This is a genomic window from Allobosea sp. NPDC055353, assembly GCF_053644975.1.
This window is the reverse complement of the sequence record NZ_JBSHMC010000001.1, coordinates 2055435-2168797: the sequence shown is the minus strand read 5'-3', so window position 1 is coordinate 2168797 and position 113363 is coordinate 2055435. Positions and strand designations below refer to the sequence as shown.

107 protein-coding genes (2 of these 107 cut by a window edge) are annotated in these 113363 nt (G+C 66.8%); 49 read left to right on the top strand and 58 right to left on the bottom strand.

The annotated features are described in order from the left end of the window. The 12 genes from ACWIEX_RS09985 to rimO all read left to right on the top strand — a co-directional run. Positions 1–52 carry the end of a DUF2849 domain-containing protein gene (locus ACWIEX_RS09985; protein ID WP_454032891.1) on the top strand. The gene continues 305 nt to the left of window position 1, outside the view, so the window shows 52 of its 357 coding nt (coding positions 306–357); its start codon lies beyond the left edge, outside the window; its stop codon occupies positions 50–52. Positions 53–56: 4 nt separating this feature from the next. Beyond that, positions 57–1727, top strand: a complete 1671-nt coding sequence (locus ACWIEX_RS09980; protein WP_454032890.1) for a nitrite/sulfite reductase — start codon at positions 57–59, stop codon at positions 1725–1727. Next, complete coding sequence (locus ACWIEX_RS09975) at positions 1714–2238, top strand: DUF934 domain-containing protein (RefSeq protein WP_454032889.1); 525 nt, start codon at positions 1714–1716, stop codon at positions 2236–2238. The genes ACWIEX_RS09980 and ACWIEX_RS09975 overlap by 14 nt, the downstream gene beginning before the upstream one ends. A gap of 3 nt (positions 2239–2241) precedes the next feature. Beyond that, complete coding sequence (locus ACWIEX_RS09970) at positions 2242–2493, top strand: hypothetical protein (protein ID WP_454032888.1); 252 nt, start codon at positions 2242–2244, stop codon at positions 2491–2493. Continuing rightward, the gene (cysG, locus tag ACWIEX_RS09965) at positions 2490–3947 is read left to right on the top strand and encodes a siroheme synthase CysG (protein WP_454032887.1); all 1458 of its coding nucleotides are present in this window, start codon (positions 2490–2492) and stop codon (positions 3945–3947) included. The genes ACWIEX_RS09970 and cysG overlap by 4 nt, the downstream gene beginning before the upstream one ends. 191 nt (positions 3948–4138) lie before the next feature. Then, entirely contained in the window at positions 4139–5179 is a 1041-nt protein-coding gene (locus tag ACWIEX_RS09960) for a sulfate ABC transporter substrate-binding protein (RefSeq protein ID WP_454032886.1), read from the top strand. A gap of 10 nt (positions 5180–5189) precedes the next feature. Then, positions 5190–6086: a sulfate ABC transporter permease subunit CysT gene (gene cysT, locus ACWIEX_RS09955; RefSeq protein ID WP_061968009.1), complete on the top strand. Its 897-nt coding sequence runs from the start codon at positions 5190–5192 to the stop codon at positions 6084–6086. Then, on the top strand, positions 6079–6966 hold the full coding sequence (gene cysW, locus ACWIEX_RS09950; protein WP_454032885.1) for a sulfate ABC transporter permease subunit CysW: 888 nt from the start codon (positions 6079–6081) through the stop codon (positions 6964–6966). Before cysT ends, cysW begins: the two co-directional genes overlap by 8 nt. A gap of 24 nt (positions 6967–6990) precedes the next feature. Continuing rightward, positions 6991–8037 carry a sulfate/molybdate ABC transporter ATP-binding protein gene (locus ACWIEX_RS09945; protein WP_454032884.1) on the top strand — a complete coding sequence of 349 codons (1047 nt, stop codon included), beginning with the start codon at positions 6991–6993 and terminating at the stop codon, positions 8035–8037. Between the two features lie 200 nt (positions 8038–8237). Then, positions 8238–8675 carry an OsmC family protein gene (locus tag ACWIEX_RS09940; RefSeq protein ID WP_454032883.1) on the top strand — a complete coding sequence of 146 codons (438 nt, stop codon included), beginning with the start codon at positions 8238–8240 and terminating at the stop codon, positions 8673–8675. Beyond that, positions 8672–9532, top strand: coding sequence for a sulfurtransferase (locus tag ACWIEX_RS09935; RefSeq protein WP_454032882.1), 861 nt, complete (start codon positions 8672–8674; stop codon positions 9530–9532). Before ACWIEX_RS09940 ends, ACWIEX_RS09935 begins: the two co-directional genes overlap by 4 nt. Positions 9533–9725: 193 nt before the next feature. Next, the gene (gene rimO / locus ACWIEX_RS09930) at positions 9726–11045 is read left to right on the top strand and encodes a 30S ribosomal protein S12 methylthiotransferase RimO (RefSeq protein WP_454032881.1); all 1320 of its coding nucleotides are present in this window, start codon (positions 9726–9728) and stop codon (positions 11043–11045) included. A gap of 11 nt (positions 11046–11056) precedes the next feature. Here rimO and ACWIEX_RS09925 read toward each other — a convergent pair whose 3' ends face one another. Continuing rightward, entirely contained in the window at positions 11057–11431 is a 375-nt protein-coding gene (locus tag ACWIEX_RS09925; RefSeq protein ID WP_454032880.1) for a hypothetical protein, read from the bottom strand. 142 nt (positions 11432–11573) lie between these two features. Further along, positions 11574–12548: a quinone oxidoreductase family protein gene (locus ACWIEX_RS09920; protein ID WP_454032879.1), complete on the bottom strand. Its 975-nt coding sequence runs from the start codon at positions 12546–12548 to the stop codon at positions 11574–11576. 134 nt (positions 12549–12682) lie between these two features. On the opposite strand from ACWIEX_RS09920, the gene ACWIEX_RS09915 reads away from it, so the two are divergent. Further along, complete coding sequence (locus tag ACWIEX_RS09915; RefSeq protein WP_454032878.1) at positions 12683–13858, top strand: UbiH/UbiF family hydroxylase; 1176 nt, start codon at positions 12683–12685, stop codon at positions 13856–13858. A gap of 177 nt (positions 13859–14035) precedes the next feature. Here ACWIEX_RS09915 and ACWIEX_RS09910 read toward each other — a convergent pair whose 3' ends face one another. The 3 genes from ACWIEX_RS09910 to ACWIEX_RS09900 all read right to left on the bottom strand — a co-directional run bounded on the left by ACWIEX_RS09910 (position 14036) and on the right by ACWIEX_RS09900 (position 17500). Next, positions 14036–15157 carry a CaiB/BaiF CoA transferase family protein gene (locus ACWIEX_RS09910; RefSeq protein ID WP_454032877.1) on the bottom strand — a complete coding sequence of 374 codons (1122 nt, stop codon included), beginning with the start codon at positions 15155–15157 and terminating at the stop codon, positions 14036–14038. Between the two features lie 134 nt (positions 15158–15291). After that, the gene (locus ACWIEX_RS09905) at positions 15292–16263 is read right to left on the bottom strand and encodes an AEC family transporter (protein WP_454032876.1); all 972 of its coding nucleotides are present in this window, start codon (positions 16261–16263) and stop codon (positions 15292–15294) included. 118 nt (positions 16264–16381) lie between these two features. Beyond that, complete coding sequence (locus tag ACWIEX_RS09900; RefSeq protein ID WP_454032875.1) at positions 16382–17500, bottom strand: acyltransferase family protein; 1119 nt, start codon at positions 17498–17500, stop codon at positions 16382–16384. Positions 17501–17803: 303 nt separating this feature from the next. Here ACWIEX_RS09900 and ACWIEX_RS09895 point away from each other — a divergent pair, with 303 nt between their 5' ends. Beyond that, positions 17804–18853, top strand: a complete 1050-nt coding sequence (locus ACWIEX_RS09895) for an HpcH/HpaI aldolase/citrate lyase family protein (protein ID WP_454032874.1) — start codon at positions 17804–17806, stop codon at positions 18851–18853. Between the two features lie 111 nt (positions 18854–18964). Beyond that, positions 18965–19294, top strand: coding sequence for a heat shock protein HspQ (gene hspQ, locus ACWIEX_RS09890; protein ID WP_454032873.1), 330 nt, complete (start codon positions 18965–18967; stop codon positions 19292–19294). A gap of 273 nt (positions 19295–19567) precedes the next feature. On the opposite strand, the gene ACWIEX_RS09885 is transcribed toward hspQ, so the two are convergent. Next, entirely contained in the window at positions 19568–20362 is a 795-nt protein-coding gene (locus tag ACWIEX_RS09885) for an invasion associated locus B family protein (protein WP_454032872.1), read from the bottom strand. 293 nt (positions 20363–20655) lie between these two features. On the opposite strand from ACWIEX_RS09885, the gene ACWIEX_RS09880 reads away from it, so the two are divergent. From ACWIEX_RS09880 to lexA, 11 genes are all read left to right on the top strand, one after another. Beyond that, complete coding sequence (locus ACWIEX_RS09880) at positions 20656–22458, top strand: extracellular solute-binding protein (RefSeq protein WP_454032871.1); 1803 nt, start codon at positions 20656–20658, stop codon at positions 22456–22458. Positions 22459–22467: 9 nt separating this feature from the next. Beyond that, entirely contained in the window at positions 22468–23505 is a 1038-nt protein-coding gene (locus tag ACWIEX_RS09875; RefSeq protein WP_454032870.1) for an AMP-binding protein, read from the top strand. Between the two features lie 69 nt (positions 23506–23574). Continuing rightward, positions 23575–23880, top strand: a complete 306-nt coding sequence (locus ACWIEX_RS09870) for a hypothetical protein (protein WP_454032869.1) — start codon at positions 23575–23577, stop codon at positions 23878–23880. A 111-nt stretch (positions 23881–23991) separates the two neighbouring features. Further along, on the top strand, positions 23992–24270 hold the full coding sequence (locus ACWIEX_RS09865) for a YARHG domain-containing protein (protein WP_454032868.1): 279 nt from the start codon (positions 23992–23994) through the stop codon (positions 24268–24270). 112 nt (positions 24271–24382) lie between these two features. Beyond that, complete coding sequence (locus ACWIEX_RS09860) at positions 24383–25894, top strand: helicase HerA domain-containing protein (protein ID WP_454032867.1); 1512 nt, start codon at positions 24383–24385, stop codon at positions 25892–25894. Positions 25895–26119: 225 nt separating this feature from the next. Then, positions 26120–26737, top strand: coding sequence for an anthranilate synthase component II (locus ACWIEX_RS09855; protein WP_454032866.1), 618 nt, complete (start codon positions 26120–26122; stop codon positions 26735–26737). Between the two features lie 15 nt (positions 26738–26752). Next, a complete protein-coding gene (gene trpD, locus ACWIEX_RS09850) occupies positions 26753–27766 on the top strand; it encodes an anthranilate phosphoribosyltransferase (RefSeq protein WP_454032865.1) in 1014 nt (337 codons plus the stop codon). 7 nt (positions 27767–27773) lie between these two features. Beyond that, positions 27774–28580 carry an indole-3-glycerol phosphate synthase TrpC gene (trpC, locus tag ACWIEX_RS09845; RefSeq protein ID WP_454032864.1) on the top strand — a complete coding sequence of 269 codons (807 nt, stop codon included), beginning with the start codon at positions 27774–27776 and terminating at the stop codon, positions 28578–28580. Further along, on the top strand, positions 28577–29059 hold the full coding sequence (moaC, locus tag ACWIEX_RS09840; RefSeq protein ID WP_454032863.1) for a cyclic pyranopterin monophosphate synthase MoaC: 483 nt from the start codon (positions 28577–28579) through the stop codon (positions 29057–29059). Before trpC ends, moaC begins: the two co-directional genes overlap by 4 nt. Then, on the top strand, positions 29059–30270 hold the full coding sequence (locus ACWIEX_RS09835; RefSeq protein WP_454032862.1) for a molybdopterin molybdotransferase MoeA: 1212 nt from the start codon (positions 29059–29061) through the stop codon (positions 30268–30270). The genes moaC and ACWIEX_RS09835 overlap by 1 nt, the downstream gene beginning before the upstream one ends. A gap of 80 nt (positions 30271–30350) precedes the next feature. Then, on the top strand, positions 30351–31058 hold the full coding sequence (lexA, locus tag ACWIEX_RS09830) for a transcriptional repressor LexA (protein WP_061968045.1): 708 nt from the start codon (positions 30351–30353) through the stop codon (positions 31056–31058). On the opposite strand, the gene ACWIEX_RS09825 is transcribed toward lexA, so the two are convergent. Next, entirely contained in the window at positions 31052–33343 is a 2292-nt protein-coding gene (locus ACWIEX_RS09825) for a ComEC/Rec2 family competence protein (RefSeq protein ID WP_454032861.1), read from the bottom strand. The genes lexA and ACWIEX_RS09825 overlap by 7 nt on opposite strands. Before the next feature lie 150 nt (positions 33344–33493). Between ACWIEX_RS09825 and gltX the strand changes: the two genes are divergently transcribed. Next, positions 33494–34915, top strand: a complete 1422-nt coding sequence (gene gltX / locus ACWIEX_RS09820; RefSeq protein ID WP_454032860.1) for a glutamate--tRNA ligase — start codon at positions 33494–33496, stop codon at positions 34913–34915. 563 nt (positions 34916–35478) lie between these two features. Continuing rightward, positions 35479–36768, top strand: a complete 1290-nt coding sequence (gene gltA, locus ACWIEX_RS09815) for a citrate synthase (protein WP_061968050.1) — start codon at positions 35479–35481, stop codon at positions 36766–36768. A gap of 285 nt (positions 36769–37053) precedes the next feature. On the opposite strand, the gene lpxB is transcribed toward gltA, so the two are convergent. From lpxB to frr, 11 genes are all read right to left on the bottom strand, one after another. Then, positions 37054–38226: a lipid-A-disaccharide synthase gene (gene lpxB / locus ACWIEX_RS09810; protein WP_454032859.1), complete on the bottom strand. Its 1173-nt coding sequence runs from the start codon at positions 38224–38226 to the stop codon at positions 37054–37056. Continuing rightward, positions 38226–39095 (bottom strand): LpxI family protein, encoded by an 870-nt coding sequence (locus ACWIEX_RS09805; RefSeq protein WP_454032858.1) that lies wholly within the window; start codon positions 39093–39095, stop codon positions 38226–38228. Before ACWIEX_RS09805 ends, lpxB begins: the two co-directional genes overlap by 1 nt. Further along, a complete protein-coding gene (lpxA, locus tag ACWIEX_RS09800; protein ID WP_454032857.1) occupies positions 39092–39901 on the bottom strand; it encodes an acyl-ACP--UDP-N-acetylglucosamine O-acyltransferase in 810 nt (269 codons plus the stop codon). The genes ACWIEX_RS09805 and lpxA overlap by 4 nt, the downstream gene beginning before the upstream one ends. A 35-nt stretch (positions 39902–39936) precedes the next feature. Beyond that, positions 39937–40395 carry a 3-hydroxyacyl-ACP dehydratase FabZ gene (fabZ, locus tag ACWIEX_RS09795; protein WP_454032856.1) on the bottom strand — a complete coding sequence of 153 codons (459 nt, stop codon included), beginning with the start codon at positions 40393–40395 and terminating at the stop codon, positions 39937–39939. Between the two features lie 194 nt (positions 40396–40589). Then, a complete protein-coding gene (gene lpxD, locus ACWIEX_RS09790; RefSeq protein ID WP_454032855.1) occupies positions 40590–41651 on the bottom strand; it encodes a UDP-3-O-(3-hydroxymyristoyl)glucosamine N-acyltransferase in 1062 nt (353 codons plus the stop codon). Positions 41652–41781: 130 nt separating this feature from the next. After that, positions 41782–44283, bottom strand: coding sequence for an outer membrane protein assembly factor BamA (bamA, locus tag ACWIEX_RS09785; protein ID WP_454032854.1), 2502 nt, complete (start codon positions 44281–44283; stop codon positions 41782–41784). A gap of 216 nt (positions 44284–44499) precedes the next feature. After that, a complete protein-coding gene (rseP, locus tag ACWIEX_RS09780; protein WP_454032853.1) occupies positions 44500–45648 on the bottom strand; it encodes an RIP metalloprotease RseP in 1149 nt (382 codons plus the stop codon). Positions 45649–45678: 30 nt separating this feature from the next. After that, positions 45679–46860, bottom strand: a complete 1182-nt coding sequence (gene dxr, locus ACWIEX_RS09775) for a 1-deoxy-D-xylulose-5-phosphate reductoisomerase (protein ID WP_454032852.1) — start codon at positions 46858–46860, stop codon at positions 45679–45681. Between the two features lie 5 nt (positions 46861–46865). Further along, positions 46866–47693: a phosphatidate cytidylyltransferase gene (locus tag ACWIEX_RS09770; RefSeq protein WP_454032851.1), complete on the bottom strand. Its 828-nt coding sequence runs from the start codon at positions 47691–47693 to the stop codon at positions 46866–46868. Continuing rightward, complete coding sequence (locus ACWIEX_RS09765; RefSeq protein WP_454032850.1) at positions 47690–48448, bottom strand: isoprenyl transferase; 759 nt, start codon at positions 48446–48448, stop codon at positions 47690–47692. The genes ACWIEX_RS09770 and ACWIEX_RS09765 overlap by 4 nt, the downstream gene beginning before the upstream one ends. 75 nt (positions 48449–48523) lie before the next feature. After that, positions 48524–49087: a ribosome recycling factor gene (frr, locus tag ACWIEX_RS09760; RefSeq protein ID WP_291655479.1), complete on the bottom strand. Its 564-nt coding sequence runs from the start codon at positions 49085–49087 to the stop codon at positions 48524–48526. A 247-nt stretch (positions 49088–49334) separates the two neighbouring features. Here frr and ACWIEX_RS09755 point away from each other — a divergent pair, with 247 nt between their 5' ends. Continuing rightward, on the top strand, positions 49335–49748 hold the full coding sequence (locus ACWIEX_RS09755) for a VOC family protein (protein WP_454032849.1): 414 nt from the start codon (positions 49335–49337) through the stop codon (positions 49746–49748). Between the two features lie 163 nt (positions 49749–49911). Here ACWIEX_RS09755 and pyrH read toward each other — a convergent pair whose 3' ends face one another. From pyrH to ACWIEX_RS09735, 4 genes are all read right to left on the bottom strand, one after another. Then, a complete protein-coding gene (gene pyrH / locus ACWIEX_RS09750; RefSeq protein ID WP_061968066.1) occupies positions 49912–50619 on the bottom strand; it encodes a UMP kinase in 708 nt (235 codons plus the stop codon). A 163-nt stretch (positions 50620–50782) separates the two neighbouring features. Next, positions 50783–51706 carry a translation elongation factor Ts gene (gene tsf / locus ACWIEX_RS09745; protein WP_454032848.1) on the bottom strand — a complete coding sequence of 308 codons (924 nt, stop codon included), beginning with the start codon at positions 51704–51706 and terminating at the stop codon, positions 50783–50785. 192 nt (positions 51707–51898) lie between these two features. Beyond that, on the bottom strand, positions 51899–52903 hold the full coding sequence (locus tag ACWIEX_RS09740; protein ID WP_454032847.1) for a 30S ribosomal protein S2: 1005 nt from the start codon (positions 52901–52903) through the stop codon (positions 51899–51901). A gap of 298 nt (positions 52904–53201) precedes the next feature. Next, a complete protein-coding gene (locus tag ACWIEX_RS09735; RefSeq protein ID WP_454032846.1) occupies positions 53202–53594 on the bottom strand; it encodes a pore-forming ESAT-6 family protein in 393 nt (130 codons plus the stop codon). A 206-nt stretch (positions 53595–53800) separates the two neighbouring features. Here ACWIEX_RS09735 and ACWIEX_RS09730 point away from each other — a divergent pair, with 206 nt between their 5' ends. Then, a complete protein-coding gene (locus ACWIEX_RS09730; protein ID WP_454032845.1) occupies positions 53801–54955 on the top strand; it encodes a GGDEF domain-containing protein in 1155 nt (384 codons plus the stop codon). A 10-nt stretch (positions 54956–54965) separates the two neighbouring features. On the opposite strand, the gene pncA is transcribed toward ACWIEX_RS09730, so the two are convergent. The 7 genes from pncA to ACWIEX_RS09695 form a co-directional block, all read right to left on the bottom strand. Then, a complete protein-coding gene (pncA, locus tag ACWIEX_RS09725; RefSeq protein ID WP_454032844.1) occupies positions 54966–55592 on the bottom strand; it encodes a bifunctional nicotinamidase/pyrazinamidase in 627 nt (208 codons plus the stop codon). A 14-nt stretch (positions 55593–55606) separates the two neighbouring features. Next, positions 55607–59080 (bottom strand): DNA polymerase III subunit alpha, encoded by a 3474-nt coding sequence (dnaE, locus tag ACWIEX_RS09720; protein ID WP_454032843.1) that lies wholly within the window; start codon positions 59078–59080, stop codon positions 55607–55609. A 900-nt stretch (positions 59081–59980) separates the two neighbouring features. Then, positions 59981–60667 (bottom strand): ABC transporter ATP-binding protein, encoded by a 687-nt coding sequence (locus tag ACWIEX_RS09715; RefSeq protein ID WP_454032842.1) that lies wholly within the window; start codon positions 60665–60667, stop codon positions 59981–59983. Positions 60668–60669: 2 nt separating this feature from the next. After that, a complete protein-coding gene (locus tag ACWIEX_RS09710; RefSeq protein ID WP_454032841.1) occupies positions 60670–61962 on the bottom strand; it encodes a lipoprotein-releasing ABC transporter permease subunit in 1293 nt (430 codons plus the stop codon). A gap of 43 nt (positions 61963–62005) precedes the next feature. Further along, positions 62006–63337 (bottom strand): proline--tRNA ligase, encoded by a 1332-nt coding sequence (proS, locus tag ACWIEX_RS09705; protein WP_454032840.1) that lies wholly within the window; start codon positions 63335–63337, stop codon positions 62006–62008. A gap of 152 nt (positions 63338–63489) precedes the next feature. Then, positions 63490–63990: a pantetheine-phosphate adenylyltransferase gene (coaD, locus tag ACWIEX_RS09700; protein ID WP_454032839.1), complete on the bottom strand. Its 501-nt coding sequence runs from the start codon at positions 63988–63990 to the stop codon at positions 63490–63492. Positions 63991–64050: 60 nt separating this feature from the next. Then, a complete protein-coding gene (locus ACWIEX_RS09695) occupies positions 64051–64350 on the bottom strand; it encodes a hypothetical protein (RefSeq protein ID WP_454032838.1) in 300 nt (99 codons plus the stop codon). Between ACWIEX_RS09695 and ACWIEX_RS09690 the strand changes: the two genes are divergently transcribed. Further along, the gene (locus tag ACWIEX_RS09690; protein ID WP_454032837.1) at positions 64331–66202 is read left to right on the top strand and encodes an ABC-F family ATP-binding cassette domain-containing protein; all 1872 of its coding nucleotides are present in this window, start codon (positions 64331–64333) and stop codon (positions 66200–66202) included. The genes ACWIEX_RS09695 and ACWIEX_RS09690 overlap by 20 nt on opposite strands. Before the next feature lie 42 nt (positions 66203–66244). On the opposite strand, the gene ACWIEX_RS09685 is transcribed toward ACWIEX_RS09690, so the two are convergent. Then, positions 66245–66499 (bottom strand): hypothetical protein, encoded by a 255-nt coding sequence (locus tag ACWIEX_RS09685; RefSeq protein ID WP_454032836.1) that lies wholly within the window; start codon positions 66497–66499, stop codon positions 66245–66247. Positions 66500–66568: 69 nt separating this feature from the next. Beyond that, positions 66569–66907 (bottom strand): YciI family protein, encoded by a 339-nt coding sequence (locus ACWIEX_RS09680; RefSeq protein WP_454032835.1) that lies wholly within the window; start codon positions 66905–66907, stop codon positions 66569–66571. Positions 66908–67060: 153 nt separating this feature from the next. Between ACWIEX_RS09680 and ACWIEX_RS09675 the strand changes: the two genes are divergently transcribed. Continuing rightward, entirely contained in the window at positions 67061–68194 is a 1134-nt protein-coding gene (locus ACWIEX_RS09675) for an MlaD family protein (protein WP_454032834.1), read from the top strand. A gap of 214 nt (positions 68195–68408) precedes the next feature. Here ACWIEX_RS09675 and ACWIEX_RS09670 read toward each other — a convergent pair whose 3' ends face one another. The 3 genes from ACWIEX_RS09670 to ACWIEX_RS09660 are packed head-to-tail and all read right to left on the bottom strand — an operon-like array spanning position 68409 to position 70837. Then, positions 68409–68846, bottom strand: a complete 438-nt coding sequence (locus ACWIEX_RS09670) for a hypothetical protein (RefSeq protein ID WP_091859094.1) — start codon at positions 68844–68846, stop codon at positions 68409–68411. Beyond that, entirely contained in the window at positions 68843–69295 is a 453-nt protein-coding gene (locus ACWIEX_RS09665) for a DNA polymerase III subunit chi (protein ID WP_454032833.1), read from the bottom strand. Before ACWIEX_RS09665 ends, ACWIEX_RS09670 begins: the two co-directional genes overlap by 4 nt. 48 nt (positions 69296–69343) lie before the next feature. Continuing rightward, complete coding sequence (locus ACWIEX_RS09660; protein ID WP_454032832.1) at positions 69344–70837, bottom strand: leucyl aminopeptidase; 1494 nt, start codon at positions 70835–70837, stop codon at positions 69344–69346. Between the two features lie 155 nt (positions 70838–70992). Here ACWIEX_RS09660 and lptF point away from each other — a divergent pair, with 155 nt between their 5' ends. Genes lptF through rsmA form a run of 5 tightly spaced genes read left to right on the top strand, consistent with a single transcriptional unit; the run spans position 70993 to position 77807 of the window. Then, positions 70993–72186 (top strand): LPS export ABC transporter permease LptF, encoded by a 1194-nt coding sequence (gene lptF / locus ACWIEX_RS09655; protein WP_454032831.1) that lies wholly within the window; start codon positions 70993–70995, stop codon positions 72184–72186. Next, complete coding sequence (gene lptG, locus ACWIEX_RS09650; RefSeq protein WP_454032830.1) at positions 72186–73277, top strand: LPS export ABC transporter permease LptG; 1092 nt, start codon at positions 72186–72188, stop codon at positions 73275–73277. The genes lptF and lptG overlap by 1 nt, the downstream gene beginning before the upstream one ends. 49 nt (positions 73278–73326) lie before the next feature. Next, entirely contained in the window at positions 73327–75885 is a 2559-nt protein-coding gene (locus ACWIEX_RS09645; RefSeq protein WP_454032829.1) for an LPS-assembly protein LptD, read from the top strand. Between the two features lie 54 nt (positions 75886–75939). Then, positions 75940–76962: a 4-hydroxythreonine-4-phosphate dehydrogenase PdxA gene (gene pdxA, locus ACWIEX_RS09640; RefSeq protein WP_454032828.1), complete on the top strand. Its 1023-nt coding sequence runs from the start codon at positions 75940–75942 to the stop codon at positions 76960–76962. Then, complete coding sequence (rsmA, locus tag ACWIEX_RS09635) at positions 76959–77807, top strand: 16S rRNA (adenine(1518)-N(6)/adenine(1519)-N(6))-dimethyltransferase RsmA (RefSeq protein WP_454032827.1); 849 nt, start codon at positions 76959–76961, stop codon at positions 77805–77807. The genes pdxA and rsmA overlap by 4 nt, the downstream gene beginning before the upstream one ends. A 185-nt stretch (positions 77808–77992) precedes the next feature. On the opposite strand, the gene gmk is transcribed toward rsmA, so the two are convergent. The 7 genes from gmk to fabD form a co-directional block, all read right to left on the bottom strand. Continuing rightward, positions 77993–78640: a guanylate kinase gene (gene gmk / locus ACWIEX_RS09630; protein WP_454032826.1), complete on the bottom strand. Its 648-nt coding sequence runs from the start codon at positions 78638–78640 to the stop codon at positions 77993–77995. A 5-nt stretch (positions 78641–78645) separates the two neighbouring features. After that, positions 78646–79527 (bottom strand): YicC/YloC family endoribonuclease, encoded by an 882-nt coding sequence (locus ACWIEX_RS09625; protein WP_454032825.1) that lies wholly within the window; start codon positions 79525–79527, stop codon positions 78646–78648. Between the two features lie 244 nt (positions 79528–79771). After that, positions 79772–81124 carry an endolytic transglycosylase MltG gene (gene mltG / locus ACWIEX_RS09620; RefSeq protein ID WP_454032824.1) on the bottom strand — a complete coding sequence of 451 codons (1353 nt, stop codon included), beginning with the start codon at positions 81122–81124 and terminating at the stop codon, positions 79772–79774. 209 nt (positions 81125–81333) lie between these two features. Then, positions 81334–82605, bottom strand: a complete 1272-nt coding sequence (gene fabF / locus ACWIEX_RS09615) for a beta-ketoacyl-ACP synthase II (protein ID WP_454033490.1) — start codon at positions 82603–82605, stop codon at positions 81334–81336. A gap of 55 nt (positions 82606–82660) precedes the next feature. Then, on the bottom strand, positions 82661–82897 hold the full coding sequence (locus tag ACWIEX_RS09610; protein WP_061968116.1) for an acyl carrier protein: 237 nt from the start codon (positions 82895–82897) through the stop codon (positions 82661–82663). A 265-nt stretch (positions 82898–83162) separates the two neighbouring features. Next, positions 83163–83900 carry a 3-oxoacyl-[acyl-carrier-protein] reductase gene (gene fabG, locus ACWIEX_RS09605; RefSeq protein ID WP_454032823.1) on the bottom strand — a complete coding sequence of 246 codons (738 nt, stop codon included), beginning with the start codon at positions 83898–83900 and terminating at the stop codon, positions 83163–83165. Positions 83901–83955: 55 nt separating this feature from the next. Next, the gene (gene fabD / locus ACWIEX_RS09600) at positions 83956–84900 is read right to left on the bottom strand and encodes an ACP S-malonyltransferase (protein ID WP_454032822.1); all 945 of its coding nucleotides are present in this window, start codon (positions 84898–84900) and stop codon (positions 83956–83958) included. A gap of 333 nt (positions 84901–85233) precedes the next feature. Between fabD and rpsF the strand changes: the two genes are divergently transcribed. The 11 genes from rpsF to ACWIEX_RS09545 all read left to right on the top strand — a co-directional run bounded on the left by rpsF (position 85234) and on the right by ACWIEX_RS09545 (position 95925). Continuing rightward, the gene (gene rpsF / locus ACWIEX_RS09595) at positions 85234–85665 is read left to right on the top strand and encodes a 30S ribosomal protein S6 (RefSeq protein ID WP_061968121.1); all 432 of its coding nucleotides are present in this window, start codon (positions 85234–85236) and stop codon (positions 85663–85665) included. 2 nt (positions 85666–85667) lie between these two features. Then, positions 85668–85913, top strand: a complete 246-nt coding sequence (gene rpsR / locus ACWIEX_RS09590) for a 30S ribosomal protein S18 (RefSeq protein ID WP_038367644.1) — start codon at positions 85668–85670, stop codon at positions 85911–85913. A gap of 183 nt (positions 85914–86096) precedes the next feature. Next, a complete protein-coding gene (locus tag ACWIEX_RS09585; RefSeq protein WP_454032821.1) occupies positions 86097–87044 on the top strand; it encodes a DUF2232 domain-containing protein in 948 nt (315 codons plus the stop codon). Positions 87045–87078: 34 nt separating this feature from the next. Beyond that, entirely contained in the window at positions 87079–87645 is a 567-nt protein-coding gene (gene rplI / locus ACWIEX_RS09580; RefSeq protein WP_061968124.1) for a 50S ribosomal protein L9, read from the top strand. A gap of 217 nt (positions 87646–87862) precedes the next feature. Then, complete coding sequence (locus tag ACWIEX_RS09575) at positions 87863–89350, top strand: replicative DNA helicase (RefSeq protein WP_061968126.1); 1488 nt, start codon at positions 87863–87865, stop codon at positions 89348–89350. Beyond that, the gene (gene alr / locus ACWIEX_RS09570) at positions 89347–90477 is read left to right on the top strand and encodes an alanine racemase (protein WP_454032820.1); all 1131 of its coding nucleotides are present in this window, start codon (positions 89347–89349) and stop codon (positions 90475–90477) included. Before ACWIEX_RS09575 ends, alr begins: the two co-directional genes overlap by 4 nt. Further along, positions 90477–91877: a DNA repair protein RadA gene (gene radA, locus ACWIEX_RS09565; protein WP_061968128.1), complete on the top strand. Its 1401-nt coding sequence runs from the start codon at positions 90477–90479 to the stop codon at positions 91875–91877. The genes alr and radA overlap by 1 nt, the downstream gene beginning before the upstream one ends. A gap of 107 nt (positions 91878–91984) precedes the next feature. Beyond that, positions 91985–92602, top strand: coding sequence for a CvpA family protein (locus ACWIEX_RS09560; protein WP_454032819.1), 618 nt, complete (start codon positions 91985–91987; stop codon positions 92600–92602). A 46-nt stretch (positions 92603–92648) separates the two neighbouring features. Beyond that, entirely contained in the window at positions 92649–94121 is a 1473-nt protein-coding gene (gene purF, locus ACWIEX_RS09555; protein WP_454032818.1) for an amidophosphoribosyltransferase, read from the top strand. 257 nt (positions 94122–94378) lie between these two features. Further along, complete coding sequence (locus tag ACWIEX_RS09550) at positions 94379–95119, top strand: SDR family NAD(P)-dependent oxidoreductase (RefSeq protein ID WP_454032817.1); 741 nt, start codon at positions 94379–94381, stop codon at positions 95117–95119. A gap of 32 nt (positions 95120–95151) precedes the next feature. Continuing rightward, complete coding sequence (locus tag ACWIEX_RS09545; RefSeq protein ID WP_454032816.1) at positions 95152–95925, top strand: tetratricopeptide repeat protein; 774 nt, start codon at positions 95152–95154, stop codon at positions 95923–95925. Here the strand turns inward: ACWIEX_RS09545 and ACWIEX_RS09540 are convergent. From ACWIEX_RS09540 to ACWIEX_RS09530, 3 genes are all read right to left on the bottom strand, one after another. Continuing rightward, on the bottom strand, positions 95912–97009 hold the full coding sequence (locus tag ACWIEX_RS09540; protein WP_454032815.1) for an NAD(P)/FAD-dependent oxidoreductase: 1098 nt from the start codon (positions 97007–97009) through the stop codon (positions 95912–95914). The two genes, ACWIEX_RS09545 and ACWIEX_RS09540, sit on opposite strands and share 14 nt — an antisense overlap. Continuing rightward, complete coding sequence (gene der, locus ACWIEX_RS09535; RefSeq protein ID WP_454032814.1) at positions 97009–98406, bottom strand: ribosome biogenesis GTPase Der; 1398 nt, start codon at positions 98404–98406, stop codon at positions 97009–97011. Before der ends, ACWIEX_RS09540 begins: the two co-directional genes overlap by 1 nt. Positions 98407–98489: 83 nt before the next feature. Then, the gene (locus ACWIEX_RS09530) at positions 98490–99152 is read right to left on the bottom strand and encodes a tetratricopeptide repeat protein (RefSeq protein WP_454032813.1); all 663 of its coding nucleotides are present in this window, start codon (positions 99150–99152) and stop codon (positions 98490–98492) included. Between the two features lie 179 nt (positions 99153–99331). Here ACWIEX_RS09530 and ACWIEX_RS09525 point away from each other — a divergent pair, with 179 nt between their 5' ends. Then, positions 99332–100360, top strand: a complete 1029-nt coding sequence (locus ACWIEX_RS09525) for a purine-nucleoside phosphorylase (RefSeq protein WP_454032812.1) — start codon at positions 99332–99334, stop codon at positions 100358–100360. A gap of 163 nt (positions 100361–100523) precedes the next feature. Here ACWIEX_RS09525 and queA read toward each other — a convergent pair whose 3' ends face one another. The 14 genes from queA to ACWIEX_RS09455 all read right to left on the bottom strand — a co-directional run. After that, positions 100524–101615 carry a tRNA preQ1(34) S-adenosylmethionine ribosyltransferase-isomerase QueA gene (gene queA / locus ACWIEX_RS09520; RefSeq protein ID WP_454032811.1) on the bottom strand — a complete coding sequence of 364 codons (1092 nt, stop codon included), beginning with the start codon at positions 101613–101615 and terminating at the stop codon, positions 100524–100526. Between the two features lie 101 nt (positions 101616–101716). Next, the gene (locus ACWIEX_RS09515) at positions 101717–102187 is read right to left on the bottom strand and encodes a peptidylprolyl isomerase (protein ID WP_454032810.1); all 471 of its coding nucleotides are present in this window, start codon (positions 102185–102187) and stop codon (positions 101717–101719) included. Next, positions 102187–102831, bottom strand: a complete 645-nt coding sequence (locus ACWIEX_RS09510; RefSeq protein WP_454032809.1) for a hypothetical protein — start codon at positions 102829–102831, stop codon at positions 102187–102189. Before ACWIEX_RS09510 ends, ACWIEX_RS09515 begins: the two co-directional genes overlap by 1 nt. 42 nt (positions 102832–102873) lie before the next feature. After that, positions 102874–103425 carry a peptidylprolyl isomerase gene (locus tag ACWIEX_RS09505; protein ID WP_454032808.1) on the bottom strand — a complete coding sequence of 184 codons (552 nt, stop codon included), beginning with the start codon at positions 103423–103425 and terminating at the stop codon, positions 102874–102876. Between the two features lie 609 nt (positions 103426–104034). Then, the gene (locus ACWIEX_RS09500) at positions 104035–104265 is read right to left on the bottom strand and encodes a DUF1467 family protein (RefSeq protein ID WP_454032807.1); all 231 of its coding nucleotides are present in this window, start codon (positions 104263–104265) and stop codon (positions 104035–104037) included. Further along, the gene (locus ACWIEX_RS09495) at positions 104262–104654 is read right to left on the bottom strand and encodes a RidA family protein (protein WP_454032806.1); all 393 of its coding nucleotides are present in this window, start codon (positions 104652–104654) and stop codon (positions 104262–104264) included. The genes ACWIEX_RS09500 and ACWIEX_RS09495 overlap by 4 nt, the downstream gene beginning before the upstream one ends. 5 nt (positions 104655–104659) lie before the next feature. Continuing rightward, positions 104660–105064, bottom strand: a complete 405-nt coding sequence (mce, locus tag ACWIEX_RS09490; protein WP_454032805.1) for a methylmalonyl-CoA epimerase — start codon at positions 105062–105064, stop codon at positions 104660–104662. A 170-nt stretch (positions 105065–105234) separates the two neighbouring features. Next, positions 105235–106905: a ribonuclease J gene (locus ACWIEX_RS09485; protein ID WP_454032804.1), complete on the bottom strand. Its 1671-nt coding sequence runs from the start codon at positions 106903–106905 to the stop codon at positions 105235–105237. A gap of 197 nt (positions 106906–107102) precedes the next feature. Beyond that, positions 107103–107867 carry a biotin--[acetyl-CoA-carboxylase] ligase gene (locus ACWIEX_RS09480; RefSeq protein ID WP_454032803.1) on the bottom strand — a complete coding sequence of 255 codons (765 nt, stop codon included), beginning with the start codon at positions 107865–107867 and terminating at the stop codon, positions 107103–107105. A 117-nt stretch (positions 107868–107984) separates the two neighbouring features. After that, positions 107985–109412: an NADH-quinone oxidoreductase subunit NuoN gene (nuoN, locus tag ACWIEX_RS09475; RefSeq protein ID WP_454032802.1), complete on the bottom strand. Its 1428-nt coding sequence runs from the start codon at positions 109410–109412 to the stop codon at positions 107985–107987. A gap of 9 nt (positions 109413–109421) precedes the next feature. Further along, a complete protein-coding gene (locus ACWIEX_RS09470) occupies positions 109422–110939 on the bottom strand; it encodes an NADH-quinone oxidoreductase subunit M (protein WP_454032801.1) in 1518 nt (505 codons plus the stop codon). 1 nt (position 110940) lies between these two features. Further along, positions 110941–112962, bottom strand: coding sequence for an NADH-quinone oxidoreductase subunit L (gene nuoL, locus ACWIEX_RS09465; protein WP_454032800.1), 2022 nt, complete (start codon positions 112960–112962; stop codon positions 110941–110943). Positions 112963–112991: 29 nt separating this feature from the next. Then, positions 112992–113300, bottom strand: a complete 309-nt coding sequence (gene nuoK / locus ACWIEX_RS09460) for an NADH-quinone oxidoreductase subunit NuoK (protein WP_047575211.1) — start codon at positions 113298–113300, stop codon at positions 112992–112994. Next, on the bottom strand, positions 113300–113363 hold the end of the coding sequence (locus ACWIEX_RS09455) for an NADH-quinone oxidoreductase subunit J (protein WP_454032799.1). 560 nt of this gene lie beyond the right edge of the window; 64 of the gene's 624 nt are visible here — the last part of the coding sequence; its start codon lies off the right edge, out of view; it ends in the stop codon at positions 113300–113302. Before ACWIEX_RS09455 ends, nuoK begins: the two co-directional genes overlap by 1 nt.

Below are 113363 nucleotides of genomic sequence, written 5' to 3'. Positions count from 1 at the left end.
CGATCTCGGCAAGCAGGCCGGTGAAGGCATCGCCTCTGCGCCGAAGGGCTGATTTCATGTATCGTTACGACGAATTCGACGAGCGTTTCGTCCGGGAGCGGGTGGCGCAGTTCACCGACCAGGTGGCGCGCCGGCTAGACGGCTCTCTGACCGAGGACGAGTTCAAGCCGCTCCGGCTCAAGAACGGCGTCTATCTCCAGCTCCACGCCTATATGCTGCGCATCGCTGTGCCCTATGGCACGCTGAACTCGCGGCAGCTGCGCCAGCTTGCGCTGATCGGCGAGCGCTATGACCGCGGCTACGGCCATTTCACCACGCGCCAGAACCTGCAGTTCAACTGGCCGAAGCTGCGCGACGTGCCTGCGATCCTCGGCCTGCTCGCCGATGTCGAGATGCATTGCATCCAGACCTCCGGCAACTGCATCCGCAATGTCACGGCCGATCATTTCGCCGGCGTCGCGCAGGACGAAATCGAGGATCCGCGCCCGACCGCCGAGCTGATCCGGCAATGGTCCTCGGCCCATCCCGAATTCAGCTACCTGCCGCGCAAGTTCAAGATCGCGGTCACCGGCGCCGAAGCCGACCGCGCCGTGATCAAGGCCCACGATATCGGCCTGCGCCTGCGCCGCCATCCCGACACGCACGAGACCTGCTACGAGATCAGCGTCGGCGGCGGGCTCGGCCGCACACCGATGATCGGCAAGGTCGTGCGCGACTACCTGCCCAAGAAGGACCTGCTCGCCTATCTCGAGGCGATCATGCGGGTCTATAATCTCGAGGGTCGGCGCGACAACAAGTACAAGGCGCGCGTCAAGATTCTCGTCCACGAGATCGGCGCCGAGGAATTCACCCGCCGGGTCGAGGCCGAATTCGCTCAGCTCGATGGCCCCTCGATCAATGCCGATCCGGAAGAGGTCGCGCGCATCGCCGCCTATTTCGCGCCACCGCGCTACGACGTGCTGCCGGTCGTCAGCAACACATTGGAAGCGGCGAAGGCTGCGAACCCCGCCTTCGCCCGCTGGGTCGAGGTCAACACCACACCGCACAAGGCGCCGGGCTATACGGCACTGACGATCTCGCTGAAGCCGGTGGGCCAGGCGCCGGGCGACGCGACCAGCGAGCAGATGCGCCGCGTCGCCGATCTCGCCGAACGCTATTCGTTCGACGAATTGCGCGTCACCCATGCGCAAAACCTCGTGTTGCCGCATGTCCGCCAGCGTGATCTCTACGCGATCTGGCAACAGCTCGGCGAGGCGGGCTTGGCCACCGCCAATGTCGGGCTCGTCACCGACATCATCTCCTGCCCCGGCCTCGATTATTGCGCGCTGGCGACGGCCCGCTCGATCCCGATCGCGCAGGCGATCCAGAATCGCTTCGCCGACGAGGCGCGCCAGCGCGAGATCGGGCCGCTCGGCATCAAGATCTCTGGCTGCATCAATGCCTGCGGCCACCACCATGTCGGCCATATCGGCATTCTCGGCCTCGAGAAGCGCGGCATCGAATCCTACCAGATCACGCTCGGCGGCGATGCCACCGAGAATGCCGCCATCGGCGAGATTCTCGGGCCGGGCCTCGCAGCCGAGGAGGTGCCGGACGCGATCGAGCGGATCGTTTCCGTCTATCTCGCCGCGCGCAGCGAGGGCGAGAGCTTCATCGACAATGTCCGCCGCATCGGGCTCAGCCCCTTCAAGGCCGCTTTCCAGGAGACCGCCCGTGCCGCTGCTTGACCGGAACGGAAGTGCCGAGGACCGCTGGACCCGCAGCGAAGGCGCGGCGATCGGCAATATCCCGGCGGCGATCGTGCCTTGGGAGGTTCTCGCCGCGGCGCTCGACGCGCAGGAGCCCGAGCAGGTGATCGGCGTGCTGATCCCCAATAACGTTCCCTTCTCCGCGCTCGAACCCTTCCTCCCGCGGCTGGCGCTCGTTGCCATCGCCTTCCCCGCCTATGGCGACGGGCGCGGCTTCAGCCTCGCTCGCCAGATCCGGCGCGCCGGCTTCGCGGGCGAGATCCGCGCCAGCGGCCCGCTGATCGCCGACCAGTTCGCCTATGCGCTGTCCTGCGGCTTCGACACCATCGAATTGCCCGAGGCGAGTGCCGCCCGCCAGCCGGTGCCGCAATGGCTGCAGGCCCGGGACACGTTCAGCGCCACCTACCAGCGTGGCTATGGCGAAAGCGGCCGCAACGTCCTCGACCGGCGCCGGGCGGCGAGAGCCGCGGCGCCCATCGCAGCGGAGTGAGGCATGACGATCTCGACCGCGACAGATGGCTCGACCGAATCGCCCCGCATGGCCGGGGGCATCGATGAGGACGGCTCCGATGTCGCGTTCGAAATGCTGCTGCCGCTCCAGCCTGCCGGCCAGGCACGCCGGCGCTGGTTCGATCTTTGCTTTCGCCTTATCATCCTGACACTGGCCGCGCTGTGGCTGCTGACGCCACCGGCGGGCAACGAGCGCAGTGCGGCAGACGCAAAGGCCGTGGCGACCACCCGATGACCGACAGACAGCCCGAATCCACCGCGGCCCGCATCGAGCCGCTGGCGACGCTGCCGCTCTTCCACAAGCTGGACGGGCGCAGGGTCGTGCTCGCCGGCGGGACCGAGGGCGCCCTGTGGAAGGCCGAGTTGCTGGCGGCGACGGGAGCGGAGCTTCATGTCTTCGCCGATGGCGAGGAGGCGCTGTTCGCCGGCTTGGTGCGGAGCGAGATTGGCGGACGTGTCCATGTGCATGGCCGCGCCTGGCAGGCCGACGATCTCACCGATGCAGCCATCGCCGTCGCCGATCTCGACGATGCCGATGCGATCCGCGCTTTCGTCGCGGCGGCGCGGCAGGCCGGCGTGCCGGTCAATATCGTCGACAAGCCCGAGCATTGCGATTTCGCCTTCGGCGCGCTGGTCAACCGTTCGCCCCTGATCATCGCGGTCTCGACCGATGGCGCGGCGCCCGTCTTCGGACAGGCGATCCGCACCAAGATCGAGGCGCTGCTGCCGGCCGGCCTGAAGAACTGGGCGCAAGCAGCGGCCGACTGGCGCCCTTCGGTACAAGCCCGCGAATTGCCCTTCGCGCTGCGACGCAGCTTCTGGGAACTCTTCGCCGGCAAGGCGATGGCCGAGCCGGAGCGCGTTCCGAACCTCGATGACGAGGCCGAGCTTTTCGCGAAGCTCTCCAAAATCGAAGCTACTCACGACGGCAAGGGCCGCGTCACCCTGGTCGGCGCTGGTCCGGGCGATCCGGAATTGCTGACGCTGAAAGCGATCCGCGCGCTGCAGAGCGCCGACATCATCCTCTATGACGACCTCGTCTCGCCGGGCGTGCTCGAACTGGCGCGGCGCGAGGCCAAGCGCATGCTGGTCGGCAAAACCGGCTATGGCCCCTCGGTGAAGCAGGGCGACATCAACGCGCTGATCGTTTCGCTCGCTGGTCAAGGCAAGCATGTCGTGCGCCTTAAGGGCGGCGACCCCGGCATTTTCGGCCGCGCCGGGGAAGAGATCGAAGCCTGCCAGGCGGCTGGCGTACCCGTAGCGATCGTGCCCGGCATCTCGGCGGCGCAGGGTGCTGCCGCCTCGCTCGGCCTGTCGCTGACCCATCGCGACCATGCAAGGCGCCTGCAATTCGTCACCGGCCATTCGCGCAAGGGCGAATTGCCCGATGATCTCGACTGGCGCGCCATGGCGGACCCCGCCGCCTCGACCGTGATCTACATGGCCCGGGCCACCCTGCCCGGCTTCCGCGAGCGCGCCATCGCCGCCGGGCTCGATCCGCAGACGCCGGCCGTCGCCGTGCTCGCCGCGACGCGGCCGGACGAGAAACGCGTCGCCGCGACCATCGCAGACCTGCCGGAACGGCTCGGCGAATTGCCGGCGAGCGGCCCCGTTCTCGTCCTGCTCGGCCATGCCTTCGGTCCGGCCCTTGCCGCCGCGAATCCGGCGGAAGACCGTCGTCGCGCCTGACCATGGCCCGGCATCGTCGCCGGGTGGAACGCGATCGCCGGAGATGCGTTTTCTCCTCCGGTGCCGCAATTTGGAAGGCGCTCATTGCGCCGGGTCATTGAGGCAAAACCGATAATTCAGTACGTTTCGTTTGTTATTCAGAACGGATCGAGACTTCACCAAGCCTCGCCGTGAACCAACGGAGCCCTGACATGACGCGACCTGCTTATAGCCGCCTCCTCCGGGCCGGACTGGTACTGGGAGCCTTCAGCCTCTGCTTCGGCGTCGTCGCCGGAGCGCGCGCCCAGACCGAGCTCCTCAACGTTTCCTACGATCCCACCCGCGAGCTCTACCGCGAGATCAACGCGGCCTTCCTCGCCGAGTGGAACGCGAAGCATCCCGACAAGAAGATCTCGACGATCCGCCAGTCGCATGGCGGCTCGGGCGCGCAGGCCCGCACCGTGATCGACGGGCTCAATGCCGATGTGGTGACGCTGGCCCTGGCCGGCGATATCGACGCCGTGGCCGAGCGCTCGAAGAAGCTGCCGCTCGACTGGCAGAAGCGGCTGCCGCACAATTCCTCGCCCTATACCTCGACGATCGTCTTCCTCGTCCGCAAGGGCAATCCCAAGGCGATCAAGGATTGGGGCGACCTGGTGAAGCCGGGCGTGCAGATCATCACGCCGAACCCGAAGACCTCGGGCGGGGCGCGCTGGAACTACCTCGCCGCCTGGGCCTATGCCGAGAAGGCCTTCAACAAGGACGACGCGAAGATCCGCGATTATATCGGCAAGCTCCTCGCCAATGTCCCGGTGCTCGACACCGGCGCGCGCGGCGCGACCACGACCTTCACCCAGCGCGGCATCGGCGACGTCTTCCTGTCCTGGGAAAACGAGGCCTTCCTCGCCCTGAAGGAATTCGGCGCCGACAAGTTCGACATCGTGGTGCCGAGCCTGTCGATCCTGGCCGAGCCGCCGGTCGCGCTGGTCGACGGCAATGTCGATGTCAAGAAGACCCGCGAGCAGGCACAGGCCTATCTCGAGTTCCTCTACACCCCGAAGGCGCAGGCGATCATCGCCCGGAACTTCTATCGCCCGCGCAATCCCGAGGCTGCCGACAGCAAGGATGTCGCCAATTTCCCGAAGGTCGAACTGGTGACGATCGACGACGTCTTCGGCGGCTGGAAGAAGGCGCAGCCGACCCATTTCGGTGACGGCGGCACCTTCGATCAGCTCTACAAGCCGGCTCGCTGAGGGTCTGTCCATGACGGCGGCGACGACGACCTTCCGCTGGCGCGAGCCGAGCATCCTGCCCGGTTTCGGACTGGCGCTCGGCATCACCGTGACGGCGTTGTCGCTGATCGTGCTGATCCCGCTGGCAGCGCTGTTCCTGAAGGCAGCCAGCGCCGGCCCGGCCGATATCTGGGCGGTGGCGACCTCACCACGGACGCTCGCGGCGCTGAAGCTCTCCTTCACCGCCGCCCTGTTCGCCGCCCTCGTCAACGCCGTGTTCGGGCTGATCCTGGCCTGGGTGCTGGTGCGCTACGAATTTCCGGGCCGGCGCCTGATCGATGCGGCGGTCGACCTGCCCTTCGCCCTGCCGACGGCGGTCGCCGGCATCTCGCTGGCGGCGATCTATGCGCCGAACGGCTGGGTCGGCTCCTTGCTGGCGCCGCTCGCCTTCAAGCTGACCATCCCCTTCACCGATCTCTCCTTCGGCTTCGACGGCAAGGTCGCCTATACGCCGCTCGGCGTGATGGTGGCGCTGATCTTCATCGGCTTGCCCTTCGTCGTGCGCACCGTGCAGCCCGTGCTGGAGGAATTGCAGAGCGATGTCGAGGAGGCCGCGGCGCTGCTCGGCGCCAGCCGCTTCCGCACGATCTTCCGGGTGATCCTGCCGCAGGTCCTGCCGGCTCTCATGACCGGCTTCGTGCTCGCCTTCGCGCGGGCCGTCGGCGAATACGGCTCGGTGATCTTCATCGCCGGCAATGTCCCGATGATCTCCGAGATCGCGCCGCTGCTGATCGTGATCCGGCTGGAGCAGTTCGACTATGCCGGCGCCGCCGTGGTCGCGACGATGATGCTGCTGATCTCGTTTGCGCTGATCCTCGCCGGCAACCTGATCCAGGCCCGCGCCCGCCGGAGGTTCGGCGATGTCTGACGCGACCCTGCCTGCCGCCCCGGCCACACCGCCTCGCAGCGCCAGCCGGGCGCGCGGCGAAAGCCCCCTCGTGCAGGTCGTTCTGATCGCGATTTCCCTCGCCTTCCTGCTGCTCTTCCTGCTGCTGCCGCTGATCACCGTCTTCGTCGAGGCCGCTGCCAAGGGCTGGGAGGCCTATCGCGCCGCGATCACCGAGCCTGATGCACTGGCGGCAATCCGGCTGACATTGCTGGTCGCTGCGATCGCCGTGCCGTTCAATGTCATCGTCGGCATTGCCGCCGCCTGGGCGATCGCCAAGTTCGAATTCCGCGGCAAGGACCTGCTGATCAGCCTGATCGACCTGCCCTTCTCGGTCTCGCCGGTGATCTCGGGCCTCGTCTTCGTGCTGCTCTTCGGCGCGCAGGGCTATTTCGGCCCCTGGCTCCAGGCCAACGACCTGAAGATCGTCTTCGCCCTGCCCGGGCTGATCCTCGCCACGGTCTTCGTGACCTTCCCCTTCGTGGCACGCGAGCTGATCCCGCATATGCAGTCGCTCGGCTCGGCCGACGAGGAAGCCGCGCTGACGCTCGGCGCCTCGCCCTGGCGGGTCTTCTTCGCGGTGACGCTACCGAACGTGAAATGGAGCCTGTTCTACGGCGTCCTGCTCTGCAACGCCCGCGCGATGGGCGAATTCGGCGCGGTTGCGGTCGTATCGGGCAAGATCCGCGGCCTGACCAACACCATGCCGCTGCATATCGAGATTCTCTACAACGAGTACATGGGCGCGGCAGCCTTCGCGGTAGCCTCGCTGCTGGCGGGGCTGGCGCTGGTCACCCTCGTGCTGAAGACCCTGCTGGAATGGCGCTACGGCGATGCGATCGCCGCCAGCCGCCGTCATTGACCCACAGACGAAGGATCTCTCGCCATGTCGGTCGCCGTCACCATCGAGACCATTGAAAAGCGCTTCGAGAACTTCCCGGCGCTGCGCGGCGTCTCGCTCGATATCCAGCCGGGGGAACTGGTCGCGCTGCTCGGCCCGTCCGGCTCGGGCAAGACCACGCTGCTGCGCCTGATCGCCGGGCTGGAGGAGGCTGATCGCGGCCGGGTTCTGTTCGGCGAGACCGATACGCGTGAGCTCTCCCTGCGCGACCGCCGCATCGGCTTCGTCTTCCAGCAATATGCGCTGTTCAAGACGATGAACGTCGCCGAGAATATCGGTTTCGGGCTGAAGTCCCGGCCGCGCCGCGAACGCCCGAGCAGTGACGAAATCCGCAAGCGCGTCAACGATTTGCTCGAACTCGTTCAGTTGCCGGGACTGGAGAAGCGCTATCCGAGCCAGCTCTCCGGCGGTCAGCGCCAGCGCGTCGCGCTCGCCCGAGCGCTTGCCATCGAGCCGCGTGTCCTGCTGCTCGACGAACCCTTCGGGGCGCTCGACGCCAAGGTCCGCAAGGACCTGCGCGCCTGGCTTCGGGAGTTACATGGACGCACCGGCCATACCACCGTCTTCGTGACCCACGATCAGGAGGAGGCGCTGGAACTGGCCGACCGCGTCGCCATTCTCAACGAGGGCCGCATCGAGCAGGTCGGCTCGGCCGACGATGTCTACGATCACCCGGCCACGCCCTTCATCTGCGAGTTCCTGGGCGAGGTGAACAAGCTGCCGGTCAAGGTCGTCGGCAGCCAGGCCTTCTTCGGCGACCGGCCGGTGCTGGGCGGATTGTCGCAGAACCAGGGCGGCCAGGCCTCGCTCTATGTCCGGCCGCAGCATCTGCGCATCGTCGACGAGACGCCGCTGGCGCTGCCCGGCACGGTCGAGCACCTGCGCCGCAACGGCCCGATCCGCCGGGCGGAGGTCGCCGTCGAGGGGCTGAAGAAGCGGCTGGAGGTCGATCTCGCCAGCCAGGTCGCCCCGGCGATCGGCGAGCGGATCAGGCTCCGCATCACCCATGGCAACCTGTTCGCCGCGGCGTGAGGAAATACGCCGTCATGCTCGGGCTTGACCCGAGCATCTCAGGACAGAGGGTCCTTTCCTGCAAGAGATTCTCGGGCCTGTGCTTCGCTCCGCCCGAGAATGACGCATTGCATGCGGCAGCGTCATGAAGCCGCCCTCGCCTGAATCGGCGGGTCAGGTTATGCCTGTGGCACAGCGGATCACGCCGACAGGAGATCGCGATGAAAGCACGCGCGAAATGGGTTGATGGCATGGCCTTCATGGGCGAGTCCGGCAGCGGGCACGCCATGATCATGGACGGCGCGCCTGAATATGGCGGGCGCAATCTCGGCATCCGGCCGATGGAGATGCTGCTGATCGGGCTTGCCGGCTGCACGGCTTTCGATGTCGTCGGGATGATCAAGAAGGGCCGGGAGGACATCACCGGCTGCGAGGTCGATGTCGAGGCCGAGCGCGCCACGACCGACCCGAAGGTCTTCACCAAGATCCACCTCGCCTACCGCATCACCGGCAAGGGCCTTTCCCAGGCCAAGGCGGAGCGCGCCGTCACATTGTCGAAGGAAAAATACTGTTCGGCTTCGATCATGCTCGGGGCGACCGCCGAGATGAGCTACAGCCTCGAAGTGATCGACGAATTGCACAAGGAGGCTGCTGAATGAGCCGGACTGAAGTCGCAGGATTGATCACGCCGAATGTGCTGGCAGCGCGACTCGGCGACGAGAATCTCGTCATCATCGATATCCGCACCGCGGCCGACGGCGCGAAGGAGGCCTTCGAGGCCGGGCACATCCCGGGCTCCGTGCATTCCGACTACGCCGCCGATGGCTGGCGGGCGAAGATCGGCAATGCGCCGGGCATGTTGCCGCCGCTCGCCCATCTCGCTGCGCTCGCAGGGCGTCTCGGCATCAAGCCGCAGGACGATGTCGTGATCGTGCCGGCCGGCACCGCGGCGACCGATTTCGCCGCGGCGGCCCGGGTCTACTGGACGCTGAAATTCATCGGCCACGGCCAGCAGGCGATCCTCGACGGCGGCTTCAAGGCCTGGACGGCCGATCCGAAACGTCCGGTCGCGACCGGCGCCTCCGCGCCGAAGAGCGCTGCTCCCTATCCGGTCGTGGCGCAGCAGGGCCTGCGCAGCACGGCGGATTCCACCCTCGTTGCGGCGCGCAGCAAACAGGCGAGCCTCGTCGATGCTCGCGGGCCGAGCTATTTCGAAGGTCGCGAGAAATCGGCCGAGGCCGCGCGCGCCGGCCATATCCCCGGCGCGATCCAGCGCGACTATGCAGGCGCCTTCGAGAGCGGCAAGCTCAAGGCGCAAGGCGAGCTGGAACAGCTCTTCGCAGCCGTGCCGCAGGGGCCGGTGATCTCCTACTGCAATACCGGCCATTCCGCCGCGGCGAACTGGTTCGTGCTGTCGGAGGTGCTGGGCCGCGACGAGGTCGCGCTCTACGACGGCTCGATGACCGACTGGACGCAGGATCCCGAGCGCCCGGTCGCGACCGGCAAGGCGGCGTGAACCGCATCGTCATTGCGAGCTTAGCGAAGCAATCAGGGGCGGCCGCGCTCAACGCCCCCCTGGATTGCTTCGTCGCTTTGCTCCTCGCAATGACGTTTGAATTGCAAATCAGGTTGAAAAGGTTCAAAGGAGGCGCCGATCGCGTGCCCTGATGCGCGGCGCTTCCTGACATTCTGAACCGAGCCATCAGCCGATGAACGCCGTCGCGCCGAAAATCTCCTTCGTTTCGCTGGGCTGCCCAAAGGCGCTCGTCGATTCCGAGCGGATCATCACCTCGCTGCGCTCAGAGGGCTACGAGCTCTCCAAGAGCCATTCCGGTGCCGATCTCGTCATCGTCAACACCTGCGGCTTCCTCGACAGCGCCAAGGCGGAGTCGCTGGAGGCGATCGGCTCGGCCATGGCCGAGAACGGCAAGGTCATCGTCACCGGCTGCATGGGCGCCGAGCCCGAGCAGATCCGCGACGTCTTCCCGAACGTGCTCGCGATCACCGGCCCGCAGGCCTATGAGAGCGTCGTCTCGGCCGTGCATCAGGCGGTGCCGCCGAAGCACGACCCCTTCGTCGATCTCGTGCCCGATCAGGGCATCAAGCTGACGCCGCGGCACTACGCCTATCTCAAGATTTCAGAGGGTTGCAACAATCGCTGCACCTTCTGCATCATCCCGAAGCTGCGCGGCGACCTGGTCTCGCGGCCGATCGGCGACGTGCTGCGCGAGGCCGAGAAGCTGGCCAAGGCCGGCGTCAAGGAATTGCTGGTGATCTCGCAGGACACCAGCGCCTACGGGCTGGACATCAAGTACGCGCCCTCGATGTTCAAGGATCGCGAGATCCGCACCCGCTTCTTCGAACTCGCCCGCGAACTCGGCCAGATGGGGATGTGGGTGCGCCTGCACTATGTCTATCCCTATCCGCATGTCGACGAGGTCATTCCGCTGATGCAGGAAGGGCTGGTGCTGCCCTATCTCGACATCCCCTTCCAGCACGCCTCGCCGAACGTCCTGAAAGCGATGAAGCGCCCTGCCCATCAGGACCGAACGCTCGACCGCATCCGCAAATGGCGCGACATCTGCCCGGACCTCGCCATCCGCTCGACCTTCATCGTCGGCTTCCCCGGCGAGACCGAGGAGGACATGGACGTTCTCGTCGACTGGCTGAAGGAAGCGAAGCTGGAGCGCGTCGGCGCGTTCAAATACGAGCCGGTGAAGGGCGCGCCCGCCAATGATCTTGGCCTCGCCCTCGTCCCGGAGGAGGTCAAGGAGGCCCGCTGGCATCGCTTCATGAAGGCGCAGGCGGAGATTTCCGCTCGCATCGTCAAGGGCCGCGTCGGCAAGCGCATTCAGGTCATCATCGACGAGGCCGGGCCGACCGTGGCCAAGGGCCGCTCGAAATGGGATGCCCCAGAGATCGATGGCAATGTCTACGTGGCGAGCCGCAGGCCGCTCAGGGCCGGCGATATCGTCACCGTGAAGATCGAGCGCGCTGACGCCTACGATCTTCACGGCGTAGCTGTCTGAGCAGCAGCCGGTCAGTTCGGGTATTCGCAGACCCGGCGGACGATCCGGCCGTTGCGGTCACGCGCGATCCTGAGTTCGCCGCCGCAGCCTTCCGCCGTCTGGACCGGAGGGGGCGCGTAACGGGGCGGCTCGTTGCAGGCGTGCGTGATGCAGTTCGCTCCGGCCGCCCGCGTCTTCGCCGCGCCGGGGACACGGACCCGCTCGTGGTCCTGCAGGCGGATGGCGATGACGGAGTTGTGGTCGCCGCCCTGCCCGCCCTGACCGCCGGAGCCGCCCCCACCGCTTCCGCCGCCATTGCCGCCACCGCCGCCCTGCTGGGCGAGAGCGACACCCGAAAGGGTCAGGGTCGCGAAGAGAAAGCCGACGATCTGAAACCTGCTGGTCATGACGTCACCTTGAATGGTTGTCAGCACCGCGTGCTGATACCGATTCGTCGCGGGGGCCCGCCTGCGGGTTCATCGCTCACGAAAAAAATGCGCCCGGTTGCCCGGGCGCATGCTTTTCCATTCGCATCATTCCCGGACTGGGTCAGGGAATCAGCACCGTCGAGCCCGTGGTACCGCGCGATTCCAGCAGGCGGTGGGCGTCGGCTGCATCCTTCAGCGGGAAGGTCGCGTTGACCGGCACCTTGACCTTGCCGCTCGTCACCGCCCCGAACAGGTTCTTCGCCATCGCGATCATGGTCTCGCGCTTGGCGGTGTGGGTGTTGAGCGTCGGGCGCGTGACATAGAGCGAGCCCTTGGCGGAGAGGATACCGAGATTGAAGGCATCGACCGCGCCGGAGGCGTTGCCGAAGCTCGCCAGCAGGCCGAATGGCTTCAGCGTGTCCAGCGACTTCATGAAGGTGTCCTTGCCGACGCCGTCATAGACCACGTCGCAGAGCGCCCCGCCGGTGATCTCCTTCACCCGCGCCGCAAAATCCTCCTCGCGATAGTTGATGACGTGATCGGCGCCGTGCGCCTTCGCCAGCTCCGCCTTCTCCTTCGAGCCGACGGTGCCGATCACGGTCGCGCCGAGCGCCTTGCCCCATTGGCAGAGGATCAGGCCGGTGGCGCCGGCCGCGGCATGGACCAGGATCGTGTCGCCCGGCTTCACCTTGTAGGTCCGGTGCAGCAGGTATTCGGCGGTCAGCCCCTTCAACATCATGCTGGCGGCGGCCTCGTAGGTAATACCTTCAGGCAGCGCCACGACGGAGGCCGCCGGCACGATGCGCTCCTCGGCATAGGCGCCGAGCGCCGCGACCACCGCGACGCGATCACCGGCCTTGAACTCGGTGACGTTCGGGCCGACGGCGAGGACGTCGCCGGCGCTCTCGTTGCCCAGCGTGAAGGGCAGTTGCGGCGCCGGATAGAGGCCCGAGCGAAAATAGGTGTCGATGAAGTTCAGGCCGATCGCCCGGTTCCGGATCAGGATTTCGCCGGGGCCGGGCTGCGGCAGGGTGACGTCCTCGAACTGCAGAACCTCGGGGCCGCCGGTCTTGTGGGCGCGAATGGCTTTGACCATGAAAGGCATCTCCTACGGATGGATGCCCCGACCATAGTTCATCGGGCCGGAAAGGCATCCGTGCCCAACGCAGAACGCACCTTGCGACTTTGCGGCCCGTGGCCAAGACGCGGCGCATCGGCTAGCCAAGGGCGATGAGCACGGACATTGCCGATCAGGTCGATATCGCCATCGTGGGCGCCGGCGCCGTCGGGCTCGCGGCCGCGCTGGCGCTGAGCCGTGAGGGGCGCAAGGTCGCCCTGCTCGGCCCGGTCGCAACGCCGCGCGACGGACGCACCGTCGCCCTGCTCGACGGCTCCTGGCGGATGCTGGCCGATCTCGGCGTGCAGGATGCCTTGCTGGAAAAGGCAGCGCCGCTTGAAGTGATGCGCCTCGTCGATGACAGCGGCAGCCTGTTCCGCCAGCCGCCGGTCGAGTTTCGGGCTTCCGAGATCGGACTGGAGGCCTTCGGCTGGAATATCGAGAATGCCGACCTGACGGCGATCCTCGCAGAAAAAGCCGGTGCGCTGTCCGGCCTGCGGATGATTCCCGGATTCGCCCGGGCGATCGAACCGGAGGCGGACGGCGTGCGCCTCTCCGGCGAGGGCTTTGCGCCGCTCAAGGCCCGGCTCGTCGTCGGTGCCGATGGGCGCAATTCGCAAGTGCGCGCGGCGGCCGGCATCGAAAGTCGCGACTGGCGCTATCCGCAGATCGCGCTGACCGCGATCTTCGAGCACCGCCGTGATCATCAGGAAACCTCGACCGAGTTCCACACGCGCAAAGGGCCGTGCACGATCGTGCCCCTGCCCGGCCGGCGCTCCTCGCTGGTCTGGCTCGTCGATCCGGAGGAGGCTCCGGCCCTCGTTGCCCTCGATGATGCCGCCTTCGCCCTGCGGGTCGAGCGACAGGTGCAATCGCTGCTCGGGGCGATGACCGTCTCGGGGCCGCGGGGCAAGGTGCCGATGGGCGGGCTCTCGGTTGAGCGCTTCGGTGCCGCCCGCATGACTCTGATCGGCGAGGCCGCGCATGTCTTCCCGCCGATCGGGGCGCAGGGGCTCAATCTCGGCCTGCGGGACGTCGCGGCGTTGAGCGAGGCGCTCGCCGGCGTCACGGATGCCGGAGCGGAAAGCGTCATCGCCGATTATGACGGAGCCCGGCGAACGGATGTTCGGCTGCGGACCGGCGCGGTCGATATGCTCAACCGCACGCTGCTGACCGATCTGATGCCGGCCGACCTGATGCGCGGTGCTGGCCTGCTGGCATTGTCGCGGATCGGCCCGCTCAGGCGGCTCGTCATGCGGCAGGGGTTGGCCGGCGGCGCGGCGCGTTAGGTGCTGGTTGGCGCTCGACCACAACGGAGTCGACCGACTGTCATTCCGGAGCGCACCGCAGGTGGGCACCCGGAACCCACGACCGGGTGAGACATTCCGTGCCCGGTGGCAGGCTGCTCGCCCAGTCGTGGGTTCCGGGCTCTTCGCTCCGCGAAGCCCCGGAATGACAACCGTTCGTCAGGCCTCTCCTAGTATCCCCCGCGTGTCGGCCCCGCTCGCCGCGACCTTTCGCAACCCTGCCGCCTGCTCGCGAAAGACCGGAGCCAGCGGCAAGGGCGTCGAGACAAGGCGACGACCGCCGGGCTCCTCGACCTGCGCGTCGAGCAGGCCACGCGCCGACATCTGCGGATCGGAGACCGCCTCCTCCAGCGTCCGCACCACGGTGCAGCAGCAATCGAGCGGCTCGATCAGCGCGCGCCAATAGGCTGCGCTCTCGCTGGCGATAATGGCGGCGATGCCTGCGCGCGTCGCCTCGGGATCGCGGCGGTCTTCGCGCAGCTTCTCGTCCAGCCCGATGCCCTCACAGAATCCTTGCCAGAATTTCGGCTCGATCGCGCCGACCGCCAGGAACCAGCCATCGGCCGTGCCATAGAGCCCGTAGCGCGGGCTTGCGCCGGTCAGTAGCCCCTCGCCGCCATCGGGAAAGGAGCCTGTGACCTGCCCTTGCGCCAGCCCGTACCAGGCGAAGGTCGGCATCGCATCAGCCATGGCGATGTCGAGATGGCAGCCCTGCCCGGTCCGGTCGCGCTGGCGCAAAGCCAGCAGGATGTTCAGCACGGCCGGCATCGTCCCACCGGCAATGTCGGCGACGAGCGGCGGTGGCAGAGGTGGCGCCTCGCCACGCTTCAAGGACTGGCCGAGCAGGCCGCCGAGCGCCTGGTAATTGATGTCGTGCCCGGCCTCCTGCGCACGCGGGCCGTGCTGGCCGTAGCCGCTGATCGAGCAATAGATCAGGCGCGGATTGATGGCCTTCAATGCCTCATGGCCGAAGCCGAGTCGCTCCATCACGCCCGGCCGGAACTGCTCGATCAGGATATCGGCCTTCGCGATCAGGGGGGTGAGGCGCGCCAGCGCATCGGGCGCCTTGAGATCAAGCTCGATGCTCTCCTTGCCCCGGCTGAGCACCGCAAAAGGCGCCGCTGTCTCGCCGAAACGCGGCGGGAAGCCGCGCATGTCCTCGCCGCCCGGCCGCTCGATCTTGATGACGCGCGCGCCGGCCTCGGAGAGGAAGAGGCTCGCCAGCGGCCCGGGCAGGAGCGTCGAGAAATCGAGGACCAGCAGGTCGTCCAGCGGCAGCATCCGGCATCCTCAGTCGCGTTGTCGACGAACCGACATCGTCATTGCGAGGAGCGTGCTCCGAAGCAATCCAGGGGGACGGCGTGAGACGCCCAGCCAAGTCCCCTGGATTGCTTCGCTACGCTCGCAATGACGAGCTAGTGAAACAAGTCGGCGGCTATCCTGCCTGTCTTCACCAGCCACAGGAAGCCCGACAGCGTGACCATCGATACGATGGTGCCGACGAGGATGCAGGCCGAGGCGCGCTCGATGCCGACCTTGTACTGCGTCGAGATGACGAAGATGTTCAGCGCCGGCGGCAGCGCCGCCATGATGATCGCGGCATAGATCCAGTTGGTCGGGATGCCGCCGAGCGCCGAGAGCAGTACCCAGACCATGAGCGGATGCAGCAGGAGCTTGATGAAGACCAGTGCCGGCACCCCGGCTGGCATCGTCTTCATCGGACGCAGCGCCACGGTGACGCCGAGCAGGAAGAGTGCACAGGGAGCCGCCGCCTGCGACAGCCACAGAACCATCCGGTCGAGCGCCACCGGCAATTCGAACTTCAGGTAGCTCGCCAGCACGCCGGCCAGCGTCGCGACATTGAACGGATGGGTGATGACCCGCCAGGCCACCTCGCCGGCGGTGGCGAGCAGGCTCTTCTTCTCGACGCCGGCGACCGCCATCAGCAACGGGACGAGCGAGAACAACAGCACGCTGTCGAAGACGAAGATCAGCACGACCGGCGCGCTCGCCTCCGGCCCCAGCGCCGCCAGGATCAATGGCGGCCCCATATAGCCGATATTGGAATAGGCCCCGGCGACGCCCTGCATCACCGCCTGCGGCAGGTCGCCCTTGGCGGCCTTCAACCCGATCGCCAGCGACAGGCTGAAGGCGCAGAAGGTGGCGAAGGTCGTGCCGGCGATGAACTTCCAGTTGGCAAGCTCGCTCAATGGCTTGTCGGCGATCAGGCGGTAGAACAGCGGCGGCAGCGCGACATAGATCAGGAAGAACTGCAGCCAGGCCAGCCCCTCCTCCGGCAACTGCTTGTAGCGGCCGATGGCGAAGCCGAGCAGGATCAGCCCGAAGAACGGTGCGACCAGGTTGAAGATGCTGAGAAGGTCGGCCATCGGGAAGCGAGCGATCCTGGCGTCAGGGTGGCCCATGAGGCCGGGGGATCCACGAACGACCAGATTTCCTGCACGACACAATCCAACCGATCGACCAGAGCCTAAATCCCGACCGTGATCAGTTGGCAATCCCTTCCTTCCGCTTCGCGCCATTCCCTGACAGCAAGGCGAGAGCCCCGTTCACCAGCCCGGTCAACGCAGATTTCGTCCAGCTCTGCGCGGCGCGCTCGAAGAAGCGCCAGATCAGCCAGGACAGAGCGATGAGGCCGAGCGTCACGAGGGCGACCAGCGGCAGGGGCTGCAACGCCTGGCCGGCATGGTTGAAGACGACGTAGCCGATATGCTGGTGGAGCAGGTAGAGCGGATAGGTCAGGCCGCCGATCGCCAGCATCAGGCGCGAGGGCAGCGGCAGGCGCGGGAACCGGATGGAAGCGGCAACGGTCGCGAAGATCACGATACAGGACGCCGCCACCACGAGATCGCTATAGGCGACGTGGTAATTCTCCCGGTTCCACTGCGCGAGCTGCAGCGACTGGAAGATCGCGACCGCCGTGCAAAGGGCCAGCAAACCCAGGATCTTGCGATCATAGCCATCGCGGAAGGCGGCATAGAGGATGAGACCGGCGCAGAAGAAGGCGCTCTGATCGGTGAGGAGCAGGTAGCGCATCACGCCGCTGGAGACCGTCGCCCGATCGATGACCGAGATCAGGAGCCAGCCGATGACGATCGCGGGATAGTTCGCGCGTTTGAACCGGCCTGCCGCCATGAAGGCGAAGACCCAGGCGTAGAAGACAACCTCGTAGAAGATCGACCAGTACGAGCCATCGAGCGCCTGCTTCCCGATCAGCTCCGGCTTGATCAGGAGGTTCGCGGCCCATTGGCCAGGCGTTGCCTGCAGGCGCGGCGCGCCGAAGGCCACCACGACGAGGAAGGTGATGGTCATGCACAGGACGAAGGTCGGATAGATCCGCGCGAAGCGGGCGATGCCGAACTGGAGCGGCGTGCGGCCCTCGGCGGAATAGGCGATCACGAAGCCGCTGATCACGAAGAACAATTGCACGCCGAGATAGCCGTATTTCAGGACGGGCTCATAGGCCGGCAGCGCGATCTCGGTCACGCCGAGCGACAGGCCCCGAAAGCCGAAATGGAAGAGCAGCACGGCCAGGGCCGCCAGCAGGCGCAGCGCGTCGAGGGTTTCGAGCCGTAGGCTCGGGACGGCGGTTTCCGGCTTAGTCATGAAGTCTGCACGTCGCTCGCTGCCAGGGCGGCGCCGGACCCCTCCAGCGTCGGACACCAGCACTATAGCGAATAACCGCCGTTCGATCGGGATAAAGCCCGGCGATGGTTACCCGTCTGCGATGGCACCGGAACGCCCGCCAGGCTCGGCCTCACCGGAGCGAGATAAAATGCCTAGGAAATTATGCTCATCGAGACGCAAAGGAATAATAGCCTAGGCACATTATCCGCTCGCCTTCAAAAGCATCATGGACGGGCCGCGGCGATCTGGTTCACAATGCTGCAACGCAAAACGGAGCCGCCGATGACCACCAGGACGCCGCGCCAGTTCTTCCGTCCGCTCGCGATCGGCGCGCCGGAGCCTTTCCGGGAATTGCCTCTGCGGCTCGAGCGGATGATCCATTTCGTGCCGCCGCATCTGGAGAAGGTCCGCGCCAAGGTCGGCGAGCTCGCCGGACAGGTCGATATCGTGCTCGGCAATCTCGAGGATGCGATTCCCGTCGAGGCCAAGCAGGCGGCACGCGATGGCTTCATCGCCATGGGCAAGGCGGTCGATTTCGGCAGGACCGGCCTGTGGACCCGCGTCAATGCATTGAATTCGCCGTGGTTTCTCGACGATATCACCGCGATCATGGCCGAGATCGGCGGCAAGCTCGACGTCGTGATGGTGCCGAAGGTCGAGGGTCCCTGGGATATCCATTATGTCGACCAGTTGCTGGCGCAGTTCGAGGCGCGGCATCAATTGCGCAAACCGATCCTGATCCACGCCATCCTGGAGACGGCCGAAGGCGTCAAGAATGTCGAGGCGATCGCCACCGCCTCGCCGCGCATGCAGGGCATGAGCCTCGGCCCGGCCGATCTCGCCGCTTCGCGTGCCATGAAGACGACACGCGTCGGCGGCGGGCACCCAGAGTACAAGGTGATCGCCGACCCCTCCCCCGATGGCGGAGCGCGCGCCGTTGCACAGCAAGACCTCTGGCACTACACGCTCGCCAAGATGGTCGATGCCTGCGCCGCGGCCGGGATCAAGCCGTTCTACGGCCCCTTCGGCGATTTCGCCGACGAGGCGGCCTGCGAGGCGCAGTTCCGCAACGCCTTCCTGCTCGGCTGCGCCGGCGCCTGGACGCTGCACCCCTCGCAGATCGCCATCGCCAAGCGCGTCTTCAGCCCCGATCCGGCCGAGGTCGCCTTCGCCAGGCGCATTCTGGAGGCGATGCCGGACGGCTCCGGCGCCGTGATGATCGACGGCAAGATGCAGGACGACGCCACCTGGAAACAGGCGAAGGTGATCGTCGATCTTGCCCGGCAGGTCGCTGCGCGGGACCCCGATCTGGCCGAGCGCTACGGAATGTGATGGGACAGCCGGCCGCGATCGATTGATTTCGACGCATTTACGACGCATTGCTTGCGCAAGGCGGCAAGACCTAAGCCGGCGGCGCATCGGCCGGCTCAAGATGGATCTGTCATGGAAGCGCGTTCGGCCAAGTTCAGGATCGGGCAGGTGGTGAAGCACCGCATCTACCCGTTCCGCGGCGTGATCTTCGACGTCGACCCTGTCTTCTCGAACACCGAGGAGTGGTGGATGGCGATTCCGGAAGCCGTGCGCCCGTCGAAGGATCAGCCCTTCTACCATCTCTTCGCCGAGAACCAGGAGGCGGAATACGTCGCCTATGTCTCCGAGCAGAATCTCGTCGACGACGATTCCGGCGAGCCCGTGCGCCATCCCCGCGCCAGGGAGTTCTTCCGGCGTGATCGCAAGGGCCGCTACAAGCTGGACCGTGCCGACCTGAACTGAGGGTCGGTGGCCCTTTTGTAACCCAAGGGTTGTCATTCCGGGGCGCGCCGCAGGCGTGAACCCGGAACCCACGACCGGGTGAAACATCAGGTGTTTGGTTGCTAGCGGCTCACCCTGCCGTGGGTTCCGGGTTCTTCGCTATCGCGAAGCCCCGGAATGACAAAGGGTTGGCCGGAACCATCCGGTGGCCGTTTGCAGGCCTCAACACTCCAACGAAAAAGGCCGGCCCCGCAAGGGACCGGCCTTTTCCGTTTCAGGCGGTAGCGCCGTGGCTCAGGGCTTCGGCGGGGTAGCGGGCGCGGCAGGCGCGGCGCCGGGGGCCGGAGCGGCACCGGGAGCCGGAGCGGCAGCCCCGCCGGCGCCGAGGCGCTGACGCAGCTCTTCCTGGCGCTTGCCGAGTTCGTCCTGCAATTGCTTCTGCTGCTCCTCGAGCACCTTCGGGTCGATCGCCGCGCCTTCGAAGCCCTTGGTGAAATCGGCGAGCGGGATGGTGAAGGTCAGTTCGCGAGCGCCCTGATTCTGGACGCTGACGTTCAGGTTGGTGCCCTTCTTCATCGCGTTGATGAAGTCGTCCTTGACCTGCGCCTCGGCGAAGCAGCCGTTCGGGAAGCAGATCGCGTAGCGGCCGCCGGTCGGCTGCGCGTTGTCGACGCCGAAGCGGATGCCGGGCTGGAGCAGCAGGCCGAGCGGCATCAGGAAGCGCACGATCTTGTTGGCATCGCCCTTGACGTCGTAGATCGCGACGGCCAGCACCGGCTGCCCCTGATCCGAGACGAAGTCGCGCGTGGTGTAGCAGATTTCCTTGTTGGCGCCCTGGTCCTTGCCGCAGACCTTGGTCCAGCTCGTCTGCGAGGGCTCGGGCTTGACCTGGACGACGGTCGGGCCGGTGGCCGCGGCGGCGCCGGGCTGGGCCGGAGCGGCAGGCTGAGCGGGCGCCGGAGCAGCCGGGCGGGACGGAGCCGGGCGCTGCGCCGGGGCCTGGGCGAAGGCCGCGACGGGCGCGAAGCCGATGGCCGCGCTGAGCACAAGGCCCAGAGCAGATGATGACAGGCGATACGAAGCGGACATTCCTTGTCTTTCCTTATCAAGCGAATTCGGGATCACGACTTCGCAAGCCGCGCGCGTCACCGCTGATGGCCCAATCGCATGGGGCGCCGGCCATCGCAAGCCGTGCACATCAAGGCCGATTGAGGCGTTTGAATGACACCCTGCCCTCGCCTTTAGCGAGTTCGCACCAAGGATTCCAGCCCGAATAGCTGCGTGACCATGCTGCGCCCATGCTATTCTTGCGCAGGGAATCAGGTCGCACGATGGAATTTCTTCGATTGCCCCAGGCGATGAGCCGCCGCGGGGTCAACCTTATGCTGGCTTTGGCCCCGTTCGCCGCCCTGGCGCGCGGCCGCAATGCGCTGGCCGATTCGGCCCCGCTGCCGCACGCCATCGCGATGCATGGTCAGCCGGCCCTGCCGCCCGGCTTCGCGCATCTGCCCTATGCTGACCCCAAGGCGCCCAAAGGCGGGCGCATCGTTCTCGGCATCCAGGGCACCTTCGACAGCCTCAATCCGCTCGTCGTACTCGGCGTCGCACCGGATGCCGTGCCGAAATACGTCCAGCAGAGCCTGCTCTACCGCTCGGCGGACGAGCCCTTCACCGCCTACGGCCTGCTTGCCTCGGGGGTGTCGCTCGACGCGGACCGCACCCGCCTCGCCTTCGAGATCGACGAGCGCGCCCGGTTTTCCGACGGCAAGCCGGTCACCGCCGACGACGTGATCTTCACCTTCGAGATGCTGAAGACGAAGGGCAAGCCCTTCCATCGCTCCAGCCTCGGGCGCGTGACCAAGGTCTCGGCGCCCTCGCCCCGGCGCGTCGAATTCGAGCTCGGCGACGGCTCCAACCGCGAATTGCCGCTCGTCATCGGCGCGATGCCGATCTTCGCGAAGCATGCGACCAACGCCGAAACCTTCGGCGAAACCAGCTTCAAGCCGGCACTCGGCTCCGGCGCCTATAGCGTCGAGGAGGTCCGGCCCGGCGAATCGCTCACGCTGAGGCGGCGCAAGGATTTCTGGGCCGAGGACCATCCGGTGACGCGCGGGCTCTATAATGCCGACGAGATCCGCTACGATTTCTACCGGGATTCGAATGCGCTGTTCGAGGCGTTCAAGGCCGGGCTCTATGACGTGCGCCTCGAGGGTGATCCGACGCGCTGGATGACCGGCTATGACGTGCCGGCCGTTCATGACGGGCGCATCCGGCAGGAAACCCTGCATTTCGACACACCCAAGGGCATGACCGGCCTCGTCTTCAACACGCGCCGGCCGATCTTCGCCGATGTCCGGGTGCGCGAGGCGCTGGGCCTGCTGTTCGACTTCGAATGGGTCAACCGCAACCTGTTCCACGGCGTCTATCGCCGGGCCGGCAGCTTCTTCTCCGATTCGGATCTCTCGGCACTCGGCGTCCCGGCCGACGAACGGGAGAAGGCCCTGCTCGCCGGTTTTCCGGGTGCGGTGCGCGAGGACATCCTCGCCGGCAGCTGGAGGCCGGCCGAAACCGACGGCTCGGGCCGCGATCGCGAGCAGGCGCGCAAGGCGCTGGATCTGCTCAAGACCGCCGGCTACGTCCTGCGCGAGGGCGTGCTGCGCAACGGCAAGGACGAGCCTTTCACCTTCGAGATCACCGTGACCAGCCGGCCGCAGGAACGGCTCGCGCTCAACTACGCACAGTCGCTCGCCCGGCTCGGCATCGCGGTATCCGTGCGATTGATCGACGACGTGCAGTATTGGCGGCGGCTGTCGACCTTCGATTTCGACATGATCCAATGGACCTGGCCGGCCTCGGCCTCGCCCGGCAACGAGCAGATCGGGCGCTGGGGCTCAGCCAATGCCGCCCGCAACGGTGCGCTGAACTATGCCGGCGTGAAATCGCCCGCCGTCGACACCGTGCTGCGGGCCCTGCTCGGGGCTCGCGAGCGCGAGGATTTCGTCGCGGCGGTGCGGGCGCTCGACCGTTTGCTGATCTCGGGCTTCTACGTCGTGCCGCTGTATTACCTGCCCGATAGCTGGATCGCGCTGGCGCGCGGCGTCGTGCTCGCGGGGCGCCAGCCGGCCTATTTCCTCTCCAACGAAACGCTGGCGCGCCTCCCGGTCGCGCCGGCTCCGGCGAACTAGGGTTTGTCGATGCAGGCAGACCAGGACGAAGCCTCCGCCTTGCTCGACGGTCTCGATCTCGACACCCTGCTCGCGGCCCTGACCCGGACCCGCGGCTATGATGCGGCCCTGCGCGACCCGCCGGGCCGGCGCGGCTGGAGCGACGTGAAGCCGGGCTCGATCAATTTCCTGGACCTCGACGAGCGCATCGACCGGCTGGCGCGCCTGCTCGCCATCAACAAGGGCACGCCGGGCGCGAGCGTCGCGATCCTGGCGCCGCTCGGGCCCGAGGCGATCATCTCGATCCTGGCGAGCCTGCGTGCGGGGCTTTCGCCATTGATGCTGCCGCTGCACGGCAACGAGCTCGAATTGCTGGCGCTGATCGAGGCATCCGGCGCGGTGATGGCGGTCGGCGTCAGCCGGGTCGGACCCTTGCGGCCGCTGCTGACGTTGCGCAACCTCGCGATGCGGGCCTTCGGCACGCGCTTCGTCGGCGGTTTCGGGCCGGACGTTCCCGATGGCGTCGCGCCCCTCGATATACTGATGGCCAGCCCGACGCTGCATCCCCTGCCGCAGATGATCGAACGGCCGGTGCTGCAGATCGCTGACGGCCTGTCGCTGCAAGGGCCGCTCGCGCTGCCGGAACGCGAACTGCTCGGCAAGGCGCTCGATATCTCGCGGGCGCTGAAGCCCACCGTCTCGTCGCGCATCGTGACGACGCTGGTCGGCGGCGACCTCGCCGCGCTGGCGAGCGGGCCGGGCATGGCGATGCTGAGCGGCCTGGAGCTGCTGCCGCTCGGCCTGTTCAACCTCGGCGACCTGGAGGCTTGCATCGAGGGCGGGCGCAGCGTCCATCTGGTCCTGCCGGGTGCGATGGAGCCCGCGCTGGCGCATTCGCGACTCGCCGGGCATCCGGCACTGGCCAGCCTGGTCTTCGTCCATCGGGCACCGGAGGCGCGCAGCTTCCCGGCCATCGACCGGCCGGACGTCGCCATCGTCGATATCGAGGCGCGTTCGGCCCGCGATATCACAGTGAGCAAACGGCAGGGACCTTCGGCGGCCGAATAGCGCCTTCATCCGGAACTTCGGCGGTGGCTTCGCGTTGATCGGCAGGGCGTCTTCCTTGGAGTGGCAGCCATGCTTGCCGCCGGTCTCGTCCTTCTGTCGCTCTCCAGCACATCCCCCGCGATCATTCAGGTAGCGGATTCGCCGCCGCGCTTCGACATCGCCGCGTCCTGCCGCGATGTCGGCAAATCGGGCATCGATATCGGCCGCCCCGCCAAGGCCTGCCAGGGCGACGAGGAACGCGCCCGCGCCGCGCTCACCGCACGTTGGAACCAGTTCCAGCCAGGCGCCCGGACGGCCTGTGTCGAAAGCGCCAGTTTCGGCGGGCCTCCGAGCTATGTCGAGGTCCTGACCTGCCTGGAGATGAAGAAGCCGTGACGACAGGGCACTTATCAGCCCTCACATTCCGGCATTCCCGCCGGCATTCCCGGGTTGCCTTCGCCAAGCCGCTCCGCAAAGCTCTCGACCCGACCGTCGGAGAGACCTCCCATGCGCAGCTTTTGCCTTTCGCTTCTCGCGACCGCCCTGCTTGCCAGCGGCTCGGGGCCGGCGCTCGCCAACCCTCAGGCCTGCGCCGACCTGTGGACGGCGCGCAACGAGATCTACAAGGCGCAGGGCTATTGCTTCCGGACGAAACGCGCCATCGCGGCCTTCGGCAATGCCGGCTGCCAATATGACGATGTCGAGGACCTGCCGCTCTCGGCCAATGACCACCGGGTGATCGCCGACATCGTCCGGCAGGAACGCGCGCTGCGCTGCCCGCGCTGAGGCCGATTGCCTGTGGAAGGCAGAGCAGCCCTGCGTCCAGCGAAGGAAAGGCCGTGCTAGAAGCGCCGGCCGCATCTCCGCGCCCGATCCAACACGACGACTCACCGCCCGCATGACCACCGCAATCGAGATGGGAACGACAAGGACCGGCGAGCCCGGTCTGATCGATCTCGCCGAATTGCTGGCGACGCGCCTGCTGGTGCAGGGCAATTCCGGCTCGGGCAAGTCGCATCTGCTGCGCCGCCTGCTGGAGCAGAGCGCGCCTTTGGTGCAGCAGGCGATCATCGATCCCGAGGGCGATTTCGTCTCGCTCGCCGACCAGTTCGGCCATGTCGTGGTCGATGCCGAATGCGGCGAGGCCGAATTGCAGCGCGTGGCGCTACGCGTGCGCCAGCACCGTGTCTCGGTGGTTCTCAATCTCGAAAATCTCGAAGCCGACGAGCAATTGCGTGCCACCGCCGCCTTCCTCGGCGGGCTCTTCGATGTCGACCGCTCGCTCTGGTTCCCGATGCTGATCGTGGTCGACGAGGCGCAGCTCTTCGCGCCGGTGATGGCGGGCGAGGCCTCCGACGAGGCGCGCCGGCTTTCCTTGGGCGCCATGACCAACCTGATGTGCCGCGGCCGCAAGCGCGGGCTCGCGGGCGTCATCGCGACCCAGCGCCTCGCCAAGCTCGCCAAGAACGTCGCGGCCGAAGCCTCGAACTTCCTGATGGGCCGCACTTTCCTCGATATCGACATGCAGCGCGCCGCCGACCTGCTCGGCATGGACCGGCGCCAGGCCGAGATGTTCCGCGATCTCGAACGCGGCCAGTTCGTCGCGCTCGGCCCCGCCCTGTCGAAGCGCCCGCTGCCGATCCGGATCGGCGCGGTCTCCTCGGTCGATCGCGGCAGCGCGCCGGGCCTGATGCCGCTGCCGGAGCAGGCGCCGGAGGAGGCCGGCAAGCTGATCTTCACGCGCGGCGAGGACGAACCGCTGCCGATGGCCCGTCCGGTGCGCCCGGCGCCACGTCCCAAGCCCGATCCGACCGAGGTGCTGCGCCGGATCGAGAACTACCGCCCTGCCCCGCAGGCGGAACCGGAACCCGAGATCGAGCTGGAGCCGGCCGAGCGCGAGGCGATCATGGTCGAGATCCTGCGCGAGCTGATGGCCGATCCCGAGGCGCGCTCGCGGCAGGTCGCGGTGCTCTACCAGGATTTCACCGTGCGCTGCCGGATGCGCCGGCTCGGCCGTACGCAGCTCAGTCTCGAGGAGTTCCGCCGCAGGCTCGCCGTGGCGCGGGCCGGCGTCAGCGACAGCGTCGCGACGAGCGAGGGCTGGCAGGCGGCGGTGGCCGCTTCCGGCACGCTGCCGGAAGACCTGCAGGGGCTCTTCCTCTTCATCGCCCGCACCGCGATCGAGGGCCGGCCCTGCCCGAGCGATGCCGAGCTCGCTGAGGTCTATGGCAGCGCTTCGCCGAGCCGGGCGCGGCGGGTGCTCAGCTATATCGAGGAGCGCGGGCTGATCGTCTGCCATGTCGATTTCAGGGGACAGCGGACGCTCGCCCTTCCGACGCTCGGCGTCGAGACCGCGCCAGGACTGGCACAGCCGCGTACGGCGGGGGTGCCACGCAGCGCGCGGGGATAACCTCTTCGTCGCTTTGATTTCGGTAGCGACACCCCGCTCGTCATGGTCGGGCTTGTCCCGACCATCCACGTCTTCGGTCGGCGAGCGTCGTGTTCAAGACCTGGATGCTCGCCACAAGGGCGAGCATGACGCATCAGGGGCGAGCGCATCGGTTACGCCCGCGCGAAACTTGACCACCCCGCCCCCGAACGTGCATGACCTCAAGCCGTATTCACGGGTCCGGCCATGCGCGTTCTGTTGATCGACAACTACGACAGCTTCACCTGGAACCTGGTCCACCTCATCGGTGGGCTCGGCGCCGAGGTCGATGTCTGGCGTAACGATGCGCTCACCGTCGACGAGGCGCTCGCTGGAGATCACGACGCGATCGTGCTCTCGCCCGGCCCCTGCACGCCGAACGAAGCCGGAATCTGCCTGAATCTCATCCGCGAAGGCGCAGGCAGGAAGCCGATCTTCGGCGTCTGCCTCGGCCTGCAGGCGATGGGCCAGGCCTTCGGCGGCGAGGTCGTGCGTGCGCCCCTGCCGATGCATGGCAAGGTCTCGCCGATCCGCCACAAGGCACGCGGCCTGTTTCGCGGCATCAACGGGCCGCTGCAGGCGACGCGCTATCACTCGCTCGTGGTCGAGCGCGCCTCCTGTCCGGATGTCTTCGAGATCGAGGCGGAGAGCGATGACGGCTTGATCATGGCGCTCTCGCACCGGGAGCTGCCGGTCCACGGCGTCCAGTTTCATCCGGAGAGCATCGCTTCCGAGCATGGCGCGACGATCCTGCGGAATTTCCTCGACCTCGCGGAGCGGTGGCAGAGCGAACGCGCAGCCTCCGCCCTGACCCCTTCAGCCTGATTCCGCAGAGTTCCCATGGACGATTTCAAACCCTTCATCGCCAAGGTGGCGACCGGTGCGACGCTCTCGCGCGAGGAAGCCCGCGACGCCTTCGACACGATCCTTTCGGGCGGGGTCACCAACGCGCAATCGGCCGCCTTCCTGATGGCGCTGCGCGTGCGCGGCGAGACGATCGACGAGATCGCCGGCGCCGCCAGCGCGATGCGCGGCAAGATGCTCACCGTCAAGGCTCCGCCGGAAGCGATCGACATCGTCGGCACCGGCGGCGATTCCTCCGGTTCCTACAATGTCTCGACGCTGGCCTCGATCATCACCGCGGCCTGCGGCGTGCCGGTCGCCAAGCACGGCAACCGCGCGGCCTCCTCGCGTTCGGGGGCGGCCGACGTGCTGACCGCGCTCGGCGTCAAGGTCGGGCTCGATCCGGCCGCGACCGAGCATTGCATCCGCGAGGCCGGCGTCGGATTCATGTTCGCGCCGACGCATCACGCCTCGATGCGCCATGTCGCGCCGGTGCGCACCGAGCTCGGCACGCGGACGATCTTCAACCTGCTCGGCCCGCTCTCCAACCCGGCCGGGGCCAAGCGCCAGCTCATCGGTGCCTTCTCCGAGACCTGGCTGGAGCCGATGGTCAAGGTGCTCGCCTCCTTCGGCTCGACCCGCGTCTGGGCCGTGCATGGCTCGGATGGGCTCGACGAGATCACCACGACCGGCCCGACCCGCGTCGTCTCGCTGGAGAACGGCAAGATCGAAAGCTTTTCGATCAGCCCCGCGGATGTCGGCCTCGAGCCCGCCAAACCGGAAGTCCTGCGTGGCGGCACGCCGGAGGAGAATGCGGCAGCGCTCAATGCCGTGCTTGCCGGCGAAAAGACCGGCTTCCGTGATATCGCCGCCTTCAATGCGGCTGCGGCGCTGCTGGTTGCCGGCAAGGCCAAGGATCTGAAGGACGGCTTCGCCCAGGCGACGGCCGCGCTCGATTCCGGCAAGGCCAAGGCGGTGCTCGCCGCGCTCGTCAAAGCCTCGAACGCGTGAGGCCGGCATGACCGATATCCTCGCCAAGATCGAAGTCTATAAGCGCCAGGAGATCGCGGCGGCGAAAGCCGCGGTGTCGCAGGCCGAGATCGAGCGGCTCGCCCGCGCAGCCTCCAAGCCGCGCGGCTTCGCCGATGCACTGGCCGGCAAGCTCGCGCAGGGCACTCCGGCGCTGATCGCCGAGATCAAGAAGGCGAGCCCGTCCAAGGGCCTGATCCGTGCCGATTTCGATCCGCCTTCGCTCGCCCGCGCCTATGCGGCCGGCGGTGCGGCCTGCCTCTCGGTGCTGACCGATGCGCCCTCCTTCCAGGGCCGGCCGGAATTCCTGACAGAGGCACGCGAGGCCGCCGGCCTGCCGGCTTTGCGCAAGGATTTCCTCTACGAGCCCTATCAGGTCTACGAGGCCCGTTCCTGGGGCGCCGACTGCATCCTGATCATCATGGCCGGCGTCGACGACGCCACCGCCAGGGCGCTGAACGAGACCGCACAAGAGCTCGGCATGGATGTCCTCGTTGAGGTCCATGACGATGCCGAGCTCGACCGGGCGCTGAAGCTTGAAAGCCGCCTGCTCGGCATCAACAACCGCGACCTGCGCAGCTTCAATGTTGATATCGCGGTGACCGAGCGCTTGGCGCCGCGCGTGCCGAGTGAGCGGATCGTGATCAGCGAGAGCGGCATCTTCACGCATGAGGACATCGCCCGCCTCAACCGGATCGGCGTCAACAGCTTCCTCGTCGGCGAGAGCCTGATGCGACAGGCCGACGTCACCGCCGCGACGCAGGCGCTGCTCACCGGCAAGGCCGTCGCGGCGTGAGCCGGCTCAGCCATCTCGACGCCCAAGGCCAGGCGCATATGGTCGATGTCGGCGGCAAGGCCGAGACGACCCGCATGGCGATCGCCGAAGGTCAGGTGGTGATGGCGCCGGAGACGATCGCGATCGTCCGCGACGGCAACGCCAAGAAGGGCGACGTGCTTGGCACTGCGCGCCTCGCCGGCATCATGGCGGCGAAGCGCACGCATGAGCTCATCCCACTCTGCCACCCGCTGCTGCTCAGCAAGATCGCCCTCGACCTTGAGATCGACGAGGCCTTGCCGGGGGTGCGGGTGCGTGCCGAGGTCAAGATGAAGGGCCAGACCGGGGTCGAAATGGAGGCGCTCACCGCCGTCTCCATCGCCTGCCTCACCGTCTACGACATGGTCAAGGCCGTCGACCGGGCAATGCGGATCGAGAATATCCGCCTGCTGCATAAATCCGGCGGCCAGTCCGGCGATTACGAGGCTAAGCAGCTCTGATGGCGCTCACCCCGGTCCCCGTCGCGCGCAAGGCGCTGCTCGACAGCATTCCGGGGCCGACGGGAGCGGAAACCCTGCCGCTGGCGCAATGCGCCTGGCGGGTGCTGGCCGGGGAGGTCAAGGCGCTGCGGACACAGCCTCCCTTCGCCAATTCCGCCATGGACGGCTACGCCGTGCGCGGCGACGAGATGGCGGAAGGCGTCTCGCTCACGGTGATCGGCGAATCCGCTGCCGGCCGGGCCTTCGATGGATCGGTCGGGCCGGGACAAGCGGTGCGCATTTTCACGGGCGCGCCGATGCCTGAGGGAGCCGACACCATCCTGATGCAGGAGGATGCGGACGGCGTCGGCAGCCCGGTTATCCGCGTGCGCGTACCACCGGCCAAGGGCAAGTTTCTGCGCGCGGCGGGGCTCGATTTCCACGAAGGCGACGTCCTGCTGCAAGCCGGGCGCGTGCTCGACAGCGCAGCGCTCGGCCTGGCCGCCGCGATGGGGCATCCGACCTTGCCCGTCCGGCGCAAGCCGCGCGTTGCGATCCTTGCGACCGGCGACGAGCTGGTGGCGCCGGGCGAGCCGGTCGGCCGCGACCAGATCATTGCCTCGAACTCGTTCTCGCTCGCCGCGCTGGTCGAGAAGGCCGGGGGCACCGTGCTCGATCTCGGCATCGCCCGCGACGACCACGCCGATCTCGCCGCCAAGATCGCACAGGCGCGCGAGGCCGATGCCGACGTGCTGATCACGCTGGGCGGCGCCTCGGTCGGCGCCCATGACCTCGTGCAGGAAGCCCTGACGCGGGCCGGCATGGCCCTCGGCTTCTGGAAGATCGCGATGCGGCCGGGCAAGCCGATGATGACCGGGCGAATCGGCCGGATGGTCGTGGTCGGCCTGCCGGGCAACCCGGTCTCCTCGATCGTCTGCGGCCATCTCTTCGTATTGCCCTTGATCGAGGCACTGCTCGGCATGGCCGATGCCGATCGCGACCGCAGCATCCCCGCCATTCTCGGCCGCGACATGCCCGGCAATGACGAGCGCGAGGATTATCTGCGCTCGGAGCTCGCGCTGACGCCGGATGGCTGGGTTGCGAATCCCTTCGGCCGGCAGGATTCATCGATGCTCGGCACTTTGGCGCGGGCGCAGGCGCTGACGATCCGGCCGGCACATGCGGCCCCCGCCAAGAGGGGCGATGCCTGCCGGATCCTGCCGCTGCGGTAGCAGCTTGCGGAACACAAGCAGAACGCGTATGGTGTTCGTGCTTTGTTTCGAATCTGCGCATTGAGGGGCTGGCGGCGACCATGCTGACACGCAAGCAACACGAACTCCTGCGCTTCATCCAGGAACGCTTGCGCGAAAGTGGCGTCCCGCCCTCCTTCGACGAGATGAAGGATGCGCTCGACCTGCGCTCGAAATCCGGCATTCACCGCCTGATCATGGCGCTGGAGGAGCGCGGCTTCATCCGCCGCCTGCCGAACCGGGCGCGCGCGCTCGAAGTCATCAAGATGCCGGACGGGCTCGGCGCGCCGCAGGCGCGGCCCCGCTTCAGCCCCGCCATCGTCCAGGGCGGCCTGGGCTCACAGCCCAGCGTGGCCAAGCCGCGTCCTGCCGAGGATGACAGCCGGCATTCCATCGCCATCCCGGTGATGGGCCGCATCGCGGCGGGCACGCCGATCTCGGCGATCCAGAGCCGCAGCCATACCGTTTCGCTGCCGCCGGACATGCTCGGCTCCGGCGAGCATTACGCGCTGGAAGTACGCGGCGATTCGATGGTCGAGGCCGGCATTCTCGACGGCGACACTGTCGTCATCCGCAGGCAGGACACGGCCAATACCGGCGATATCGTCGTCGCGTTGATCGACGACGAGGAAGCGACGCTGAAGCGCCTGCGCAAGCGCGGCTCCTCGATCGCGCTCGAAGCCGCGAACCCGGCCTACGAGACCCGCGTGCTCGGCCCCGATCGGGTCAAGATCCAGGGACGGCTGGTCAACCTGATGCGGCGCTACTGAAGGCGTTCGGTGTCAGCCTCGGCTTCGTTGTCGGCGGCCGGTGCGGGCTGCATGGTGACCGACTGATTGGCGGAGCGCGTGCCTGGCTCCGTCGGGCGCTGCTCGCGCCGGCGGCTCCAGGGCCGCTCGCTGCCGGACTGCTCCGCGATATGGCTGCTCCACCCCGATGCCGTTCGGTAGAGCGAGGTCGCGCCATCGCGCGATAGCGTCATGCGCTCGACCAGCCTCGCCTTGCAGGCGCCGCCCCAGGGAATGGCGGTGACGACGAGGTCGGCGCGCTGGCAATCCTCGATGATGGCGAGCCGCTCGCGCGTATAGGAGACCGTGCGCTTGTCAGCGGTCTGCACGACGCATGCCAGCCGGTCACAGGCGATACCGGCGCGCAATGTCGGATCGTCGGGCGAGCGGCTGTCGCCATCGGCGGCGAGCCATTGCTGCAGGACGAAGCGGCTGGGCTTGCCCGCGATGATGAGGCGGCCGTCAAGGCCGCGCACGGCCAGTCCCGAGCCGTCGCGCTCGATCAGGATCTCCGGCCGGTCCGGCCTGCCGGCGAACGCGACGCCGAAGACCAGCGGCAAGGCCGCAAGCCAGCGCCAGGCCGTGGTCCAGAGTGTCAGCCAGAGCAGTGTCAGCGCGAAGCAGGCGAGCACGCCTGAGCCGAAAGCCGCCACCGTCACGGTGGAATGGTCGATGGTCGCGACCCAATGCGCGACCTTCAGCACGACGTCGGAGGCGAGCCCCATCAAGGCCCAGGCCGGCCAGTCCAATCCGAAGGGATAGGCGAGCACGCCGAACACCGCCGCCGGCATGACGAAGAGCGAGACGAAGGGCAGCGCCATGGCGTTGCCGAGCAGGCCGAAGGGATTGAAGGTCTGGAAATGATAGGCGCCGAAGGGCGCGGTCGCGGCGGTGGCCAGCATGGTGGTGACGAGGATGCCGAGCGCGGCCGTCCAAACGGCTCCGAGCGGCCAGGGCAACACGCGCGGCGGCTCGGTGCGGCTTCGCCCTTCCCAGCGTTCCGCGAAGGCGATCAGCGCCGCGACCGCACCGAAGGACATCTGGAAGCTCGGCCCGAGCAGCGCCTCCGGCTCGCGCAGCAGCACGATCATGGCGGCGAGCGCCAGATTGCGCATGCTGAGCGCGGCGCGGTCGACCAGGATCGCACCGAGCATGACCAGCGTCATGATCAGCGAGCGCTCGGTCGCGACATCGCCCCCGGAAAAGATGCAATAGGCGGTCGCGCCGAGCATCGCCGCCGCCGCCGCGATCTTCTTGACCGGCCAATGCAGGGCGACCGTCTGCGACAGGACCAGCAGCGCCCGGACCAGCCAGAAGATCGTGCCGGCGGCGAGCACCATGTGCAGGCCGGATATCGAGACGATGTGATAGATCCCCGCAGCGCGCAGGTCGTTGTTCGTCGCTTCGGTGATGAGGCCGCGCTTGCCGGTGACGAGCGCGGCGGCGACCGCCCCGCCCTGCCCGCCTCCGACCTCGGCGATGCGCCGTGTCAGCGTGTTGCGCGCACGGTCGATCATCACGTCGATCGCCAGGCGTGTCGGCATCGGTGAGGGCGGCGGCACCAGCGTGATCTTGCCGGAGATGCTCCCGACGGCGCCGATCCCGCGGAAAAAGGCATCGCGGCCGAAATCATAGCCGCCGGCCCGCGCCGGCCCGGGCGGCGGCAGCAGGCGCGCGGTCGCGACGATATGATCGCCCGGCGCCACGGAACCCTGCCGGATGTTGACGCGGACGCGCTTCGGACGCTGGTCAGCCGGCACATTGGCGATCTCCGTCACCAGCAGCACGAGCCGCGCGCCCTTGTCGCGGGCCTCGACGCTCTCGACGAAGCCGGAGAGCTTGCCGATCCGCGGCCGCTCCAGCATCGGCGCCGCGATATCGGCCGTGCGCCAGACCCCGGCGGCGAAGCCGGCGAAGGCAGCGGCCGCGGCGAGGCAGGCCATCGCGGCGAAGCGGCGCAGGCGCAGGATGAAAGCAGCCGTGCCGCTCAGGGCCACGCCAAGGAGCGGCGCCCATAATGCCGGCTCACGATCGGCTGCGAAATAGAGCAGGATGCCGACGCCCATCGCGATGGGCAGCCAGAGGAAGGGGCGCCGCCTTTCGGCCTCGAGCGCGAAGCCTTGCCGGAGCTGAAGCCAAAGCTGCCGAAGCAGGAATCGGAGACTTGCCGCCAGCGAGGCCGGGACATCGAGGCGAGCCGGCAAGGCATCGGCGCGCGCCCCGCGCCGGCCTCGTTCCTGCCCCTGCCCCGGCGGCGCCGGCTGCATCGCCCGCCTCCCCTGCCGGCGCTGCGATTTGACCGCTTAACCTTTCCGGCCAAGCCATGTTACAGGGCGCGCGCCGGTTGTCATGTCTCAACCTGCGCCCTTTCCTGTCTTGCCCCGGACGGCCACGCCGCCCGGCCGGAGTTTCCTCCCATGAGCAACGCCGTCGTCACGCGCTTTGCGCCCTCGCCCACCGGATTCCTGCATATCGGCGGGGCCCGGACCGCGCTGTTCAACTGGCTTTATGCCCGCCGGCAAGGCGGCAAGATGCTGCTGCGCATCGAGGATACCGACCGGGAACGCTCGACCGACGCGGCGATCGCCGCGATCCTCGACGGGCTGGAATGGCTCGGCCTCGATTGGGATGGCCAGACCGTCTACCAGTTCCAGCGCGTGGCGCGGCATCGCGAGGTCGCCGAGCAGATGCTCGCCGCCGGCAAGGCCTATCATTGCTATGCGACCCAGGCCGAGCTCGAGGAGATGCGCGAGAAGGCACGCGCCGAGGGCAAGCCGCTGCGCTATGACGGGCGCTGGCGCGACCGCGATCCGGCGACCGCGCCGGAAGGTGCGAAGCCGGTGATCCGCCTCAAGGCGCCGCAGACCGGCGAGACCGTGGTCAATGACGAGGTCCAGGGCCGCGTCGTCTGGCAGAACGAGAATCTCGACGATCTCGTTCTGCTGCGCTCGGACGGCACGCCGACCTATATGCTCGCCGTCGTCGTCGACGACCACGACATGGGCGTCACCCATATCATCCGCGGCGACGACCACCTGACCAATGCCGCCCGTCAGACCCAGATCTACGACGCACTGGGCTGGGACGTGCCGAGCATGTCGCATATCCCGCTGATCCACGGGTCTGATGGCGCCAAGCTGTCGAAGCGCCATGGCGCGCTCGGCATCGATGCCTATCGCTCTATGGGCTACCTGCCGGCGGCCCTGCGCAACTATCTGGTGCGGCTGGGCTGGAGCCATGGCGACCAGGAGGTCTTTTCCACGCAGGAGATGATCGACGCCTTCAATCTCTCCTCGATCGGCCGTTCGCCGGCGCGCTTCGACTACGCCAAGCTGGAGAACCTCAACGGGCTCTACATGCGCCAGTCCGATGATGCCGACCTGCTCGCGGCACTCAAGGTGATCCTGCCGGAGATCGGACCGGCGCGCGGGCTCGACGCCACGCTGTCGCCGGAGCTGGAGGCAAAATTTCTCGCCGCCATGCCGGGCCTCAAGGAGCGCGCCAAGACGCTGATCGAACTGCTCGACAGCGCCTTCTATCTCTATGCCCAGCGCCCCCTGCAGCTCGACGACAAGGCCAAGGGCCTGCTCGACGAAGCCGCGCGCCAGCGCCTGCCGAAGATCGCGGAAAAGCTTGCCGCCGTCGCCGACTGGGCGCCGGCGCCGCTCGAAGCGGCGGTGCGCGCCTATGTCGAGGAGGCCGGGCTCAAGCTCGGCCAGGCCGCGCAGCCGCTGCGGGCAGCGCTGACCGGCCGGGCAATGTCGCCGGGCCTCTTCGACGTCATGGCGGTTCTGGGCCGCGAAGAGACGCTGGCCCGGCTCGCCGACCAAGCTGCCTGAAGCGAGCGTGCTTCACGCCGTTCAGGCAGCAGCCATCGGCAAGACGACCTGTGTCATTCCGGGGCTTCGCATCGCGAAGAACCCGGAACCCACGACGGGGTGAGCCCTTGCAACCCAGCCTCAAGATTTCACCCCGTCGTGGGTTCCGGGTTCGCGCCTGTGGCGCGCCCCGGAATGACAACCGTGTGGCTCGAAGTCTCCGGGGCTGAAATCGCGGCCCCTTCAATCGCCGCAAGGCCGTGAAAAACGCAGGGTCGGAAACGGCTCGACCGGCCATCGAACACCAGCTCGCGCAGATATGAGCGCAACGCGGTTCCAACCGCCTTTTGGCTCGGTTGAATGCGCTGCGCAAATGGTCTAGTGACGCGCATGTGCATTGCACCGCGGCGACGCGGCGAGGCACGAATATTGCTTGTAAATCAGTCACATGGAACGACTTCTCCCTTCTCTTTCCGACATGTGTTCGTCATATCGCGGCCTTCGGATGAGAGATGCCCGGCGCACAAGCGCGGATAGGCGAAACCGGGGCTGAACAGCAGCGAGCCTTGAAAGGATCGGTATCGATGAGCGGAAATACCAGCCAGCTCCAGGTCGGCGACAAGACCGTCGACATGGCGATCAAGGAGGGGTCGGTCGGCCCCGCCGTCATCGACATCGCCAAGCTCTACGCCCAGACGGGCATGTTCACCTATGATCCCGGCTTCACCTCGACGGCGAGCTGCGAGTCGCAGATCACCTATATCGACGGCGACAAGGGCGTGCTGCTCTATCGCGGCTACCCGATCGAGCAGCTTGCCGAGCATGGCGACTTCCTCGAAACCTGCTACCTGCTGCTCGAGGGCGAGCTGCCGACGGCCGCCCAGAAGGCCGATTTCGATTATCGCATCACGCGCCACACCATGGTGCACGAGCAGATGGCCCGCTTCTTCCAGGGCTTCCGCCGCGACGCGCACCCGATGGCGGTGATGGTCGCCTCGATCGGCGCGATGTCGGCGTTCTATCATGACTCGACCGACATCTCGGACCCGCATCAGCGCATGATCGCCTCGATGCGCATGATCGCGAAGGTGCCGACGCTGGCGGCGATGGCCTACAAGTACACGATCGGCCAGCCCTTCGTGTATCCGCTGAACTCGCTGGACTACACCTCGAACTTCCTGCGGATGTGCTTCGCGGTGCCGGCCGAGGAATACAAGGTCAATCCGGTGCTGTCGCGCGCGCTCGACCGGATCTTCATCCTGCACGCCGACCACGAGCAGAACGCCTCGACCTCGACGGTGCGTCTCGCCGGCTCGTCCGGCGCCAATCCCTTCGCCTGCATCGCGGCCGGCACGGCCTGCCTGTGGGGCCCCGCCCATGGCGGCGCCAACGAAGCCGCGCTCAAGATGCTCGAGGAAATCGGCTCGGTCGACAACATCCCGAAATACATCGCCAAGGCGAAGGACAAGAACGATCCGTTCCGCCTGATGGGCTTCGGCCACCGGGTCTACAAGAACTACGACCCGCGCGCGAAGATCATGCAGAAGACCACGCATGAGGTCCTGAACGAGCTCGGCATCAAGGACGACCCGCTGCTCGACGTCGCCGTCGAGCTCGAGCGCATCGCGCTCTCGGACGAGTATTTCATCGAGAAGAAACTCTACCCGAACATCGACTTCTATTCGGGCATCACCCTCAAGGCGATGGGCTTCCCGACCTCGATGTTCACGGTGCTCTTCGCGGTCGCCCGTACGGTCGGCTGGATCGCGCAGTGGAAGGAAATGATCGAGGACCCGTCCCAGAAGATCGGCCGCCCGCGCCAGCTCTATACCGGGTCGGCGCAGCGTGATTACCCGCCGATCGGCCGCCGCTGATCGCAGGGATATCGGCTATCCGGAAAGGCGCGCGGCGAAAGCCTCGCGCCTTTTTTCATGGGTGAAGGGGCCATCGTTGGAGCGGGCATAAATCCGGATGCGAGCTGCACCAGTGTCATTCCGGGGCGTGCCGCAGGCGCGAGCCCGGAACCCACGACCGGGTGCGACATATCGGGTCGGATTGCAGGCCGCTCACCCCGACGTGGGTTCCGGGTTCTTCGCTGACACGAAGCCCCGGAATGACAATCGGACGCTTGAAGCCGCGATGTTGAAGGGCTGGAGCGCTTAGCCGGCCTGCCTGGTCGGCAAAATTGCCAGCGCCGCCGCGACCGCGTTCGCCGCCGGGCTCGGCCCGGCCGAGCGCATGATCGTCTCGACCTCGATGAAGCCGTCGAGCTGCTCGCGCCGCCGGTTGCCTTCGGCTATCGCGGCGAGGAGATGACCGCTCAGCGCATCAGCGGTCGCTTCTTCCTGGATGAACTCAGGGACGATGCTGCGGCCCAGAATCAGGTTGGGCAGGATCACGCTCGGCAGCTTGACGAGGCGGCGCGCCAGAAAAGCCTCCCAATTCGCGCCCCGATAGGCTGCGACGGTCGGTATCTGGGACAAGGCAAGCTCCAGCGTCACCGTTCCGGATGCCGCCAGCGCCGCGCGCGCCCCACGGAATGCTGCCAGCTTGGCCGCGTCGCCGGTCACGATCTCGGGCCTGACCGGCCAGCGCGCTGCCGCCTCAGTGATCATCGACTGGAGCCGTGGCACCGCCGGCAGGATGAAGCGGGCGCCGGGCACCACTGCCGCGACCTTCACCACCGCCTCGCCGAAGACCGGCATCAGGTGGTGGATCTCGGAACGCCGGCTGCCGGGAAGGACGAGCACCAGCGGCTGTTCGGCATCGTCGCGACGCCGCTGTTCCTCCGCGTCCGGGCGCATCTCGTCGAGCCGCTCCATCAGCGGGTGGCCGACATAGATCGTCTCGGGGCCGTGCAAGCGGGCTAGCGCGGCGGGCTCGAAGGGCAGTAGCGCGAGGATGCGATCGATATGGGGCGCCATCCGCTTGGCGCGGCCGGAGCGCCAGGCCCAGACGCTGGGGCAGACCCAGTGCACGATCGGGATATGAGGCGCCCGCGCCCTCACCTTCTTCGCGACGCGCAGGCAGAAATCCGGGCTGTCGATCGTCAGCAGCAGATCGGGCTCGAAAGCCGCGATGCCGCGTGCCGCATCCTCCATCCGCCGCAGCAGCAAAGGCAGGCGTGCGATCACCGGGCCGAAGCCCATCACCGCGATATCGGCCTGGGGGAAGAGCGGCTTGAGCCCGGCTTCGGGCAGGCCGTGATCGCCCACGCCGCAGAGCTCGATCGGGCGATCCCCCAATCGCTCGCGCAGCGCCGCGAGGAAGCGCAGAGCCAAGGCATCGCCCGAGGCCTCGCCGGCGACGATGGCCAGACGAAACGGCCGCATCAGGCAAAGCCCTCGACGAAGAGGCCGAGCTCGTCCGCCTGCCGGCCGAGCGCCGCACGGTCGCCGACCAGGACCTCGCCGGCCCGGACACCGATGCCGGAGAGCCCGGCCTCGGCAATGTTTCGCAGGGTATCCAGCCCGATGGCAGGCATATCGACGCGCAGATCCTGCCCCGTCTTCGGAACCTTGACGAGGAAGCCGTCGCCCTTGCCGATCTTGAGGCGCCCGCGCGAGGTGAGATCGGCGACCCGCCGGATCATCGCATCCGTGCCTTCGGCAGCCTCGATCGCGACGACACGATGATCGGCCAGGATCGCCGCCTGCCCGACGTCGAAGGGAGACAGCGCCGCCAGCAACGCGAAGCCGCGTTCAAGCTCGGCGCGCTGTTCCGGCGAGGCCTGCCGGCGGCCAAGCGCCCCGCGCGGCGCCGTCATCTCGGGGGCTATCTCGGCCGGCCCATGGACCCGAAAGCCCTGCATCTCGAAGAAGCGGACGACGCCGCGCAGCAGATGATCGTCGCCGCCCAGAAAGGCCTTGGCGAAATGCGGCATGTATTTCAGGGTCGAGACCTCTGGGCGCAACGAGCCGAAGCTCGGTCGCGGCAAGGCTCCGAGCATGACGATATCGACGATGCTGCGCCGGCGCAGCTCTTCGAGCAGGCTGCCGAGCTGGCCCAGGCGGTATGTCCTGAGGTCGGCGCCCTCGCCGAAGGCTGCGGGATCGGCCGCACCATCGAGCGCCGCGATGTAGGGCGGCTCGCCATGAGCCGCGAGGATGCCCGCGAGCTGCGGCGGGAAGTCCCCGCCACCGGCGATCATCACGAGCGGTGCGCGTCTTGCGCCCGCATCGGCAGGACTGCCGGCGCTCACCGCTCCGCGACGGTGGCGTCCCGCGGCGTGCAGAGCGCCTTGTCGCCGCCTTCCCTGATGAAGTTCAGGATCTCATGGACCAGAGGGTCCTCGCTGAACTCGGCCGCGACATCCTCGACACGCTCGGTCAAGGTTCCCTCGGCCGCAAAGAGCAAACGATAGGCACGGCGCAGCTCGTGGATCTGCTCGCGCGTGAAGCCGCGCCGCTTCAGGCCGATGAGATTGAGCCCGACCAGATGGGCGGGGTTGTCACGAATGGTACCGAACGGAATGACATCGCTCAGCACGCCGGCTCCGCCACCGATGAAGGCATGATCGCCGATCCGGATGAACTGCTGCAGGCCGGCTCCGCCGCCGACGATGACGTAGTTCCCGATCGTGACATGGCCGGCGCACATCACATTGTTCGAGAAGATGATGTTGTTGCCGAGGCGGCTGTCATGGCCGACATGCGAATTGGCCAGGAAAAAGCAGCGATCACCGATGCTGGTGATCATGCCGCCGCCTTCCGTGCCGGGATTCATGGTGACGCCCTCGCGGATCTGGCAATCCGCCCCGATCGTCAGCGTCGACGGCTCACCACGATACTTCACGTCCTGCGGCGGATGGCCGATCGACGCGAAGGGAAAGATGCGTGTGCGCGGACCGATCGTGGTCCGGCCGGCCACGACCGCATGGCTGACGAGCTCGACGCCCTCGCCGAGCACGACATCGGGGCCGACCTGGCAGAACGGCCCGATCTTCACGCCCGGGGCAAGCTGCGCCTTCGGGTCGACGAGCGACATGGGATGAATGGAGACGCTCATCGAAACGCTGCCCTGATCCTGAACCGCCGCGTCGCTCAAACGACCATCGCCGAAATTTCGGCTTCGGCGACGAGCACGCCGTCGACGCGCGCCTCGCCGCGATAGAAGAAGATGTTGCGCTTGCGGGCGAGCTTGGTGAGATGAAAGCGGATCTGGTCGCCCGGCGTGACCGGCTTGCGGAACTTCGCCTTGTCGATCGTGGTGAAGAGGACGGTCTTGACCTCCTGCTCACCCGGCGCGCGCGCGTTCACGACCAGGACGCCGGCCGTCTGCGCCATCGCCTCGATCATCAGAACGCCGGGAAACACCGGCCGTTCCGGGAAATGGCCGGTGAACTGCGGCTCGTTGACCGTGACGTTCTTGATGCCCACCCCGGAAGCATCGCCATCGATCTCGACGACGCGATCGACCAGCAGAAACGGATAACGGTGGGGGATGCTGGCCATGATCTTCTGGATGTCGATCACACCCAGTGCCGTCGTCGCCTCGCTCATGGTCTGTCTTCTCCCGCGTGCCGTCGCCGGGCAGCGCCTTGTATTCACGTCAGTGGCCGGGAGCAGGTAACGTTCCTGCAACCCGCCACGATTTCAAAGCCTTCCGCCGCTTTGCCGGAAACGGAGCGGGTTCGGCAACAAAATTCTTGGCATCGGGAGCAGAAAGCCCCCATCCGACGGCGGGAACGCCTGGCTCAACCCTGCGATGCGCCCGGCTTCTTGCCGCGATTGGCCACCAGCGTCTTGAGCAACGCGGTCTCGCGCGCCCAACCGAGCGCCGGCTGCGCGGGATATCCGCCATAGCGTGCACCACGGGGGACATCGCCGGCGACGCCGCTCTGCGCTGCGATCTGCGCGCCGACGCCGATGGTGAGATGACCGGCGAGCCCGACCTGGCCGCCAAGCACCACGAAATCCTCGAGCGTGGAAGACCCCGCAAGGCCGGTCTGGGCGCAGATCACGCAATGACGGCCGATGACGCAGTTATGGCCGATCTGGACGAGGTTATCGATCTTGGTGCCTTCGCCGATCACCGTGTCGCGGCTGGCGCCACGGTCGATCGTGCTGTTGGCGCCGATCTCGACATCGTCCTGGATGATGACGCGGCCGATCTGCGGCACCTTCATGTGCCCCTTGGGGCTCATCGCGAAGCCGAAACCGTCCTGCCCGATCCGAGCCCCGGGGTGGATGATGACCCGGTTTCCGATCAGGGACGCCTGGATCGTGCTGCCCGCCCCGATCGAGCAGTTGCGCCCGATCCGGACCTGCGGGCCGATGACCGCATGCGAGGCCACGACGGTCCCTGCCCCGATTTCGGCGCCCGGGCCGATGACCGCGCCCGGATCGACGGTCACACCGGCTTCGAGGACGGCGGTCGCATGGACGATGGCACCCGGCGCGACACCCTGCGAGGCGAAGATCGATTCAGGCTTCAGTGCGCTCGGGAAGCAGCGCGCCATGACCTTCGCGAAGGCGTGATACGGCGCCGGCGACAGCAGGGTCACCGTTCCCGCCGGAACACGATCGGCGAAACGCGGCGAGACGATGCACAGGCCCGCCTTGGTCGCCGCCAGGGCATCCGTGTATTTCGGATTGTCCATATAGGCGAGATCGGCCGGGCCAGCCGTTTCGAGGGCGGCGATGCCGTCGATCCTGCGGGTCGACTCCACGCCCTCCGGCAAGGAGCCGCCTGAAATGCTTGCGACCTCGCCGAAGTCCAGCGAGGTCGCGAACGGAAAGAAAACTGGCTCTGCCATGATCCGGTCCGGAGCGGGATCGCCGCGCATCCCACGGGACGCGAGAGTGGCGATCCATGTCGTTGTTATCGCACCGATTTCTACCCGGGAAGTGGGGCCACTTCCCGGTCGATGCTCAAGCCCGCTTACGTCAGAAGCGGGTGCCGCCCGAGAAGCGGAAGGCCTGGAGGCGGTCGCCGCCGTACTTGCCGACGAGGCCGGTCTGCGGATTGATGCCGATCTGGCCTTCGTCCTTGGTCAGGGCGTAGGCGTAGTCGAACCGGATCGGTCCGAGCGGCGACTGCCAGAGCAAGCTCACACCCACCGACGAGCGCAGGATGTTCTTGTCGCGGATACAGCCGATGCTCGACTGGGCACCGCCGGTCACGACATTGTACTGGCGCGCCTCCGAGCCAGCCGGGCAGGCGAAGGCCACCGACTTCGAACCGCCGTCATAGTTGAACAGCGTACCGGCGTCGGCGAAGAGCGCGCCGCGCAGGCCGAGGTCACGCGGCAGACCGAAGATCGGGAATTGCAGCTCGACCGTACCGCCGAAATAGGTGGTTCCGCCGACCGCGTTCGCTGTCGGGTCGTTCAGCACGTCGCGCGGGCCGATGCCGGACGGCGCGAAACCGCGCACCAGCGACGGGCCGAGGAAGTAGTGATCGACCATGCGCAGGTTGCCGCTGGTCGCCTGGACGTGACCGCCCTGGACGCGCAGGAAGCCGACGACGTCGTCGAAGATCTCGCGGTAGTAACGGGCATCAGCCGAGATACGCATGAACTTCGAGTCGCCGCCGAGACCGGCGAATTCCGGCTTCAGCTCGGCCGAGAAGCCGTTGCGCGGGTTCTGCACGCTGTCGAGCGAGTTGTAGTTGAAGTTCAGGCCGACGAGCGAGGTCAGGGTCGTGCCCTGCGCCTCCTTGACCGCCACCGTCGCCTCGCCGTTCGTCACGCAGTTATACGGGGTGGATGCAGTGGCGCCGGTCGGCGTGATGCCCGGGATCGGGAAGGTACAGTCGTTATAGGGACGGCTGAACTCGTTCGGGATGGTGATCTCGGTCTGATAGATCGAGTACCGCGGCGTGATCGAGAACTCTTCCGTGATCGGGAAGGTGAAGCGAACCTGCCCACCAGTCACGCGGCTCTCGAAACGGCCGGTGTTGTAGTTGTCGTTGAACTTCGAGAACAGGTCGATACCGGCCGCCACGCGATAGCCGAGGAAATAAGGCTCGGTGAACGAGAAATCGACGCCCTGCGTCCTCTCGCCGAGCGTGCCGGCGATGCGGACGAACTGGCCGCGGCCGAGGAAGTTCGATTCCGACAGCGAGACTTCGCCGATGACGCCGTCCGAGGTCGAGTAACCACCGGCAACGGAGAACGAGCCGGTCGCCTTGTCCTCGACATCGATGTTGACGACCACGCGATCCGGCGCCGAGCCAGGCTCGTTGGTGATGCGGACCTTGTTGAAGAAGCCGAGATTGTTCAGGCGACGCTCGGCGCGATCGACCATGACCTTGTTGTAGGCATCGCCCTCGCCGAGATCGAGCTCACGGCGAACGACATAGTCGCGGGTCCGGGTGTTGCCGCGCACGTTGATGCGCTCGACATAGACGCGCGGGCCCTCGTCGACGACATAGGTGATGCCGATCTGGCGGCCTGCAGCGTCGCGGTCGCCGCGCGGACGAACCTGGGCGAAGGCATGGCCGCGGCGGGCCACTTCCGTGGTGAGCGCAACCAGCGACTTCTCGACCGCCTCGGCGTTGTAGGTGTCGCCCGTGGAGGTCGCGACATAGCGCTGCAACGCAGCCGCATCGACATCGCGCAGCGAGGAATCGACGGTGACGTTGCCGACCTGGTACTGCTGGCCTTCCTCGACCTGGATGTCGATGACCCAGCCGCCGGCCGCCTCGTCGAAGCGAGCGCCGCTGTTGACGATCTGGAAGTCGGCGTAGCCGTTCTTCAGGTAGAAGCGGCGAATGAGATCCATGTCGGAATTGATCCGATCGGGATCATAGACGTCGGAGGTCTTGATCCAGCTCAGGAAGTTCGATTCCGTCGAGGTCATCAACCCGCGCAGGCGCCCGCCGGAATAGGCCTGGTTGCCGCTGAAGTTGATCGACTTGATGCCGGTCTTGCCGCTCTCGTTGATGGTGAAGACGATATCCTGGCGGCCGTTCGGCAGAGGGGCGACGCGCGCGCTGACCGAGGACAGCCCGTAGCCGGCCCGCTTGTAGGCTTCGCGCAGGCGCTCGACGTCGGAATTCATCAGCGCCTGGCTGACGGGACCACCAGCGCGCGACTGTACGATCTGCGCGAGCTGCTCGCCCTTCAGCTTGCGGTTACCTTCGAAGGCAACCCGGTTGGCGGTACCGCCCTGCTCCTGAACCGCAACGACGATCTGCGAGCCGCGGCGGTTGACCTGCACGCTGCTGAACAGACCGGTCGCCAGCAGGCTCTCGCGGATTTCCTGCGGGTTTTCGCGGCCGACCGCATAAGAGCGGATCGTCTCCGCATCGACGCGGCGGTTGCCGTGGACGACCACGGCCTGCGCGAAAGCCACACCACCACTCACGGCCAGCATCAAAGCCGAAAGTCCGATCGATCGAGAGAGCCGCGTCTTGGTCGTCCGGCTCTGTTGGGTCGACGTCATCGGGTCGCCTATTCCATCTCTCTGGTCACCACCCCAAACGGGGACCGCCATCTAGCGACAGCAGCACGGGGACATTGCGGTTCAATCGCTTCTACAAAGTTTCCAGCAGGGTGCAAACCGCGATCATCGTTAATAAAGCGTTTTTAGAAATCTCGTTGCCGCCGGGCCACGCAACGTGCCGTTTTTCCGCCGCAAAGTGCCTTCCGCAAGCCGGTTTCAGAGCAGACCGCGGACGTGAACGATGTCGTTCCAGGTCACGAACAGCATCAGCATCAGCACGAGCGCGAGACCCAGCCGGAAGCCGATTTCCTGCGCGCGCGGGCTCAAGGGCCGGCCGCGCAGCGCCTCATAGAGATAGAACAGCAGGTGCCCGCCATCGAGCATGGGAACCGGCACGAGATTCATCAGGCCGATCGAGACCGAGAGGATCGCGGCAAGATTGATCAGCCCGAGCAGCCCGCTGCTCGAAGCGACGATGCCGGAGACCTGCGCGATCCGAATCGGACCGGAGAGCTGGTCGGTGGATTCGCGGCCGGTCACCAGCTTGGCGACGTAGTCGTAGGTCCGCGTCACGACGAACCAGGTCTCGGTAAAGCCGGCCTTGGTGGAGTCGAGCAATCCGAATCGCTGCGTCTTCCAATCCTCGGGACGCGGCGAAGCCTTGACGCCGATCACGCCGATGCGCTGCGTGCCGAGCTTGGTCTTTATCTCGGTGAGCGCCGGCGTCACCGGCACGGTGAGCGTGCCGCCGTCGCGCTCCACGGAAACCTCGAGACGCTCGTCGGGCCGGATCGAGACGATGCGCTGCATGTCGGAGAAGCTGCCGACCGACTGGCCGTCGATGGCGATCACGATGTCGCCCGCCTTCAGGCCGGCCCGCTCCGCCGCGCTGCCGGCGACGACGGCGTCAACGCGCGGGATCAGCACCTGCTTGCCGAAGAAGAAGGTCGAGCCGGCGAAGATCACGATCGCCAGCAGGAAATTCGCGATCGGGCCGGCGGCCACGATCGCCGCCCGCTCGCCGAGCGACTGCGCGGGGAACGAGCGCGCCCGCTCCTGCGCCGACATTCGGTTCACCGCCTCATCGTCGGGCGCGCTGGAGGCGTCGGCGTCGCCCGAGAACTTGACGTAGCCGCCGAGCGGAATCAGCGCGAAGCGCCAGCGCGTGCCATGCCGGTCGTTGAAGCCGAAGAGCTCGCGGCCGAAGCCGATCGAGAACGTCTTGACGTCGACCCCGCACCAGCGGCCGACGAGGAAATGCCCGAGCTCATGGACGAAAACGACGGTGGTCAGGACGAACAGGAACGGCAGCAGATAGCCGAGCAGGAAATGCCCGGCATTCCAGAGCGATGCTGCGAATTCCATCAAACTATCCCCCACGGTCCGTGTCAGCCTCTAGGTGACAGTGAACCGAGCTTGCGACAAGAGCGAGGCAGCCCGCCGTCTCGAATCTTGGTCAATGGCGAGCGCGGAAGCGACGTCGCGCGGCACCTCCGACCCGGCGGAAGAGGCCGCGCAGACCGCTTCCACCAGCGCGGCGATAGCCGGGAAGCCAAGCCGCCTCTCCAGGAAGGCGGCGACGGCGACCTCGTTGGCGGCATTGAGCACGGCCGGCATGGCGCCGCCCTCGCGCAAAGCGGCGATAGCGAGGCCGAGCGCCGGGAAGCGGACGAGATCGGGCCGCTCGAAGCTCAGCGGCGCCGCCAGAGCGAGATCGAGGAAGCGCTGAGGCGGTGCGTCGAGGCGGCCGTCGATGCCGAGGCAATGCGCCGCTGCGACCCGCATGTCCGGCACCGCCATGCCGGCGCTGACCGAGCCGTCGCGGAAGGTCACGAGGCCATGGACGATCTGCTGGGGATGGACGAGCACATCGAGCTGATCGGGTTTCAGATCGAACAGGAAGCGGGCCTCGATCAGCTCCAGCCCCTTGTTCATCATGCTGGCGGAGTCGATCGTGATCTTGGCGCCCATCGCATAGTTCGGGTGCTTCAGCGCCTGCTCGGGGGTCGCCGCAGCGATACGCTCAGCGCTCCAGGTCCGGAACGGGCCGCCGGAGGCCGTCAGCGTCATGCTGCGGACCGAGGCGAGGGGTTCGCCGCCCAGAACCTGGAACAGGGCGTTGTGCTCGGAATCGAGCGGCAGCAGGCGGGCTCCGACCTCGGCCGCGCGTGCCATCACGGCTTCGCCGGCACAGACCAGGCTCTCCTTGTTGGCGAGCGCGATCGTCCGCCCGGGCAGGAGCGCGGCGAAGGTTGCCTCCAGCCCGGCCGCGCCGGAAATCGCGCTGACGACGATATCGGCCGGGCGGTCGACCGCCTCCAGCACGGCGGAACGCCCTGCCCCGCTGGCGATGCCCGTGCCGGAGAGCGCCTGCTTCAGTGCTTCGCCGCCGGCAGCATCGGCGAGCGCGGCAAAGGATGCGCCCACCTCGATCGCGGTCCGGGCCAGCGCCTGCGCATCCCGGCCGCCGACAACGGTCGCGATCGAGAGGCGTTGGGGATTCTCGGCGACGACGTCGCGGACCGAGCGTCCCACGGAGCCGGTCGCTCCCAGAAGCGTGACGCTGCGCAAGGACATCGGTCTCAGACGTTGATGTGCAAGGCGAAGAGCGCAAAGCCGGCGAGCACCAGCACGGCCCAATAGCCATCGAGCCGATCGAGGAAGCCGCCATGGCCCGGGATCAGCCTGCTCGAATCCTTGGCATCGAAGCGGCGTTTCAGGGCGGATTCGAACAGGTCTCCGGCCTGGCTGACGACCGAGCCGGCGAACGAGGCGGCAACCACCGGCCCGGCCGCCGTCATGCCTTGCAGCGCCGGCATCCATCGCCAGACGAGGTAGCCGCCGATCATCCCGGCCACGGCGCCGCCGATCGCCCCCGACCAGGTCTTCTTCGGGCTGACGGCCGGCATCAGCTTCGGGCCACCGAGCTTGCGGCCGGTAAAATAGGCGGCGATATCGGTGAGCCAGACGACGGCAAAGCTCCACAGGATCAGGGCAAGGCCTATTCCGGCGAGATCGCGCAGCGCCGGCGTGACCAGCGCAAAGGCCAGCGCATAGGCGACGCCACAGAGCTCCAGCGCCAGACGCGAGCGCACGAAGGGCGTCGCAAGCGCTCCCAGGAGCGCTATGGCCGAGGCGGTGCCCGCAAGCGCCGCCGGACTTGCAGGGGAAAAGGACAGCGCCAGGCCGGCGGCGACCACCGCGATCCCCGCCGGGATCGCATTGCCGCGGCCGATGATCGCGAGCCACTCATAGGCGACGAACCCGGCAACCAGGATCCAGACCAGCCGGAAGGGCCAACCGCCCCAGATCGTGACGAGCAGGATCAGCGCGCCCAGGACCAGCGCCGAAGCGACCCTGAGCCTCAGCTCGGAGCCGGATCGCGGCGCAGAGGCGCCCGGCTCATTCACGCGACGCCCACGCTGCGGTCGGAGGGGGCGGCAAGACCGCCGAAACGCCGCTCGCGCTGACGATACTGCGCCAGAGCCTCCTCGAAGGCGGCCCGGTCGAAATCGGGCCACATCACCGGGGTGAAGATGAACTCGGCATAGGCGGCCTGCCAGAGCAGGAAGTTCGAGATGCGGGTCTCGCCCGAGGTCCGGATGACCAGCTCGGGATCCGGAAGGTCGTGGGTGTCGAGGCGGCCGGCGATCGCAGACTCGTCGATCGCGGCCGGGTCGATCCGCCCCGCAGCGACGTCAGCCGCCAGGCGGCGTGTCGCACGCATGATCTCGTCGCGGGAGCCGTAATTGAAGGCGATCACCAGCACGAGACCGGTATTGCCACGGGTGCTGGTCTCGGCATGCTCGACAAGGCGGCGCAGGTCGGTTGCGAGATCGTCCCGGCTGCCGATGATGCGCACCCGGACATTGGCGGCGGAGAGTTCGGCGAGATCCTTCTCGACGAAATGCTTGAGCAACCCCATCAGGAAGGAGACTTCCGCATGGGGACGGCGCCAGTTCTCGGTCGAGAAACTATAGAGCGTCAGGACCTGGATGCCGAGGTCGCTGGCATTGCGGACCGTGCGGCGCAGCGCCTCCAGCCCGCGGCGATGGCCCTCCTGCCGCGGCAGCCCGCGCATCTGCGCCCAGCGCCCGTTGCCGTCCATGATGATGGCGACATGAGCCGGGTTGGACACGCCTGCGTCGCGCTGACCGGATGACATGCGGATGAGCCTCGCTCGGCTGCGGCCGAAGGAGCGCGGGAGGTCCCCCGCGCGGGAAATCGAACGTCCAGGCGATCAGACGTGCAGGATTTCCTTTTCCTTCGCCGCCAGAGCCTGGTCGATCTCGGCGATATGCTGGTCCGTCGCCTTCTGGACCAGATCGGAATTGCGGGCGGCGTCGTCCTTGGTCATGTCGCCGTCCTTCTCGAGCTTCTTGACGACGTCGATGCCGTCGCGGCGGACATGGCGCACCGAGATCTTGGCCTCCTCGGCATATTTATGCGCGACCTTGACCATCTCCTTGCGGCGCTGCTCGTTGAGCTCCGGGATGCGGATGCGCAGGACCTGGCCTTCCGTCTGCGGGTTGAGGCCGAGATCGGATTCGCGCACCGCCTTGTCGACGGCCTGGACCATCGAGCGGTCCCAGACCTGGACGCTGAGCAGGCGCGGCTCCGGTACGGAGACGGTGGCGAGCTGGCTCAGCGGCGTGCGGGCGCCATAGGCCTCGACCATGATCGGGTCGAGCATGTTGGCGGAGGCGCGGCCGGAGCGCAGCGAGGCGAGATCACCCTTGAAGGACTGCACCGCACCGGCCATGCGGCGCTTGATGTCGGCGAGGTCGAACGTCGTCTGGGCCATTTCAATCGGGACCTTGCAGGTAATTCAAAATCGGCGAGACCATGGCGGCGGGGCCGCGCAGGGTCAAGATTACATCCTCGAACAGCATTTTCCCCGGCGATGAGCAAGGGAAAAGCGTCGATGCGCGCCGAACATGGCCGAACCGCAGCTCCATCCCCTGTTCGGCGACCGCGGGATGACCATGTCCGTTATGTGGACGGGCACGGCCGCAGGCCTGCACCGGAACAGGGAACCACGGAGAAAAGACGTGCCTCGCCTCAACCGCATCATCGAGACCGCGCTCTATGTCGACGACCTCGACCGCGCCCGCGCCTTCTACGAGGACAAGCTCGGTCTCGCACCCCTGCTCAAGACCAAGACCCTGTTCGCCTATGATATCGGCGGATCGAACGTGCTGCTGCTGTTCCTGCGTGGCGCCTCGCTCCAGACCCAGAGCGCAGCCGGGGGAACCATCCCGCCGCATGACGGCAGCGGACCGCTGCACATCGCCTTCGCGATCGACACCGAAGAGCTTCCGGCCTGGGAAGCCAAGCTCAGTGAGCTCGACATCGCCGTGGAAGGGCGCATGCAATGGGAGCGCGGCAGCACGAGCCTGTATTTCCGCGATCCCGACGGGCATCTCCTCGAACTGGCGACGCCCCGCCTGTGGCGGATTTATTGAGGGCTCCACGGTTCAGGCTTTCACCGTCATTGCGAGCGCGGCGACGCAATCCAGGGGGACTGGGTGAGACGTTCGACCCGGTCCCCCTGGATTGCCGCGTCGCTCCGCTCCTCGCAATGACGGCAGTGGTGCGTCGGGACAGCAGGCCCGACGCAGCGCCCGCTCAGGGCGTGACGTAAGTCGCCCTGCCCTCGCCGCGCAGGACCGCCGCCAGCATGCCCGGTTCGGCGATCGAGAAGACGACGATGGTCAGGCTCGCGTCGCGGGCGAGCGCGAAGGCGGCGGTATCCATCACCTTGAGGTCGCGTTTGATCGCATCTTCATGAGTCAGCGTGTCGTAGCGGGTCGCGGCCGGGTCCTTCTTCGGATCGGCGCTGTAGACGCCATCGACCTGCGTCGCCTTGAGCAGGTGGCTGCAGCCGAGCTCGGCCGCGCGCAGGGCCGCGCCGGTATCCGTGGTGAAATACGGGTTACCGGTGCCGCCGCCTAGGATGACGACCTTGCCGTTGCTGAGATGATCGAGCGCGCGCTTCCGGGCATAGCTCTCGCAGAGCGAAGGCATCGGCACCGCCGACATGGCGCGCGCCGGGGCGCCGGCCGCCTCGATCGAATGCTCCAGGGCGAGCGCGTTCATCACGGTGCCGAGCATGCCGATCGAATCGGCGGTGGTGCGGTCGAGCCCCTTGTTCAGGCCCTGGACGCCGCGGAAGAAGTTGCCGCCGCCGACGACGATGCCGATCTCGACGCCTTCGCGCGAAGCATGGGCAATGTCGGCGGCGAGCGCCGTCAGCGTGACGCCGTCGAGCCCGTTTCCGACAGGTCCCGCCAGGGCTTCACCGGAGAGCTTCACGAGAACGCGTTGGGGTCTCATAGATGTCTCTCCGTCTTGCTGGGGCCGGCCGCGATTCGACGCAGCCCTATCTTCCTACAAAAAAGGCCGCGCGATGCGCGGCCTTTCTGTCATTCATGTCTTATCGCATTTTCTGCAAGCGAACCGGTATCCACTTCGCTCGAAAATGCTTTGACAGAGCTTGTCAGCCCGTGGTGCCGCCGGCGGCAGCGACCTCGGCCGCGAAGTCCTGCTCTTCCTTCTCGATGCCCTCGCCCAGCGCGAAGCGGGCGAAGCCGGTGAGCGTGACCGGAGCGCCGACCTTGCCCTCGATTTCCTTGAGGACCTGCGCGACCGACTTCGAGCCGTCATGGATATAGGCCTGCTCGAGCAGGCAGTATTCCTTGGCGTAGCTCTTCAGGCCGCTCTCGGTGATCTTGGCCAGGACATGCTCGGGCTTGCCGGCGTTCTTCTCGGCCAGGATCGCCTTCTCGCGCTCCAGAACGTCCGGGGCGACGGAGGCAAGGTCGAGCGCGACGGGATTGGTCGCCGCGACATGCATGGCGAGCTGGCGGCCGAGCGCGGCGAGCTCATCCGACTTGCCGGTCGATTCCAGCGCGACGATGACGCCGATCTTGCCGAGACCATCGGCGATCGCGCCGTGGACATAGGAACCGATCAGGCCCGAGGAGACCTTGAGCGCGGAAACGCGGCGCAGCGTCATGTTCTCGCCGATGGTGGCGATCGCGTTGGCGATCGCGTCCTGGACGGAGCCGCCGCCCGGGTAATGATGACCGAGCAGCGCCTCGACGTCGCCGCCGCGCTCCAGCGCGACATCGGCGATGGTCTTGGCAAGCGCCTGGAATTCCGGGTTGCGCGCGACGAAGTCGGTCTCGGAGTTCACCTCGACGACGACGCCCTCATTGCCCTGCACCGAGACGGCGACGAGGCCCTCGGCGGCGACGCGGCCGGCCTTCTTGGCGGCCTTCGACAGGCCCTTGGCGCGCAGCCAGTCGACGGCGGCCTCCATGTTGCCGTCGTTCGCCGAAAGGGCGGTCTTGCAGTCCATCATGCCCGCGCCGGTCTTGTCGCGGAGTTCCTTCACCATTGCGGCGGTGATCGCTGCCATCTGTCTTGTCCTTGCTGTCGGTGCGGCGCTGGCCCTGGGGCCGGCCGCGGATCGGATTTATGCGGACGCCTTCATGGGGAAACGCCGACGCTCCGTTTCCGGCCGTCGGCGTCCTCTCAACTTCTCAGAGCCGGCGTCAAACGAGAGGCTCGATTGCGACGCGCCGATGACGCGCCGCAAGGGCAAACCGAATTACGCGTCGGCGAGTTCGCGAGCCTGGGCGACCCAGCCCTCGCGCTCGATCTTGCCGCCGAGCTTCAGATCATGGTCGATCCTGGTCACGTCGGCCGGCGACATCGCAGCGATCTGCCAGAAGTGGTAGATGCCGCCGTCGTTCAGCTTCTGGACCGCATCGGGGCCCATGCCCGAGAGCTTGGTCAGGTCGTCCGGAGCGCCACGCGGGGTGGTCAGCGTCTCGAAGACCCCGCCTTCGGCGGCAACCGGCTCGAGAGCCTCTTCCACGACCGGCGCCTCGGCGGCGCCGACATCGATGCCCTGGTCGCCCGAGGCGCGGCCGATGCCGTCGATCGCCGAGCGGGCGATCAGGTCGCAATAGAACTGGATGGCGCGGCCGGCGTCGTCATTGGCCGGGACCGGGAAGGTGATGCCGTCCGGATCCGAGTTCGAGTCGACGATCGCGGCGACCGGGATGCCGAGGCGCTGGGCCTCCTTGATCGCGAGCGCTTCCTTGTTGGTGTCGATCACGAAGATCATGTCCGGCGTGCCGCCCATGTCCTTGATGCCGCCGAGAGCCTTCTCGAGCTTGTCGCGCTCACGCGACAGCATCAGGCGCTCCTTCTTGGTCAGGCCCGAACCGCCACCGGCGTTGAGCAGCTCGTCGACCTTGCGCAGGCGCTGGATCGAAGCCGAGATGGTCTTCCAGTTGGTCAGCATGCCGCCGAGCCAGCGGGAGTTGACGTAGTACTGGGCCGAGCGCTTGGCGGCATCGGCGATGGCATCCTGCGCCTGGCGCTTGGTGCCGACGAAGAGGACGCGGCCGCCGCGGGCGACGGTGTCCGACACGGCCTGGAGGGCGCGATGCAGCATCGGCACCGACTGCGACAGGTCGAGGATGTGGATGTTGTTGCGGACGCCGAAGATGTACGGGGACATCTTGGGGTTCCAGCGATGGGCCTGGTGGCCGAAATGGGCACCGGCCTCGAGGAGCTGGCGCATGGAGAAATCAGGCAGAGCCATGGTGTTCTAGTCCTTCCGGTTGAGCCTCTGGAGCGCGAATGAACAGGGCATGAGCTGCCACGTCACCGGAACGCCTCGGAAATCGAGGCGATGCGCTCCATGTGGGATGGGCTGCGCCTTACAGGGGATGGCGCAGCATTGCAAGCCGGCACGGCCGGGAAATTGCCGGTTTCACCGCAAAGACGCCCACGGCCCTCAAATTGAAATGCGCCGTCATTCCGGGCTTGCCCCCGAATGACGGCGCTTATTCCTGATCAGATCACATTCAACCCCGGACAGATGCCGAGGCCGCCTCGCCTTACTGCGGCAGCTTGGCGCCCATCTGCTTCACGAGATCGCCGATCTGCTTGCAAAAGGTCGCCGGCGTGCCGTTCTGCGCCTTGGCGATGACCTCGATGTCCTGCTCCATGCCCATCGCGGAGATCTTGCCCTTGCGGCCGGCAGCCTCGGCGGTATCGCCGCCGCTGACGTCGGACGGCGCGGGAATCATCGCGACCAGCTTCTTCTGGACATCGGCCGCGGCAGCGTCGGTGTACCCCTTGTCGGCACAATAGCCGAGGATGCCGAGCTGATTGCGGGCGGCCTGATAGGCGACCTTGAGCTGGTCGGCCTGCGTCTGGGCGAAGGATGGGGCGACCGAGCCCAAAAACGCGGCCGCAGAGACGGCCATCAACGACTTATAAAAGTTCATGGGGAATATCCTCAAGCTATCATGTTCTCAAGCATGCCAAGACGCACGTCCCCCTACCTCGATCTGCCTAGCGTGCGCAGCCGGGCCGGGCAACCTGGAACGCCGGGGCGGGCCCAACCTCGTGGGCGAGATTCGCAGTCGAAACAAGATGACGTAACGTTAGATATACTCACTCGCCGAAACGACCATGGGAGGTCGACATCGGCGTGATTCTCGACCTGAGAACGATCTTCGTCACGGGCGCGCTCACCTGCTTCATCATCGGCGTGATGCAGTTGATGACCTTCGCCACCGGCCGCTTCACCCGCAGCCCCGTCTGGTGGGGTGTCAGCAGCCTGTGCATCGGCACCGGCCTGCTGGGCGCAGCCTTCCGCGGCACGATCCCCGATATCGTCTCGATCGAGTTCGCGAACACGGCGCTGCTGGCCGGCTGCCTGCTGCTGCTTCTGGGGATTCGCAGTTTCGCTGGCCGGGAGCTCAACTGGTTCGGGTTCGGCATGATGCTTCTCGGCAGCTGGACGTTGCTCGCGCTGTCACCGGGCACCGATGGTTATTCCACGCGCGTCATGGTCGTGGCGACGGTCATGGCGCTCTGCGACGCCGCCATCGTGCGCGAGGCCGTCCGGCTCGGCCGCCAGGAGGGACTGCGCTCGGCCTGGCTGCTGGCCGCGCTGTTCGCCCCGACAGTCGCGATCTATGCCGGACGCATCGCCCTGGCGGCGCTGGACCAGGTCGGCACGACGCTGTTCCCGGCGGATCCGGGAGCGACCGGCTGGCTCGCAGCAACCGGCGTGGCCTTTGTCATCCTGAGAGGCCAGGCCCTGCTCCTGCTCGCCGCCGAGCGCAGCAACCGGATGCTGGCAACCCTGGCCCGGCGCGATTCATTGACGGGCGCGATGAACCGTTCCGGCCTGGAGCAATGGCTGGCGCAGCAATCGCGCGGGGAGCGGCGGGCCGCGCTCCTGCTCGTCGATATCGACCATTTCAAGCGGCTCAACGACACGCTCGGCCATGCAGCCGGCGACCGGCTTCTGCGCCTCTTCACCGGTGCGGTGCGGGAGCAATTGCGCAGCACCGACATTCTCGCCCGCCAGGGCGGCGACGAATTCGCGATCATCCTTCCCGATGTCGGCGTCAGGGAAGCGGTCCGGGTGGCGGAACGCATCCGCAACGCCTTCCGCGACAAGATCGCGGATCTCGCCGAGGCCCGGCTGCAGCCCACGCTCAGCATCGGCGTCGCGGAGATCGAACTCGACGGGCGCGCGCTCGATGAGCTTCTGGTCGAGGCGGACGAGGCGCTCTACCGCGCCAAACGGCTCGGGCGGGACCGGGTCCAGGCGCAGCTCAAGCCGGCGGCCTGAAGCCCCCGCGTCACAGCGGCAGGGTGGCGGCGCTGACGCGCCTGACCCCGGCCGCGGCCATGTCCGCCCAGGCCCTGTCGAGCGAGCCGTCGAGATCGATCGCCCGGCAGGCGTCCTCGACCACCACCGTCTCGAAGCCGGCGCGGGCGGCATCCTGCGCCGTCCAGTTCACGCAGAAATCGGTGGCGAGGCCGGCGATGACGACCTTCGCGATGCCGTGCTCGCGCAGATAGCCTTCCAGCCCCGTTCGCGTCCGGCGGTCGGCCTCGACGAAGCCGGAATAGCTGTCGATGTCTGGGCGAAAGCCCTTGCGGATGATCGCCTCGGCATGGGGCAGGTCAAGCCCCGCATGAAAGGCGGCCCCGGTCGAGCCCTGCACGCAATGATCCGGCCAGAGCACCTGCGGGCCATAGGCCAGCCCGATCGTCTCGAAGGGCTTGCGGCCGGGATGGCTGGAGGCGAAGGAGGCATGGCCGGCCGGGTGCCAGTCCTGCGTCAGCACGACATGGCGGAAGCGGCGCCCGAGCGCGTTGATAACTGGAACGACCGCGTCGCCGCCCTGCACCGCGAGACTGCCGCCGGGACAGAAATCGTTCTGGACGTCGACGACGAGCAGCACGGTCCGGTCGTCGTTCATACAGACCCTCGCTCCTATTGCAGCCTGACATCGACCACGCCGGGCGCGGCGCGCACGGCATTGGCGATCTGCTGGTTGACCGGGAACTTGCCGGGCAGCTCGATCTCGACCTCCTGCGCACCGTCGTCGATGATCATGACGATCGAGACCTTGCCCTCGGCGCGCACGGCCTCGCGCGGGCGGATGCGCTCGGCGATCGAAGCTACCGCTTTCTCGTCGCGCAGATAGACGACGAGATCCTGCTTCTGGCGCGCGGCGAGATCATCGAGCTCCTCGGCGTCCTCGATGCGCGGACGCACCTCTTCGCCGTCGAGCACGGCGGAGAGACGCAACACCAGCGCCCTGCCCGGCTCCAGCAGATCGCGCAGCTTCATCAACCCTTCCGAGAACAGCACGGCCTCGAACTGGCCGCTCGGGTCCGACAGATTGACGATGCCCATCTTGGAGCCGGACTTGGTGCGCCGCTCGGACTTGTCGATGACGGAGACCGCGACCTTGCCGACGCCGGTGCCGTTGGCGCGCACGGTTTGGGCGAAATCGGCATAGCGCTGCACGCGCAGGCGCTTCAACACATGCTCGTAATCGTCGAGCGGGTGGCCGGAGAGGAAAAAGCCGACCGCCTCGTGCTCGCGCCTGAGCTTCTCGGCCGGCGCCCAGGGCTCGACCTGCGGGATGCGGAAGGCTTCCTGCACGACGCCTCCGCTCAACAGGTCGAACTGCCCGGCCGCCGCCTCGTCGCGGGTGCGGTTGGAGAGCGCCAGCATGCCGTCGAGCGCCGCGACCGCCCGCGCACGATCCGCCTCCAGCTCGTCGAGCGCGCCGGCGGCGATGAGCGCTTCCAGCGTGCGGCGGTTGACGAGCCTTGTGTCGATGCGGCGGGCGAGATCAGCGAGGTCGCGGAACGGACCGGCGGCCTGCCGCGCCGCCACCAGCGATTCCACCGCCGCCGTGCCGACGCCCTTGATGGCGCCGAGCGCGTAGAAGATCTTGCCGTCGGCCACGTCGAACTCGACGCCGGACTGGTTGATCGCCGGCCGCTCGACCTTGATGCCGAGCCGCTCGGCATCGCGGCGGAATTCCGAGAGCTTGTCGGTGTTGCCCATGTCGAGCGTCATCGACGCCGCCAGGAACTCGACCGGGTAATTCGCCTTGAGATAGGCGGTCTGGAAGGCGACGATGGCATAGGCCGCCGCGTGGCTCTTGTTGAAGCCGTAATCGGCGAACTTGGCGAGCAGGTCGAAGATCTCGGAGGCGACGTCCTTCTTGATGCCGCCGTCGATGGCGCCCTTCACGAAGCGGTCGCGCTGGGCGTCCATCTCCGCCTTGATCTTCTTGCCCATGGCGCGGCGCAGCAGGTCGGCTTCGCCGAGCGAATAGCCCGAGAGCGCCTGCGCCACCTGCATCACCTGTTCCTGGTAGACGATGATGCCGTGGGTCTCGCGCAGCCAGGGCTCCATGCCGGGATGAAGATAGGTCGGGTCTTCCAGCCCGAGCTTGCGGCGGCAATAGGTCGGGATGTTGTCCATCGGGCCCGGGCGGTAGAGCGCCACCAGCGCAATCAGGTCCTCGATCCGGTCGGCCTTCATCTCGACCAGCGCCTTGCGCATGCCGACCGATTCCACCTGGAACACGCCGACCGTCTCGCCGCGAGCCAGCATGGCGTAGGTGGTGGGGTCGTCGAAGGGCAATTGTGCGAGGTCGATATGGATGTCGCGCTGGGCGATGAGCTTGACCGCGGTCGTCAGCGTCGTCAGCGTCTTCAGGCCGAGGAAGTCGAACTTCACCAAGCCGGCCTGCTCGACCCATTTCATGTTGAACTGGGTGACGCGCATGCCGGTGCGCGAATCGACCGAGAGCGCGACGAGCTGTTCGAGCGGCCGGTCGCCGATCACCACGCCTGCGGCGTGAGTCGAAGCATGGCGGTGAAGCCCTTCCAGCTTCTGGCCAATTTCGAGGAGCCGCGCAACGATCGGTTCCTCCTCGGCCGCCTGCTGCAGCTTCGGCTCGCCCTCGATCGCATCCTTCAGCGAGATCGGCTTGGCCGGGTTCTGCGGCACGAGCTTGGTCAGCTTGTCGACCTGGCCATAGGGCATTTCCAGCACGCGGCCGACGTCGCGCAGCACGCCGCGGGCAAGCAGCGTACCGAAGGTGATGATCTGCGCGACGCGCTCCTGCCCGTAATGATGCTTGACGTATTCGATCACCTCTTCACGCCGGTTCTGGCAGAAGTCGATGTCGAAGTCGGGCATCGAGACGCGGTCGGGATTGAGGAAGCGCTCGAAGAGCAGGCCGAAGCGCAGCGGATCGACGTCGGTGATGGTCAGCGCATAGGCGACGAGCGAGCCCGCACCCGAGCCGCGGCCCGGCCCGACCGGAATGTCGTGGTTCTTCGCCCATTTGATGAAGTCCGAGACGATCAGGAAGTAGCCCGGAAACTTCATTCGGGTGATGATCGAGAGCTCGAAATCGAGCCGTTTCTCATAATCCTCGACGCTGAAGCCCTCGGCCGGGCCGTGCTTGGCGAGCCGGGCGACAAGGCCGGCGCGCGCCTGCTCCTGGAGTTCTTCGGCCTCGTCGCGGCCCTCCTCGCCGAAGCGCGGCAGGATCGGCTTGCGGGTGGTGACCCGCCAGTGGCAACGCATCGCGATCTCGACCGTGCTCGCCAGCGCCTCCGGCAGGTCGGCGAAGCGCTTCTTCATCTCGGCGCGCGAGGCGAAGTAGTGCTCCGGCGTGACGCGGCGGCGCGTGCCGTCGGAAACAAGGCGGCCTTCGGCTACGGCCAGCAACGCGTCATGCGCGTCGAAATCGGCGGGCTTGGCGAAGAAGGGCTCGTTGGTCGCGACGATCGGCAGATCGGCATCGTAGGCAAGGCGCAGGAGATGGGCCTCCCGCGCCGCCTCGCCGTCGCCGCCATGGCGCTGGATCTCGACATAGAGCCGGTCGCCATAGATGCCGGCGAGTGTTGCGAGGCGCGACGCTGCCTGCGGGAGCTGGCCGAGGCGCAGGGCAGTATCGATCGGGCCGCCCTGCCCGCCAGTCAGCGCGATCAGGCCGGCATTATAGGCGGCAAGGCGTTCGACCGTGGTGATCGGCTGGCCGGCGCCGCCGGTCGCCAGCGCGGCCTCGCTGACGAGCTTCATCAGGTTGCCATAGCCGGCCTCGTCCATGGCGAGCAGGACGATATGCGGCAGGCGCTGCGGCTGCATCGGCTTGCGGCTGCCCTCGCCCTCGTCGGCGAAATCGATTGAAAGCTGCACGCCGACGATGGGCTGCAGGCCCGAGCCCGCGAGCTTCTCGGAGAATTCGAGGCCGCCGAAGAGATTGTCGGTATCGGTCAGCGCCAGTGCGGGCTGACCGTCGGCCACTGCCATCTTGGCGAGCGTCGCGATCGTCATCGCGCCTTCGAGCAGCGAGTAGCTCGAATGGACATGCAGGTGGACGAAGCCGATCTCCTGGAGAACGCGCGCCTCGCCAGCTTCCCTGCTCATGTCCCACTCCCGCCGCCGCAACCGGGCGACTCGTCGACCCTGATCCTTATGCGCCTCTTATGCGTTCTGGGTGGGGCCTGCGTCGAGGGCTTCAAGGCTGGGTGATGTGGACGATTACGAATGATCCGCATTACCCCTTTGTCATTCCGGGGCGGCCCGAAGGGTCGAACCCGGAACCCACGACGGGGCGAGCCTCCCGCACGCATGGACCAAGCGGCTCACCCGGTCGTGGGTTCCGGGTTCTCCGCTACGCGAAGCCCCGGAATGACAACCGTACTGCGCCAATCAGCGCGCGGACGACATCCCCAGCCTCCGTGGATGGCTCCTGCCGTGCTCAGACATGTGGGCCGGAGAGGATGGCAGCCCAGAGCCAGATCATGCCGAGGAAGACGCCGAGCGAGGCGATCTCGGCGAGGCCGGCTGCGAGTTTACGCGCTGCAGTCATGAGAACCTCCTGTGTTCGCGATAGGTTCAGTTTAGTTCATGTTTTGTTCTCGTCAATGTCGATACGGAAGCGGGCAGCGCGAACTCGACGCGGCGGTTAACGAAACCCTAATGACACCCTGATGCAAGTCGTGGCGATCAGTCTCGCCGCTTTGGGATATCCACATCCGTCATGGTCGGGCTTGTCCCGACCATCCACGTCTTCGTCGGTCGAAGATCGTGTTCAAGTGCTCGCCACAAGGGCGAGCATGACGGCAGCCACATCGTTCCTGCCAGGACGATCCTTGTCATTCCGGGGCGCGCCGCAGGCGCGAACCCGGAACCCACGACTGGATGAACGTCTGCAATCGGGAATAGATGCCTCACCCGGTCGTGGGTTCCGGGTTCGACCCTTCGGGCCGCCCCGGAATGACAAAGGCAGTGCTGGTAAGAAATAACCTGACGGACGCAAGCCGCCTACAGCTTGACGACCAGCCCGTCGCGGATCGTGACCTGCCGGTCCATCTGGCGGGCGAGATCGAGGTTATGCGTCGCGATCAGCGCCGCCAGCCCCGAGGCCCGCGCCAGCGCCATCAGCGTGCCGAAGACATGCTGCGCGGTCTGCGGGTCGAGATTGCCCGTGGGTTCGTCGGCCAGCAGCAGGCGCGGCCCGTTGGCGACGGCGCGGCCGATCGCGACACGCTGCTGCTCGCCGCCCGACAACTCGCCCGGCAGGTGGTCGAGCCGCTCGCCGAGGCCCAAGAAGGTCAGCAATTCGGTGGCCCGCTCCTCGGCGGTCTTGCGCGCGAGGCCGCGGATGCGCTGCGGCAGCACGACGTTCTCCAGCGCGGTGAACTCGGGCAGGAGATGGTGGAACTGGTAGACGAAGCCGATCTCGGTGCGGCGCAGCCGCGTACGGCCCTTGTCGTCGAGCTTGGTGGTGGCGAGCCCGCCGACGAAGACCTCGCCGGAATCGGGCTTCTCCAAGAGGCCGGCGACGTGCAGCAGCGTCGACTTGCCGGTGCCGCTCGGCGCCACCAGCGCGACGACCTCGCCGGGCCAGAGCGCGAAATCGGCCTTGCGCAGCACTTCGAGCGGTGCATCGCTCTGCGGATAATAGCGCTCGACCTGGGAAAGGAAGAGCGCGGGCATTTCCTGTGCCATGCTCAACCCATCCTCAGCGCTTCGACCGGATCGAGGCGTGCCGCCTTCCAGGCCGGGTAGAGCGTCGCCAGCAGCGACAAAGTCAGCGCCATCAGCACCACGCTGGTGACCTCGCTCCAATCGGTGACGGAGGGAATGTCGCTGAGGAAGCGCACGGTCGGGTCCCAGAGATTGGCGCCGGTGATCCAGTTCAGCGCCGCCATGATCGACTTGATGTTCTTGGCGAAGACGATGCCGAGAGCGAGCCCGGCGAGCGTGCCGAAGACGCCGATCGCCGCCCCCGTGATCAGGAAGACGCGCAGCACCGTGCCGCGCGTGCAGCCCATGGTGCGCATGATCGCGATATCGGCGGTCTTGTCCTTCACCAGCATGATCAGGCCGGAGACGATGTTCAGCGCCGCGACCAGCACGATCAGCGTCAGGATGATGAACATCACGTTCCGCTCGACTTCCAGGGCGTTGAAGAACGAGCGGTTCCTCTGGCGCCAGTCGGAGAGCACGAGCGGGCGTGGCGCATCGGCCTCGATCGCGTCGCGGACGGCCTGGGTCCTGTCGGGATTGTCGACGAAGATCTCGATGACGTTCACGTCGCCGTCGCGGTTGAAATAGGCCTGGGCCTCACCGAGCGGCATGTAGACGAAGGTGCCGTCGAACTCGGTCATGCCGATCTCGAAGATCGCCTTGACCGGATAGGCCTTGATGCGCGGGGCCGTACCGAAGGGCGTCGAGGCGCCCTGTGGGGAAACCAGGGTCATCATGTCGCCGGCCTGGATACCCAGCGCATTGGCGAGGCGCCGGCCGATGGCGACGCCGGGCGTGCCGCCGTCGAAGCCGTCGAGCGTGCCCGACTTGATGTTGCCGCCGATGAAGGGGATCGCCTTGATGTCGTTCTCGCGTATGCCGCGCACCAGCACGCCGTTGTTGCCGGTCTGCGAGGAGGCCAATGCCTGCCCTTCGACCAGCGGAATCGCCAGCTTGATGCCGGGGATCTTGGCGAGCCTGGCCGCGACGCTGTCGTAATCGTCGAGCGGGCGGTCGATCGGCGTCGCGAAGATATGGCCGTTCACGCCGACGATCTTGCTCAGCAGCTCGATCCGGAAGCCGTTCATCACCGACATCACGATGATCAGCGTCGCGACGCCGAGCATGATGCCGAGGAAGGAGAAGCCGGCGATGACCGAGACGAAGCCCTCGCGGCGGCGCGTGCGCAGATAGCGCCCGGCGAGCAGCCACTCGAAACCGGCGAAGGCCTTGGTTCCGGTCGGGACCTCGGCGCTGTCGGCGACGGCGCTCATACGGCAGCTCCCATCAGGTGCGTCTTCATGACGGTGCTCGCCGTCACGCCGCCCTGCCCTTGAAGCGGTCGAGCGCGGCTTCCAGCGAGACGAGCTCACGTTCGCCACCGGCGCGACGCTTGATCTCGACCTTGCCCTCGGCCAGCCCCTTCGGGCCGACGATGATCTGCCAGGGCACGCCGATCAGGTCGGCCGTCGCGAACTTGGCGCCCGGCCGGTCGTCGGTGTCGTCGAGCACGGCGTCATAGCCCTTGCCGAGCAGGTCCTTGTAGATGCGTCCGGCCGCGCCATCGGTCGCGGCGTCGCCGACCTTGAGATTGATCACCGCGATGTCGAAGGGCGCGATCTCCTCCGGCCAGACGATACCGGCATCGTCATGCCCGGCCTCGATCAGTGCGGCGACAAGACGGCTCGGGCCGATGCCGTAGGAGCCGCCATGCAGCAGCACCGGCTGGCCGTCCGGCCCGGCCACGGTCGCGCCCATCGGCTCGGAATATTTCGTGCCGAAATAGAAGATATGGCCGACCTCGATGCCGCGCGCCGAGACGCGCTTGTCTTCGGGAACTGCCTCGAAGGCGGCCTTGTCGTGCATCTCCTCGGTCGCGGCGTAGAGGCTCGTCCATTTGTCGAAGACGCCCTGCAGGCCGGCGACATCGTCGAAATCGGTATCGGTCGCCGGCGTCTCGAAGTTGAGGTAGTCGCTGTGACAGAAGACCTCGCTCTCGCCGGTCGAGGCGAGCACGATGAATTCATGGCTGAGATCGCCGCCGATCGGGCCGGTATCGGCCTTCATCGGGATCGCCTTGAGGCCGAGCCGCGTGAAGGTGCGCAGATAGGCGGTGAACATGCGGTTATAGGCGTGGCGCGCCGCGTCCTTGTCGAGATCGAAGGAATAGGCGTCCTTCATCAGGAACTCGCGGCCGCGCATCACGCCGAAGCGCGGACGGACCTCGTCGCGGAACTTCCACTGGATGTGGTAGAGATTGAGCGGCAGGTCCTTGTAAGACTTGACGTAGGAGCGGACGATCTCGGTGACCATCTCCTCGTTGGTCGGCCCGTACAGCATGTCGCGATCATGCCGGTCCTTGATGCGCAGCATCTCCTTGCCATAGGCCTCGTAGCGCCCGCTCTCGCGCCAGAGATCGGCCGACTGGATGGTCGGCATCAGGATCTCGATGGCGCCCGAGCGATTCTGCTCCTCGCGGACGACGTTGCTGATCTTGTTCAGCACGCGCAGGCCGAGCGGCAGCCAGGAATAGATGCCCGCGGACTGCTGGCGGATCATGCCGGCACGCAGCATCAGCCGGTGCGAGACGATCTCGGCCTCCTTGGGCGTATCGCGCAGGAGGGGCAGGAAATAGCGGGAAAGACGCATCGGGAAACCTGTCGGAGGGCGTCGAGCAGGACACTGCACGACGAGTCGCTTCATCTGAGAGACACCATCGCTCTCGACAAATTGCAAACCAAAATCAGCAGGAAGCGGCGGAAGATGGCGAAGTTATGTGCCTTTCGCCGAAGATCGTGCCGTCAGCTCTTGGCGAAGCGCGCCTTCAGCGCAGCGAGCACCGGGGCCGGTACGAAGGGCGAGACATCGCCGCCCATCGCCGCGATCTGGCGCACCAGTGTCGCAGTGATGTGGCGCACGCCGGGCGAGGCCGGCAGGAACACGGTCTGCACGTCCGACGCCATGGTGCCGTTCATCCCCGCCATCTGCATTTCGTAGTCGAGGTCGCTGCCGTCGCGCAGGCCGCGGATGATGATCGAAGCCCCAGCCCGGCGCGCCGCATCGACGGCAAGATCGTCGAAGGTCACGACGTCGAGCGTCGCTCCTTTCGCCGCCAGCAATGGCCCGGCCACCGCGCGCAGCAGATCGGCGCGCGCATCGACCGACAGGAGCGGCGTCTTGCCGGGGTGGACCCCGATCGCCAGGACCAGCCTGTCGCAGAGTCCGGCGGCGGCCGCGATGACGTCGGCATGGCCGTTGGTCACGGGATCGAAGGAGCCGGTGTAGAAAGCGATGCGTGCCATAAGGGCCAGCGTTAGCGGCTGAACCGAAAAAGGACAAGCCGCATCAGAGGCTTGGCGTTCTTAGGACAACGGCACCAGCGCGGCGAGCGCTGCGGCGCTGCCGATGATGATCGAGACGAGAACCATGAGGGAAGCCGTAGCGGAAGCACGGCGGGAAGCGGCGTAGGACAGGCGGGCATCCATGAAGACAGCCTCGGCGAATCGGGTTTTATCCAGTTTCCCTTGGGTGATGCCCGGAGCGGGCCGTCCCAAGGCGAGATTTTGACGAAACGGTGACAACGGCCGCTTGTTCCGGCTTCCGATTGCCTTTTTGGCGCTCCCGAGCCTAAACGGTCGCGCCATGCTGACGATCAACGACATCACCTACCGCCTCGGCGAGCGCCTGCTGCTCGACCATACCGGTGCCGCCATCCCCGATGGCGCGCGCGTCGGCTTCGTCGGCCGCAACGGCACCGGCAAGACCACGCTGTTCAAGATCATCACCGGCGATCTCGGCACCGAGAGCGGCACGATCAGCCTGCCGAGGGGCCGGCGCATCGGCGGCGTGGCGCAGGAAGCACCCGGCGGCCCGGAGACGCTGATCGAGGTCGTGCTCGCGGCCGATATCGAGCGCACGGCGCTGATGACGGAAGCGGAGACCGCGACCGACCCGCACCGCATCGCCGAGATCGGCACGCGGCTCGCCGATATCGGCGCACATTCTGCTCCGGCGCGCGCCGCGATGGTGCTGCACGGGCTCGGCTTCAACGAGGAGGCGCAGCAGCGCCCCTGCTCCGATTTCTCGGGCGGCTGGCGCATGCGCGTCGCGCTGGCGGCGGTGCTGTTCTCCGAGCCCGACCTGCTGCTGCTCGACGAGCCGACCAACTATCTCGACCTCGAAGGCACGCTCTGGCTCTACGACTACCTGGAGCGCTATCCGCATACCGTGATCGTCATCAGCCACGATCGCGAACTGCTCGACACCTCGGTCGATCACATCATGCATCTCGACCAGGGCAAGCTGACGCTCTATCGCGGCGGCTATTCCTCCTTCGAGAAGCAGCGCGCCGAGAAGCAGATGCAGCTCGCCCGCGCCAAGGAGAAGCAGGACGCCGAGCGCAAGCATCTGCAATCCTTCGTCGACCGCTTCAAGGCCAAGGCGACCAAGGCCCGGCAGGCGCAGTCGCGCGTCAAGCGGCTGGAGAAGATGCAGACCATCGCCGCGATCGTCGACCGCGACGTGCAGCCTTTCTCCTTCCCCGGCCCGGAGAAGCCGCTCTCGCCGCCGATGATCGTGCTGGAGGATGCCAGCGCCGGCTATGGCGAGCGCAAGGTCCTGTCGCGGCTCAACCTCTCGCTCGCGCCCGATGACCGCATCGCGCTGCTCGGCTCGAACGGCAACGGCAAGTCGACCTTCTGCAAGCTGATCGGCGGGCGTCTCGACGCGATGTCCGGCGAGATGAAGAAGTCGAGCAAGCTGGAGACGGCCTATTTCGCCCAGCACCAGCTCGATGAGCTGCGCATCGAGGACACGCCGGTCGGGCATCTGCGGGATCTGATGCCCGATGCGCCGGAAGCGAAGGTGCGCTCCAAGGCGGCTCAGATAGGCTTTCCCGCCAACAAGGCGGATACGCCGGTGAAGCTGCTCTCGGGCGGCGAGAAGGCACGCCTGATGCTGGGGCTCGCAACCTTCCACGGGCCGCATCTGCTCATCCTCGACGAGCCGACCAACCATCTCGACATCGATAGCCGCACTGCGCTGGTCAACGCGATCAACGATTATCCCGGCGCCGTCATCCTCGTCAGCCACGACCGCTTCCTGATCGAGGCCTGTGCCGACCGGCTCTGGCTCGTCGGCGGCGGCACGGTGAAGAATTTCGACGGCGACATGGACGATTACCGCGCCTATGTGCTGGGCGCCGCCAAGGCAGAGAAGCGCGGCAAGCCGGCGCCGGATGCCGCCGCCAAGCCGAAGGCCGACGAGCGCAAGGAAGCGGCGACGAAACGGGCAGCACAGGGGCCGCTGCGCCAGAAGCTCAACCTCGCCGAGGCGCGCATCGCCAAGCTGACAGGGCTGATCGAGAAGGTCGACGCAGCGCTCGCCAACGGCGCCTTTGCCCGCGACCCCGACAAGGCGGTTCAGATCTCGCGCCAGCGGGCGGAATTGTCAGAGGCACTGGCCGCGGCGGAGGAGGAATGGCTGCTGCTCGGCGAGGAGCTGGAGAGCGCCTGAGGCGTCAGGTCTTCGGAATGCGGCGCAGCCGCGACCGGTGACCTAAGGGCGCGGGACGCAGGCGCCGAGCCGCAGCATGGTGCCGGGCGGGCAGGTATGCGGGCCGGTGGGCTGCGAGATCGGCCGGACGGATTCGCAGCAGGCGCCGCGCACGACATAGCCGCTGGGGCAGCCGCCCGACCTTTCCATCCGGTCCTTGCCGTCTCGCGTCGGGCGGCACGAACCTGCCGCGAACGCGTCACCGGCAGCGTCCAAGGCGGCCACGGCCAACGCAGCAACGATGGCAAATCTGATCATGGGCGGCGATCTCCGATGGCGGCGCTCCCCGGCGAATGGCGTCCTCGGCGGGAGCTGGCAACGGCCATCCTAGCTGGCCGGATCATACATGAACTCGCGAAGCTCCTGCGCGCAGCGGCAGGCCCGTGCGAGCTTCGCCGCCCATTTCACCGCCTCCTCGCGCGTCGGCAGTTCCAGCACCGCGAAGCCGCCATTGAGACGGCTGCCCGGATAGATCCGATCGGACACCGCGCCATCGGCTGAGACGAGCACGGGAGCGACCGGCTCGTTGATCCCGCCGCCGAAGACATAGACGCCGGCAGCCTTCGCCTCCTCGATCACAGCATGGGATTCGACGGAGGCGGCGTTGAGCTCATCGTCCGTGAGCACCATCGCCTCGCTCGGAAAGGAGATGAGATATTTGGTCATGCCGCGATGATGCGTTGCGGGTCGAGCGAAAACAAGCGGATGGGCCGTCCGATCACCTCGTGGCCGTCGCGACAGTAGACTATGCTGTCGACTCGAATGGCCTGCCGGAGGCGGCAGGCTCGCTCCACCTGGCCATGAAAGACAATTCCGCTGATGCAATCGCGAGCCGCTCATGCGCTGATCGGTCTGACTACGCTGGTCGTGCTCGCTGTGCTGTTCGGGCTCGGCTATTGGTTCAGCCGGGGGCAAAGCGACACCATCGACGTCAAGGTGGTCTTCAATGGCAAGGTCTCCGGCCTCGGCCGTGGCTCCAGCGTGCTCTTCAATGGCCTGCGCATCGGCGAGGTCCGGGACATCGACATCGAGCCGAATGATCCGCGCCAGATCTACGCCATCCTGAAGATCAGTCAGTCAGCTCCGTTGCGCGTCGATACGAGCGCCCGCCTCGAAGGTCAGGGCCTGGCCGGCATCGTCGCGGTGCAGCTTCGCGGCGGCAGCCCCGCCGCTGCTCGGTTGATCGCCGGGCCGGGGCAGGCTCTTCCGACGATCGTCGCGGAATCCTCCGAGAGCATCTTCGAAAAGGTCGGATCCATCGCGAAGGGCATCGACGAATCCCTCGTCGGTATCGATGCGGCAATCCAGGCCAATGCAGGGCCGGTAAACGAAAAGATCAAATACCTGGAGAACCTGTCCGCCACGCTCGATGGCAGCTCTCCAAAAGTGGCGGAATTCATGACGAGCGTCAGCTCGGTTGCCGATTTCATCGCACCGCTTCCCGATAAACTGAAAACTTTCAGTGAGGGCTTCATCGAGAATCTGCGATCTGCCGACACAAATCGGATCGCTTCAGCCATCGACGATGCCGATCGCCTTGCCACGAAACTGAGCGCCGCCGCTCCCGACATCGGCAAGACGGCGCGGAGCGTCGTCTCGATGAGCGAAAAGCTCAACAGGGCCGCCGATCAGGTCGATGGCGTGTTGAAAGGCGCGCAAGCCTTCCTGTCCGGTGCCGGGAGAGAAAACGGAGGAAGCGTCTTCGAAGACGTTGCCGAGGCTGCGAAATCCCTGCGTACGCTCGCCGACAATCTGGATCGGAGCTCGGCGGCAGTGGCGGCGAAGATCATCCAGTTCACGGGAAGCGGGCTACAGAATGTCGAAACATTCACGTCAGACGGCAGCCGCGCCCTCTCCGGCTTCGACCGTACGCTGCGCAATGTAAATCGGGACCCGCAAGGGCTGATTTTCGGCAACAAGAACCGCATCCCGCAATATAACGGCTCGCGATAGAACAGGCGCCTGCCCGGAGAAGCCCGATATCCGTCACGACGATCCTCTGGCAAATCCCATTGGCTCTGGCCGGATGTTTCGGTGGAGCGTATCTCGGCCAGGAGCTTCTCGGCGGCGGCGCGATCGGCTGGTCGGTCGCGGGCGCGATCGTCGCGCTATGCTGCGCCCCGCTGTTCAGGTCGTTGATGACCCACCGAGCCCGGCGCCAAAGCCGCTAGCGCGAAGACGCGACCGCCCCAGGATCACCCTGCCCGGGCTTGACGATCCGGCTCAGGCGGTTGTCGGTGAACATGTAGATTTCGCGGCCGCCGGGCTCTGAATAGAGCACCTGGACCTCGCGCTGGCCCTTGCCGCTCTCGCCGACCAGCACGTCGGTCGGGCGCCCGCCCTTCAGCTTCACCAGTTCGCATTCGGTGATGCCGGGCGCGATCTCCTTCGGCAGCGGCCGGGTCGAGGGATCGAGCGAGGCTCCGACGCTGCACTCGCCTTCCGGCGTCAGCACCGGCTCCTGCGTCGAGATGCCGGCGCTGCCGGAGGTCGTCGTCGTCGTGGTGACGCCGCCCTTCGTCTCCGACTGGAAGGCGAAACCGCCCATATCGACCGAGCAGCCGGCAAGGGCGGCGGTGCAGAGCAACAGAACAGGCAGTCTCACGCTTTCTTCTCCCAACGGCCGGCATCGTCCTGCTGCCAGTAGCTGGCGGCATGGCCCGAGGCCCTGGCCTTCTTCCAATCCTCGCGGGCGGCAGCAAGCGCCTCGGGATCGTCACCATCGAATATCAGGACGACGCGCTCGTAATCCTGCATTGCGTCGGGAATGCGGACCCCGTCGGCGCAGACCCGGACCTGTGCGGCGTTCGGGTTATGCGCCTGCGTCGTCAGCACGATCGGATTGCTCGCCGCATCGGCCTCCAGCGCCGTGACATGCGGCAGGAAGCTCTCGTCGGAATAGGTCCAGAGGTGATCGTCGAGCACGCTCATGCGCTCCTGGCCGCCGACCTGGACGACGACCTTCTGGCCGCGCGACAGGGCGCGGTCGAGAATCGTCGGCAGGACCTGCTCCAGCGGGCGGGACTGCAGATGGAAGAACAGGATCTCGGCCATCGAAGCCTTATATCCTAAAGGGTTGCCGGCATTTCCGCAGAAAGCGATTCAGCCTTCGTAATGGTCCGCCACCAGCCGGTCGAGCAGGCGTACGCCCCAGCCCGGGCCCCAGGACCGGTTGATCTCGGAATTCGCGGCAGCCATTCCGGTTCCGGCGATGTCGAGATGCGCCCAGGGCGTATCGTCGACATGGCGCTGCAGGAACTGCGCGGCGGTAATCGAGCCGCCATAACGGCCGGCCGAGTTCTTCATGTCGGCGAATTTCGAATCGATCATCTTGTCGTAGGCCTTGCCGAGCGGCATGCGCCAGACCGTCTCGCCGGTGGCGATGCCGGCCGCCGTCAGGCGGGCGGAGAGCTCGTCGTCGTTGCTGAACAGGCCGGCATTCTCCTGCGCCAGCGCAACGAGAATCGCGCCGGTCAGCGTCGCCAGATTGATCATGAAGCGCGGCTCGAACCGCTCCTGCGTGTACCAGAGCACATCGGCCAGCACGAGCCGGCCCTCGGCGTCGGTGTTGATGATCTCGATGGTCTGGCCGGAGAGCGAGGTGACGATGTCGCCCGGCCGCTGGGCGTTGCCATCCGGCATGTTCTCGACGAGACCGATCACGCCGATCGCATTGACCTTGGCCTTGCGGCCGGCCAGCGCCTGCATCAGGCCGACGACGCAGGCCGCGCCCGCCATGTCGCCCTTCATGTCCTCCATGCCGGCGCCCGGCTTCAGGGAGATGCCGCCGGTGTCGAAGGTCACGCCCTTGCCGACGAAGGCAACCGGCTGCGCATCCTTCTTCGCGCCGTTCCAGCGCATGACAACGACGCGGCTCTCGCGGCGCGAGCCCTGGCCGACGCCGAGCAGCGCGCGCATGCCGATCTTCTTCAGCGCCTTCTCGTCGAGGATTTCGATCTCGACGCCAAGCTTTTCGAGTTTGGCGGCGCGGTCGGCGAATTCTTCCGGGTAGAGGACGTTCGGCGGCTCGTTGACGAGGTCGCGCGCCTGGATCACGCCGGCGGCGATGGCGTCGGTCGCCTTCACGGCCTTCTTCACTGCAGAGGGATCGGTCGTGCGCAGCGTCACCGTCAGCGGCTCGGCCTCGTCCTTGTCCTTGCTCTTGGTCTTGTAGCGGTCGAAGGCATAGGCGCGCAGCCTGAGGCCCAATGCGATATCGGCGGCCTGCTTCGTCTCGATCGTGCCTTCCGGCAGCGCGAGAATGATCTCGGCGCTGCGGCCGGCGCCGAGCCGGCCGGCGATGACGCCTCCCAGCTTGACGAAATCCAGCTTGGCGCGCTCGTCCTCAGGTCCGACGCCGACGACGATCAGGCGCTCATAGGAAGCCCCCTCCGGCGAAGGCAGCGTCAGGCCGGCCAGGGCCTTGCCCTTGAAGCGCTCGGCCGCGGCGGCCCGTGTCAGCAGTCCTTGAGCGCCCTCGCCCGCCCATTCCTGCGCCGCCTCGGGAACGACCAGCCGGTCCGAGACGAGGATCACCAGATCCTGCCCTTCGACGGCATCCAGGGCTTTGATCTCGAGCTTCAGGCGCTGCGACATGATCCGCTCACAATCTTGCGAAAATGACAGGGGAAGGACAATTGACGGCAGACGGCAAACGATTCCCGTTTGCGCCATGGTCGCGCCTATACCATAGGGTGTGTCCGACGAACCACCTCGGGGAGCGCCATGCTCTCCTTCTCCGGAAACGACGCGTGCTTCTCAACCGCCTCGATCGCTACATCCTGAAGATCGCGGCGATCGCGGCGATCGTGCTCCTGCTCGGCCTGACCGGCGTGATCTGGGTCACGCAGGCGCTGCGCGAGGTCGATCTCATCACCGGCAAGGGCCAGACGGTCCTGATCTTCCTGACCGTGACGCTGCTCTCCCTGCCGGCGCTGCTCGCCGGCATCGCGCCGGTCGCGCTGTTCATGTCGACGCTCTACACGCTGAACCGGCTCAACGGCGATTCCGAGCTGATCGTGATGAACGCCGCCGGCGTGGCCCCGCAGCGCATCACGCGGCCCTTCATCGTGCTGACGATCGCGACCTCGCTCATCGTCGCCTGGATGACGATCTCGGTGATGCCGGCGAGCTTTCGCATGTTGCGCGACCTGATCACGCTGATCCGCGCCGATTTCGTCGCCAACGTGGTCAAGGAAGGCCAGTTCGTCTCGCTCGATTCCGGTGTGACCTTCCATTATCGCGAGAAGGCCGGCGACGCGCTGGTCGGCATCTTCATGCAGGATCGCCGCGACCCGTCGCAGCCCTCGATCTATCTCGCCGAGCGCGGCCGGACGGTCGAAGCCGAAGGCCAGAGCTTCCTGATGCTGGAAAAGGGCACGATCCAGCGCGAGGCCAAGAACACCTCGACGACCTCGATCATCTCCTTCGAGCGCTATGCCCTGAACCTGTCGGCGCTCACAGGCGATGCCAGCGGCGGCCCCGGCGAGGGCGACGGCGACAAGGTGATCTACAAGCCACGCGAGCGCTCGACCTGGGAGCTGCTTCGGCAGGACACCAACGAACCCTATTACAAGATCCAGGAAGGCCGCTTCCGGGCCGAGCTGCACAACCGGCTCTCGTCGCCGCTCTATCCCCTCGCCTTCATGCTGATCGCCTTTGCCGCCATCGGCGAGGCGCGCACCACCCGCCAGGGCCGCGCGCTGGCGATCCAGTCGGCGATCATGATCGTCGGAGCGACCCGCATCGCGGCCTATGCGGCCTGGACCGCGAGCGTGCGCTCGCCCTTTGCTGCCGCGCTGCTCTATATCCTGCCGATCCTCGCCATCGCCCTCGCGACGGGCTTCATCTTCTACGGCGCACGGATCCAGCCGATACTGGCCCGTCTCGTCGCTCCTCTCACCACGCCGCTGGTCAATCTCGCGGCCCGATTCCGGCGCGCCTGATGCTGCTGTTCACGACCTTCGGCCGCTATCTGACCAGGCGCTTCGCGCGCGCCATCGTCGGCGTCTTCAGCACCTTTTTCTTCCTGATCGGGACGCTCGATTTCGTCGAGCTGATGCGACGCGCCGGCGATTCCCCGATCGCGACGACGCCGCGCATCGTCCAGCTCGCGCTGTTCCGGGCTCCGGCCGTCGCCGAGCAGATCTTCCCCTTCGCCGCGCTGTTCGGCGGCATGTTCGCGCTGCTGACGCTGAGCCGGAAGCTCGAGCTCGTCGTCGCCCGCTCGGTCGGCGTCTCGGCCTGGCAGTTCCTGCAGCCGGCCGCGGCGGTCGCAGGGGTCCTCGGGCTGGTCTCGATCATGATCTACAATCCCGTCGCGGCCGAGCTGAAGCGCAAGGCCACGGCGCTCGAAACGCGCCTGTTCGTCCGCTCCGGCGGCAAAGCCGCCCTCTCCAAGGAAATCTGGCTGCGGCAGAGCAGCGTCGACGGCCAGGCGATCATCCGCGCCGCAGGCGCCCTGCCCGACGAGGACGGATTGTCGCAGGTCGCGTTCTTCATCTTCAATCCGAACGGCAGCTTCAAGGAGCGAATCGACGCCCAGCAGGCCCTGCTGCGCCCGGGGCACTGGGAGCTCGCCGACGCGCGTACGACCTCCGCCACGGAAGAGCCACAGAGCTATAAGAGCTACGTGCTCGCCACGACGCTGGAGCCGGAACAGATGCGCCAGAGCTTCACCCCACCCGACGCGGTGGGCTTCTGGTCGATGCCGGCCGTGATCGACCGGACGCAGCGCGCCGGCCTCGACACGACACCCTATGAGCTGCGTTATCAATCGCTTATGGCGCGCCCGCTGCTGCTGATCGCAATGGTGCTCGTGGCAGCATCAGTTTCCTTAAGATTTTTCAGGTTTGGTGGTGTGACCAAACTGGTGATAGGTGGCGTCGCTGCGGGGTTCGTGCTCTATGTGGCGACACAACTGTCGGAGGAGCTCGGATCGTCGGGAATCGTCAATCCGATCGTCGCGGCGTGGTTGCCTGCAGCATTGGGGGCAATGCTGGGAGCACTCGCCCTCCTCCATCAGGAAGATGGGTGAAACGTACTGTGCCTATGGTTAATTTCGAGTTTACGAGATGGGTCCAGGAGTGAACCGGCTAGCGCGCTTTGCTGCGGCGACGGCTCTCGCCTCCAGCCTGGCCTATCTGCTGGCCGGGCCGGCCTATGCCCAGAATCGGGCGGCCGGCGCGCAGCCCAAGCCCGCGGCCGCGGCTCCTGCGAAACCGCAGGACCGCATGGTCGTCGATGCGCGCGAACTCGTCTATGACAACGACAAGAAGACGGTCGCGGCCGTCGGCAACGTCCAGATCCTGTATCAGGGCCGGACGATCGAGGCCGATCGCGTCATCTACGACCAGGGCAACAAGCGCGTCACCGCCATCGGCAAGGCCCGGATCACCGAAGCCAACGGCACGGTCATCACCGGCGACAAGTTCAACCTGACGGACGATTTCCGCGACGGCTTCATCGACTCGCTGCGCGTCGTGAATCCGGACAAGACCCGCTTCTCGGCGCCGCGCGCCGAGCGGACGGATGGCGAGACCTTCGTCTTCGACAAGGGCATCTACACGGCCTGCGAGCCCTGCAAGGACAATCCCGAGCGGCCGCCGCTCTGGCAGGTCCGCGCCGCGCGGATCATCCACAAGAAGTCCGAGCAGACGATCTATTACGAGGATGCGCGGGTCGAGTTCGCCGGCATCCCGATGGCCTATATCCCCTATATGTCGGGACCGGATTCGACGGTGAAGCGCAAGTCCGGCTTCCTGTCGCCGCGCTTCATCAACACGTCCGCGCTCGGCTACGGCGTCGGCCTGCCCTATTTCCTCAACCTGGCGCCGAATTACGACCTGACGTTCACGCCGACCTATTTCAGCCGCCAGGGCTTCCTCGGCCAGGTGGAATGGCGGCATCGGCTGGTCAACGGTTCCTACGCGATCCGGGCCTCCGGCATCTTCCAGCAGGACCAGGACGCTTACCTGGCGAGCCCGCTCGGCCCGCGCGACAAGGAGTTCCGCGGCTCGGTCGAGACGAACGGCAAGTTCTACATCAACCCGCGCTGGAGCGTCGGCTGGAACGCCGCGATGTCGACGGATCGCTGGTTCTACAAGAACTACCGCATCCGCAACGAGAGCCTCAGCGCCTCGACCTATCTGCAGGAATCGATCTCGACGGCCTATCTGAACGGCCAGAGCGAGAGCGCCTGGTTCGACCTGCGCGGCTATTATTTCCAGCCCCTGAACTATCAGGACTGGCAGAAGCAACAGCCCGTCGTGCTGCCCGTGCTGGACTACGACAAGCGCGTCCACAAGCCGTCCTTCCTCGGCGGCGAACTCTCGTTCAACGTCAACGTCACCAGCTTGACGCGCGACACGGCCGCCTTCTCGGAGCTGCCGCAGCAGAAGAGCTACCTGATCACGACGCCGAGCTATTCGCTCTATGACGGCTGCGCCGTCTACGACAAGAACCACTGCCTCGTCCGCGGCCTTGCCGGCAATGTCTCGCGCGCGACCGCCCAGGTCGCCTGGCGGCGCAACTTCATCGACCCGCTCGGGCAGATGTGGACGCCCTATGCCTCGGTGCGCGCCGACATCTTCTCGATCAATCCCGACACCAGCGGCATCATCAATTCGCGCGTCTCGACGATCGCCGACACCTCGGACGAGGTCTTCGGCCGGGTGATGCCGGCGATCGGCCTGATGTACCGCTACCCGTTCGTCGCCAAGACCGGCTGGGGCACGCATATCATCGAGCCGGTGGCGCAGATCGTCGCGCGGCCGAACGAGACGAACAGCCTGCGCGTCGCCAACGAGGATGCGCAAAGCCTGGTCTTCGACGCCAACAACCTGTTCGAGTGGAGCGGCAAGTTCTCCGGCTTCGACCGCGTCGAGGGCGGCACGCGGGCCAATGTCGGCGCGCTCTATACTGGCCGCTTCGGCAAGGAGGCCTTCGCCAACCTGCTGCTGGGCCAGTCCTACCAGCTTGCCGGGCGCAATTCCTTCGCCAGCGGCGACCTGCTCAATACCGGCCTGAATTCCGGCCTCGAAACCCGCAATTCCGACTATGTCGCGCGCGCCCAGGTCTCGCCGTTCAAGGGCTTCTTCCTGACCGGCGCGACGCGCCTCAATTCGACGACCTTCGAAGCCCAGCGGATCGACGCGGCCGCGACCTATTCCAACAGCATCATCTCCGCTTCGGTCGGTTACGGCCGCTACGAGCCCCAGCCCGATCTCGGGATCTCGCGCCGCCGCGAGGGCCTGTCGCTCAACGGCTCGCTCAAGGTCGCCGAGAACTGGCGTCTGCGCGCCGGTGTGCTGTTCGATCTCGACAAGTACAAATACGATCGCGAGCGCTACCGGGATGCTTATGCGTCCTACGCGGCAGCTCCCGCGGTATCCGCGGTCCCGATCTATCCGAATAGCGGACCGTTCCAGACCGCCTCGACCTCGTTCGGCATCAACTATACCGACGAGTGCACGGTCTTCGACATCAGCTATTCGCAGAGCTATGCCGACCGCCAGGCCGGGGCGACGAAGGATACGCGCACGGTCATGTTCCGCCTCGAACTGCGCACGCTGGGCGAGATCAGCTACTCGCAGAACCTCGGCGGATCCTCCTCGTCGAGCGACGGCGTCACCTCGTCGAACTAGTCGTACCGGCCCGAAGCGACGGGCCGGCCCCTTCTTCAAGACGCGGAGTCCGTTTTGCCGGCCAAGCCGCTCGCATTGACACAGGGCGACCCGGCCGGCATCGGGCCGGAACTGACGCTTCGCGCCTGGCTGGAACGCCGCGAGCGTGCGGTGCCCGCATTCGCCTGTATCGGCGACCCCGATCACCTCGCCCGTATCGCCGCGCGACTTGGATGGGCGGTGCCGCTGCATATCTGCGACTGGCGCAGTGCCGGAGCTGCCTTTGCCGATGCGTTGCCGGTGATCCCGCTCGAATCCGGGGCTGGCACCGTCGTTCCCGGCAAGCCCGATCCGGCGACAGCCGCGAGCACGATCGCCTCCATCGACCAGGCGGTCGCCGCGACCTATGCTGGCGAAGCCGCAGGCGTCGTGACTAATCCGATCGCGAAATCAGTGCTTTACAAGGCCGGCTTCAAGCATCCCGGCCATACTGAATATCTGGCGCATCTGGCTGCGCGGGGTGGTGCCGCGCCGCGGCCGGTGATGATGCTCTGGTGCGAGGAACTCGCTGTCGTGCCGGTGACGATCCACGAGCCGCTGCGCCGCGTGCCCGAGCTTCTGACCACGGCGCTGATCGTCGAGACCGGCCGGATCGTCGCCGCCGAGCTGCGCAGCCGGTTCGGCATCACCCAGCCGCGCCTGGCGATCAGCGGGCTCAACCCGCATGCCGGCGAGAACGGCACGATGGGCCATGAGGACGAGGCCGTCGTCGCGCCGGCCATCGCCCAACTGAAGGCCGAAGGCATCGATGCGCGCGGCCCTTACCCCGCCGATACGATGTTCCATGCCCGCGCCCGGGCCGGCTACGACGCGGCGCTGGCCATGTATCACGACCAGGCCCTGATCCCGATCAAGACGATCGCCTTCGACGACGGCGTCAACGTCACGCTCGGCCTGCCCTTCATCCGGACCTCGCCGGACCATGGCACGGCCTTCGACATCGCGGGCCGGGGCATCGCGCGGCCGGACAGCCTCTGCGCCGCCCTGAAGCTCGCCGCCCGGATGGCCGCGCGCACTGTCACGGACATCGCTTCATGAGCCAGATCGACGACCTGCCGCCGCTGCGCGAGGTGGTGGAGCGCCATGGCCTGATGGCGCAGAAGGCGCTCGGCCAGAACTTCCTGTTCGACCTCAATCTGACGAGCCGGATCGCCCGCGCAGCCGGGCCGCTGGACGGCCAGACGGTGGTCGAGATCGGTCCCGGCCCCGGCGGGTTGACGCGGGCGCTTCTGGCCAACGGCGCCGGCCGCGTGATCGCGATCGAACGCGACCGGCGCTGCCTGCCGGCGCTCGCCGAGATCGCGGCGCATTATCCGGGGCGCCTGGAGGTCATCGACGGCGACGCGCTCGCGGTCGACCTGTCGCCTCATCTCGACGGCGGGCGGGCGCGGATCGTCGCCAACCTGCCCTATAATATCGGGACGCCATTGCTGGTCGGCTGGCTCAGCCTCGAACCCTGGCCGTCCTGGTGGGATTCGCTGACGCTGATGTTCCAGCGCGAGGTCGCCGAGCGCATCGTCGCGACGCCGGATGAGCGCGCCGATTACGGCCGGCTTGCCGTGCTCTCGAACTGGCGTTGCGAGACGAAGATCCTGTTCGACGTGCCGCGCAGCGCCTTCGTACCGCCGCCGAAGATCACCTCGTCTGTCGTTCATTTGATTCCGCGCGCGCAGCCGGAGCCCTGCGACCGGCGCCTGCTGGAGCGGGTGACGCTCGCCGCCTTCGGCCAGCGCCGCAAGATGATCAGGCAGAGCCTGAAGGCGGTGCTGCCCGACCCCGCCCCGATCATCACGGCTGCCGGCCTCGCCGAGACGGCGCGCGCCGAGGAAATACCGGTCTCGGGCTTCGTCAGGCTGGCGAACGCGTTGGCCGCGCAGCGCTAGGTACGCCCTTGTCATTCCGGGGCTTCGCCCTCGGGTCCGACCTTCGGTCGGCCCAAGGCGAAGAACCCGGAACCCACGACTGGGCGAGCGTTGGCGATCATCCGGCTGAAAGCGCTCACCCGGTCGTGGGTTCCGGGTTCGGCCTTCGGCCGCCCCGGAATGACAAGGGTTGCAGTGCCCGCCGATCAGGGCAGCTCTTCGGTGAGGAGCTGGTCGACGAAATCGTTGAGGCCGACGGCGCGGCTGCGCTTCAGGCGTTCGGCCGTCAGGATCGCCTTGATCGACTCGTAAGCCGCCTGGAGATCGTGGTTGACGATGACGTAGTCGTACTGGCTCCAGCGCGCGATCTCGTCGCGGGCATTGGCGAGGCGTTTGACGATGACGTCCTCGGCATCCTCGGCGCGGCGGATCAGGCGCGAGCGCAATTCAGCCATCGAGGGCGGCAGGATGAAGATGGTGACGACGTCGGCCCGCGCCTTCTTGACGATCTGCTGGGTGCCCTGCCAATCGATGTCGAACAGCACATCGCGCCCGGCCGCCAGCGAGGCCTCGACCTCCTTGCGCGGCGTGCCGTAGCCATTGCCGTGGACCTCAGCCCATTCGAGCAGGTCATTGTGCTGGCGCATGGTGTCGAAGGCGGTGCGATCGATGAAGCGGTAATGCACGCCCTCGATCTCGGAGGGGCGCTTGGCGCGGGTCGTCACCGAGATCGACAGGTCGAGATTGTTCTCGCTCTTGAGGTTGCGGGTGAGCGTCGTCTTGCCCGCGCCGGAGGGCGAGGACAGGATTAGCATGAGGCCGCGGCGGGCCGGGTGAAGGGTCTCGGCAGCCATCCGGCTCACTCCACGTTCTGGACCTGCTCGCGCATCTGGTCGACGACCGTGCGGAGCTCGAGCCCGATGCGCGACAGGCCGGGATCGTTGGCCTTGGCGCAGAGCGTCGAGGCCTCGCGGCCGAATTCCTGCGAGAGGAAGTCGAGCTTGCGGCCGATCGGCCCGCCCTTGGCCAGCAATTCGCGCAAGGCCGCAACATGGGCCTGCAAGCGGTCGATCTCCTCGCGGATATCGGCGCGGACTGCGATCAATGCCGCCTCCTGATGGAGACGCTGCGGATCGAAGCCGTTATTCGCTCCCAGAAGAGCCTCGACCTGTGCCGCGATCCGGGCCCGGATCGCCTCGCTGCTGCGGGCGGGATGATGCTCCGCCTCGCCGGCGAGCCGAGCGATGGTTTCGAGATGACCGAGGACGATCGCTTCGAGCGCGCGACCTTCGGCGGCCCGCGCTTCCTTCAGGGCATCGGTCACGGCTGCGAGGCCGGCAAGGGCCGGAGCTTCGACCGCCCCCAGCGCATCCTGCGCCTCGTCGGCATAGTCGATGACGCCGCGGATGCCGAGCAGCCCGTCATAGGACGGCGGATTGATGCCGGCGGCCGGCGGCAGCCTTTCGACCGCCTCGAGCAGCGCGGCCAGGACGGCCTCGTTGACGCGCGGACGCGGCGGACCGGCATCGCTGGTGACGGCGAGATTGACATGCAGCGTTCCGCGCGAGAAGGCGCCACCCAGCCGCTTGCGCGCCGCTTCCGCCAGAAGCTCGAAGCCGGGCGGGACACGGACGCGCAGATCGAGCCCGCGCCCGTTGACGCTACGGATTTCCCAGGCCCAGCCATGGACTCCGGCCGTTCCCGCCGCACGGGCAAAGCCCGTCATGCTTTCGATGGCCATTGCCCCTGCCGCCTTCATTCAAGATCGGCGGGACCGTAGTGGCGCGCCTCCACGACAGCAAGCGGCTCAGCATGGGAAAATGGGGATGAAGCCGGACGAACTCACCGTCATTGCGAGCGCAGCGAAGCAATCCAGAGGGACTGGCTCAGGCGCTTCGACCCAGTCCCCTGGATTGCTTCGTCGCTTCGCTTCTCGCAATGACGGTGAGGTCACCCCGGCACAGTGAAACTGAAGATCGCCGCGCTCAGGGCTTGAGCTGCGGGACCTGCTTGGGCGAGTTCAGGTCGAAGCTCTTGTTGAGCAGCGGATCTCGCGCCGTGCCTTCCGAAGCGTCGAAGGCGCGGGCGCGCGTTCCCGCGATCGCTCCGGTCGGCTGGGCGACGGGCACGCCGGCTGAGCCGGTATTGTCGGACGCGGGCTGCGTCGTCGCGGGCGCCTCGGTGCGGTTGTCGGGACCGGGCGGCGGCTCGACCTTGTCGACGGCCTCGGCCGGCGGCTTGCCGCCCTGCTGCTGCGTCCGCGTCGTCTCGATCTGGCGCCAGCGCCCGACATTGCGGTTGTGCTGGTCCAGGGTCTCGGCGAAGGCGTGGCCGCCGCTGCCGTCGGCAACGAAGTAGAGATCCTTGGTCCGCGAATGGTTGACCACTGCCTCCATGGCGGCGCGGCCGGGATTGGCGATCGGCCCCGGCGGCAGGCCGTTGATGACATAGGTGTTGTAGGGCGTCGCCTGGGTGATCTCGCTGCGCTGGATCGGCCGCCCGAGCGTGCCCTTGCCGCCGACGAGGCCGTAGACGATCGTCGGGTCGGATTGCAGCCTCATCTTCTGATTCAACCGGTTGATGAAGACGCCGGCAACGCGCGGACGCTCATCGGCCCGGCCGGTCTCCTTCTCGACGATCGAGGCAAGAATCACCAGTTCCTGCGGCGTCTTGATCGGCAAATCTGCCGGCTTCCTGGCCCAGATCCGCTCCAGAACCACATTCTGATCCCGAGCCATGCGGTCGATGATGGCCTTGCGCGAGAAGCCGCGCGGGAAGCGATAGGTGTCGGGAAGGATCGAACCCTCCTTCGGCACCTGCGCGATCTCGCCGGTCAGAAGATCATTGTTGCGCAAACGCTCGACGATCTGCTCGCTCGTCAACCCTTCCGGAACCGTGATCGAATGCTCGACCACCTTGCCACTCGAGATGATTCCGAGAATCTCCTGCGGGCTGACGCGCGCCTTGAACAGGTACTCGCCAGCCTGGAGCTTGTGCCAGTCGCCACCCATGATCGCGGAGACGCGAAAACTGAGCGGATGCTCGATCAGGCCTTCGCGCTGCAGCAGCTCGGCGATCTCGGTGAGGCCGCTCTCCTTCGGAATGATGAGGACGCGGTCGCTGGCCAGCGGCCCCGGCGCCTTGCTCTGGTTCGAGACGATCGCAATGCCGGCGCCGACCACGCCGGCCCCGACCAGCGCGACCGTGAACAGCCCGCTGAGCATCGACAGGAAGGGGCTGCGCCGACGGCGACGGACCTTCGGCGGCGGCGCCGGGGGCGCTACGGGCTTGAGGGCCTCGCTCGGACTCTTCGGGGCGACGCGGGGCGTATCATTCACGATCAGGACGCTCGCAGCACGGGGGTGATGATCTCGGCACGGTGCAAACTGGACCGTGCCTGCCGGAGTGGGCATGCAGCCGCACTCAAGTCGGGCGACGGCATTAGAGCCGGTTTCGGTGCGGCTGTGAACGCGGAATCACGCATTCGGCCGCAGTCGTCGCAAACTCTACCCAAGATTATGGCAAAACCGCGCTGTTTCGCAGCGGTTCAATGCTCGGGCCGGTAGCGCCGCATCACCAGCGAGGCATTGGTGCCGCCGAAACCGAAGGAGTTCGACAGGGCGTAATCGATCTCGCGCTTGCGGGCGACATGCGGCACCAGATCGATCTCGGTCTCGACCGAAGGATTGTCGAGATTGATCGTCGGAGGCGCGACCTGGTCGCGGATGGCGAGCACGGTGAAGATCGCCTCGATCGCACCGGCCGCGCCGAGCAGATGGCCGGTCGCCGACTTGGTCGACGACATCGACGGGCGCTTCGAGGCATTGGCCAGGAGGCGCTCGACGGCGCGCAGTTCGATCTCGTCGCCGAGCGGCGTCGAGGTGCCATGGGCATTGATATAGTCGAGGTCGGACGCGGTGATGCCGGCGCGGTCCAGCGCGGCCTGCATGCAGCGATAGGCGCCATCGCCATCCTCGGAGGGCGAGGTGATGTGATAGGCGTCGCCCGACATGCCGTAACCGACGACCTCGGCATAGATAGGCGCGCCGCGGGCAAGCGCGTGCTCGAGTTCCTCGAGCACGACGACGCCGGCGCCCTCGCCCATCACGAAGCCGTCGCGGTCCTTGTCATAGGGACGCGAAGCCTTTTCGGGCGTATCGTTGAAACCGGTGGAAAGCGCGCGGCAGGCGCAGAAGCCGGCAATGCCGATGCGGTTCACCGCGGATTCGGCGCCGCCTGCGACCATGACCTCGGCATCACCGAGGGCGATCATGCGGGAGGCGTCGCCGATCGCATGCGCACCGGTCGAACAGGCAGTCACGACGGCATGATTCGGGCCTTTCAGCCCGTGCTCGATCGAGACGTAACCCGCCGCCAGATTGCTCAGGCGGCCGGGAATGAAGAAAGGCGAGAGGCGGCGCGGGCCGCGCTCCTTGAGCAGGAGCGAAGCCTCGTAGATGCCGCCCAACCCGCCGATACCGGAGCCGATGGCGACGCCGGTGCGGGTCTGGTCCTCGTAGCTTTCCGGCTTCCAGCCGGCGTCCTGCAACGCCTGCGTGGCCGCCGCCATGGCGAAGACGATGAAATCGTCGACCTTGCGCTGCTCCTTCGGCTCCATCCACTGATCGGGATCGAACGTTCCGTCGCTGCCGTCACCCCGCGGGATGTTGCAGGCGATCCGCGCCGGCAGATCGCTGGCGTCGAAGGATGTGATGGGGCCGGCGCCGCTGGCACCGGCAAGAAGGCGCGACCAGGTCGGCTCGACGCCGCATGCAAGCGGCGTCACCATGCCGAGCCCGGTTACGACAACACGCCGCATCGGATAACTGCGAGAAGCCATGGCTCTTTCTGCGTAGACCAGCCCTTAAGGCCGATCAGGCGCTCTTCGACGACAGGAACTTGACGGCGTCGCCAACGGTCACGATCGTCTCGGCGGCATCGTCCGGGATCTCGACCCCGAACTCTTCCTCGAAGGCCATCACGAGCTCGACGGTGTCGAGGCTGTCCGCGCCCAGGTCCTCGATGAAGTTGGCGCCGTCGACGACCTTGTCGGCCTCGACGCCGAGGTGCTCGACCACGATCTTCTTCACGCGCTCGGCAACATCGCTCATGGGTCTCTTCCTTAGACTTTGAAACTGAAAACGCATCGCAGGGGTGCGACGCGGTGGAGGAATCTCATTCCGAGCCGCCGCGCGCCCTGGAGGGTGCCCGCGGTCCGGAAAGCTTGAAGCCTGCACAAACGCAACAACCGAGGTTTCGTCAAGTCCCCTCGGAACGCCCGGCGGCAGCGCGACGGCGCTAGTTAACATACCCTTTACGGGCTGGCGAGAGCGCTTCCGGCTTATCAAAGCCGATCCGGAATGGGCGCTAACGCCCCTAGATCATTGCCATTCCGCCGTTGACGTGCAGCGTCTGTCCGGTCACGTAGCCGGCCTCCGTGCTGGCGAGAAAAGCGACGGCCGCGGCCACATCCGCGCCTGCGCCCAGCCTCCCCATCGGCACGTCGGAGAGGATGCCCTCGCGCTGCTTGTCGTTGAGCGCCTGGGTCATCGGCGACTCGATGAAGCCCGGCGCGACCACGTTGACGGTGATGTTGCGGCTCGCGACCTCGGCTGCGAGCGCCTTGGACATGCCGATCAGGCCCGCCTTGGCGGCGGCGTAGTTGCCCTGGCCGGGATTGCCCATCGTGCCGACGACGGAGCCGATCGCGACGATTCGGCCGTAGCGGCGGCGCATCATCGACTTCACCGCGGCGCGCGACAGCCGGAAGGCCGCGGTGAGGTTGACCGCGAGCACGCTGTCCCAGTCCTCGTCCTTGAGGCGCATGAACAGGTTGTCGCGGGTGATGCCGGCATTGTTGACGAGAATGTCGAGCCCGCCGAGCTTCTCCTCGGCAGTCGGCACCAGCGCCTCGACCGAATCCTTGTCGGAGAGATTGCAGGGCGCGGTCACGACGCGCTCGCCGAGCTCGGCCGCCAGCGCTTCCAGCGCTTCCGCGCGCGTTCCGGAGATCGCGACGCTGGCACCCTGCGCATGCAGCGTCCGGGCGATGGCCCCGCCGAGGCCGCCTGTCGCGCCGGTCACCAGGGCCTTGCGGCCTGTCAGATCAAACATGTTCGCTCCCCTTGTTCGGCATCCTGCCGCTGCAGCCCGTCCCGGGTTCCTGCTCTTACGCGTTGCGGGCCTTCCAGGCCGCGACGTCATCGGCCGTGCCGATCGAGACCGGCGCCGCCCCTGCGACGATACGCTTGACGAGACCGGCCAGCACCTTGCCGCTGCCGACCTCGACGAAATCGGTGACGCCGGCGGCCGCCATCGCCTGCACGCATTCGCGCCAGCGCACGGTCCCGGTGACCTGCGCGACCAGCGAAGCCCGGATCGCATCGGGATCGCTCAGCGGCGCAGCACCGACATTGGCGACGACCGGCACCACCGGCGCCTGCATCGCGACCTTGGCCAGCGCATCGCGCATCGCATCGGCGGCCGGCTGCATCAGGGCGCAATGGAAGGGGGCGGAAACCGGCAGCAGCATGGCGCGCTTCACGCCGCGCTCGCCGGCCAGCACGATGGCGCGGTCGATCGCAGCCTTGGCGCCGGAGAGCACCACCTGGCCGCCGCCATTGTCGTTAGCGGCTTCGCAGACTTCGCCCTGCGCTGCGGCCGTGGCGATCTCGCGGGCGAGATCGAGCTCGGCGCCGAGCAGCGCCGCCATCGCACCCTGCCCGGCTGGAACGGCCTTCTGCATGGCGTCACCACGAATGCGCAGCAGGCGGGCGGCATCGCCGATCGAGAAGGTCCCGGCCGCGGCCAGCGCCGAATACTCACCGAGCGAATGACCGGCGACGAAGGCCGAATCGCGCTTCAGGTCGAGCCCGGCTTCGCTTTCAAGAACCCGCACCACCGCGAGGCTCACCGCCATCAGCGCCGGCTGGGCATTGGCGGTCAGGGTCAGCTCTTCGGAAGGCCCCTCCCACATCACGGCCGAGAGCTTCTGCGACAGCGCCGCGTCGACCTCGTCGAAGACCGCCTTCGCGACGGCGAAGGTCTCGGCCAGGCTCTTGCCCATGCCGACGGCCTGCGAACCCTGGCCCGGAAAGATGAAGGCTGTGGTCATGTGCGGAACGCCCCGTTCTTCACTACTTATGTATTATGACGGGGCTGTCACATCGGTTTAGCGGCCAAGTCAAGCACAACGCCCATCTTTTCCGCCCGACAGGTGCTCGTCCACACCAGATTCCGGTTGCCATGATGCGTCGGACGCTGTAACCACCGCCTCCTGCTTGTTCGGCCGGAGGCTGAACGGATGGCGCTTGCCCGCAAGGAAGAGCGCAGGTTCTTCGGAACCGTCATCCCGTGTCTCCGCCTTCGATGAAATCCTGTCGGGCCTTATCCAGGGCTCGGAGGGCTCCGCGCCGGGCGAAGCAGGGTGAAACAAGGAAGGCCACATATGGCATTGTACGAGCATGTGCTGCTCGCGCGGCAGGATGTCAGCGCGCAGCAGGTCGAAGCTCTTGTCGAGCAGTTCAAGGGCGTGATCGAAGCGAATGGCGGCGCCATCCGCAAGGTCGAGTACTGGGGCGTCAAGTCCCTCGGCTACCGCATCAAGAAGAATCGCAAGGCGCATTACACGCTGCTGAACATCGAGGCTCCCTCCGCCGCCGTGCTGGAGATGGAGCGCCAGATGCGCATCAACGAGGACATCCTGCGCTTCATGACCATCAAGGTCGAGGAGCTCGAGGAAGGTCAGTCGGCCATGCTGCAGAAGCGTGACCGCGACGACCGTCCGGAGCGTGGCGGCGACCGTTTCGACCGCGGCCCGCGCCGTGATCGTCCGCGCCGTGACGACGAAGCGACCGAAACCGCCGAAGCGGAGGCCTGAGAATGTCGACTGCATCCGCTGGCGCCCGCCGCCCCTTCTTCCGCCGCCGCAAGTCCTGCCCCTTCTCGGGCGAAGGCGCCCCGAAGATAGACTACAAGGACGTGCGCCTGCTCTCGCGCTACATCTCCGAGCGCGGCAAGATCGTTCCGTCCCGCATCACGGCGGTCTCCGCCAAGAAGCAGCGCGAGCTCGCCCAGGCGATCAAGCGCGCCCGCTTCCTCGGCCTGCTGCCCTACGTCATCCGCTGAGCCGTTCGTTCGGTTCCGGCACACGATAAATTCCGGAGGCGTACCCTTTCGCCTCCGGTTCTCGCTTTCAAGATCAACCAGTCGCCCGTCGGTGAAACTCCCTCGGGTTCGTTGAGGCCAGAAGCCTCTCACCCTGCCGAGCCCACAAGGCTTGCGAGCAGCGGGACAGCAGGACGGACTTAAATGATTCCGATTGTCGGCATCGGCGCGGGCCTCGTTTCGGCCCTGCTCTTCTCAGTGGTGATCACCGGATCGCCGCTGGCTGCCCTGCTGTATTCGGCCGCTCCCCTCCCGATCTTCATCGCATCGCTGGGCTGGAACCACCGCTCCGGGCTGTTCGCCACGGTGGCCGGTGCGCTCGCCGTCGCGGTTGCGCTGGCTCCCACCGGCGGCATCGCCTTTGCCCTGATCATCGGCCTGCCGGCCTGGTGGATCGCCTATCTCGCCCTGCTCGCCCGCGGCGATACCGAGGGCCGGGTCGAGTGGTATCCGCTCGGCAATCTCTTGCTCTGGATCGCTGCCACCGCGGCGCTCGCGACCGTCGGCAGCGCGCTGGTGATGACCACCGATTACGAGACCTATCGCTCGGTGATCGCGCGCATGATCGAGAACCTGCTGGGCGAGATGGTGCGCGGCAAGCTGATCGCATTGCCCGCCGATATCCAGGTGAAGGAGCTGGCTGACAGCCTGGCTCCGGCCGTGCCGCTCGGCATCGGCGCCTCCTTCGTCACCACCATCACGGCCAATCTCTGGCTCGCGGCCCGCACGGTGAAGATGTCCGACCGTTTGCCGCGCCCCTGGCCCTTCATTCCCTCAACCACGCTGCCGCGGCAGGCCCTGCTGCTGCTGATCGCCGGCGCCTTCGTCGCGACCACGGGCGGCTTCATCGGCGTCGCCGCGATGGCCTTCGTCGGCGCGCTGCTTGCCGCCTTCATGTTCAGCGGGCTCGCCACGCTGCACGACATCTCGCGCGGCCGTGCCTGGCGGATGCCGATGCTGATCTCGGTCTATGTCGCGCTTGTCGTGATGCAGGCCCTGCTGACGCCGCTGCTCGCGATCGCCGGCGTCATCGACACGCTTCTCGGCCTGCGCAGGCAGGCCGCGCTGCCGCCTCCGCCTAGCCGTTCCTGAAACCCGACCACAGACAGATCAAGGAGAAGACAAAATGGAAGTGATCCTGCTCGAACGCGTCGCCAAGCTCGGCCAGATGGGCGACGTCGTGAAGGTCCGTGACGGCTTCGGCCGCAACTACCTGCTCGCCCGCGGCAAGGCGCTGCGCGCCACCGAAGACAACAAGAAGCGCTTCGAGAGCCAGAAGCTCGAGCTCGAGACCCGCAACCTTGAGCTGAAGTCGGAAGCCGATGCGGTCGCCGAGCGCCTCAACGGCCAGAGCGTCACCATCCTGCGCCAGTCCGGCGAGTCCGGCGTGCTCTACGGCTCGGTCTCTACCCGTGACATCGCCGAGGCCCTGACCAAGGACGGCTTCAACGTCTCGCGCGGCCAGGTGACCCTGAACACCCCGATCAAGACCCTCGGCCTGCACACCGTCCCGGTCGTGCTGCACCCGGAAGTCGCGGTCACCGTCACCGTCAACGTCGCCCGCTCGGCTGAAGAGGCCGACCGTCAGGCCGCCGGCGAGAACGTCACGGCCCAGGAGAGGTTCGATCTCGACGATCTCGGACTCGAGGTCGGTGCGGCGCTGGCCGAGGCCGGTGGCGACGACGATCGCTGAGCCTTATCGCTCCCGAAACGAGTCAAGGGCGCCGTGGCAACACGGCGCCTTTTTCGTCTGTCCTGTGAACTGCGGGAATAGACCCTCAACATGCTGGCAGAAGCTGGCGGAGTGCTAAACTAGGTTCACTCCGACTCAGTTGCCGCCATGCGTCCCGCTCTCCGCGGTCGAATGCCGGCTTGAACACGTAAGTAAGAGCTTACTTACCAAGGCAGCCATGGCCCCCGTCACCGCCCTCGTCGCCCGCCTCGACAACCGCGAGGCCGAATTCCGCGTCCAGCCTCACAATATCGAGGCCGAACAGGCGCTGCTGGGCGCGATCCTGGTCAATAACGACGCGTTCTACCGCGTTTCCGACTTCCTGCTGCCGGACCATTTCTTCGAGCCGATCCACCAGCGCATCTACGAGCTGGCGTCGAGCCTCATCCGGGCCGGCAAGGTCGCGACGCCGATCACGCTCAAGACCTTCGTCAACGACCTCGATCTCGGCGAGATCACGCCGAGCCAGTATCTCGCCCGCCTCGCCGCCGAGGCGACGACCGTCATCAACGCCGCCGATTACGGCCGGACGGTCTACGACCTCGCGATACGCCGCCAGCTCATCGGCGTCGGCGAGGACCTCGTCAACGTCGCCTATGACGCGCCGGTCGAGATGGCGCCGCGCGAGCAGATCGAGGACGCCGAGCGCCGGCTCTACGAGCTCGCCGAGAAGGGCCGCTACGAAGGCGGCTTCCAGAAATTCGACGGCGCCCTGCGCCTCGCCATCGACATGGCGGCGAGCGCCTACCAGCGCGCCGGTGGCCTGTCGGGCATCTCGACGGGCCTGCGCGACGTCGACCAGCGCATGGGCGGCCTGCAGCGCTCGGACCTGCTCGTGCTCGCCGGGCGCCCCGCCATGGGCAAGACCTCGCTCGCGACCAATATCGCCTTCAACATCGCCAAGGCCTGGCGCGGCGAGCGACAGGAGGACGGCTCGATCAAGTCGGTCGATGGCGGCATCGTCGGCTTCTTCTCGCTCGAAATGTCGGCCGATCAGCTTGCGACCCGTATCGTCGCCGAGCAGTCGAGCATTTCCTCCTACAAGATCCGGCAGGGCCGCATCACCGAGGGCGATTTCGCCCGCCTGACCGACGTCGCCGCCCAGATCGAGAAGCTGCCGCTCTATATCGACCAGACCGGCGGCATCTCGATCGCGCAGTTGATGGCGCGTGCCCGGCGCCTGAAGCGCCAGAAGGGGCTCGACGTCCTGTTCATCGACTACCTGCAGCTCCTCTCCGGCTCGTCCAAGAACAGCCAGAACCGCGTGCAGGAGCTGACCGAGATCACCACCAGCCTGAAGGCGCTGGCCAAGGAGCTCAACGTCCCGATCATCGCGCTCTCGCAGCTCTCGCGCCAGGTCGAGAATCGCGACGACAAGCGCCCGCAGCTCTCGGACCTGCGTGAATCCGGTTCGATCGAGCAGGACGCAGACGTGGTGATGTTCGTCTACCGCGAGGAGTATTACCTCAAGGGCAAGGAGCCGCGCCCCGGCACCGAAGAGCACAACAAGTGGCAGATCGAGATGGAGGCGATGCACGGCGTCGCCGAACTGATCATCGGCAAGCAGCGTCACGGGCCGACCGGCGCCGTGGCCTTGCAGTTCGACGCGGATGTGACACGCTTCTCCGATCGCGCCGATGAGATGCGCCTGCCGGACCGTGAATGATGCCTGCCGACCTGCCTGATTCCGCCGCCTTCGGTGCGACCCTCACCATCGATCTCGACGCACTGGTTTCGAACTGGCGCCTGCTCGGCAAGCGCGCCGGCACCGAGGCCGGGGCCGTGGTCAAGGCCGACGCCTATGGCATCGGCATCGAGCCCGCCGTAACGGCGCTGGCGAAAGCCGGCTGCAAGAGCTTCTTCGTCGCCCATGTCTCGGAGGCCATCCGCGCCCGCAAGGTCGCACCGGACGCCACGATCTACGTGCTGAACGGGCTGCTGCCCGGCGCCGCCGAGACCTTCGCCGCGCATGGCCTGTCGCCGGTTCTGGGCTCGCATGAGGAATTGCTGGAATGGGCCTCGTTCCGGCAGACCGGCGCGCAGGTCCGGCCGGCGGCGCTGCATGTCGACACCGCGATGAACCGGCTCGGCCTCTGGCCCGGCGAGGGTCTCAATCTCGCCCGCGAGCGCTCGGGCGTGATCGCGGCGGCCGGAATCGGGCTGGTCATGAGCCATTTCGCCTCGTCCGAAGTCGAGACCGATCCGGCCAATGCGCGCCAGATCGCCGCCTTCGCCGAGATCGCGGCGGCCCTGCCCGAGGTGCCGGCTTCACTCAAGAACTCGTCGGGCCATTTCCTCAAGGACTGCCCGTCCTACCAGCTCACCCGGCCGGGCTATGCGCTCTATGGCGGCAATCCGACGCCCGGGCAGCCGAATCCGATGAAGCCGGTCGTCGGGCTCGAAGCGACGATCATCCAGACCCGCGAGGTCGAGGCCGGCACGCAGGTCGGCTATAACGGTCGCTGGACGGCCAAGGGCAAGCGCAAACTCGCCACGATCTGCCTCGGCTATGCCGATGGCTATCCGCGCAACGGCAGCTGGACCGATACCTCGACCGGCGGCTCGGTGCTGATCGATGGCGTCTCCTGCCCCTTCGTCGGCTCGGTTTCGATGGACCTGATCATCATCGACGTCACCGATGCTCCCGCGGATGCCGCCAAGCGCGGCGCGAGCGTGACCCTGATCGGAGGCCCGCTCGATCTCGAAACGGTCGGCGGCGGCGCCAAGACGATCGGCTACGAAATCCTCACCAGCCTCGGCCGCCGCTACCAGCGGCGCTATATCGGCGGCTGATGGCCAAGCGCGGTCCCACCTATCACTGCCAGGCCTGCGGCGCGGTCTATCATCGCTGGCAGGGCAAGTGCGACGCCTGCGGGACATGGTCCTCGCTGGTCGAGGAAGCTCAAGCCGCACCCGTTCCCGGCGGCGGGCGGCTTTCCTCCGGCGGGCGGGCCCGCGGCCGCGTCTTCGCGCTGGAAACGCTGAAGGGCGAGACGCAGGACGCTCCACGCATCGTCTCCGGCATCGGCGAACTGGACCGCGTCACCGGCGGCGGCTTCGTGCCGGGCTCGGTGCTGCTGATCGGCGGTGATCCCGGCATCGGCAAGTCGACGCTCTTGATGCAGGCCTGCGCGGCGCTGGCCAAGGCCGGCCGACGCGTCGTCTATGTCTCGGGCGAGGAATCGACCGGGCAGGTCAGGCTCCGGGCCGAGCGGATGGGGCTGGCCGAGGCGCCGGTCGATCTCGCGGCTGAGACCAATGTCGAGGACATCATCGCGACGCTGGGTCAGGGCGAGCGCCCTGCCCTGGTGGTGATCGATTCGATCCAGACGATGTGGTCCGGCGAGGTCGAGAGCGCGCCTGGCACGGTGACGCAGGTGCGCGGCTCGGCCCAGGCGCTGATCCGTTATGCCAAGACATCAGGCGCCTGCCTGATCCTGGTCGGCCACGTCACCAAGGACGGGCAGATCGCCGGCCCGCGCGTGGTCGAGCACATGGTCGATGCCGTGCTATCGTTCGAAGGGGAAGGAGCGCACTCGTTCCGCATCCTGCGCGGCCAGAAGAACCGCTTCGGCGCGACCGACGAGATCGGCGTGTTCGAGATGACCGGCAAGGGCCTGTCGGAGGTGACCAACCCCTCGGCGCTGTTCCTCGCGGGGCGCGACCAGCCGGCGCCCGGCGCTGCCGTCTTCGCCGGCATGGAGGGTACGCGGCCGGTGCTGGTCGAGATTCAGGCGCTGGTGGCGCCGACCGCGCTCGGCACGCCGCGGCGCGCTGTCGTCGGCTGGGAGAACAGCCGGCTCGCCATGGTGCTGGCCGTGCTGGAGACGCATGGCGGCCTCAGGCTCGGCCAGCATGACGTCTACCTCAATGTCGCCGGTGGCCTGCGCGTCAACGAGCCGGCAGCCGATGTCGCGGTCGCCGCGGCGCTGGTGTCCTCGCTGAGCGGAGCGACCCTGCCGCAGGAAGCGGTCTATTTCGGCGAGATCGCGCTCTCGGGTGCGATTCGGCCGGTCGCGGTCGCGGCGGCACGCCTCAGGGAAGCGGCCAAGCTCGGCTTCGAGGCCGCGCTGATGCCGAGCGGCGGCACCGATCATGGCGACGGCAACGGGCTCTCGCTCAGGCGTTTCGGCCATGTCACGGAACTCGTTGCCGATATCGCGGCGCGTGCACCTCGCAGAGATGTGAAATGACTCCGCCGAAAGGGTGACGCAGAGGGCGGGAACGCGTATAGCAAAGCCGAAACGGCCGCCCTGCCTCCGGCCGGTCGGCACCTGACCACAGCAAAGCGGCCCTCCCAATGCCTGTCACCATTCTTGATCTCGTCGTCATCGGCGTGGTTCTGATCTCGGCTTTGCTCGCAGCCGTGCGCGGCTTCACCCGCGAAGTGCTCGCGATCGCCTCCTGGGTCGCCGCAGCAGTCGTCGCCTGGCTTTTCCACCCGCAGCTCGTGCCCTTCATCAAGCAGTACATCCCGGCAAGCTCGGCACAGGATACGATCGCGCTGGTCGCCGCGATCGCGGCTTTGTTCCTGGGCACGCTGATCGTCGTCTCGCTGATCACGGCGCGGGTCTCGGACTTCGTGCTGGATTCGCGCATCGGCGCGCTCGACCGCACGCTCGGCTTCGTCTTCGGCGCGGCGCGCGGGCTGCTGCTGGCGGTGATCGGCTATCTGTTCTTCGCAGCCCTGGTCGGGGCCGAGAAGATGCCGGTCTGGGCCAAGGACGCCAAAGCCAAGCCGATGCTCGAAGAGACCGGCCGTTCGCTGATCTCCATGCTGCCGCAGGACGTCAACGCCGATTTCATCAAGAACCTGCTGAAGAAGCAGACCACCGAGACCGCGCCCGAGGCTCCGGCGGAAGAGCCGCGCAGCCCCGCGACGCCGGCACCGGTTGCACCTGCCCCAGCCCGTCCCTAATTAGCGCGTAGAACGTTAGCTCAAGCCCCGTCGCCTGGAGCCAGACATGATCTCGCACACCGAGCGTGATGCCGCCTTCGATCCCAATGCCGACCGGCTGCGGGAAGAATGCGGCGTCTTCGGCATCTATGGCCATGCCGATGCCGCGGCGCTAACCGCGCTCGGCCTGCACGCGCTTCAGCATCGCGGCCAGGAGGCGGCGGGCATCGTTTCGTTCGACGGCAAGCGCTTCCATTCGGAGCGCCGCCTCGGCCTCGTCGGCGACGCCTTCTCGGAAGCGAGCGTCATCGACAAGCTCAAGGGCAAGCAGGCCATCGGCCATGTCCGCTATTCGACGACGGGCGAGACCATCCTGCGCAACGTCCAGCCGCTCTTCGCCGAACTGCATGGCGGCGGCTTCGCCGTCGCGCATAACGGAAATCTGACCAACGGGCTGACGCTGCGCCGCAACCTTGTCCGCGACGGCGCGATCTACCAGTCGACCTCCGATACCGAGGTGCTGCTGCATCTCGTGGCGCGCAGCCGCAAGCAGCAATTCGTCGAGCGCTTCATCGAGGCGATCCGCCAGATCGAGGGCGCCTATGCCTTCGTCGGCATGACCAACAAGAAGCTGATCGGCGCCCGCGATCCGCTCGGCATCCGCCCGCTCGTGCTCGGCGATCTCGACGGTGCGCCCATCCTGACCTCGGAGACCTGCGCGCTCGACATCATCGGCGCCAAGTTCGTCCGCGAGATCGAGAACGGCGAGGTCGTGATCATCTCCGAGAGCGGGATCGAGAGCCACAAGCCCTTCCCGCCGGTGGCCGAGCGCCCCTGCATCTTCGAATACATCTACTTCGCCCGCCCCGATTCGATCGTGAAGGGCCGCAGTATCTACGAGCGCCGCAAGGCGATGGGCGCGGTTTTGGCGCAGGAAGCGCCGACGGAAGCCGATGTCGTCGTGCCCGTGCCGGATTCCGGCGTTCCGGCCGCGCTCGGCTATGCCCAGGCCAGCGGCATCCCGTTCGAGCTCGGCATCATCCGCAACCACTATGTCGGCCGCACCTTCATCGAGCCGACGCAGAAGGTCCGCGAGCTCGGCGTCAAGCTGAAGCATTCGGCCAACCGCTCGGTGGTCGAGGGCAAGCGCATCATCCTGGTCGACGATTCGATCGTGCGTGGCACGACTTCGTTCAAGATCGTGAAGATGATGCGCGAGGCCGGCGCCAAGGAGGTGCATTTCCGCATCTCCTCGCCGCCGATCACCCATCCCGACTATTACGGCATCGACACGCCCGACCGGGAGAAGCTGCTCGCCGCGACCCATTCGCTGGAGGAGATGCGCCAGTTCGTCGGCGCGGATTCGCTGGCCTTCATCTCGGTGGACGGGCTCTACCGGGCGATGGGCCACGAGCGGCGCGATCCCGTCCGGCCGCAATTCACCGACCATTGCTTCACCGGCGACTATCCGACCTCGCTGACCGACATGGTCGGCGAGAGCGCCAAGCAGCAGATCTCGCTGCTGGCCGAAGCGGGCTGAGCTTTTCCACAAGGGCTGTCATCCCGGGCGAAGCGACGCGCAGACCCGGGATCCATGCCTGAACCTTCATCGGAAAGCGCTCCGGAATGGATCCCGGATCGGCGCCGCTACCGCGGCTTGTCCGGGATGACGGCGAGTAGATCATCGCGCGTCGCATCGGACGCGGGAACGATGATCTACTTCATTGATATTGCATCGGACCGAAAAGTGGCTTCCACTTTTCGGTCCGATGCTTGGGAAACGGGGCGACTTTCATTATGACCCAACCGCTCAAGGGGCGCGTCGCGCTCGTCACCGGCGCCTCGCGCGGCATCGGCCGTGCCGCGGCGCTGGCCTTCGCCGCGGCCGGCGCCCATGTCATCGCGCTCGCCCGCACGGCCGGCGCACTTGAAGAACTCGACGACGAGATCGTTGCGATCGGCGGCAGCGCGACCCTCGTCCCGCTCGACCTCACTGACGCCGGCGGGCTGGAGAAGCTCGGCCTCGCCGTGACCGAGCGCTGGGGCAAGCTCGACATCCTGCTCGCCAATGCCGGCGTGCTCGGCTCGCTGAGCCCGCTCGACCATGTCACCGAGAAGGACTGGGCCAAGGTCCTCGACATCAACGTCACCGCCAACTGGCGCCTGCTCAAGGCGCTCGATCCGGCGCTGCGCGCCTCCGATGCCGGCCGCGTCCTGCTGATGACCTCGGGCGCCGCGCATAAGTGCACGGCCTATTGGGGGCCCTACTCGGTCTCCAAGGCCGCCGTGGAGGCGCTGGGGCGCACCTATGCGGCCGAGACGGCGACGACGCCGGTCAAGCTCATGCTGGTCAATCCGGGGCCGCTGCGCACCAAGATGCGGGCCGAGGCGATGCCGGGCGAAGACCCGCAGACGCTGAAGACGCCGGAAGAGCTGGCGCCGCATCTGGTCAGGCTCGCCTCGCCCGACTGGGCCGAGAGCGGCAAGATCTTCGACTTCCCGCAGGGCAAGGTGCTGACGCCGCAGTTGCCGGCCTGAGACGGAACCGCCACCAAGACGAAGGAGACAGAATGCTTTCGCCTTCCGTCCGTTGGCCGATAGCCCTCTGCCTCGCCGCCGTCCTGATTGGGGGACCGGCTCTTGCCGATTCCGTCGCGGACCTGCGCCAGATCTGCCGTTCGGGGCAGGACGAACCCTCATCCGATCCGGCTCAGATCATCGCGCGCCATGACAAGGCTCTCGCCGCCTGCAATGCGCTGGTCGAGCACCACGGGCTTACGGGCGAGGCGCTTGTCGCCACCCTTCTGGATCGCGCCGATCTCCTGGCACCGGGAACGGGCACAGCCTATACGCAGGCGTTAGCCGACTATGACCGTGTCATCGCGCTTGCGCCGAAGATGGCCACCGCCTTCTGGAAGCGCGGCCAGGCCCGGCTGCTTTATATGCGTGACCTGCCGCGAGCCCTGAGCGACCTGGGCAAGGCCATCGGGCTTGATCCGTCGCAGGCCGAGTTCTTCGTCACGCGCGCGTCGATCCAGGCCTCGCTCGGCGAGCCCGCCAAGGCCCTTGCCGATCTCGACCGCGCCATCGCTCTGGCGCCGCGTCTCGAAAAAGCCTGGTCGGTCCGCGGCCTGACCCATTTCAGCAATGGCGACACCAACCGCGCCATCGCCGATTTCAGCGAGGCGATCCGTCTCGCGCCTGATGCCGACGACAATTATCGCTTCCGCGCCGCAGCCAGACGCGCAGCCGACCAGGAGGCCGAGGCGGCGGCTGACGAGGCGAAGGCAGAGGCGCTTTCGGCGCGCGGTACGGGCGCGCCCGCGCCGGTCACTCGGCCCTGAGCCAGCGCAGCAGGCCGACCTGATCGCCGCTCTCGACGGCTGCCGCGACGCGCCGGCCGACCGCCGCGCCGAACTTGTAGCCATGGCCCGAGCAGGCCGAGACCGCCGTCACACGGCCGATCTGCCGCGACAGGAACTTGCGATCCGCGGTGAAGGTGTAGGCGCAGGTGACGACGCGCTCGACACGGTACTCGGCGATGCGGGCGAAAGGCGGCGCGAAATAATCGCGGATCTGCTCGCCCTCGCCCGCCCGCGGCTCGCGCTCCTCGTCGGGCTGGCGCGGGCGCTTGTGGATGCCGGCGCCGACCTTGAGGCCGGTGCCATCGACCGGCGGCAGGACATAGCCATCGACCGTGCCGCCGACATCGACGATGACCGGAGCAGCCTGCCAGGCAGCCTTCAGGTCATCAGGCGAGTCGAGATAGGCGACGGCGGTGCGGTAGGTCGTCAGCACATCGGCAAGCTCCGGCAGGAGCTTCAGCACCCAGGCGCCGGAGCTGACGACGATGCGGTCGAAGCTCGCCGCCTCGCCATCCGCCAATCCGATGCGGCCGGTCTCGGGATCGATCGAAGTGGCCGTCGCGCCCTCTCGCACGGTGACGCCACGCTCGCGCAACAGGCGGACCATGTCGGCGGCGATGCGGGCCGGGAAGAGCGCGCCGCCCTCGGGGCTGAGATAGGCGTAGCGGATCGTCGCCGGATCGATGAAGGGATAGCGCCGGGCGGCCTCGGCCGCGTCGTAAAGCTCATAAGGCGAGGCCATGCGGTCGAGGCCTTCGCGATACTCCTCGCCCTCGTCGCCCTCGGTCTGGGAAATGCCGAGCACGCCGCAAGACGCATAGTGCTGCCTGCCGAGATCGGCCCAGAGCTCGCCCCAGGCCTCGAAGGCCTCGGTGATGGTGCGGGCATAGCCGTCGGCGCCGCCATAGGCGCGGCGGATGATGCGGTGCTGATCGCCGGAGGCCGCGTAAGGATTGGGGATCTGCGGTGCCTGCTCGAAGAGCGTCACCTCATGCCCACGCTTGCTGAGCGACCAGGCGGTGGAAAGCCCGGCGATACCGGCCCCGACGACAGCGACCCTCATCAGCCCTTGCGTCCCTTGTCATAGGGGTTGTCGCCGCCGCGGCGATGCAGCCGGATCGGCGTGCCCGGCAATTCGAAGGCTTCCCGCAGGTTGTTGACGAGATAGCGGGTGTAGGACACCGGGAGATGATCGAGCTGATTACCGAACAAGGCAAAGGTCGGCGGCCTGGCTTTGGCCTGTGTCATGTAGCGGATCTTGATGCGGCGACCGGCCACGGCCGGGGGCGGATGCGCCGAAAGCACGCCTTCGAGCCAGCGATTGATGCGCGCGGTCGAAACGCGGCGGTTCCAGACGCTGTAGGCGGAGAACACGCCCTGCATCAGCTTGTCGATGCCCTCGCCGGCCAGCCCCGAGAGGGGGATGATCGGCACGCCGCGGACCTGCGCCAGCAGATGGTTGGCCTTCTCCTTGAGCTCGGCCAGCAGGCCCTGCTTGTCGGCGACGAGGTCCCATTTGTTCAGGCCGATGACGACGGAGCGGCCCTCGCGCTCGGTCAGGTCGACCAGCGTCAGGTCCTGCTTCTCGAAGGGGATCGTCGCATCGAGCAGGACGACGACGACCTCGGCGAAGCGGATCGCGCGCAGCGAATCGGCGACCGAGAGCTTTTCCAGCTTCTCCTCGATGCGGGCGCGCTTGCGCATGCCGGCCGTGTCGAAGAGCTTGACCTTGCGGCCGCGCCATTCCCAGTCGACCGAGATGGTGTCGCGGGTGATGCCGGCCTCGGGGCCGGTCAGCATCCGGTCCTCGCCGATCATGCGGTTGACCAGCGTCGACTTACCGGCGTTCGGGCGGCCGATGATGGTGACGCGCAAGGGACGATCGGGATCGATATCCTCCTCGTCATCCGAATCGGCGGCGGGGACGTCGGCCCAGGCCGCTTCTTCGTCTTCATCCTCGGCTTCGTCGGGGATATAGGGCATCAGCGCCTCGAGCAGATCCGAGGTGCCCTCGCCATGCTCGGCCGAGAACGGCACGGGATCGCCGAGGCCGAGCCCGTAGGACTCGATGATGCCGTCGGTGCCCTTCTTCCCCTCGGCCTTGTTGGCGAGCAGGATCACCGGCTTGCCGGAGCGGCGCACCAGATCGGCGAAGGGCTGGTCCATCGGCGTGATGCCAAGGCGGGCGTCGATCATGAAGAGCACGACGTCGGCCTGCGCGATCGCGGTCTCGGTCTGGGCGCGCATGCGGCCCGCAAGGGATTCCTTATCGGCCTCCTCGAGGCCGGCGGTGTCGATCACCTTGAAGCGGAGATGGCCGAGGGTGGCATCACCCTCGCGGCGGTCGCGCGTCACGCCCGGCCGGTCATCGACCAGCGCGAGCTTCTTGCCGACCAGCCGGTTGAACAGCGTCGACTTGCCGACATTGGGGCGCCCGATCAGGGCGACGATGGCTGTCATCAGATTTCACACATTTTCGCCGTCGTCCCGGCCTGCCGAAGCGAAGGACCGGGGCGGCGGCGGCGTTGGAGCGAGGCTCCGGTTCAGTTCTTCACCGTGACGGGGCCGCCACGGACCAAGGCCAGATAAAGCTCGACGCGCTGGCGCAGGCCGCGCGGCGCCTGCGGATCGGTGATCGCGGCATCGAACCAGCGCCCGGCATCCTCGAAGAGGTTGGCCTTGAGCGCGGCGATGCCGAGGAACTCGCGAGCGGTGTGGCGCCAGACGCCCTCCGGGGTGGCCAGGGGCTCCAGCGCCGTCTTGACCTCGAGATAGGGGGCGAGATCGACGCGCAGGATGCCGGCGCGCAGCTTCGCGAGGTCGCGATAGGTCTGGTCGAGCGAGGCATCGGCGGCGAGCGCATCGAAGGCGGTGGCGCCGGCGGCCGGATCGCGCTTGGCCGTCTCGGCCGCGAGCCGGAAGCGGGCGATCAGGCGGTAGCCGGCCGGCGCCGTGGTCGAGAGCTCCTTCAGGATCGTCTCGGCCTGGGTGGCGTCGCCGTCGCGCGAGGATTTCAGCGCCGCTTCGAGGCGCGCGCCGACGGCCTGCGAGGCCTGATTCTCGCGGTGCAACCAGAACTGCCAGCCGGCAACGGCGAGCACCGCCAGCACGGCGAGGCCGGTGACGACCCAGCCATATTTCTTCCAGAGCTCCGCCGCCTTGTCGCGGCGGACTTCCTCTTCGATCTCGCGAAAAATATCGGCCATTTGACTATCAAAATCCCTGTTGGGAGCCCGGTAGCATTTTCAGCCGGGGAATGCGAGCCGGTTCAGCGCATGGAGCATCGACCATGATGGACGAGCGGGCTCCGAACATGGCAAAACGGGCTCGGCCCCTGCTGTGCCCGCCCCGGACGGCCTTTCAGCTTTCGGCCGTGGAGAGTTCCATGAAGCAGACGACAACCGGACAGGCCGGCCTCGCCGCCCTCGCCTTCGCAGCCTTTGGTGCGCTCGCGGCCCCTGCTGCCGCGCAGACCCAGCCGATCAAGGTCAAGGTGTTCATCGCCGCGATGTTCGAGATCGGCCAGAACAGCGGCGACCGGGCCGGCGAGTTCCAGCACTGGTACGAGCGCTACTGGAAGGCTAGCCAGCCGCATGAGGTCAAGGGCGCGCTGAAGCCGGTCTTCTGCAATGGCGACGGCGTCTGTGGCAGCGTGCTCGGCATGGGCAAGGTCAATTCCTCGTCCTCGATGCAGGCGATCCTGCTCGACCCGGCCTATGATTTCTCGCAGGCCTATTTCGTGCTGAGCGGCGTTGCCGGCACGCCGCCCTCGCGCGGCACGATCGGCGACGTCTCCTGGGGCAGCTGGCTGGTCGATTACGATCTCGGCCATCGCTGGGCGCCGGAGGAAGGCAAGCCGGGCGAGCCGGTCTTCATGCCGCGCAAGGGCTATGAGGCCTATCGCGTCTTCCAGCTCAACCCGGTGCTGGTGAACTGGGCGGTGAAGCTCGGCTCCGGCGTGAACCTTCAGGATTCCGATTCCGCGAAGCAGTATCGCATGCGCTATCCCGACAAGAAGGCGCAGGCCGCGCCCTCCGTGCAGGTCGGCACGCATATGACCGGCGACACCTTCTTCCACGGGCCGGGCCTGTCGAAGGAGGCGCAGTACATGGCCAAGCTTTACGGCGCCGACGACTATGTCATCACCGAGATGGAGGCTGCCGCGATCACATTGGTGATCAAGCGGCAGTTCGGCACGGACCGGATCATGAGCCTGCGCGGCGCGGTCAATTTCGACCAGGGCAACCCGAACGAGACGACGCTGCAGCATCTCGACCCGGCGCCCGGCCAGACGGCCGGCGGCTTCGCCGAGACCGTCGCCAATGTCGAGGCGGTCGGCTCGAAGGTGGTCGATCACATCGTCGCGGACTGGCCGGTCTGGCAGAAGGGCGTGCCGCCGCTGCCGATGAAGTGAGGGACCAAGGGACCGCGTTGTCATTCCGGGGCTTCGCGAAGCGAAGAACCCGGAACCCACGACTGGGTGAGCCCTTGCCCGACCAGTTGCCCGAGCGTCTCACCCAGTCGTGGGTTCCGGGTTCGCGCCTGCGGCGCGCCCCGGAATGACAGAGTGGTTAGCTCTACGATCGATCTGCCCGGAACAGCAGGCTGCCGTCGCCGTAGGAATAGAAGCGGTAATTCGCTGCGATCGCATGGTCATAGGCCCGTTTCATCATGTCGAGTCCGCAGAAGGCGGAGACGAGCATGAAGAGCGTCGAACGCGGCAGATGGAAGTTCGTCATCAAGAGATCGACCGCACGGAAACGATAGCCCGGCGTGATGAAGATCGCGGTGTCGCCGGAGAAGGGCCGGATCGTGCCGTCCTCGGCTGCCGCGCTCTCGATCAGGCGCAGCGAGGTCGTACCGACGCAGACGATGCGCCCGCCCTTCGTCCTGACGGCGTTGAGGGCAGCCGCCGTCTCGGCTGAGACCGTGCCCCATTCGGCATGCATGCGGTGGTCGTCGGTGTCGTCGGCCTTTACCGGGAGGAAGGTGCCGGCGCCGACATGGAGCGTGACGAAATGGCGGGAGACGCGGCGCGCGTCCAATGCCGCCAACAGCTCCGGCGTGAAATGCAGGCCCGCGGTCGGGGCCGCGACGGCGCCGTCCTTGCGGGCGAAATTGGTCTGGTAGTCGGCGGTGTCGGCGCTGTCGGTCGGGCGCTTGCCGGCGATATAGGGCGGCAGCGGCAATTCGCCGAGCCGCGCGATCGCCTCGTCGAGATAGGCGCCGGTCAGGCTGAACTGCAATTCGACCTCGCCGCCCTCGCCCTTGGCGATCACCTCGGCGTGCAGGCGGCCGAGCTCGCAGGCATTGCTGGCGGCGTCTGAATCGAACACCACGCGCTCGCCGACGGCGAGCTTCTTGGCCGGGCGGGCGAAGGCGAGCCAGCGATCCTCGCTCTCACGCTTGTGCAGCATGATCTCGACGCGGGCCGAATCCTCGCCGCGATAGCGCCGCCCGCGCAGCCGGGACGGGATGACGCGCGTGTCGTTGAGGACGAGCGCATCACCGGGCTCAAGCAGCGCGACGAGGTCGCGGATGCCGCGATCCTCCAGCGGCTCGGGTGCATCCGGGCGCACCACGAGCAGCCGCGCCGCATCGCGCGGGCTGGCAGGCCGCAGCGCGATACGGTCCTCGGGCAGGTCGAAATCGAAGAGATCGACATTCACGACCGCAGCGTCCTTCTCGTCAAACGAAACGAGCCCTCACCCCATCGGCTGCGAGCGTCGCTCGCGCCCCGGGATGAGGGCCCGCCTCAAACTATCGAAGATCAGGCCGCGTCGGCCATCACCCTCATCGAGACGATCGAGTCGGGATCGCGCACCGGCTCGCCGCGCTTGATGGTGTCGACATTGTCCATGCCTTCGACGACCTCGCCCCAGACGGTGTACTGCTTGTCGAGGAAGCGGGCATCGTCGAACACGATGAAGAACTGGCTGTTGGCCGAGTTCGGGTTCTGGGCGCGGGCCATCGAGCAGATGCCGCGGACATGCGGCTCGGCGTTGAACTCCTGCTTCAGGTCGGGATAGCTCGAGCCGCCGGTGCCGGTGCCGTGCGGGCAGCCGACCTGGGCCATGAAGCCGTCGATGACGCGATGGAAGACGATGCCGTCATAGAAGCCCTCGCGGGCGAGCAGCTTGATGCGCTCGACATGGCCCGGCGCGAGATCGGGACGCAGCTTGATCACCACCTTGCCCTTGGTGGTTTCCATGATGATGGTGTTCTCGGGATCGAGGGACATCAGGTTTGCCTTTCATTGAGCCTAGTGCGGCCGTGGAAGCGTATGGTGAAGGGTCGCCCCGCGATACTCGCTCCGAGGCCGGCCGACAACCTCATCGGCGTGCAGGAGCGGATGGCGGCGATGGCGGATTCGCTGAAGCGCTGCTGGAATGCGGCATCGCCGCGCTTGGTTTCCCAGGTGACGCGCGGCTGCCCGAAGAGGCTGCCGTCACGCCGAAGGCTGAAGCGGAGCGAAACCATCGCGCCCGTCAGATCTCCGGGCAGCGGCGGCGGGTTCCAGCAACGCCGCACAGCCGGGGCGATCTCGTCGAGCCGGTCGACGGTTTCGATGCCGTCTGGCGGCTCGTCAGGGGTGACCTGGCCGATCAGCCCGATCTCGCCGGTGCCTTGCAGAACGCGCGGCGAACCGAGCCGGCGCTGGTCGAGGCCGGGAATGTCATCGCCCCTGAAGGGACCGCCGACACCCGGATTGTAGCGCTGGCCGCTCTGCGGCGGCAGGATCGGGTTCTGCGAGCCCGAAGGCGGAGGCAGAACCGGATTCTGCGAGCCGGAGGGCGGCGGCAGGCCGAGATCGCGCGTGTCCTGCGCGAGCGCTCCGCTCGCGCTCAGCATCAGGGCGATCCCGATCAGGGCCGTCCGAACCATCGCCGTACCCTCCCCGGCTCGCCCTGCCTGCTTTAGGCCGGCTTACTTGGCGTCCGCCTGCATGCGCATACGGACGATCTTGTCCGGGCCGCTCACCTGGCCGTTATTGGCGCTGGAGCCCTTCTTGATCTTGCGCACGGCATCCATGCCGGAGACGACCTCGCCGAACAGCGTGTACTGGCCGGTCAGCGAGCCGCAGCCCTCGTAGCAGATGAAGAACTGCGAATTGGCGGAATCCGGCGACTGCGAACGGGCCATGCCGAGCGAGCCGACCTTGTAGGGCGTGGGCGTAAATTCGGCGGGCAGGTTCGGCAGGTCGGACTTGCCGGTGCCGGTGCCGGTCGGATCGCCGGTCTGGGCCATGAAGCCGTCGATGACGCGGTGGAAGACGATGCCGTCATAGAAGCCGCGCTTCACCAGTGCCTTGATCTGGGCGACATGCTTCGGCGCGAGATCCGGCCGCAGGCGGATCGTCACGGGGCCATCCTTCGTCTCGAGGATGACGGTGTTTTCCGGATCGGCCTTCGGCGTCTGTGCCTGGGCGAAACCGAGCGAGGCGACGACGGCAAGGGCGGCGAGCGAGCTGCGCAGCATGAAGATCTCCATGGCCGCCGGCGAGCCCGGCGGATGCCGGTCGATAGCCCTATCCTTTGACCGGAACAAGGCATCGCATCGATACCCGCCTGCCCTTGCTGCACTGCACAAGTGCAAGAAAGACTAATCTTGCAAAAATTCCAGGCTGACGCTGCCTAAACTGGTGACAGAGCCGTCACAATCGGCTAATCCTTCCGGCGCTGGGAGCGCTTTGCCAGTCGAAGCGCTGCGGACCAGGTCTTGGGAGGAACAAACGCCCGCCTTGCAAAATGAGTCGCACGCTTTTCGGAGACGTGCGCCGGTGCAGCGGTAAAAGCGGACTACCAAAGGCAAGGCATCGGCCTTGCCTTTTTTCTTGGGCGGTACCCAGAGCAGGCGCGCCTGATTTCGACTTTACTGCCAGATCGCTTCCGATCTGATCCCCTGTCATTCCGGGGCGCGCCGCAGGCGCGAACCCGGAACCCACGACCGGGCCAGACCCAAATTATCCGGTTGCAAGCCGTCAACCCAGTCGTAGGTTCCGGGTTCTTCGCTCCGCGAAGCCCCGGAATGACAACGGTGGCTTAAAGCCGGAGGGCTGTGCTTTTCCGGGAAAGCCCCGCCACGCCCTCAGATGTCGTAGGTCACCCAGAGATACCAGACACCGGCGAAGATCACCGCTGCGATCAGCGAGGTGATGACGGCCTTCTTCAGCAACCCGGGGAATACGGGCGCGCCAGGCTCGGTGCCGGCCACGACCTCGCCCGTCTCATGCTGGCTGCGGATGCCGAAGGGCAGCACCGCGAAGAGCGTGATCCACCAGATCACGAAGTAAAGGGCAAGGCCGCCGATGATATTCATGCTGAGGCCCCCGCGAGCGCGATGCAGGAAAAGGCGACCTTCGCCTCGGTCGGCACGCCGAAGCGCGCGGTGTGACGGGCCGGCAGGCCACCGGGGAAATGCTTCACGTATTCGGCGTTGCAGGCGGCATAATCGGCCGGGTCGGTGATCAGCATCGTCATCTGGACGACGCGGTCGAGGGAACTTCCCGCCTCCGCCAGGATCTCGGCGACGCGGCCAAGCGCATTGCGGACCTCCTCGGCAGGCGTCTGCCCGCGGTGGACGCCACGCGCGGGGTCATGCGGCGCCGAATGGCCGGAGACGAAGACGAGCCCGCCCGCGACGGTCGCGGCGCTGAAGGGGCGTGGCGAGCCGGCTTCCGGCTGGCCGAGAAAAGCAATGGCGGTCATTGTCGTCAGGCCTGTTCGAGTTCGACCAGCGCGCCGAGGAAGTCCTTGGGGTGCAGGAAGAGCACCGGCTTGCCGTGGGCACCGATGCGCGGCTCGCCGGAGCCGAGCACGCGGGCCCCTTGAGCCTTTAGCCGGTCGCGCGCCGCGAGGATGTCGTCGACCTCGTAGCAGATGTGATGGATGCCGCCGTCCGCATTGCGCTCGAGGAACTTGGCGACCGGCGAGTCGGCACCGAGCGGCTCCAGCAACTCGATCTTGGTGTTGGGCAGTTCGACGAAGACGACGGTGACGCCGTGCTCCGGCTCGGGCTGTGGCTGCGAGACGCGCGCGCCCAGCGTGTCGCGGTAGAGCGCCGTGGAGGCTTCCAGGTCCTTCACCGCAATGGCGACGTGGTTCAGGCGTCCGATCATGTCTTTCTTCCCGATCACATCCGTTCAATTCAGAAACACGGCGTCATCCCGGACAAGCTGCGAAGCGGCGCCGATCCGGGATTCATGCCTGAACCGTTCCGGCATGGATCCCGGGTCTTCGCTTCGCTACGCCCGGGATGACAAGCGGGTGGCTCATACAGGAGCGCACCCTACACCTCGATCACGAGAGCATGCACCAGCGGCTTCTTGCCCCACTCGTCGTTGACAGCGCTGCGCACGCCGCGCTCCAGCGCGTTGCGCAGGGCTTCGGGGTCGCGGCGGCGGGCCTTCGGGATATTGTCGATGAGATCGCCCACGGTATCGGCGACATATTCGTCGAAATCGATGCCGCCAAGCGTGCGCGGCGGCAGGCCGAGCACCGCGATCTCCGGCTCTCCGGCGATGCCGCCCTTGTCGTCGACCGCGACCGCGATCGAGACGATGCCGGCGAAGGACAGGCGGCGACGCTCCTGAACGGTCTTCTCGAGAGCGTTCACCAGCAGCGAGCCGTCCTGATAGAGCCGGCCATGCCGGACCTCGTCGACCTTGCGGGCGCCCTCTCCCGTGATCGCGACGACATCGCCATTGCCGGCGCGCAGCACATGCTTGACGCCGAGGCTTCTGGCGAAGGTTTCATGCTCGGCCAGATGCAGGTCCTCGCCATGGGCGGGGATCGCGATCTGCGGCTTCAGCCAGCCATAGAGCCGGGCCATCTCCTCGCGGCGCGGGTGGCCGGAGACATGGACCAGATGCGTCCTGTCGGTGATGATCTCGATCTTGTCGCGGGCGAGTGCGTTCAGGATGTTGCCGACCGACTTCTCGTTGCCGGGAATGGTGCGCGAGGAGAAGATCACGCGATCGCCCGGCGAGAGCGCGATCTCGGGATGGTCGTCCGAGGCGATGCGCGAGAGCGCGGCCCGCGGCTCGCCCTGGCTGCCGGTGACCAGCGCCACGACCTTGTCGCGCGGCAGATAGCCATAGGCATCGACCGCGCGGAATCCGGGAATGCCGTCGAGATAGCCGCATTCGCGGGCGACATCGATGACACGATCCATCGCGCGGCCGACGACCACGACCTCGCGCTGATCGGCCATCGCCGCTTCCGCGACCGCGCGCAGGCGCGCGACATTGGAGGCGAAGGTGGTGACCGCAACGCGGCCCGGCGCCGAGTGAATCAACTCCTTCAGCTTGGCGGCGACATCGGCCTCGCTCGGGCTGATGCCGTCGCGCATGACATTGGTCGAGTCGCAGACCAGCGCCAGAACGCCCTCCTCGCCGAGCTCGCGCAGGCGCTTCTCGTCGGTCGGCAGGCCAACCTGTGGCGTCGGATCGATCTTCCAGTCGCCGGTATGGACGACGAGGCCGGCGGGCGTGCGGATCGCCAGCGCGTTCGATTCCGGAATCGAATGCGCCACCGGCACGAACTCGATATCGAACGGGCCGAGCGTGATCGCCCCGCCCTGCGGCACGACGTTGATGTCGACGCTCGGCGCGCCGGGCTCCGAGAGGCGGCGCGTCGCAAGGAGGCCCGCGGCGAAGCGCGTGCAGTAGACCGGCGCTCGCAGCGAGGGCCAGAGCGCCGCGAGCGCGCCGATATGGTCCTCATGGGCGTGGGTGATAATGATGCCGAGGAGGTTCGCCCGCTCCTCGATGATGTAGCGCAGGTCGGGCAGGACGATGTCCACGCCCGGCGCCTCCGGCCCGGCGAAGGACAGGCCGCAATCGACCAGGATCCACTTTCGCCGACCTTCAGGCCCGAAGCCGTAAAGGGCGGCGTTCATGCCGATCTCGCCGAGGCCGCCGAGGGGAACGAAGACGAGCTGGTCGCTGGAACGGGTCACTGGGATTCCTTGAAGGTCGGCGGGCGTTGCAGCCCTAACATGGCGAGCCGCACGCCTCCATAGCGGCGTGCTCGTCCATCGGTTGGCATGAGCTTTCGTCATTGCGAGGAGCGAAGCGACGAAGCAATCCAGGAGGACCGGGTTGAACCCTTCGGCCCAGTCCCCTTGGATTGCTTCGCTGCGCTCGCAATGGCGGTTCAGCCCTGAGGCGGCGCCCCAAAGAAGAGATCGCCGGCATCGATCACGCGGCGGCCGGTTTCGGTTTCAAGCTCGAGGCGCCCGGTCGGATCGAGGCCGATGAAGATGCCGGTGAGCGGCCCCTCGGGCAGGCGGATGGTGATGGTCTCACCGAGGAAGGCGGCGCGCTCCAGCCAGGCGGCACGCGTCGGACCGAAGCCGCCGGGTTGCGACCAGATGGAGAAGCGCTGGGCGAAGGCGTCGCTCAGGCCGGTCAGCATGGCCTCGACATTGGCCTGCGGCGCCGCAGCCTTGAGAAAGGTCGCGGGATAAGGCGTATCCGTCGGGCAGGAGGCGATGTTGACGCCGCAGCCGACGATGACGTTGAAGCGCCCTGCCCGGCTCTCGCCCTCCAGCAACAGGCCGGAGGTCTTGGCACGGTCGAGTAGCAGGTCGTTCGGCCATTTCAGCCTGAGGCCGGATGCGGACGGACCGAGCAGCTTCGCGGCGGCATCGTGCAAAGCGAGCCCCACCACGAAGCCGAGCTGCGGCGCCAGCGCCGGTTCGCACGGATCGGTCAGCAGCAGGCTGGCGTAGAGATTGCCGGGCGGCGAGCCCCATTGCCGGCCATGACGACCCCTGCCCGAATTCTGGCTGCGGGCAACGATCCAGAGCTTGCCCGGCTCGCCCTGATCGAGCGCGCGACGGGCCTCCTCCATGGTGGAGCCGACCTCGTCGCGGACGATCAGCCGATAGCCCGCGGCGCGGGCGGCCTCACCGAGCATGGGGGTTGGTCCACGCCGTCATGCTCGCCCTTGTGGCGAGCATCCACGTCTTGAACACGATATTCGACCAGCGAAGACGTGGATGGTCGGGACAAGCCCGACCATGACGGGGAGGCGTCAAAACAGCGACTTCGCAGCAGCCTCGGCCGCATTGAACAGCGGCGCCGGCACCAGCGAGAGCACCAGCACGAAGATCGCCGAGACCAGCAGCACCGCGCGAACACCGAGATCCGACGTCTCGAAGGCCGGCTTCGGCTCGTCGAAATACATCACCTTGACGAGGCGCAGATAGTAATAGGCGCCGACCACGCTGGTCAGCACGCCGATCACGGCGAGCACATAGAGCTTGGCGTTGATCGCGGCGAGGAAGACGTACCACTTGGCCCAGAAGCCCGCGAGCGGCGGGATGCCGGCGAGCGAGAACATCATCATCGCCATCGCGAAGGCCATCCAGCCATTGGTGCGTGACAGGCCGGCGAGCTCCGAGATGTCCTCGACCAGCTTGCCGTCGCGGCGCATCATCAGCACGCAGGCGAAGGCGGCGAGCGTCGTGGCGAGATAGATCGCCATATAGGTCATCACGCCCTGCACGCCGTCGGGCGTGCCGGCGGCGAGTCCGACCAGCGCGTAGCCCATGTTGGCGATCGAGGAATAGGCGAGCAGGCGCTTGATGTTGCGCTGGCCGATCGCGGCGAAGGCGCCGAGTGCCATCGAGGCAATCGAGATGAAGACGATGATCTGACGCCAGTCATGGATCGCGCCCGGGAAGGCGCCGATGAAGACGCGGATCACCATCGCCATCGCAGCCATCTTGGGCGCCGAGGCGAAGAAGGCGGCGACCGGGGTTGGCGCGCCCTCGTAGACGTCCGGCGTCCACATGTGGAACGGCACGGCCGAGATCTTGAAGGCGACGCCGGCCGCGATGAAGACGATGCCGAAGATCAGGCCGATGCCGGCATGGCCGCCGGCGGTCGCCGCGGCGATGCCCGGGAAGGTGACGGTACCGGTAAAGCCATAGACCAGCGAGCCGCCATAGAGCAGCATACCGGAGGAGAGCGCGCCGAGGACGAAATACTTCAGACCGGCTTCCGTCGAGCGGGCATTGTCGCGATCGAAGGCGGCGACGACATAGAGCGCCAGCGACTGCAGCTCAAGGCCGACATAGAGGCTGATGAGATCGTTGGCCGAGATCATCATCATCATGCCGATGGTCGCGAGCACGACGAGGATCGGGAACTCGAAGCGCATCGTGCCCTGGCGCCGCAGCGTGTCGGCCGAGAGCAGGATCGACGCGCCGGCACCGATCAGCGTCAGCACCTTCATGAAGCGGGCGAAGCCGTCGACGATGAAGCCGTCGTTGAAGGTCAGCATCTTGCCGCTGCCCGAGGCGACCAGCACCAGAGCGACCGCGAGCAACACCAGCGCCACCCCTTCGAGCAGGCGCGTCGAGCGCTCGCCCTGGATCGCGCCGACTAGCACCATGGCGATGGCGCCAAGGGCGAGGATGATTTCCGGCAGGGCCGGGCCGAGAGCGGGCAGAGCCATGACGAGACCTTACTGCGCGGCCGCCAGCGCCGTCTTCGCGACGGCGAGGGCTGCCTGATAGTTCTTGATGAGCGCTTCGGTCGGCGCCGCGAAGGCGTCGAGGATCGTGTGCGGCTGGATTCCGTACCAGATCGTCAGCAGGACGAGCGGGACGAGGATCAGGGCCTCGCGGCCGTTCAGGTCCTTGATGTCCTTGAGCTCCGGCTTGACGAGTTCGCCGAAGACGACGCGGCGGTAGAGCCAGAGCGCGTAGGCAGCCGAGAGGATGACGCCCGACGTCGCGATGAAAGCCACCCACGGATTGGCGCGGAAGGCGCCGAGCAGCGTCAGGAACTCGCCGACGAACCCGGAGGTGCCGGGCAGGCCGACATTGGCCATGGTGAAGATCATGAAGACCACAGCATAGGCCGGCATGCGGTTCACCAGCCCGCCATAGGCGGCGATCTCGCGGGTGTGCATGCGGTCATAGATCACGCCGACGCAGAGGAAGAGCGCGCCGGAGACCAGGCCGTGGCTGACCATCTGGTACATCGCGCCCTGGATGCCCTGCGGCGTCAGGGTGAACAGGCCCATCGTCACGAAGCCCATATGGGCGACCGAGGAATAGGCGATCAGCTTCTTCATGTCCTCCTGCATCAGCGCCACCAGCGAGGTGTAGACGATGGCGATGACCGAGAGGGCGAAGACCAGCGGCGCGAACAGCGCAGACGCTTCCGGGAACATCGGGATCGAGAAGCGGATGAAGCCGTAGCCGCCCATCTTCAGCAGGATCGCGGCCAGGACGACAGAGCCGGCCGTCGGCGCCTCGACGTGGGCGTCGGGCAGCCAGGTATGGACCGGCCACATCGGCATCTTCACCGCGAAGGAGGCGAAGAAGGCCAGCCACAGCCAGGGCTGCATCTGCGACGGGAACTTGTGCGCGAGCAGCGTCGGAATGTCGGTGGTGCCGGCGTTCCAGTATATCGCCATCACAGCGAGCAGCATCAGCACCGAGCCGAGCAGCGTGTAGAGGAAGAACTTGTAGGAGGCGTAGACGCGCCGCTTGCCGCCCCAGATGCCGATGATCAGGAACATCGGGATCAGGCCAGCCTCGAAGAACAGGTAGAACAGCACGAGGTCGAGCGCCGCGAAGACGCCGATCATCAGCGCTTCCAGAACTAGGAACGCGATCATGTATTCGCGCACCCGCTTCTCGACCGAAGTCCAGGAAGCGAGGATGCAGAACGGCATCAGGAAGGCCGTCAGCACGATGAAGGGGAACGAGAAGCCGTCGACGCCGAGCTTGAACTTGATCGCCTCCGAAACCCAGCCATGGGTCTCGACCATCTGGAAGCCGGGATTGGCGGTGTCGAACCGACCCCAGGCGACGCAGGCGAGCGCGAAGGTCGCGATGGTCGTGAACAGGGCGATCCAACGCGCATTGGAATCGACCGCCTTCTGATCGCCGCGCAGAACGAGGATCAGGAGGGCGCCGGCCAGCGGGACGACGAGAAGACCGGTGAGGATACCGAAACCGAGATTCATCATCTCACCCGCGAGCCACGAGATACCAGGTCACGAGCCCAGCGACACCGATGAGCATGGCGAAGGCATAGTGATAGAGATAGCCGGTCTGAAGCCGGACCACCCGATTGGTGACGTCGACCACGCGGGCCGAGACGCCGTCCGGACCGAAGCCGTCGATGACCAGGCCATCGCCCTTCTTCCAGAGGAAGCGGCCGAGCCACTTCGCGGGCCTGACGAACAGGAAGTCGTAGAGCTCGTCGAAGTACCACTTGTTGAGCAGGAACTGGTAGAGCACCGGGTTGGCGGCCGCCAGCTTGCCCGGGATCTCGGGCCGGCGAACATACATGTACCAGGCCAGCGCGAAGCCGATCACCATTGCGACGAAGGGCGACCAGACGACCCATTTGGGCACTTCGTGCATGGCGTGCAGGATATGGTTGTCCTTGCCCATGAACAGCGCCGACTTCCAGAAATGCTCGAAGTCATGGCCGATGAAGGCTTCCTTGAAGGCGTAACCGGCCACGATCGCGCCGAGCGAGAGCACTGCGAGCGGAACCAGCATCGTCCAGGGGCTCTCATGCGGCGTGTGGTCATGGCCGTGACCGTGATCGTCGTGGCCGTGAGCGGCATGGGCATGATCGTCATGGCCGTGACCATGCGCATGGTCGTCATGGCCGTGACCATGGCCCCAGCGCGGCGCGCCCTCGAAGGTCATGAAATAGAGCCGCCAGGAGTAGAACGAGGTCATGCCGGCCGCGACGACCAGCAGCACGAAGGCATAGGACGAGGCGAGGCCGCCATGCGCGACCGAGGCGTAGGCGCTCTCGATGACCGCATCCTTGGAGAAGTAGCCGGCAAAGCCCGGGAAGCCGGTCAGCGCCAGCGTGCCGATCGTCATGGCGGCGGCGGTCAGGGGGATGTGCTTCCGGAGGCCGCCCATGTGGCGCATGTCCTGCTCGTGATGCATCGCGTGGATGACCGAGCCGGCGCCCAAGAAGAGCAGTGCCTTGAAGAAGGCGTGGGTGAAGAGGTGGAAGATGCCGGCGCCGTAATTGCCGACGCCGAGCGCGACGAACATGTAGCCGAGCTGCGAGCAGGTCGAATAGGCGATGACGCGCTTGATGTCGTTCTGCACGAGGCCGACCGTCGCGGCGAAGAAGGCCGTGGTCGCGCCGATGACGACGACGACGGTGAGCGCGACGGGGGCGTATTCGAACACCGGCGACAGACGCGCCACCATGAACACGCCGGCCGTGACCATGGTCGCGGCATGGATGAGAGCCGAGACCGGGGTCGGGCCTTCCATCGCGTCCGGCAGCCAGGTGTGCAGCAGGAACTGCGCCGACTTGCCCATGGCGCCCATGAAGAGCAGCAGGCAGGTCAGGGTCAGGGCGTTCCAGTCATAGCCGAGGAAGCGGAAGCTCTGGCTCACCATCTCGCCGGCGCGCGGGAAGATCGCGTCGAAGGTAACGGCCCCGAACAGCACGAAGATCAGGAAGATGCCGAGCAGGAAGCCGAAATCGCCGACACGGTTGACGATGAAGGCCTTCATCGCCGCCGCATTGGCCGAGGGCTTCTGGTACCAGAAGCCGATCAGCAGATAGGAAGCGAGACCGACGCCCTCCCAGCCGAAGAACATCTGGACGAGGTTGTCGGCCGTCACCAGCATCAGCATCGCGAAGGTGAAGAGCGAGAGATAGGCGAAGAAGCGCGAGCGGTGCTCGTCCTCGTGCATGTAGCCGATCGAATACAGGTGCACGAGGCTGGAAACCGTATTGACCACGACCAGCATCACCGCCGTCAGCGTATCGATGCGGAAGGCCCAGTCGACCTGCAATTCGCCGGACGAAATCCAGCTCGCGACCTGCACGCGGGTCGTGCCGGAGCCGAAGCCGACCTGGGTGAGCGCGACCCAGGACAGGGCGGCGGAGACCATCAGCAGCGAGGTCGTGACGATCTCGGAGCCGCGCGCGCCGATCAGCCGGCCGAACAGGCCGGCGATCAGGAAGCCGATGAGAGGGAGGAAGACGATCGCGTGATACATGGCAGTGAGGTCCAGGCGCGTGGGTGCGCTCAGCCTTTCATCATGTTGATGTCTTCCACCGCGATCGTGCCGCGGTTGCGGAAGTAGACGACGAGAATGGCGAGACCGATCGCGGCCTCAGCCGCCGCCACCGTGAGCACGAGCAGCGCGAAGACCTGGCCGACGATGTCGTTCAGGAAGCTCGAGAAGGCGACGAAGTTGATGTTGACCGAGAGCAGGATGAGCTCGACCGACATCAGGATGACGATGACGTTCTTGCGGTTGATGAAGATGCCGAGCACGCCGAGCGTGAACAGGATGGCGCTGACGGCGAGATAATGGCCCAGTCCGATCGTCATCACGCCATCTCCTCGGGAACGCCGGCGCGCGAGGGCACCTGCTTGACCGCCATCGCCGCGTCC

Bases quoted from the DNA above. Each gene is read 5' to 3' on its own strand.
- ACWIEX_RS09980 (WP_454032890.1), top strand. From the start codon at position 57: ATGTATCGTTACGACGAATTCGACGAGCGTTTCGTCCGGGAGCGGGTG.
- ACWIEX_RS09970 (WP_454032888.1), top strand. From the start codon at position 2,242: ATGACGATCTCGACCGCGACAGATGGCTCGACCGAATCGCCCCGCATG.
- cysG (WP_454032887.1), top strand. From the start codon at position 2,490: ATGACCGACAGACAGCCCGAATCCACCGCGGCCCGCATCGAGCCGCTG.
- ACWIEX_RS09960 (WP_454032886.1), top strand. From the start codon at position 4,139: ATGACGCGACCTGCTTATAGCCGCCTCCTCCGGGCCGGACTGGTACTG.
- cysT (WP_061968009.1), top strand. From the start codon at position 5,190: ATGACGGCGGCGACGACGACCTTCCGCTGGCGCGAGCCGAGCATCCTG.
- cysW (WP_454032885.1), top strand. From the start codon at position 6,079: ATGTCTGACGCGACCCTGCCTGCCGCCCCGGCCACACCGCCTCGCAGC.
- ACWIEX_RS09945 (WP_454032884.1), top strand. From the start codon at position 6,991: ATGTCGGTCGCCGTCACCATCGAGACCATTGAAAAGCGCTTCGAGAAC.
- ACWIEX_RS09940 (WP_454032883.1), top strand. From the start codon at position 8,238: ATGAAAGCACGCGCGAAATGGGTTGATGGCATGGCCTTCATGGGCGAG.
- ACWIEX_RS09935 (WP_454032882.1), top strand. From the start codon at position 8,672: ATGAGCCGGACTGAAGTCGCAGGATTGATCACGCCGAATGTGCTGGCA.
- rimO (WP_454032881.1), top strand. From the start codon at position 9,726: ATGAACGCCGTCGCGCCGAAAATCTCCTTCGTTTCGCTGGGCTGCCCA.
- ACWIEX_RS09925 (WP_454032880.1), bottom strand. From the start codon at position 11,431: ATGACCAGCAGGTTTCAGATCGTCGGCTTTCTCTTCGCGACCCTGACC.
- ACWIEX_RS09920 (WP_454032879.1), bottom strand. From the start codon at position 12,548: ATGGTCAAAGCCATTCGCGCCCACAAGACCGGCGGCCCCGAGGTTCTG.
- ACWIEX_RS09915 (WP_454032878.1), top strand. From the start codon at position 12,683: ATGAGCACGGACATTGCCGATCAGGTCGATATCGCCATCGTGGGCGCC.
- ACWIEX_RS09910 (WP_454032877.1), bottom strand. From the start codon at position 15,157: ATGCTGCCGCTGGACGACCTGCTGGTCCTCGATTTCTCGACGCTCCTG.
- ACWIEX_RS09905 (WP_454032876.1), bottom strand. From the start codon at position 16,263: ATGGCCGACCTTCTCAGCATCTTCAACCTGGTCGCACCGTTCTTCGGG.
- ACWIEX_RS09900 (WP_454032875.1), bottom strand. From the start codon at position 17,500: ATGACTAAGCCGGAAACCGCCGTCCCGAGCCTACGGCTCGAAACCCTC.
- ACWIEX_RS09895 (WP_454032874.1), top strand. From the start codon at position 17,804: ATGACCACCAGGACGCCGCGCCAGTTCTTCCGTCCGCTCGCGATCGGC.
- hspQ (WP_454032873.1), top strand. From the start codon at position 18,965: ATGGAAGCGCGTTCGGCCAAGTTCAGGATCGGGCAGGTGGTGAAGCAC.
- ACWIEX_RS09885 (WP_454032872.1), bottom strand. From the start codon at position 20,362: ATGTCCGCTTCGTATCGCCTGTCATCATCTGCTCTGGGCCTTGTGCTC.
- ACWIEX_RS09880 (WP_454032871.1), top strand. From the start codon at position 20,656: ATGCTGGCTTTGGCCCCGTTCGCCGCCCTGGCGCGCGGCCGCAATGCG.
- ACWIEX_RS09875 (WP_454032870.1), top strand. From the start codon at position 22,468: ATGCAGGCAGACCAGGACGAAGCCTCCGCCTTGCTCGACGGTCTCGAT.
- ACWIEX_RS09870 (WP_454032869.1), top strand. From the start codon at position 23,575: ATGCTTGCCGCCGGTCTCGTCCTTCTGTCGCTCTCCAGCACATCCCCC.
- ACWIEX_RS09865 (WP_454032868.1), top strand. From the start codon at position 23,992: ATGCGCAGCTTTTGCCTTTCGCTTCTCGCGACCGCCCTGCTTGCCAGC.
- ACWIEX_RS09860 (WP_454032867.1), top strand. From the start codon at position 24,383: ATGACCACCGCAATCGAGATGGGAACGACAAGGACCGGCGAGCCCGGT.
- ACWIEX_RS09855 (WP_454032866.1), top strand. From the start codon at position 26,120: ATGCGCGTTCTGTTGATCGACAACTACGACAGCTTCACCTGGAACCTG.
- trpD (WP_454032865.1), top strand. From the start codon at position 26,753: ATGGACGATTTCAAACCCTTCATCGCCAAGGTGGCGACCGGTGCGACG.
- trpC (WP_454032864.1), top strand. From the start codon at position 27,774: ATGACCGATATCCTCGCCAAGATCGAAGTCTATAAGCGCCAGGAGATC.
- ACWIEX_RS09835 (WP_454032862.1), top strand. From the start codon at position 29,059: ATGGCGCTCACCCCGGTCCCCGTCGCGCGCAAGGCGCTGCTCGACAGC.
- lexA (WP_061968045.1), top strand. From the start codon at position 30,351: ATGCTGACACGCAAGCAACACGAACTCCTGCGCTTCATCCAGGAACGC.
- ACWIEX_RS09825 (WP_454032861.1), bottom strand. From the start codon at position 33,343: ATGCAGCCGGCGCCGCCGGGGCAGGGGCAGGAACGAGGCCGGCGCGGG.
- gltX (WP_454032860.1), top strand. From the start codon at position 33,494: ATGAGCAACGCCGTCGTCACGCGCTTTGCGCCCTCGCCCACCGGATTC.
- gltA (WP_061968050.1), top strand. From the start codon at position 35,479: ATGAGCGGAAATACCAGCCAGCTCCAGGTCGGCGACAAGACCGTCGAC.
- lpxB (WP_454032859.1), bottom strand. From the start codon at position 38,226: ATGCGGCCGTTTCGTCTGGCCATCGTCGCCGGCGAGGCCTCGGGCGAT.
- lpxA (WP_454032857.1), bottom strand. From the start codon at position 39,901: ATGAGCGTCTCCATTCATCCCATGTCGCTCGTCGACCCGAAGGCGCAG.
- fabZ (WP_454032856.1), bottom strand. From the start codon at position 40,395: ATGAGCGAGGCGACGACGGCACTGGGTGTGATCGACATCCAGAAGATC.
- lpxD (WP_454032855.1), bottom strand. From the start codon at position 41,651: ATGGCAGAGCCAGTTTTCTTTCCGTTCGCGACCTCGCTGGACTTCGGC.
- bamA (WP_454032854.1), bottom strand. From the start codon at position 44,283: ATGACGTCGACCCAACAGAGCCGGACGACCAAGACGCGGCTCTCTCGA.
- rseP (WP_454032853.1), bottom strand. From the start codon at position 45,648: ATGGAATTCGCAGCATCGCTCTGGAATGCCGGGCATTTCCTGCTCGGC.
- dxr (WP_454032852.1), bottom strand. From the start codon at position 46,860: ATGTCCTTGCGCAGCGTCACGCTTCTGGGAGCGACCGGCTCCGTGGGA.
- ACWIEX_RS09765 (WP_454032850.1), bottom strand. From the start codon at position 48,448: ATGTCATCCGGTCAGCGCGACGCAGGCGTGTCCAACCCGGCTCATGTC.
- frr (WP_291655479.1), bottom strand. From the start codon at position 49,087: ATGGCCCAGACGACGTTCGACCTCGCCGACATCAAGCGCCGCATGGCC.
- pyrH (WP_061968066.1), bottom strand. From the start codon at position 50,619: ATGAGACCCCAACGCGTTCTCGTGAAGCTCTCCGGTGAAGCCCTGGCG.
- tsf (WP_454032848.1), bottom strand. From the start codon at position 51,706: ATGGCAGCGATCACCGCCGCAATGGTGAAGGAACTCCGCGACAAGACC.
- ACWIEX_RS09740 (WP_454032847.1), bottom strand. From the start codon at position 52,903: ATGGCTCTGCCTGATTTCTCCATGCGCCAGCTCCTCGAGGCCGGTGCC.
- ACWIEX_RS09735 (WP_454032846.1), bottom strand. From the start codon at position 53,594: ATGAACTTTTATAAGTCGTTGATGGCCGTCTCTGCGGCCGCGTTTTTG.
- pncA (WP_454032844.1), bottom strand. From the start codon at position 55,592: ATGAACGACGACCGGACCGTGCTGCTCGTCGTCGACGTCCAGAACGAT.
- dnaE (WP_454032843.1), bottom strand. From the start codon at position 59,080: ATGAGCAGGGAAGCTGGCGAGGCGCGCGTTCTCCAGGAGATCGGCTTC.
- ACWIEX_RS09715 (WP_454032842.1), bottom strand. From the start codon at position 60,667: ATGGCACAGGAAATGCCCGCGCTCTTCCTTTCCCAGGTCGAGCGCTAT.
- ACWIEX_RS09710 (WP_454032841.1), bottom strand. From the start codon at position 61,962: ATGAGCGCCGTCGCCGACAGCGCCGAGGTCCCGACCGGAACCAAGGCC.
- proS (WP_454032840.1), bottom strand. From the start codon at position 63,337: ATGCGTCTTTCCCGCTATTTCCTGCCCCTCCTGCGCGATACGCCCAAG.
- coaD (WP_454032839.1), bottom strand. From the start codon at position 63,990: ATGGCACGCATCGCTTTCTACACCGGCTCCTTCGATCCCGTGACCAAC.
- ACWIEX_RS09690 (WP_454032837.1), top strand. From the start codon at position 64,331: ATGCTGACGATCAACGACATCACCTACCGCCTCGGCGAGCGCCTGCTG.
- ACWIEX_RS09695 (WP_454032838.1), bottom strand. From the start codon at position 64,350: ATGTCGTTGATCGTCAGCATGGCGCGACCGTTTAGGCTCGGGAGCGCC.
- ACWIEX_RS09685 (WP_454032836.1), bottom strand. From the start codon at position 66,499: ATGATCAGATTTGCCATCGTTGCTGCGTTGGCCGTGGCCGCCTTGGAC.
- ACWIEX_RS09680 (WP_454032835.1), bottom strand. From the start codon at position 66,907: ATGACCAAATATCTCATCTCCTTTCCGAGCGAGGCGATGGTGCTCACG.
- ACWIEX_RS09675 (WP_454032834.1), top strand. From the start codon at position 67,061: ATGCAATCGCGAGCCGCTCATGCGCTGATCGGTCTGACTACGCTGGTC.
- ACWIEX_RS09665 (WP_454032833.1), bottom strand. From the start codon at position 69,295: ATGGCCGAGATCCTGTTCTTCCATCTGCAGTCCCGCCCGCTGGAGCAG.
- ACWIEX_RS09660 (WP_454032832.1), bottom strand. From the start codon at position 70,837: ATGTCGCAGCGCCTGAAGCTCGAGATCAAAGCCCTGGATGCCGTCGAA.
- lptG (WP_454032830.1), top strand. From the start codon at position 72,186: ATGCTGCTGTTCACGACCTTCGGCCGCTATCTGACCAGGCGCTTCGCG.
- rsmA (WP_454032827.1), top strand. From the start codon at position 76,959: ATGAGCCAGATCGACGACCTGCCGCCGCTGCGCGAGGTGGTGGAGCGC.
- gmk (WP_454032826.1), bottom strand. From the start codon at position 78,640: ATGGCTGCCGAGACCCTTCACCCGGCCCGCCGCGGCCTCATGCTAATC.
- ACWIEX_RS09625 (WP_454032825.1), bottom strand. From the start codon at position 79,527: ATGGCCATCGAAAGCATGACGGGCTTTGCCCGTGCGGCGGGAACGGCC.
- fabF (WP_454033490.1), bottom strand. From the start codon at position 82,605: ATGCGGCGTGTTGTCGTAACCGGGCTCGGCATGGTGACGCCGCTTGCA.
- ACWIEX_RS09610 (WP_061968116.1), bottom strand. From the start codon at position 82,897: ATGAGCGATGTTGCCGAGCGCGTGAAGAAGATCGTGGTCGAGCACCTC.
- fabG (WP_454032823.1), bottom strand. From the start codon at position 83,900: ATGTTTGATCTGACAGGCCGCAAGGCCCTGGTGACCGGCGCGACAGGC.
- fabD (WP_454032822.1), bottom strand. From the start codon at position 84,900: ATGACCACAGCCTTCATCTTTCCGGGCCAGGGTTCGCAGGCCGTCGGC.
- rpsF (WP_061968121.1), top strand. From the start codon at position 85,234: ATGGCATTGTACGAGCATGTGCTGCTCGCGCGGCAGGATGTCAGCGCG.
- rpsR (WP_038367644.1), top strand. From the start codon at position 85,668: ATGTCGACTGCATCCGCTGGCGCCCGCCGCCCCTTCTTCCGCCGCCGC.
- ACWIEX_RS09585 (WP_454032821.1), top strand. From the start codon at position 86,097: ATGATTCCGATTGTCGGCATCGGCGCGGGCCTCGTTTCGGCCCTGCTC.
- rplI (WP_061968124.1), top strand. From the start codon at position 87,079: ATGGAAGTGATCCTGCTCGAACGCGTCGCCAAGCTCGGCCAGATGGGC.
- ACWIEX_RS09575 (WP_061968126.1), top strand. From the start codon at position 87,863: ATGGCCCCCGTCACCGCCCTCGTCGCCCGCCTCGACAACCGCGAGGCC.
- alr (WP_454032820.1), top strand. From the start codon at position 89,347: ATGATGCCTGCCGACCTGCCTGATTCCGCCGCCTTCGGTGCGACCCTC.
- radA (WP_061968128.1), top strand. From the start codon at position 90,477: ATGGCCAAGCGCGGTCCCACCTATCACTGCCAGGCCTGCGGCGCGGTC.
- ACWIEX_RS09560 (WP_454032819.1), top strand. From the start codon at position 91,985: ATGCCTGTCACCATTCTTGATCTCGTCGTCATCGGCGTGGTTCTGATC.
- purF (WP_454032818.1), top strand. From the start codon at position 92,649: ATGATCTCGCACACCGAGCGTGATGCCGCCTTCGATCCCAATGCCGAC.
- ACWIEX_RS09550 (WP_454032817.1), top strand. From the start codon at position 94,379: ATGACCCAACCGCTCAAGGGGCGCGTCGCGCTCGTCACCGGCGCCTCG.
- ACWIEX_RS09545 (WP_454032816.1), top strand. From the start codon at position 95,152: ATGCTTTCGCCTTCCGTCCGTTGGCCGATAGCCCTCTGCCTCGCCGCC.
- ACWIEX_RS09540 (WP_454032815.1), bottom strand. From the start codon at position 97,009: ATGAGGGTCGCTGTCGTCGGGGCCGGTATCGCCGGGCTTTCCACCGCC.
- der (WP_454032814.1), bottom strand. From the start codon at position 98,406: ATGACAGCCATCGTCGCCCTGATCGGGCGCCCCAATGTCGGCAAGTCG.
- ACWIEX_RS09530 (WP_454032813.1), bottom strand. From the start codon at position 99,152: ATGGCCGATATTTTTCGCGAGATCGAAGAGGAAGTCCGCCGCGACAAG.
- ACWIEX_RS09525 (WP_454032812.1), top strand. From the start codon at position 99,332: ATGAAGCAGACGACAACCGGACAGGCCGGCCTCGCCGCCCTCGCCTTC.
- ACWIEX_RS09515 (WP_454032810.1), bottom strand. From the start codon at position 102,187: ATGTCCCTCGATCCCGAGAACACCATCATCATGGAAACCACCAAGGGC.
- ACWIEX_RS09510 (WP_454032809.1), bottom strand. From the start codon at position 102,831: ATGGTTCGGACGGCCCTGATCGGGATCGCCCTGATGCTGAGCGCGAGC.
- ACWIEX_RS09505 (WP_454032808.1), bottom strand. From the start codon at position 103,425: ATGCTGCGCAGCTCGCTCGCCGCCCTTGCCGTCGTCGCCTCGCTCGGT.
- ACWIEX_RS09500 (WP_454032807.1), bottom strand. From the start codon at position 104,265: ATGAATATCATCGGCGGCCTTGCCCTTTACTTCGTGATCTGGTGGATC.
- ACWIEX_RS09495 (WP_454032806.1), bottom strand. From the start codon at position 104,654: ATGACCGCCATTGCTTTTCTCGGCCAGCCGGAAGCCGGCTCGCCACGC.
- mce (WP_454032805.1), bottom strand. From the start codon at position 105,064: ATGATCGGACGCCTGAACCACGTCGCCATTGCGGTGAAGGACCTGGAA.
- ACWIEX_RS09480 (WP_454032803.1), bottom strand. From the start codon at position 107,867: ATGCTCGGTGAGGCCGCCCGCGCCGCGGGCTATCGGCTGATCGTCCGC.
- nuoN (WP_454032802.1), bottom strand. From the start codon at position 109,412: ATGGCTCTGCCCGCTCTCGGCCCGGCCCTGCCGGAAATCATCCTCGCC.
- ACWIEX_RS09470 (WP_454032801.1), bottom strand. From the start codon at position 110,939: ATGATGAATCTCGGTTTCGGTATCCTCACCGGTCTTCTCGTCGTCCCG.
- nuoL (WP_454032800.1), bottom strand. From the start codon at position 112,962: ATGTATCACGCGATCGTCTTCCTCCCTCTCATCGGCTTCCTGATCGCC.
- nuoK (WP_047575211.1), bottom strand. From the start codon at position 113,300: ATGACGATCGGACTGGGCCATTATCTCGCCGTCAGCGCCATCCTGTTC.